The organism is Streptomyces sp. NPDC096132, assembly GCF_044763345.1.
Classification (GTDB): Bacteria; Actinomycetota; Actinomycetes; order Streptomycetales; family Streptomycetaceae; genus Streptomyces.
In genome coordinates this window covers 406576-521918 of record NZ_JBIWGA010000004.1, presented here as the reverse complement: position 1 = coordinate 521918, position 115343 = coordinate 406576, and the positions used below count along the sequence as shown (strand labels likewise).

The 115343-nt window shown below is 71.7% G+C and carries 89 protein-coding genes, 1 pseudogene and 1 riboswitch (2 of these 91 only partly in view); of the genes and pseudogenes, 64 read left to right on the top strand and 26 right to left on the bottom strand.

Annotation, left to right across the window (positions count from 1 at the left end; all coding sequences use genetic code 11):
• Window positions 1-772, top strand: the 3' portion of a protein-coding gene (locus ACIRF9_RS12900) for a sensor histidine kinase (RefSeq protein ID WP_403819800.1). It extends 200 nt beyond the left edge of the window; only the last 772 of its 972 coding nucleotides appear in the window; its start codon lies off the left edge, out of view; the stop codon is at window positions 770-772.
• Window positions 769-1440 (top strand): response regulator, encoded by a 672-nt coding sequence (locus tag ACIRF9_RS12895; RefSeq protein ID WP_403819799.1) that lies wholly within the window; start codon window positions 769-771, stop codon window positions 1438-1440. Before ACIRF9_RS12900 ends, ACIRF9_RS12895 begins: the two co-directional genes overlap by 4 nt.
• 15 nt (window positions 1441-1455) lie before the next feature.
• Here the strand turns inward: ACIRF9_RS12895 and ACIRF9_RS12890 are convergent, their stop codons facing one another.
• The gene (locus tag ACIRF9_RS12890; RefSeq protein WP_403819797.1) at window positions 1456-4374 is read right to left on the bottom strand and encodes a SpoIIE family protein phosphatase; all 2919 of its coding nucleotides are present in this window, start codon (window positions 4372-4374) and stop codon (window positions 1456-1458) included.
• Between the two features lie 168 nt (window positions 4375-4542).
• Here ACIRF9_RS12890 and rutA point away from each other — a divergent pair, with 168 nt between their 5' ends.
• From rutA to ACIRF9_RS12855, 7 genes and pseudogenes are all read left to right on the top strand, one after another.
• Entirely contained in the window at window positions 4543-5613 is a 1071-nt protein-coding gene (rutA, locus tag ACIRF9_RS12885) for a pyrimidine utilization protein A (protein WP_403819931.1), read from the top strand.
• A 10-nt stretch (window positions 5614-5623) separates the two neighbouring features.
• Window positions 5624-5935: pseudogene (locus ACIRF9_RS12880) on the top strand (aldo/keto reductase); the annotation flags it as partial.
• A gap of 103 nt (window positions 5936-6038) precedes the next feature.
• Entirely contained in the window at window positions 6039-6821 is a 783-nt protein-coding gene (locus tag ACIRF9_RS12875) for a PP2C family protein-serine/threonine phosphatase (protein ID WP_403819795.1), read from the top strand.
• Between the two features lie 53 nt (window positions 6822-6874).
• Window positions 6875-7249: a VOC family protein gene (locus tag ACIRF9_RS12870; protein WP_403819793.1), complete on the top strand. Its 375-nt coding sequence runs from the start codon at window positions 6875-6877 to the stop codon at window positions 7247-7249.
• A gap of 4 nt (window positions 7250-7253) precedes the next feature.
• Complete coding sequence (locus tag ACIRF9_RS12865; protein WP_403819791.1) at window positions 7254-7529, top strand: hypothetical protein; 276 nt, start codon at window positions 7254-7256, stop codon at window positions 7527-7529.
• A gap of 54 nt (window positions 7530-7583) precedes the next feature.
• A complete protein-coding gene (miaB, locus tag ACIRF9_RS12860) occupies window positions 7584-9113 on the top strand; it encodes a tRNA (N6-isopentenyl adenosine(37)-C2)-methylthiotransferase MiaB (protein WP_403819789.1) in 1530 nt (509 codons plus the stop codon).
• Between the two features lie 97 nt (window positions 9114-9210).
• On the top strand, window positions 9211-9927 hold the full coding sequence (locus ACIRF9_RS12855) for a class III extradiol dioxygenase subunit B-like domain-containing protein (protein WP_403819787.1): 717 nt from the start codon (window positions 9211-9213) through the stop codon (window positions 9925-9927).
• A gap of 146 nt (window positions 9928-10073) precedes the next feature.
• Here the strand turns inward: ACIRF9_RS12855 and ACIRF9_RS12850 are convergent, their stop codons facing one another.
• Window positions 10074-10373: an antitoxin gene (locus ACIRF9_RS12850; protein WP_403819786.1), complete on the bottom strand. Its 300-nt coding sequence runs from the start codon at window positions 10371-10373 to the stop codon at window positions 10074-10076.
• Between the two features lie 24 nt (window positions 10374-10397).
• Entirely contained in the window at window positions 10398-10730 is a 333-nt protein-coding gene (locus ACIRF9_RS12845; RefSeq protein ID WP_403819784.1) for a hypothetical protein, read from the bottom strand.
• A gap of 182 nt (window positions 10731-10912) precedes the next feature.
• On the opposite strand from ACIRF9_RS12845, the gene miaA reads away from it, so the two are divergent.
• The 6 genes from miaA to hflX all read left to right on the top strand — a co-directional run bounded on the left by miaA (window position 10913) and on the right by hflX (window position 19409).
• Window positions 10913-11851 carry a tRNA (adenosine(37)-N6)-dimethylallyltransferase MiaA gene (miaA, locus tag ACIRF9_RS12840; RefSeq protein ID WP_403819782.1) on the top strand — a complete coding sequence of 313 codons (939 nt, stop codon included), beginning with the start codon at window positions 10913-10915 and terminating at the stop codon, window positions 11849-11851.
• A 108-nt stretch (window positions 11852-11959) separates the two neighbouring features.
• Window positions 11960-12493: a hypothetical protein gene (locus ACIRF9_RS12835; RefSeq protein WP_403819928.1), complete on the top strand. Its 534-nt coding sequence runs from the start codon at window positions 11960-11962 to the stop codon at window positions 12491-12493.
• Between the two features lie 125 nt (window positions 12494-12618).
• Window positions 12619-13488 carry a diaminopimelate epimerase gene (dapF, locus tag ACIRF9_RS12830; RefSeq protein ID WP_403819780.1) on the top strand — a complete coding sequence of 290 codons (870 nt, stop codon included), beginning with the start codon at window positions 12619-12621 and terminating at the stop codon, window positions 13486-13488.
• Between the two features lie 299 nt (window positions 13489-13787).
• On the top strand, window positions 13788-16085 hold the full coding sequence (locus tag ACIRF9_RS12825) for a RelA/SpoT family protein (protein ID WP_403819778.1): 2298 nt from the start codon (window positions 13788-13790) through the stop codon (window positions 16083-16085).
• 146 nt (window positions 16086-16231) lie between these two features.
• Window positions 16232-17758, top strand: a complete 1527-nt coding sequence (locus tag ACIRF9_RS12820) for a M1 family metallopeptidase (protein ID WP_403819776.1) — start codon at window positions 16232-16234, stop codon at window positions 17756-17758.
• A gap of 157 nt (window positions 17759-17915) precedes the next feature.
• Window positions 17916-19409, top strand: a complete 1494-nt coding sequence (hflX, locus tag ACIRF9_RS12815) for a GTPase HflX (RefSeq protein ID WP_403819774.1) — start codon at window positions 17916-17918, stop codon at window positions 19407-19409.
• A 103-nt stretch (window positions 19410-19512) separates the two neighbouring features.
• Here hflX and ACIRF9_RS12810 read toward each other — a convergent pair whose 3' ends face one another.
• Window positions 19513-20736 carry a trypsin-like serine peptidase gene (locus ACIRF9_RS12810; protein ID WP_403819773.1) on the bottom strand — a complete coding sequence of 408 codons (1224 nt, stop codon included), beginning with the start codon at window positions 20734-20736 and terminating at the stop codon, window positions 19513-19515.
• A gap of 282 nt (window positions 20737-21018) precedes the next feature.
• Here ACIRF9_RS12810 and ACIRF9_RS12805 point away from each other — a divergent pair, with 282 nt between their 5' ends.
• The 4 genes from ACIRF9_RS12805 to ACIRF9_RS12790 all read left to right on the top strand — a co-directional run bounded on the left by ACIRF9_RS12805 (window position 21019) and on the right by ACIRF9_RS12790 (window position 27844).
• On the top strand, window positions 21019-22635 hold the full coding sequence (locus ACIRF9_RS12805; protein WP_403819772.1) for a diaminobutyrate--2-oxoglutarate transaminase family protein: 1617 nt from the start codon (window positions 21019-21021) through the stop codon (window positions 22633-22635).
• A 149-nt stretch (window positions 22636-22784) separates the two neighbouring features.
• On the top strand, window positions 22785-24839 hold the full coding sequence (locus ACIRF9_RS12800; RefSeq protein WP_403819770.1) for an IucA/IucC family protein: 2055 nt from the start codon (window positions 22785-22787) through the stop codon (window positions 24837-24839).
• Between the two features lie 78 nt (window positions 24840-24917).
• Window positions 24918-25571, top strand: a complete 654-nt coding sequence (locus ACIRF9_RS12795) for a GNAT family N-acetyltransferase (protein ID WP_403819768.1) — start codon at window positions 24918-24920, stop codon at window positions 25569-25571.
• A gap of 299 nt (window positions 25572-25870) precedes the next feature.
• A complete protein-coding gene (locus tag ACIRF9_RS12790; RefSeq protein ID WP_403819766.1) occupies window positions 25871-27844 on the top strand; it encodes an ATP-dependent DNA helicase in 1974 nt (657 codons plus the stop codon).
• Window positions 27845-28010: 166 nt separating this feature from the next.
• Here the strand turns inward: ACIRF9_RS12790 and lexA are convergent, their stop codons facing one another.
• Window positions 28011-28790 (bottom strand): transcriptional repressor LexA, encoded by a 780-nt coding sequence (gene lexA / locus ACIRF9_RS12785; RefSeq protein WP_055635752.1) that lies wholly within the window; start codon window positions 28788-28790, stop codon window positions 28011-28013.
• Between the two features lie 588 nt (window positions 28791-29378).
• On the opposite strand from lexA, the gene nrdR reads away from it, so the two are divergent.
• Both nrdR and ACIRF9_RS12775 read left to right on the top strand, forming a co-directional pair.
• Window positions 29379-29948 (top strand): transcriptional regulator NrdR, encoded by a 570-nt coding sequence (gene nrdR / locus ACIRF9_RS12780; RefSeq protein ID WP_403819764.1) that lies wholly within the window; start codon window positions 29379-29381, stop codon window positions 29946-29948.
• Window positions 29949-30113: 165 nt separating this feature from the next.
• Entirely contained in the window at window positions 30114-33008 is a 2895-nt protein-coding gene (locus ACIRF9_RS12775; protein WP_403819762.1) for a vitamin B12-dependent ribonucleotide reductase, read from the top strand.
• Window positions 33009-33101: 93 nt separating this feature from the next.
• Here ACIRF9_RS12775 and ACIRF9_RS12770 read toward each other — a convergent pair whose 3' ends face one another.
• Window positions 33102-33635, bottom strand: a complete 534-nt coding sequence (locus tag ACIRF9_RS12770) for a TerD family protein (protein WP_403819760.1) — start codon at window positions 33633-33635, stop codon at window positions 33102-33104.
• Window positions 33636-33788: 153 nt separating this feature from the next.
• On the opposite strand from ACIRF9_RS12770, the gene ACIRF9_RS12765 reads away from it, so the two are divergent.
• The 3 genes from ACIRF9_RS12765 (at window position 33789) to ACIRF9_RS12755 (ending at window position 36102) form a co-directional block, all read left to right on the top strand.
• A complete protein-coding gene (locus ACIRF9_RS12765; protein ID WP_403819758.1) occupies window positions 33789-34394 on the top strand; it encodes a YdbC family protein in 606 nt (201 codons plus the stop codon).
• 131 nt (window positions 34395-34525) lie between these two features.
• Complete coding sequence (locus ACIRF9_RS12760) at window positions 34526-35200, top strand: histidine phosphatase family protein (RefSeq protein ID WP_403819756.1); 675 nt, start codon at window positions 34526-34528, stop codon at window positions 35198-35200.
• Window positions 35197-36102 (top strand): ADP-ribosylglycohydrolase family protein, encoded by a 906-nt coding sequence (locus tag ACIRF9_RS12755; protein WP_403819754.1) that lies wholly within the window; start codon window positions 35197-35199, stop codon window positions 36100-36102. Before ACIRF9_RS12760 ends, ACIRF9_RS12755 begins: the two co-directional genes overlap by 4 nt.
• Window positions 36103-36409: 307 nt before the next feature.
• On the opposite strand, the gene ACIRF9_RS12750 is transcribed toward ACIRF9_RS12755, so the two are convergent.
• On the bottom strand, window positions 36410-37957 hold the full coding sequence (locus ACIRF9_RS12750; protein ID WP_403819752.1) for an MFS transporter: 1548 nt from the start codon (window positions 37955-37957) through the stop codon (window positions 36410-36412).
• Between the two features lie 187 nt (window positions 37958-38144).
• On the opposite strand from ACIRF9_RS12750, the gene ACIRF9_RS12745 reads away from it, so the two are divergent.
• The 3 genes from ACIRF9_RS12745 (at window position 38145) to ACIRF9_RS12735 (ending at window position 40261) form a co-directional block, all read left to right on the top strand.
• Window positions 38145-38768 carry a TetR/AcrR family transcriptional regulator gene (locus ACIRF9_RS12745; protein WP_403819751.1) on the top strand — a complete coding sequence of 208 codons (624 nt, stop codon included), beginning with the start codon at window positions 38145-38147 and terminating at the stop codon, window positions 38766-38768.
• A gap of 93 nt (window positions 38769-38861) precedes the next feature.
• Window positions 38862-39563, top strand: a complete 702-nt coding sequence (locus ACIRF9_RS12740; RefSeq protein ID WP_403819749.1) for a ribonuclease HII — start codon at window positions 38862-38864, stop codon at window positions 39561-39563.
• A gap of 68 nt (window positions 39564-39631) precedes the next feature.
• Window positions 39632-40261 (top strand): hypothetical protein, encoded by a 630-nt coding sequence (locus ACIRF9_RS12735; RefSeq protein ID WP_403819747.1) that lies wholly within the window; start codon window positions 39632-39634, stop codon window positions 40259-40261.
• Window positions 40262-40746: 485 nt separating this feature from the next.
• On the opposite strand, the gene ACIRF9_RS12730 is transcribed toward ACIRF9_RS12735, so the two are convergent.
• The gene (locus ACIRF9_RS12730) at window positions 40747-41367 is read right to left on the bottom strand and encodes a hypothetical protein (protein WP_403819746.1); all 621 of its coding nucleotides are present in this window, start codon (window positions 41365-41367) and stop codon (window positions 40747-40749) included.
• Window positions 41368-41624: 257 nt separating this feature from the next.
• Window positions 41625-43790, bottom strand: a complete 2166-nt coding sequence (locus ACIRF9_RS12725) for a RecQ family ATP-dependent DNA helicase (protein ID WP_403819744.1) — start codon at window positions 43788-43790, stop codon at window positions 41625-41627.
• A gap of 486 nt (window positions 43791-44276) precedes the next feature.
• Here ACIRF9_RS12725 and ACIRF9_RS12720 point away from each other — a divergent pair, with 486 nt between their 5' ends.
• From ACIRF9_RS12720 to ACIRF9_RS12690, 7 genes are all read left to right on the top strand, one after another.
• On the top strand, window positions 44277-45662 hold the full coding sequence (locus tag ACIRF9_RS12720) for a DUF4192 domain-containing protein (protein WP_403819742.1): 1386 nt from the start codon (window positions 44277-44279) through the stop codon (window positions 45660-45662).
• 617 nt (window positions 45663-46279) lie between these two features.
• Window positions 46280-48205: a glycogen debranching N-terminal domain-containing protein gene (locus ACIRF9_RS12715; protein WP_403819925.1), complete on the top strand. Its 1926-nt coding sequence runs from the start codon at window positions 46280-46282 to the stop codon at window positions 48203-48205.
• 131 nt (window positions 48206-48336) lie between these two features.
• Window positions 48337-49095, top strand: a complete 759-nt coding sequence (locus tag ACIRF9_RS12710) for an NUDIX domain-containing protein (RefSeq protein ID WP_403819740.1) — start codon at window positions 48337-48339, stop codon at window positions 49093-49095.
• Window positions 49096-49260: 165 nt separating this feature from the next.
• A complete protein-coding gene (locus ACIRF9_RS12705) occupies window positions 49261-51396 on the top strand; it encodes an ATP-binding cassette domain-containing protein (RefSeq protein ID WP_403819738.1) in 2136 nt (711 codons plus the stop codon).
• Between the two features lie 163 nt (window positions 51397-51559).
• Entirely contained in the window at window positions 51560-52447 is an 888-nt protein-coding gene (locus ACIRF9_RS12700) for a FadR/GntR family transcriptional regulator (RefSeq protein WP_403819737.1), read from the top strand.
• 428 nt (window positions 52448-52875) lie between these two features.
• Window positions 52876-54426, top strand: a complete 1551-nt coding sequence (locus ACIRF9_RS12695; RefSeq protein WP_403819735.1) for an RNA polymerase sigma factor — start codon at window positions 52876-52878, stop codon at window positions 54424-54426.
• Window positions 54427-54578: 152 nt separating this feature from the next.
• The gene (locus tag ACIRF9_RS12690) at window positions 54579-55433 is read left to right on the top strand and encodes a serine protease (protein WP_403819733.1); all 855 of its coding nucleotides are present in this window, start codon (window positions 54579-54581) and stop codon (window positions 55431-55433) included.
• A 147-nt stretch (window positions 55434-55580) separates the two neighbouring features.
• On the opposite strand, the gene ACIRF9_RS12685 is transcribed toward ACIRF9_RS12690, so the two are convergent.
• Window positions 55581-55811: a hypothetical protein gene (locus tag ACIRF9_RS12685; protein WP_242764899.1), complete on the bottom strand. Its 231-nt coding sequence runs from the start codon at window positions 55809-55811 to the stop codon at window positions 55581-55583.
• A gap of 442 nt (window positions 55812-56253) precedes the next feature.
• On the opposite strand from ACIRF9_RS12685, the gene ACIRF9_RS12680 reads away from it, so the two are divergent.
• The 6 genes from ACIRF9_RS12680 (at window position 56254) to ACIRF9_RS12655 (ending at window position 63338) form a co-directional block, all read left to right on the top strand.
• Window positions 56254-58377: a type IIA DNA topoisomerase subunit B gene (locus tag ACIRF9_RS12680; protein WP_403819731.1), complete on the top strand. Its 2124-nt coding sequence runs from the start codon at window positions 56254-56256 to the stop codon at window positions 58375-58377.
• Between the two features lie 363 nt (window positions 58378-58740).
• Window positions 58741-59265, top strand: coding sequence for a DUF1453 domain-containing protein (locus tag ACIRF9_RS12675; protein WP_403819729.1), 525 nt, complete (start codon window positions 58741-58743; stop codon window positions 59263-59265).
• Entirely contained in the window at window positions 59262-60413 is a 1152-nt protein-coding gene (locus ACIRF9_RS12670) for a sensor histidine kinase (protein WP_403819727.1), read from the top strand. Before ACIRF9_RS12675 ends, ACIRF9_RS12670 begins: the two co-directional genes overlap by 4 nt.
• Complete coding sequence (locus ACIRF9_RS12665) at window positions 60410-61093, top strand: response regulator (RefSeq protein ID WP_403819725.1); 684 nt, start codon at window positions 60410-60412, stop codon at window positions 61091-61093. Before ACIRF9_RS12670 ends, ACIRF9_RS12665 begins: the two co-directional genes overlap by 4 nt.
• An 80-nt stretch (window positions 61094-61173) precedes the next feature.
• Entirely contained in the window at window positions 61174-61743 is a 570-nt protein-coding gene (locus tag ACIRF9_RS12660; protein WP_403819723.1) for a DUF485 domain-containing protein, read from the top strand.
• Complete coding sequence (locus ACIRF9_RS12655) at window positions 61740-63338, top strand: cation acetate symporter (protein ID WP_403819721.1); 1599 nt, start codon at window positions 61740-61742, stop codon at window positions 63336-63338. The genes ACIRF9_RS12660 and ACIRF9_RS12655 overlap by 4 nt, the downstream gene beginning before the upstream one ends.
• 46 nt (window positions 63339-63384) lie before the next feature.
• Here the strand turns inward: ACIRF9_RS12655 and ACIRF9_RS12650 are convergent, their stop codons facing one another.
• Complete coding sequence (locus ACIRF9_RS12650; RefSeq protein WP_403819719.1) at window positions 63385-64077, bottom strand: response regulator; 693 nt, start codon at window positions 64075-64077, stop codon at window positions 63385-63387.
• Between the two features lie 161 nt (window positions 64078-64238).
• On the opposite strand from ACIRF9_RS12650, the gene ACIRF9_RS12645 reads away from it, so the two are divergent.
• From ACIRF9_RS12645 to ACIRF9_RS12635, 3 genes are all read left to right on the top strand, one after another.
• On the top strand, window positions 64239-65054 hold the full coding sequence (locus tag ACIRF9_RS12645) for an ABC transporter ATP-binding protein (protein ID WP_403819717.1): 816 nt from the start codon (window positions 64239-64241) through the stop codon (window positions 65052-65054).
• A complete protein-coding gene (locus ACIRF9_RS12640; RefSeq protein WP_403819715.1) occupies window positions 65044-65907 on the top strand; it encodes an ABC transporter permease in 864 nt (287 codons plus the stop codon). Before ACIRF9_RS12645 ends, ACIRF9_RS12640 begins: the two co-directional genes overlap by 11 nt.
• A 107-nt stretch (window positions 65908-66014) precedes the next feature.
• Entirely contained in the window at window positions 66015-67070 is a 1056-nt protein-coding gene (locus ACIRF9_RS12635) for an ABC transporter substrate-binding protein (RefSeq protein ID WP_403819713.1), read from the top strand.
• Window positions 67071-67086: 16 nt separating this feature from the next.
• On the opposite strand, the gene ACIRF9_RS12630 is transcribed toward ACIRF9_RS12635, so the two are convergent.
• From ACIRF9_RS12630 to ACIRF9_RS12615, 4 genes are all read right to left on the bottom strand, one after another.
• Complete coding sequence (locus tag ACIRF9_RS12630; RefSeq protein WP_403819712.1) at window positions 67087-67767, bottom strand: response regulator; 681 nt, start codon at window positions 67765-67767, stop codon at window positions 67087-67089.
• A complete protein-coding gene (locus ACIRF9_RS12625; protein ID WP_403819710.1) occupies window positions 67764-69434 on the bottom strand; it encodes an ATP-binding protein in 1671 nt (556 codons plus the stop codon). The genes ACIRF9_RS12630 and ACIRF9_RS12625 overlap by 4 nt, the downstream gene beginning before the upstream one ends.
• 130 nt (window positions 69435-69564) lie before the next feature.
• Window positions 69565-70506, bottom strand: a complete 942-nt coding sequence (locus tag ACIRF9_RS12620) for a sucrase ferredoxin (RefSeq protein ID WP_403819708.1) — start codon at window positions 70504-70506, stop codon at window positions 69565-69567.
• Window positions 70507-70593: 87 nt separating this feature from the next.
• Window positions 70594-71850 (bottom strand): citrate/2-methylcitrate synthase, encoded by a 1257-nt coding sequence (locus ACIRF9_RS12615; RefSeq protein ID WP_403819706.1) that lies wholly within the window; start codon window positions 71848-71850, stop codon window positions 70594-70596.
• A gap of 99 nt (window positions 71851-71949) precedes the next feature.
• Between ACIRF9_RS12615 and ACIRF9_RS12610 the strand changes: the two genes are divergently transcribed.
• On the top strand, window positions 71950-73140 hold the full coding sequence (locus tag ACIRF9_RS12610; protein ID WP_403819704.1) for a citrate synthase/methylcitrate synthase: 1191 nt from the start codon (window positions 71950-71952) through the stop codon (window positions 73138-73140).
• Window positions 73141-73350: 210 nt separating this feature from the next.
• Here ACIRF9_RS12610 and ACIRF9_RS12605 read toward each other — a convergent pair whose 3' ends face one another.
• Together ACIRF9_RS12605 and ACIRF9_RS12600 are read right to left on the bottom strand one after the other, a co-directional pair.
• A complete protein-coding gene (locus ACIRF9_RS12605) occupies window positions 73351-73590 on the bottom strand; it encodes a hypothetical protein (RefSeq protein WP_403819702.1) in 240 nt (79 codons plus the stop codon).
• Window positions 73591-73857: 267 nt separating this feature from the next.
• Entirely contained in the window at window positions 73858-74415 is a 558-nt protein-coding gene (locus tag ACIRF9_RS12600) for a DUF6082 family protein (protein WP_403819700.1), read from the bottom strand.
• Window positions 74416-74737: 322 nt separating this feature from the next.
• Between ACIRF9_RS12600 and ACIRF9_RS12595 the strand changes: the two genes are divergently transcribed.
• On the top strand, window positions 74738-75799 hold the full coding sequence (locus ACIRF9_RS12595) for a CobW family GTP-binding protein (RefSeq protein ID WP_403819698.1): 1062 nt from the start codon (window positions 74738-74740) through the stop codon (window positions 75797-75799).
• Here ACIRF9_RS12595 and ACIRF9_RS12590 read toward each other — a convergent pair.
• Window positions 75796-78249 carry a DNA topoisomerase (ATP-hydrolyzing) subunit A gene (locus ACIRF9_RS12590; protein WP_403819697.1) on the bottom strand — a complete coding sequence of 818 codons (2454 nt, stop codon included), beginning with the start codon at window positions 78247-78249 and terminating at the stop codon, window positions 75796-75798. The genes ACIRF9_RS12595 and ACIRF9_RS12590 overlap by 4 nt on opposite strands.
• A gap of 382 nt (window positions 78250-78631) precedes the next feature.
• On the opposite strand from ACIRF9_RS12590, the gene ACIRF9_RS12585 reads away from it, so the two are divergent.
• The 4 genes from ACIRF9_RS12585 (at window position 78632) to ACIRF9_RS12570 (ending at window position 83398) form a co-directional block, all read left to right on the top strand.
• Window positions 78632-79981 carry a M16 family metallopeptidase gene (locus tag ACIRF9_RS12585; RefSeq protein ID WP_403819695.1) on the top strand — a complete coding sequence of 450 codons (1350 nt, stop codon included), beginning with the start codon at window positions 78632-78634 and terminating at the stop codon, window positions 79979-79981.
• Window positions 79978-81366, top strand: coding sequence for a M16 family metallopeptidase (locus ACIRF9_RS12580; protein WP_403819693.1), 1389 nt, complete (start codon window positions 79978-79980; stop codon window positions 81364-81366). Before ACIRF9_RS12585 ends, ACIRF9_RS12580 begins: the two co-directional genes overlap by 4 nt.
• 224 nt (window positions 81367-81590) lie before the next feature.
• A riboswitch (cyclic di-AMP (ydaO/yuaA leader) is annotated at window positions 81591-81757 on the top strand.
• 13 nt (window positions 81758-81770) lie between these two features.
• The gene (locus tag ACIRF9_RS12575; RefSeq protein WP_403819691.1) at window positions 81771-82514 is read left to right on the top strand and encodes a M23 family metallopeptidase; all 744 of its coding nucleotides are present in this window, start codon (window positions 81771-81773) and stop codon (window positions 82512-82514) included.
• A gap of 188 nt (window positions 82515-82702) precedes the next feature.
• Entirely contained in the window at window positions 82703-83398 is a 696-nt protein-coding gene (locus ACIRF9_RS12570) for a GntR family transcriptional regulator (protein ID WP_403819689.1), read from the top strand.
• 216 nt (window positions 83399-83614) lie between these two features.
• Here ACIRF9_RS12570 and ACIRF9_RS12565 read toward each other — a convergent pair whose 3' ends face one another.
• Complete coding sequence (locus tag ACIRF9_RS12565) at window positions 83615-83896, bottom strand: HPr family phosphocarrier protein (RefSeq protein WP_071373146.1); 282 nt, start codon at window positions 83894-83896, stop codon at window positions 83615-83617.
• Window positions 83897-84074: 178 nt separating this feature from the next.
• Here ACIRF9_RS12565 and ACIRF9_RS12560 point away from each other — a divergent pair, with 178 nt between their 5' ends.
• From ACIRF9_RS12560 to ACIRF9_RS12510, 11 genes are all read left to right on the top strand, one after another.
• The gene (locus ACIRF9_RS12560) at window positions 84075-87002 is read left to right on the top strand and encodes a GNAT family N-acetyltransferase (RefSeq protein WP_403819687.1); all 2928 of its coding nucleotides are present in this window, start codon (window positions 84075-84077) and stop codon (window positions 87000-87002) included.
• A gap of 606 nt (window positions 87003-87608) precedes the next feature.
• Entirely contained in the window at window positions 87609-88196 is a 588-nt protein-coding gene (locus ACIRF9_RS12555; RefSeq protein WP_403819685.1) for a DUF5998 family protein, read from the top strand.
• Entirely contained in the window at window positions 88196-89386 is a 1191-nt protein-coding gene (locus ACIRF9_RS12550) for an alkaline phosphatase family protein (RefSeq protein WP_403819683.1), read from the top strand. Before ACIRF9_RS12555 ends, ACIRF9_RS12550 begins: the two co-directional genes overlap by 1 nt.
• Window positions 89387-89463: 77 nt before the next feature.
• Window positions 89464-90114, top strand: coding sequence for a thymidine kinase (locus ACIRF9_RS12545; RefSeq protein ID WP_403819682.1), 651 nt, complete (start codon window positions 89464-89466; stop codon window positions 90112-90114).
• 92 nt (window positions 90115-90206) lie between these two features.
• Window positions 90207-90632 carry a hypothetical protein gene (locus tag ACIRF9_RS12540; protein ID WP_403819680.1) on the top strand — a complete coding sequence of 142 codons (426 nt, stop codon included), beginning with the start codon at window positions 90207-90209 and terminating at the stop codon, window positions 90630-90632.
• 33 nt (window positions 90633-90665) lie between these two features.
• Window positions 90666-91211: a nucleotide exchange factor GrpE gene (locus ACIRF9_RS12535; RefSeq protein WP_403819678.1), complete on the top strand. Its 546-nt coding sequence runs from the start codon at window positions 90666-90668 to the stop codon at window positions 91209-91211.
• A gap of 69 nt (window positions 91212-91280) precedes the next feature.
• Complete coding sequence (locus ACIRF9_RS12530) at window positions 91281-92855, top strand: Hsp70 family protein (RefSeq protein WP_403819677.1); 1575 nt, start codon at window positions 91281-91283, stop codon at window positions 92853-92855.
• 28 nt (window positions 92856-92883) lie between these two features.
• On the top strand, window positions 92884-95511 hold the full coding sequence (locus ACIRF9_RS12525) for a hypothetical protein (protein ID WP_403819676.1): 2628 nt from the start codon (window positions 92884-92886) through the stop codon (window positions 95509-95511).
• Window positions 95512-95522: 11 nt separating this feature from the next.
• Window positions 95523-96611, top strand: coding sequence for an ATP-binding protein (locus ACIRF9_RS12520; protein ID WP_403819674.1), 1089 nt, complete (start codon window positions 95523-95525; stop codon window positions 96609-96611).
• Between the two features lie 5 nt (window positions 96612-96616).
• The gene (locus ACIRF9_RS12515; protein ID WP_403819672.1) at window positions 96617-98047 is read left to right on the top strand and encodes a hypothetical protein; all 1431 of its coding nucleotides are present in this window, start codon (window positions 96617-96619) and stop codon (window positions 98045-98047) included.
• A gap of 3 nt (window positions 98048-98050) precedes the next feature.
• Window positions 98051-100303 (top strand): hypothetical protein, encoded by a 2253-nt coding sequence (locus ACIRF9_RS12510; protein ID WP_403819670.1) that lies wholly within the window; start codon window positions 98051-98053, stop codon window positions 100301-100303.
• A gap of 256 nt (window positions 100304-100559) precedes the next feature.
• Here ACIRF9_RS12510 and ACIRF9_RS12505 read toward each other — a convergent pair whose 3' ends face one another.
• From ACIRF9_RS12505 to ACIRF9_RS12495, 3 genes are all read right to left on the bottom strand, one after another.
• Complete coding sequence (locus ACIRF9_RS12505) at window positions 100560-103178, bottom strand: NACHT domain-containing protein (protein ID WP_403819668.1); 2619 nt, start codon at window positions 103176-103178, stop codon at window positions 100560-100562.
• A gap of 57 nt (window positions 103179-103235) precedes the next feature.
• Window positions 103236-104084: a hypothetical protein gene (locus tag ACIRF9_RS12500; protein ID WP_403819666.1), complete on the bottom strand. Its 849-nt coding sequence runs from the start codon at window positions 104082-104084 to the stop codon at window positions 103236-103238.
• 82 nt (window positions 104085-104166) lie between these two features.
• A complete protein-coding gene (locus ACIRF9_RS12495) occupies window positions 104167-106221 on the bottom strand; it encodes a BTAD domain-containing putative transcriptional regulator (RefSeq protein WP_403819664.1) in 2055 nt (684 codons plus the stop codon).
• A gap of 311 nt (window positions 106222-106532) precedes the next feature.
• On the opposite strand from ACIRF9_RS12495, the gene ACIRF9_RS12490 reads away from it, so the two are divergent.
• Together ACIRF9_RS12490 and ACIRF9_RS12485 are read left to right on the top strand one after the other, a co-directional pair.
• Window positions 106533-107015, top strand: coding sequence for a hypothetical protein (locus tag ACIRF9_RS12490; protein WP_403819663.1), 483 nt, complete (start codon window positions 106533-106535; stop codon window positions 107013-107015).
• Window positions 107016-107100: 85 nt separating this feature from the next.
• A complete protein-coding gene (locus ACIRF9_RS12485) occupies window positions 107101-108021 on the top strand; it encodes a hypothetical protein (protein ID WP_403819661.1) in 921 nt (306 codons plus the stop codon).
• On the opposite strand, the gene ACIRF9_RS12480 is transcribed toward ACIRF9_RS12485, so the two are convergent.
• Window positions 108022-108825, bottom strand: a complete 804-nt coding sequence (locus tag ACIRF9_RS12480) for a VOC family protein (RefSeq protein WP_403819659.1) — start codon at window positions 108823-108825, stop codon at window positions 108022-108024. It abuts the gene before it with no gap.
• A 220-nt stretch (window positions 108826-109045) separates the two neighbouring features.
• Here ACIRF9_RS12480 and ACIRF9_RS12475 point away from each other — a divergent pair, with 220 nt between their 5' ends.
• The gene (locus ACIRF9_RS12475) at window positions 109046-109897 is read left to right on the top strand and encodes a sulfurtransferase (protein ID WP_403819657.1); all 852 of its coding nucleotides are present in this window, start codon (window positions 109046-109048) and stop codon (window positions 109895-109897) included.
• Window positions 109898-110025: 128 nt separating this feature from the next.
• Here the strand turns inward: ACIRF9_RS12475 and sepH are convergent, their stop codons facing one another.
• The 3 genes from sepH to ACIRF9_RS12460 form a co-directional block, all read right to left on the bottom strand.
• Window positions 110026-111063 carry a septation protein SepH gene (gene sepH, locus ACIRF9_RS12470; protein WP_403819655.1) on the bottom strand — a complete coding sequence of 346 codons (1038 nt, stop codon included), beginning with the start codon at window positions 111061-111063 and terminating at the stop codon, window positions 110026-110028.
• Window positions 111064-111524: 461 nt separating this feature from the next.
• Window positions 111525-112844: a D-arabinono-1,4-lactone oxidase gene (locus tag ACIRF9_RS12465; RefSeq protein ID WP_403819653.1), complete on the bottom strand. Its 1320-nt coding sequence runs from the start codon at window positions 112842-112844 to the stop codon at window positions 111525-111527.
• Window positions 112804-114042, bottom strand: a complete 1239-nt coding sequence (locus ACIRF9_RS12460) for an MFS transporter (protein ID WP_403819651.1) — start codon at window positions 114040-114042, stop codon at window positions 112804-112806. Before ACIRF9_RS12460 ends, ACIRF9_RS12465 begins: the two co-directional genes overlap by 41 nt.
• A 226-nt stretch (window positions 114043-114268) precedes the next feature.
• On the opposite strand from ACIRF9_RS12460, the gene ACIRF9_RS12455 reads away from it, so the two are divergent.
• Window positions 114269-115343 carry the 5' portion of a ferrochelatase gene (locus ACIRF9_RS12455; RefSeq protein WP_403819649.1) on the top strand. 53 nt of this gene lie beyond the right edge of the window, so 1075 of the gene's 1128 nt are visible here — the first part of the coding sequence; its start codon is at window positions 114269-114271; its stop codon lies beyond the right edge, outside the window.

Here is a 115343-nt window from a genome sequence, read left to right as displayed (position 1 = left end):
GGCGATGGCCGACGCCGATCTGCTGCGGCCCGGGGCCCGGGCCGTGGTCTCCGGCCCGGTCGAGACAGCCGAGCTGATCACCACGTACAACGCCATGCTCGACCGGCTGGAGGCCGAGCGCGCCGCCAGCGCGGGCCGGGCGCTGTCCGCCCAGGAACGTGAGCGCCACCGCATCGCGCGGGAACTCCACGACGAGGTCGGCCAGACCCTGACCGCGGTCCTCCTCCAGCTCAAGCGGGTCGCCGACCGGGCGCCGGACGAGCTGCGCGAGGAACTGGGCCAGGCCCAGGAGGCCACCCGCTCCGGGCTCGACGAGATCCGGCGCATCGCCCGCCGTCTGCGCCCCGGCGTCCTCGACGAACTCGGCCTGCTCAGCGCACTGCGCTCGCTCGCGGCCGAGTTCACCACCCACGGGCTGACGGTACGTCACGACCTGCGCACCGGCCTGCCTCCGCTGACCGAGGAGACCGAACTCGTGCTCTACCGCGTCGCCCAGGAAGCCCTCACCAACACCGCCCGGCACGCCGGCGCCGACCGCGCCGAACTCCGGCTGCGCCCGGTCGGCGACGGCGTCGAACTCCTCGTACGGGACAACGGCGAGGGGCTCGGCACGGCGGCGGGGGAGGGGGCCGGAATACGGGGCATGCGGGAACGGGCGCTGTTGATAGGAGCGCGGCTCAGCCTGGACGACGAGGGTCCGGGAACGGACGTACGGCTGACGGTGCCTGTGCGGCCAGGTGGGCCCGCGGCCGCGCTCGGAGCCGAGCGATGACCGACCGCACCTCACCGGTCCGCGTCCTCCTCGCCGACGACCACACGCTGGTCCGCCGTGGCGTGCGGCTCATCCTGGACGGCGAACCCGATCTGGAGGTCGTCGCCGAGGCCGGGGACGGGGCCGAGGCGGTCGAGCGGGCCCGGGCGGGGGACATCGATCTGGCCGTGCTCGACGTGGCCATGCCCCGGATGACGGGACTGCAGGCGGCCCGTGAGCTGTCCCGGCGGCAGCCTTCGCCGCGGATCCTCATCCTCACCATGTACGACAACGAGCAGTACTTCTTCGAGGCGCTCAGGGCCGGGGCGGGCGGTTACGTCCTGAAGTCGGTCGCCGACCGCGATCTCGTCGAGGCCTGCCGGGCCGTGGTGCGCGACGAGCCGTTCATCTACCCGGGCGCCGAGCGGGCCCTCGTGCGCTCGTACCTGGAGCGGCTGCACCGCGGGGACGGCGTCGACGGGCTGCCGGAGCGGCCCATCACCGAGCGCGAGGAGGAGATCCTCAAGCTGGTCGCCGAGGGGCACACCTCACGGGAGATCGGCACCCTGCTCTTCATCAGCGCCAAGACCGTCGAACGGCACCGCGCCAACCTGCTGTACAAACTCGGCATGCGCGACCGCCTGGAACTCACCCGCTACGCGATCCGCGCCGGGCTCATCGATCCCTGAGTGACGTCACGGCCCTCACAGCAGCGCGTCCCAGTCCTCGTCGAAGCCGGCCAGGTTCAGGAACACCGCCTCCGGTGCGCCGTCGGGTTCGTCCGGTCCGTCGTCCGGGCCGGGCAACGGCTGCTCGGTCCAGATGCACTTGCCGTTCGGCGTGAAGCGCGCGCCCCACCGCCCGGACAGCGCCGTGATCAGCTGCAGGCCCCGGCCGCCCTCGTCGGTCTCCGTGGCACGCCGGATGCGGGGCATGGTCTGGCTGCCGTCGTAGACCTCGCAGATCAGCTCGGCGCCGTACAGCAGCCGCAGCCGGACCGGGCCCCTGGCATGCCGGACGACATTGCCCACGAGTTCGCTGACCAGCAGTTCCGCGGTGGGGGTCAGCTGCCCCAGGTCCCAGAGGGAAAGCTGCTCGCGGACGTGCCGGCGGGCCTGGCCGGCGGCTCTCGGGTCCTCTGGCAGCGGCCAGGAGGCCATCCGGTCGGCGGGCAGGGCGTGCAGCCGGGCGACGAGGAACGCCGCGTCGTCGGCGGCCTGTTGCTCGGTGGGCAGGAGATGGGCCGTCAGCGTGTCGCACAGCCGCTCGAGATCCACGGCACTGCCGACGGCGCCGCCCGCGTGAGCCGCCGTCAGCAGCCGGGCCAGCTCCGCCATCCCCTCGTCGATGTCCCGTTTCGCCGACTCGACCAGACCGTCGGTGTACAGCACGAGCAGACTGCCCTCCGGCACCCTCAGCTCGACCGTCTCGAACGGCGGTTCCGCCGCGCCCAGGGGCGGGTCGGCGTCCGGCTCCGGGAAGTGCACGGTGCCGTCGGGACACACCAGCGCCGGCGGCGGGTGTCCGGCGCGGACCAGGGAACAGACCCGGGTGGTGGAGTCGTAGAGCGCGTACAGACAGGTGGCGTACGACCCCTCGCCCATGCCGCCGACGATGTCGTTGAGGTGGCTCATGATCTCGCCGGGCGGCAGTTCGAGGTCGGCCAGGGTGTGGACGGCGGTGCGCAGCCGGCCCATGGTGGCCGCCTCCGGGAGCCCGTGGCCCATGACGTCGCCGACGACGAGCGCCACCTGTCCGCCGGACAGCGGGATGATGTCGTACCAGTCGCCGCCCACGTCCGCGCCCCGCCCGGTCGGCAGATAGCGGGCGGCGGCCGTGCACGAGGGCAGGTCGGGCAGCGCCTGGGGGAGCAGACTGCGCTGGAGTTCACGGGACCGGGTGTACTCGGCGTCGTAGAGGCGGGCCCGCTCCAGGGACTGCGCGACGAGGGCGCTGATCGTGGCCAGCAGGGCACGCTCCTCGGCGGTGAGCAGCCGACGGCGGTCGAAGGCCACCACGCACACCCCGAACGTGTGTCCGGACGCGGTCAGCGGCAGGAACGCCCACGCCTGCTTGCGGCCGCGCTCCGGCAGGCCCGCCAGCCAGGGCGAGTGCGAGGTCAGCTCCAGCGGCGAGGAGAAGAACAGGGGAGTGCCGGACGTGATCGCGTCCCAGGCCGGATCGCCGGGTAACCGGCGGCGTCCGTCGATGAGTTCCAGGAAGTCGTCCGGGTAGCCGACGGCACCCACGTAGTGCAGCCGCTCCTCCTCGATCACCTGCACCAGGACCCCGGCGGCGGCGAACGGCGGCAGCACCCGCCGGGCGACCGCGTCCACCACGTCCTGCGAGGTGGTCGCCTTGGCCAGTTCCGCGGTCAGCTCCGCTATCCGCGCCGACCGCTCGGCCGCGGCGCGCTCGTCCGCCTGCCGCTCCTCCGCGAGCCGCCGTCTCTCGGTGACATCGGTGAAGTAGAGGGTGCGCCCGTCGGGACCCGGCACCAGCCGCATGTGGTAGCGGCACCCGGCCGGCATCCGCACATCGAACCCGGCGGGCTTCTCCTCGGCCGCGGCCTTACGGCACCGGCCCTCCAGGCCGGGCACCTGCCGGGCGGCGGGCAGGTCCCAGAGCAGACGCCCGAACAACTCCTCCTCCGAGAAGCCCAGGAAGCGCTCCGCCTCCAGGTTGGCGAAGGTGATCCGCCACTCGTCGTCCACCGCGAGGAAGCCGTCGCTCATGTGCCGCAGGGCCCGGCTGAGCGCGTCCCGGGCGGTCCGCGACTCGTTGCTCTCCCAGCCCACCCCGATCATCCGCAGGGGCTCGCCGTGCTCGTCGTACGTGGCCCTGCCGCGCGCCTGGGTCCAGCCGTACGTGCCGTCCAGGCGCCGTACCCGGTACTCGGCCTCGTAGACCGAGTGGTCGAGGATCGCCCGCTGCGCCGCCGCCAGTGTGGGCGCCAGGTCGTCGGGGTGGACGATCCGCATCCAGTTCTCGATCCTTCCGGTGAAGTCGGCCGGCCGGGTGCCGTACAGCTCCAGTGCCGCCTCGTCCCAGATCAGGTCGCCGCTGTGGATGTCCCAGTCCCACGAGCCGACCCGGACCTCCTTCAGGGCCTGCCGCAGCCGCTCCCCGCTCAGCTCGGTCTGCGCGGGTCCGGCCGGGGGCGGGGCCTGCGCCATGCGGTCCTCGGTCCAGGCGACGACGGCCCGCAGGAACTCCCAGTGCTCCGGCGTGGGTTCACCGAGCTCGCCGGCCAGCACGGTCAGCGCGCCTATGCTGCGCCTCCCGCTGAACACCGGCAGGGCGGCGAGGCCGGTGCCTGGCCAGACCGCCCCGGGCTCGGGCGGGCCGCCGGACCCCAGCGGCGTCCACACACCGTCGCCCCGGTGGAGGGCGCGGGCCGGGGCCAGGGGACCCTCCTGGTCGACGATCTCCCAGGAGCGGGTGAGGGCGGGCGGCAGACCGACGGCCGACACCAGTCGCAGCGCGGACATCGGACCGCGCAGGTGCATGGCCGCGCCGAGCGCGCCCAGCTCACCCATGGCGTGCTGCAGCGCAAGCCGGAAGACCTCGCTCTCCGTCACCCCGGGGGCCACCGTGCCGAGCAGAGCGAGCCGTGCGTTCATGCAGGGAACCTATCGTTCCCGTTCTCGTACGGAACCTTTTTCACACATTCTCACCGGTGGTTTCCTGCCAGTTTCACGCGTCAACGGCCCTAAAAACGAAGCGAGTTGATCAAAGGCGGTCCGTGTAGCGTGCCGTCGCACGAGCACCTTCCGATCATGAGGAGCGGCATGGACATCGGTGTCTTCATCCCCATCGGCAACAACGGCTGGCTCATCTCGAAGAGCGCTCCCCAGTACATGCCGACCTTCGAGCTGAACAAGGCCGTGGTGCGCAAGGCGGAGGAGCACGGACTCGACTTCGCCCTCTCGATGATCAAACTCAAGGGCTTCGGCGGCGAGACGGAGTTCTGGGACCACTGCCTGGAGTCGTTCACGCTGATGGCGGGCCTGGCCGCGGTGACGGAGCGGATCAAGCTGTACGCCTCCACCCCGATCCTCGCCCTGCCCCCGGCCATCGTCGCGCGCATGGCGGTCACGGTCGACTCCATCGCCCCCGGCCGGTTCGGCGTCAACATCGTCACCGGCTGGGCGCCGGGCGAGTACGCGCAGATGGGCGTGTGGCCCGGCGACGAGCACTTCGGCAACCGGTACGACCGGGCCGTCGAGTACGTCACCGTCATGAAGGAGCTGTGGAGCGAGGGCGTCAGCGACTTCAAGGGCGAGTTCTACGAGATGGACGACTGCGTGCTGTCGCCGCGGCCGGCGGACGGGCGCATCGACATCGTCGCCGCCGGACAGAGCAGCACCGGCATGCGGTTCGCCGCCGAGCACGCCGACTACAACTTCATCCTGGGCAGCGGCGTGAACACCCCGCTCGCGTTCGCGGACACGACGGCCGCACTGGTGGACGCGGTGCGGGAGACGGGCCGTGACGTCGGGGCGCTGTCGCTGTTCATGGTGATCGCCGACGAGACCGACGAGGCCGCCCGCGCGAAGTGGCGGGACTACCACGACAACGCCGACCACGCGGCGCTCGCCTACATGGCGGGGGAGTCGGCCACCGACACCACCGCCGACGACTCCTCCACCGCCCGCACCATCGTGCTTCCCGAAGGCGCCGTCAACTTCAACATGGGCACGCTCGTCGGCTCCTACGAGACCGTCGCCGGGATGCTCGACGAGATCGCCGAGGTGCCCGGCAACAAGGGGATCATGCTCGTCTTCGACGACTTCCTGGAGGGGCTGGAGAACTTCGGGACCCGCATCCAGCCGCTGATGCGCTGCCGGGCGGGTGCGTAGAACCGCTCTCCTGGAGGAGAAGATCCTCCCGGTCCTGCGGGAACTCGGCATATGCCTGGTGCCGTACTCCCCGCTGGGCCGCGGCTTCCTCACCGGCGCGGTCGAGCCGGCCGCCGAGTACCCCGCCGACGACATGCGCAGCTGGGACGAGCGCCGGCACGGCGAGGACGTCGTCCCCATCCCCGGCACCTGCAACGCCGACCGTCTGACGGAGAACGCCGGCGCGGCCGACGTGGACCTCACCGACGCCGAGATCCTCCCCCAGGGTTCCGCGGGCAGCCGCCACCCCGCCCCACTGCCGGTGCCCTTCACCACCGACTGACACGGGACCGCCGGAGCGGGCCGGGACCGGTGGAAGTCTCCGGGGGGCCGCCTAGGCTGGAGGCATGACCGGCAGTCGCGACCGGAACCGGCGGTGACGCCCCATGCCGTACGTCGCCGTCAGCGCGCTCAGCCATCCCGGGCTGCTCCGTGAGCGCAACGAGGACAGCCTCGTCGTAGGACCGTGGACGCTGTGCGCCACCGTGACCGAGAACCCGCAGACCCTGGTGTTCCCGCTCGGCACACCTCTGCTCGTCGCCGTCGCCGACGGGCTCGGCGGGCACCCCGGCGGCGACGTGGCCAGCGCCCTGGTCGCCCGCCGGATCGCGTCCGTCGGCCCCCTCCTGACCGGCGAGGACGCCGTGCGCGACGCCCTGAACGCCTGCAACCGCGCCGTCTACGAGGCTGCCGGGGAGGAGGGAAGCGGGCTCACCGGCATGGGGACCACGGTCGCCGGAATCGTCGTACTGCCCGGCTCGGCGCTGGTGTTCAACGTCGGCGACAGCCGGGTCTACGCGGCCTCCCGGGACGGGCTGCGCCAGGTCAGCGTGGACGACAGCCCACCGCTCCCACCCGGCCGGCGCACCACCTCGCTCGTCACCCAGTGCCTCGGCGGCTCCCTCGACTTCCGTGCCGTCCAGCCCCATGTGACGACCGCGCCCCTGACCCCCGGCGACCGCTACCTCATCTGCACCGACGGCCTGAGCGATCCCGTGACGACCGACGTGCTCGACGACGTGATGCGGGAGCACGACGACGTCCGGGCGGCCTTCGAACTGTGGAAGTCCGCCATCGCCGCGGGCGGCCCCGACAACATCACGCTGGCCGTCGTGCGCGTCGCGGACGACGGCGAGGCCGATGAGTTCCCGGCCGGCTCCGGGTCCTAACCCTAAGGAACCACCTCAGGAACCACCCAAGGAACCACCCCAGGGAGGCGATCATGTTCGGCAACACGAAGGCCTTCAGCGGCTTCGCGGTCGACGACATCGACGCGGCCAGGAAGTTCTACGGCGAGACGCTCGGGCTGCGGGTGTCCGAGGAGAACGGGATGCTGACCCTGCACATCGCGGGGGACCGGAACATCCTGGTCTACCCCAAGCCCGACCACACCCCGGCGACGTACACGATCCTCAACTTCCCCGTCGACGACATCGAGGCCGCGGTCGACGAGCTCACCGGCAGGGGAGTGCGCTTCGAGCGCTACGACCACCTCGGGGCCGACGACAAGGGCATCTTCCGCGGCGGCGGCCCGCTGATCGCGTGGTTCACCGACCCCGCGGGCAATGTGCTCTCCGTCCTCCAGGAACCCGGCTAGAGACATGACCGAGATAGTCGTCTACGAACTCGACAAACCGGTCGCCACCGGTGCCCCGGAAGCACCGGGCGGCGCGGAACGCCGCGTCCGCACGGTGCACGCGGCACCCCCCGCCCCGGGGGCGTCCGGCGAGACGGGACCGCGCACCCTCTGCGGCAAGGACACCTTCGCCATGGCCCGGGCCCGCCGGCAGCCCTCCGACCACCCCGGCGAACCCTGGTACCCCGAGGAACTCGCGTCCGTGGTCTGCCCCGACTGCGCCGCCGTGATCGAGACCTGAGCGGCGGCACGGGAGCCGGATGGGGGCTCGCGCGCGAGCACCTACCCTTGAGGCATGACCAGCAGCAGCGACCGGAGCCTCGCAGTGGACGTTCCAGCACCCAAGAGCTATGAAATCCGCACCTATGGGTGCCAGATGAACGTCCACGACTCCGAGCGATTGTCCGGGCTGCTCGAAGAAGCCGGGTACGTGCGCGCCCCCGAGGGATCCGACGGCGACGCGGACGTCGTCGTCTTCAACACCTGCGCGGTCCGGGAGAACGCGGACAACCGGCTGTACGGCAACCTCGGCCGGCTCGCGCCCAGGAAAGCCTCGCGCCCCGGCATGCAGATCGCGGTCGGCGGCTGCCTCGCGCAGAAGGACCGCGACACCATCGTGAAGAAGGCGCCCTGGGTGGACGTCGTCTTCGGCACGCACAACATCGGCAAGCTCCCGATCCTGCTGGAACGCGCGCGCGTGCAGGAAGAGGCCCAGGTCGAGATCGCCGAGTCCCTGGAGGCCTTCCCCTCCACGCTGCCGACCCGCCGCGAGAGCGCGTACGCGGCCTGGGTGTCGATCTCCGTCGGCTGCAACAACACGTGCACCTTCTGCATCGTCCCGGCCCTGCGCGGCAAGGAGAAGGACCGCCGCACCGGCGACATCCTCGCCGAGATCGAGGCCCTGGTCGGCGAGGGCGTCAGCGAGATCACCCTGCTCGGCCAGAACGTCAACGCCTACGGCTCCGACATCGGCGACCGCGAGGCCTTCAGCAAGCTGCTGCGCGCCTGCGGGCAGATCGAGGGCCTGGAGCGCGTCCGCTTCACCTCCCCCCACCCCCGCGACTTCACGGACGACGTGATCGCGGCCATGGCGGAGACCCCGAACGTCATGCCGCAGCTGCACATGCCCCTGCAGTCCGGCTCGGACACCGTCCTGAAGGCGATGCGCCGCTCCTACCGGCAGGAGCGCTACCTGGGGATCATCCGCAAGGTGCGCGAGGCGATCCCGCACGCGGCGATCACCACCGACATCATCGTGGGCTTCCCCGGCGAGACCGAGGAGGACTTCGAGCAGACCCTGCACGCCGTCCGCGAGGCGCGCTTCTCGCAGGCCTTCACCTTCCAGTACTCCAAGCGCCCCGGCACCCCGGCCGCGACCATGGAGAACCAGATCCCCAAGGAGGTCGTCCAGGCGCGCTACGAGCGTCTCGTCGCCCTCCAGGAGGAGATCTCCTGGGAGGAGAACAAGAAGCAGGTCGGCCGCACCCTGGAGCTGATGGTCGCCGAGGGCGAGGGCCGCAAGGACGGCGCCACCCACCGCCTCTCCGGCCGCGCCCCCGACAACCGCCTGGTCCACTTCACCAAGCCGGACCAGGAGGTGCGCCCCGGCGACGTCGTCACGGTCGAGATCACGTACGCCGCCCCGCACCACCTCCTCGCCGAGGGTGCCGTCCTCGACGTGCGCCGCACGCGCGCGGGTGACGCCTGGGAGAAGCGCAACGCCGAGAAGGCGGCGAAGCCGGCCGGCGTCATGCTCGGCCTCCCGAAGATCGGCGCCCCGGCCCCGCTCCCGGTGGCCACGGGCAGCGGCTGCGGCTGCGACTGACCCGGGACCTGCCCGGCGGATGCCGCGGCTCCTTCGGGCTCGATCCGCCGGCAGCACCGACGCCTCCCCGGCGCCGTACGGGGTTACGCTGCCGATCATGCTTGTCGCCGCCGCAGTCTGCCCCTGTCCGCCGCTCCTCGTTCCCGAGGTCGCCGCGGGAGCCGCACCCGAGCTGGATGTGGCGCGTGCCGCCTGCTCCGACGCGCTGGCCGTGCTGGCGGCCGCGCGGCCGGACCGGCTCGTCGTCGTCGGGCCCGCAGACGAGGCCGGCCGCGGTCCGCACCCCGAGGGGGCGCGGGGCTCGTTCCGCGGCTTCGGCGTGGACGTGGCCGTACGGCTGGGCCGGGCCGGCGTCGAGCCCCCGTCCGCAGGCGAACTGCCCACCTCGCTCGCCGTCGCCGCCTGGCTGCTGGAGCGGACCGGCTGGTCGGCCGCCCCGGTCGAGGGCCTCGGCGTCGGGGAACCGCTCACGGTCGAGCAGTGCGCCGAGATCGGCAGGGAGCTCGCCGGCCGGGCGGGTCGCGTCGCGCTGCTCGTCATGGGCGACGCCAGCGCCTGCCGGACCCTGAAGGCGCCGGGCTACCTCGACGAGCGGGCCGCCCCCTTCGACGCGGAGGCGGCACGGGCGCTGGGCGCGGCGGACCTGGCGGCGATCAAGGCCTTGGACACCGAACTGGCGCGCGAGCTGAAGGCCGCGGGCCGGATCCCCTGGCAGGTGCTCGCGGGCGCCGCCGAGGACGCGGGGCTGAAGGGCACGCTGCTGTACGAGGACGCGCCGTACGGCGTGGGGTATGTGGTCGCCGGCTGGTCGTAGTCGTTCCTGGGTCCCGGCTGTCATGTGGTCGTTCTGGGCACCGGCGGTCACAGGGGTCCTGGACCACGGCCGCTGAAACGGCGGACGGCCGCGAGCGTCTGCGCTTCGCGGCCGTCCGCCGATCGATGTGCCGGTGTGGGTGAGGTTCAGGAAGCCGGTGGGGGCGTGCGCGGTGGCGTGAACGTGTCGCCGCCGCCCGCGGGCGGCTCGTCCTTGTGCGCGAGCCGGTCCATGGCGCCCTTGGCCTTGTCGGTGCCCGTGTGGATCCTGTCGCTGTACTTGCCCTTGGTCTTCTCGTCGACGACCTTGGCCGCCTTGTCGAGACCGTGCGAGAGCTTGTCCCCGTGCTCGTGCGCGAAATGCGAGACCCCGTGCTCGTGCGCGAAGTGCGAGACCTTGTCCTTGGCCGGGGCGAGCCTGGCCCTCAACTGCTCCAAAAGGCCCATGGGCCACCTTCCCTACCGGGTCCGTTACGTGCGGGCGCCGTCGCCGGCCTCGCTGTCGGCCACCTCCTCGGCGGACTGCTGCCGGGGGATCTCCACGCCGTCGGAGGGGGCCGCGGCGGCACCGGCCTCCGCTTCCGTCTCCTCGGGGTCCCCTGCCTCGCCCGGCTCCTGCGCCGGCGCGGCCTGCGCGGCCCGCTCCGCCTCGGCACCGTCCTCCGTCGTACCGGCCGATGCCTCGGGGGCGGTCGTCACCTCCCGGGTGGCGGCCTCCTCGACCGCCTCCGTAGCCGTGTCCGTGGCCTCCGTGGCCTCCTCCGTGGCCTTCGACCTCCGGAAAAGTCGCGCCAAAACGCCCATATCAACTCCATACGGTACTCGTGCGGGCGAAATCCCGCGCTGCCCGGTGCGTCCGTTTGCGCCACGGGGATCACCGCCCCCGCGAGCGGGTGACGGGAATGTCGCAACGGGCAACGACGTCGGACCGGGGCCGTCACGTAACTCGTTCGAGGGCGGGCCCCGAGGTTTGGGAGACTGGTGCGGTGAGCAGCGCAGCCCCCACCCCCCGCGTCATCGCCGTCGTCGGACCGACCGCGGCCGGAAAGTCCGATCTGGGCGTCTTCCTGGCCCAGCGGCTCGGCGGCGAGGTCGTCAACGCCGACTCCATGCAGCTCTACCGAGGGATGGACATCGGCACCGCCAAACTGACGCCGGAGGAGCGCGCGGACGTCCCGCACCACCTCCTGGACATCTGGGACGTCACCGTCACCGCCTCCGTCGCCGAGTACCAGAAGCTGGCCAGGGCCCGGATCGACGCACTGCTCGCCGAGGGCCGCTGGCCGATTCTCGTCGGTGGTTCGGGGCTGTACGTCCGTGGCGCCGTCGACAACCTCGAGTTCCCCGGCACCGACCCCGAGGTCCGAGCCCGGCTCGAGGAGGAACTCACACTGCGCGGCTCCGGCGCGCTGCACGCCCGCCTGGCCGCCGCCGACCCCGAGGCCGCCCAGGCGATCCTGCCCAGCAACGGCCGCCGTATCGTCCGCGCCCTGGAGGTCATCGAGATCACCGGGCGGCCCTTCACCGCGAACCTGCCCGGCCACGACTCGGTCTACGACACGGTCCAGATCGGTGTGGACGTGGCCCGCCCCGAACTCGACGAGCGCATCGCCCGCCGCGTCGACCGCATGTGGGACGCGGGGCTCGTCGACGAGGTCCGCGCGCTGGAGGCGCAAGGCCTGCGCGAGGGGCGTACGGCGTCGCGCGCGCTCGGCTACCAGCAGATCCTCGCCGCCCTGGCCGGTGAGTGCACCGAAGCCGAGGCGCGTGCCGAGACCGTCCGTGCCACCAAGCGCTTCGCGCGCCGTCAGGATTCGTGGTTCAGGCGCGATCCGCGGGTGCACTGGTTGAGTGGGGCTGCGGCGGATCTCACAGAACTTCCGGAGCTCGCGCTGGCGTTGGTGGAACGACCGGTTACAGCCTGATCACGTCATGGCATCGGGACGCCCAGGCCGTCTTCCGTGCCTCCGGTGCCGTGCCATCATCGAGCTTCGATCGACCAAGTGGAGTCCGAGTTGGGAGGGCGCGTGGCGATGGAGGCCGGCCCTCGTGACACCGCACAAGGCACCGAGGACCTCAGCCCCGAGCGCGGGGAACCGGAGCCCGAGGAGGGGCGTCCCGTGGACGGGCGTGCGCTCCCGGACGTGGTGGACGACGTCGCGGACGACACCCAGGACGGTGGCGTGACCGACGACGGTCCCGAGCCCGAGGAGATGTTCGCGAGCGGGCCCGAGGTCGAGGTCGAGCTGCGCCCGCAGCGACGGCTGCGGATCTGGCAGCTCGCGCCCATCGTCGCCCTGTCCGCGACCGGCTCTCTGATGTTCGCGTTCCCCCTCGCCTTCGACTTCGGCGACAGCGGGGCCGTGATCGCCATGCTGGGGCTGCTGATCTGCTCCTGTGCGGCCGGCTGGGGCATGATGGCCGCGCGCCGCGTTGGTTACACGTGGCCTGGACTCCCCGCGCGCGGCTCCGGCCGCCGCCCCGACTGGCGGGTCGTCCTGGCGTACGTCGTCCTGGTCGCCGTGGTGGCCGTCCTCGCCGTCTGGCGCGTGGCCCGCCTGCGCTGAGCCGCACGTACGCGCGCTTGCCCGGGGATGGGCTGAGGCGCACGTACGCGCGCTTGCCCGGGGATGGGCTGAGCCGCATGTACGCGCGTGCGGGGTGTGTCGTGGCCACCCCGTACGATCGAGGAATGAGCACGCGGATCGCCTTCCTCAAGGGTCACGGCACCGAGAACGACTTCGTGATCGTCCCGGACCCGGAGAACGTCATCGACCTCCCCCCGTCCGCCGTGGCCGCCCTGTGCGACCGGCGCGCGGGCATCGGCGGCGACGGGCTGCTGCACGTCGTGCGGTCCGCCGCGCACCCCGAGGCGAGGGACATGGCGGCCGAGGCGGAGTGGTTCATGGACTACCGCAACGGCGACGGCTCCGTCGCGGAGATGTGCGGCAACGGAGTAAGGGTCTTCGCGCGCTACCTCCAGCGCGCGGGCCTCGTCACCGAGGGTGACCTCGCCATCGCCACACGCGGGGGCGTCAAGACCGCGCACATCGCCAAGGACGGGGACATCACCGTCGGCATGGGCAGGGCGCGTCTCCCCGAGGGGGAGGTGACGGTGAGCGTGGGCGACCGCAGCTGGCCCGCGCGGAACGTGAACATGGGCAACCCGCACGCCGTCGCCTTCGTCGACGACCTCGCGCACGCGGGCGACCTGTACAGCCCGCCGCCCTTCAGCCCGGCCTCCGCCTACCCGGAGGGGGTCAACGTCGAGTTCGTCGTCGACCGCGGCCCCGGGCACGTCGCTTTGCGCGTGCACGAGCGAGGCTCCGGCGAGACCCGCTCGTGCGGCACGGGCGCGTGCGCCGTCGCCGTGGCCGCCGCCCGCAGGGACGGCGCCGACCCGGCCGTCACCGGGACACCGGTCACGTACACCGTGGACGTCCCCGGCGGACGCCTGGTGATCACCGAACAGCCCGACGGCGAGATCGAGATGACCGGACCCGCAGTGATCGTCGCCACAGGCGAGATCGACCCCGAGTGGCTGGAAACCGCCGCCCGTTGACCGCTGTCGCGGCTACGGATCGGAGCCGGGAACGGCCCTGAGGTGCGTGATGGCACCTCAGGGGCCCGGTCAGGGGTTCGAAACGACGATCCGCTCCAACTCGGGTGGCGCAAAACCGTAAACACCCAAATCGTCGCTCGAATGGGTGATCCGTTTCACGCTCGCCGAGAGGCGGTCAGTCGCACGTGATGGGCTCGGTAGCATCAAGCACCGGCCCGGACGGGGGACCGTTGCCTGTCCCCTGAGCCGTGTCCGCCCTGGGACACCCCGTCCGCCGGTCCACGCAGCCGGAGGTGCCCATGAGTGCGGAGGCCACGAACCCTGCGACCCCAGGCCCGGCGTCGGCCACGCCCCGCAGGCGCAGCCTTCCCCGGATCGACCTGCGTCGCCTGGGCCGGGCCGCGCTGCTCGGCTCCGCCGCCCGCGGTCGGCTGCCCGACGCGATCGGCCATGTCGTCGAGGCCCACCGCGCCCACCACCCCGACGCCGACCTCGAACCCCTGCGTCGCGCCTACGTACTCGCCGAGTCCTCGCACCGCGGTCAGATGCGCAAGAGCGGCGAGCCGTACATCACGCACCCCCTCGCCGTCACCCTGATCCTCGCCGAACTCGGCGCCGAGACCACGACCTTGACGGCCTCTCTACTGCACGACACCGTCGAGGACACCGATGTGACCCTCGATCAGGTGCGCGAGCAGTTCGGCGAGGAGGTGCGCTATCTCGTCGACGGCGTCACGAAGCTGGAGAAGGTCGACTACGGCGCGGCCGCCGAGTCCGAGACCTTCCGCAAGATGCTCGTCGCCACCGGCAGCGACGTCCGCGTGATGTCGATCAAACTCGCCGACCGGCTGCACAACATGCGCACCCTCGGTGTGATGCGCCCCGAGAAACAGGAGCGCATCGCCAAGGTCACCCGCGACGTCCTGATCCCGCTCGCCGAACGGCTCGGCGTCCAGGCCCTCAAGACCGAGCTGGAAGACCTCGTCTTCGCGATCCTGCATCCCGAGGAGTACGAGCGCACGCGGGAGCTGATCGTCGACAACGCCTCCCGCGCGGACGACCCCCTCGCGGAGTTCGCCGACGCGATGCGTGCGGTCCTGCGCGACGCCGCGATCCAGGCCGAAGTCCTCATCCGGCCCCGGCACTTCGTCTCCGTCCACCGGGTCTCGCGCAAGCGCGGCCGACTGCGCGGCTGCGACTTCGGCCGCCTGCTGGTGCTCGTCAACGAGGACGCGGACTGTTACGCCGTCCTCGGTGAACTGCACACCTGCATGACGCCGGTCGTCTCGGAGTTCAAGGACTTCATCGCCGTCCCCAAGTTCAACCTGTACCAGTCGCTGCACACCGCCGTCGCCCGCGAGGACGGCCAGGTCGCCGAAGTCCTCATCCGCACCCATCAGATGCACAAGGTCGCCGAGGCCGGCGTCGTCGCGCTCGGCAACCCCTACGCCGCTCCCGCGGAGGAGCAAAGCGGTGACGGATCCTCAGCCGGCGTGAGCGGTACGGCCGGTGGCGGCGGTACGGCCGGTGGCGGCGGTACGGCCGGTTCGAGCGGTACGGCCGGTTCGAGCGGTACGGCCGACGGGGAGCGCGTCGACCCCACCAGGCCCGGCTGGCTCTCCCGCCTCCTCGACTGGCAGGAGGCCGCGCCCGACCCGGACACCTTCTGGTCCACCCTGCGCGAGGACCTCGCCCAGGACCGCGAGATCACCGTCTTCCGTCCCGACGGCGGCACCCTCGGCCTGCCGGAGGGAGCCACCTGCGTGGACGCCGCCTACGCGCAGTACGGCGAGGACGCGCACGCCTGCATCGGAGCCCGCGTCAACGGCCGGCTCGCGACCCTGAGCACCGTTCTGCGGGACGGCGACACCGTCCAGCTCCTCATGGGCCAGGACCCCGCCTCCGAGCCGTCGAGGGAGTGGCTGGAGCACGCCCACACCCCCGCCGCGCGGATCGCCATCCAGCGATGGCTGGCCACGCACCCGGCGCCGGCCGAGCCCGAGGAGGTCGCGTCCGCCGCGAGGCCGGTGGCCGACACCCTGGCTCCGGCCGGGGCCGAGAGAAGTGCCGAGTCCACCGCGAGGCCCTTGCCCGACGCCCCGGCCGCGGACTCCGCAGCCGACACCCCGGCCCCCCGGCCCGGCGCCGCGATCACCGTCGACGGCCGGCCCGACGCCACCGTCCGGCTCGCCGGGTGCTGCACCCCCGTACCGGCCGACGAGGTCACCGGCTTCGCCGTGCGTGGGGGAGTGGTGACCGTGCACCGCGTGGAGTGCGCCGCGGTGGCGCGCATGGCGGACGCGGGGCGCGCGGCCGTCGACGTGCACTGGGGCGACAGCGCCGGATGCCGGGTCACCCTGGTCGCGGAATCCTTCGGCCGTCCCCATCTGCTCGCCGACCTCACGGAGGCCATGGCCCTGGAGGGCGCCGAGATCGTCGCCGCGACCGTCGAACCCCCGAGCCAGCAGCGCGTACGTCACACGTACACCCTCCAGCTCCCCGACGCGGCCCACCTCCCCACCCTGATGCGCGCCATGCGGAACGTACCCGGCGTGTACGACGTCAGCCGCGCCCAGCACCACGCGTCGGCCTCCTGAGCCACCCGGCACGGGTGGGCCATCCCGCACACGCGTGTGCCGTGACGGAGCACGCCGGCCGTCACGCCCGCGCGTGCGCAACCCGTTCGGGTGGGTCGGGCGCGCGTCGCCGTCGTGCGGCAGGTGCGCGCTGGTAGCGGTGGGGCATGCTGCTCACCCCCCGCTCCCGGGCCCACCGCCCCCGTACCGCCTCCTCCCGCCGGCTGAAGTCCGCGCTGCTCGCCTCGGCCGTCTCCGTCTGTCTCGTCGCCGCGAGCGCCCCGGCCGCGCCGCTGGGCGTCGGCGACCGCCTCTTCCCGTACCTGGGGAACCCCGGCTACGACGTGGCGGCGTACGACCTCTCCTTCACGTACTCCGGCTCCAACAGCAAGCCGCTCCAGGCGGTCACCACCATCGACGCCTGGACCACCAGCACGCTGGAGAAGATCAACCTCGACTTCGCGCACGGCAAGGTCGACTCGGTCGAGGTCGACGGCAGGCCCGCCACGTTCGAGAGCGCCGGCGACGACCTGGTGGTCACCCCCGAGAAGCCGCTGACGCCGGGCAGCCGGACGCGCCTCACCGTGCGCCACACCAGCGATCCGGTGAGCAGCGGCGACCGCGACGGCGGCTGGGTGCGCACCGCCGACGGCCTCGCCATGGCCAACCAGGCCGATGTCGCCCACCTGGTGTTCCCGTGCAACGACCACCCCTCCGACAAGGCGATGTTCACCATCCGCGTCACCGCCCCCGACGAGTACACGGCCGTCGCCAACGGGTTGCCCACCGGCGCCCACCGGGCCGGCCGGACGACCACGTGGACGTACCGCACCGCACACCCCATGGCCACTGAGCTCGCCCAGGTGACCATCGGCCGCTCCACCGTCCTGCACCGCGACGGACCGCACGGCCTGCCCGTCCGGGACGTCGTGCCCACCAAGGACCGTGAGGTCCTCGAACCGTGGCTGAAGAAGACCCCCGACCAGATCGCCTGGATGGAGAGCAAGGTCGGCCCCTACCCCTTCGAGACGTACGGCGTGCTCATGGCCGACGCCTCCACCGGCTTCGAACTCGAGACGCAGACCCTCTCCCTCTTCGAGAAGGATCTCTTCACCGAGCCGGGCTACCCCCGGTGGTACATCGAGTCGATCATGGTGCACGAGCTGTCCCACCAGTGGTTCGGGGACAGCGTCAGCCCGCACACGTGGTCCGACCTGTGGCTCAACGAGGGGCACGCCACCTGGTACGAGTCCCTGTACGCCGAGGAGAAGGGTGGCCGCACCCTGGAGGAGCGCATGAAGGCGGCGTACGGCGCCTCCGACGGCTGGCGCGCCGCGGGCGGCCCCCCTGCGCTCCCCAAGGCGCCCGAGCCGGGTCAGAAGATCGGCATCTTCCGTCCGAACGTCTACGACGGTGCCGCCCTGGTCCTGTACGCCCTGCGCCAGGAGATCGGCGAGAAGGCGTTCGAGCAGGTGGAGCGGGACTGGGTGCGCGACCACCGGGACGCCACCGCCACCACGGCCGACTTCCGGCGCCTCGCCGAGCAGGTCTCCGGACGCGACCTCGGCACGTTCTTCCAGGACTGGCTGTACGGGGAGAAGACCCCGCCGATGCCCGGGCACCCGGACTGGAGGCCGACGGCACAGAACGAGAAGAAGCCCAAGGCCTCACAGGCCCCACGGACCCCGAAATAAGGCCGTGACGAGACGGGCCGTACCGTGCGACCATCGTGAGGTCGGCGCGGCACGGGAGGCGGGAATCTCCCGGAGTGCCCGTGCGTTGTCCATCATGGAGTCCCCTGCGGATTCATGAAGACCGCCGAATCGGCATCCCCAACGACGTAAGGACCCAATGACCTCCTCTTCTTCCCCTTCCCAGGACACCAAGCGCTTCGCGCACGCCTACCCCGAAGGTCTTCGGGCCGATGCCCTGATGGAAGAGGACGTCGCCTGGAGCCACGAGATCGACGGAGAGCGGGACGGCGACCAGTTCGACCGCACCGAGCGCGCGGCCCTGCGCCGCGTCGCGGGCCTCTCCACCGAGCTCGAGGACGTCACCGAGGTCGAGTACCGCCAGCTCCGCCTGGAGCGGGTCGTCCTCGTCGGCGTCTGGACCACGGGGACCGTGCAGGACGCGGACAACTCCCTCGCGGAGCTCGCCGCCCTCGCGGAGACCGCGGGCGCGCTCGTGCTCGACGGCGTGATCCAGCGCCGCGACAAGCCCGACGCGGCCACCTACATCGGCTCCGGCAAGGCCGGCGAACTGCGGGACATCGTCCTCGAGACGGGCGCGGACACCGTCATCTGCGACGGTGAGCTCAGCCCGGGCCAGCTCATCCACCTCGAGGACGTCGTCAAGGTCAAGGTCATCGACCGTACGGCCCTGATCCTCGACATCTTCGCCCAGCACGCCAAGTCCCGAGAGGGCAAGGCGCAGGTCGCGCTCGCGCAGATGCAGTACATGCTGCCGAGGCTCCGAGGCTGGGGTCAGTCGCTGTCCCGTCAGATGGGCGGCGGCAAGGGCGGCGGCCTCGCCACCCGTGGTCCCGGTGAGACCAAGATCGAGACGGACCGGCGACGGATCCGCGAGAAGATGGCGAAGATGCGCCGGGAGATCGCGGACATGAAGACCGGCCGCGAGATCAAGCGCCAGGAGCGCAAGCGCCACAAGGTGCCGTCCGTCGCCATCGCGGGCTACACCAACGCCGGCAAGTCCTCGCTGCTCAACCGCCTCACCGGCGCGGGCGTCCTGGTCGAGAACGCCCTGTTCGCGACCCTCGACCCGACCGTGCGCCGGGCCGAGACCCCGAGCGGCCGCCTGTACACGCTGGCGGACACCGTCGGCTTCGTCCGGCATCTGCCGCACCACCTGGTCGAGGCGTTCCGCTCCACCATGGAGGAGGTCGGCGAGTCCGACCTGATCCTGCACGTGGTGGACGGCTCGCACCCCAACCCGGAGGAGCAGCTGGCCGCCGTACGCGAGGTGGTCCGGGATGTCGGCGCCACCCAGGTGCCCGAGATCGTCGTGATCAACAAGGCGGACGCGGCCGACCCGCTGACCCTCCAGCGGCTCATGCGGATCGAGAAGCGCTCCATCGCCGTCTCGGCCCGCACCGGTCAGGGCATCGAGGAGTTGCTCGCGCTCATCGACAACGAGCTGCCGCGACCCTCGGTCGAGATCGAGGCGCTCGTGCCGTACACCCACGGCAAGCTGGTCGCCCGCGCCCACACCGAGGGCGAGGTGATCTCCGCGGAGCACACGGCGGAGGGCACCCTCCTCAAGGTGCGGGTGCACGAGGAACTGGCGGCGGACCTCGCGCCGTACGTCCCGGCGCCGGTGGCCTGATCGGCCCTCGGAACAGCGGAAAGGCCCGCTCCCCGGTTCTGCCGGGGAGCGGGCCTTCAGCGTGTGCGGCTCACCGGAGGCCGGCACCCCACCGCCGCTCCGGCTACTGACCGGCGAACTTGTCGCTCACCGAGTCGTACACGCCCTTGGCCACCTCACCCAGCCGCGGCCCCGCGAGCCAGCCCGCACTCACCGGGCCGATCGAGGTGTTGGAGACCAGCGCCGGCTTGCCGTCCGACCCCGTCGCCACCCAGCCGCCGCCGGACGAACCACCGGTCATCGTGCAGCCGATGCGGTACATCGTCGGGTCAGACTCGCTGAACGACAGCCGCCCCGGCTTGTCCTGGCACTGGTAGAGCTTCTGCCCGTCGAACGGCGCCGCGGCCGGGTAGCCCGTCGCGGTGATGCTGTTCACCTTCGGCACCGCCGGAGCGTTGAAGTCCACCGGCAGCGCCCCGCCGACCGTCTCCTCCAGCGACTTGCCGGAACCGCCCGCCTCCGGCGTCACATGGATGACGGCGAAGTCGTACGGCGCACCGTCACCGCCGGTCTCCCCGCCCTGCGCGATCCACTGGTCGGACGTCTTCACCCAGTCGCCCCACCAGACGCCGTACGGAGCGGCCTCCTCCCGGGTGGCCGTCTGCAGCTTCTCGGCCGACAGACCCTTGTCGTTGTACGACGGCACGAACGCGATGTTGCGGTACCAGCCCCCGCTCTTGCCCGCGTGCACACAGTGGCCCGCCGTCCACACCAGGTTGGACTTGCCGGGGTGGGCGGGGTCCTCCACGACCGTCGCCGAGCAGACCATCGTGCCGTCGGGGGCGTCGAAGAACACCTTGCCCGCCTCGGGCGCGTTGGCGTGGTACGTCGTCGGCACGGCCTTCGCGTCCACCGGCTCCGGCGTCGGGTCGGTCACGCCCTGGTCGCCCGAGAGGTCGTTGTCGTCGACAGCCCGGTCCGGATCCTCGGCCTCCCGCATCCGGTCCGGGTCCCACAGCCCCTTGATGATCGGGTTGACGTAGTCCTGCGCCTCGCGCAGCCAGTCGTCCTTGTCCCAGTTCTTCCAGGCGCCGTTCTTCCACTTGTCGAGATCGATCCCGTGCTCCTTGAGCCGGTCCTTGATGTCGTCCGGGATCGTGATCTTGCCGTCGTCGCCGGCCGTGGCCGACGCGCTCGCCCCGCCGCCTGCGTTGGTGTCGCCCGAGTCGCAGGCGGTCGCGGTGAGCGCGAGCACCGAGGCGAGGGCGACGGCGCCGAGCACGGGGGAGGTTCTGCGGCGCGCGTTCCTCCCCCGGCGAGCGGTGAACGACGGCCGTATCGATCGCATGGTCTGAGTCCCCCTGCTGTCAACGAACTTGAAGCTCCGGCCGTGCCCGAGGAGCGGAACTCATCGTGATCCCACGCCGAGTTCAAGCGGCTCTCACGGCCCTGTGCAATGCCCCCACACGATATGCGTTCGCTGTGGGGGACTCCCGACGGGAGGGCAACGGTTCCGTCTCGCCAAGGATCTTGAGGCAACCCGTAACGCAGGAGAGCCGTTCGCGGTTGGTAGCGGTGGGGGGTCCGATGCCCGCGCTCGGCCCCCTGAACTGCGGGAGGACAGGGAGCCGTGGCCGTGACCGAGCCAGTGCCCGAGGAGGCCCCCTCGGGGCGTTCCACCGGAACATCTCTCCCCGGCACTTCCCCCAGCGGCCCATCTCCCGCCGGGGGCGCCACGATCGGGACGGTCGCCGAAGGGACCGCCACCGTCGGGAGGCAGGCGGGCGCGCGGCTCGCGCACGAGGGGATCCTGCGGCGCCAGTCGGCGCGCGAGTCCTCGGCACGCACCTACGCGCGCGCCCTGCCCATCGTGCCCGTGCGGGCGCGGGGACTCACCATCGAGGGCGCCGACGGCCGCCGCTATCTCGACTGTCTCTCCGGCGCCGGCACCCTCGCGCTCGGCCACAACCATCCCGTCGTGCTGGAGGCCATCCGCAAGGTCCTCGACTCGGGTGCGCCCCTGCACGTCCTCGATCTCGCCACCCCGGTCAAGGACGCCTTCATCACCGAACTCTTCCGCACCCTGCCGCCCGGGCTCGCCGGCCGTGCGCGCGTGCAGTTCTGCGGGCCCGCCGGCACGGACGCGGTCGAGGCCGCGCTCAAGCTGGTCCGCGCCGCCACCGGCCGCACCGGCGTCCTGGCCTTCACCGGCGCCTACCACGGCATGACCACCGGTTCCCTCGAAGCCTCCGGCGGCGCCTTCGACGTCCGGGTGGCGCGCCTGCCCTATCCGCAGGACTACCGCTGTCCGTTCGGCATCGGCGGCGCACACGGCGCCGAACTCGCCGCCCGCTGGACCGAGTCCGTCCTCGACGACCCCAAGTCCGGCGTCCGGTGCCCCGCTGGCATGATCCTGGAACCCGTCCAGGGCGAGGGCGGCGTGATCCCCGCTCCGGACACCTGGATGCGCCGCATGCGGCAGATCACCGCCGACCGGTCCATCCCCCTCATCGCCGACGAGGTCCAGACGGGCGTCGGCCGCACCGGTGCCTTCTGGGCGGTGGAACACAGCGGGGTCACCCCCGATGTGATGGTCCTGTCCAAGGCCATCGGCGGCAGCCTGCCCCTGGCGGTCGTCGTCTACCGCGACGACCTCGACGTCTGGGAACCCGGCGCCCACGCCGGCACGTTCCGCGGCAACCAGCTCGCCATGGCCGCCGGCACGGCCACCCTCGCCCACGTCCGCGAGAACGGCCTCGCCGAGCGAGCGGCCACCCTGGGCACCCACATGCTGAACCAACTCCGCCGCCTCGCCGAGCACTTCCCGTGCATGGGGGATGTGCGGGGGCGCGGCCTGATGATCGGGGTCGAACTGGTCGACCCCGAGGGGGAGTGCGAGGGGCGGCTGGGTACGGGAAGCGACGGCTTCGATGCGCCGGGCGCCGGGCTCAGGGTTGGCGGCCCCCGTCCCGCCGCCCCCGAACTGGCCGTCGCCGTACGGCGGGAGTGCCTGCGCCGGGGGCTGATCGTCGAGCTCGGAGGCCGCCATGCAAGCGTCGTACGCCTGCTTCCGCCTCTGACGATCACCGACGAACAGGCGGCCGCGGTGCTCGACCGGCTGGCCGACGCGATCGAGGCGGTGGCCCGTGGCCACGCCCACCGCACGGGCCACGGAGACGGAGAGCACCCGAACCAGCCACCCGGGCAGGCCCGGCAGCGACGCGACCGCGCCGGACGGACGGAATGACGCGAGCAGCCGGCCGAGCCGCCCGCCCACCGTCCTCCCGCGTACGTCGCCCGCACCGATCGCCCCTCTCACACTCTCGCGCCCCCACTGCCGCACCGGCAGCCCGTCGTGTTGCCGATCGCTCCGGCCCCACCCCAGGAAGACCGACCTTGAACAACTCCCCGCAGCCCACTGGTTCCTCGGATGCCTCCTTCGCCGCCTCCACCACACACGCGTCCACCTCTTCCGTCGCGTCAACCACCTGCTCACCGACCGTCTCCGTCCCCTCCCAACAGCGCGCCTCCACCCGCGCCGAGCCGTCGGCCCGTCTCCCGGCCGATCTCCTGGACCACCCCGACCCGCACATCGCGGCCCAGGCAGCCGCCGTGGAGAGCCTGCTGCGCTGCTGGGTGCGCGAGGCGGGCCTGCCCGCCCCCACGGACGGCACCCTCCGTGTGCCACTGCCCGCCAGCGGCACCGCCCTCCTGACCCCCGTCCTCTACTGGTCCCCGACCGGCCTGCACCGCTTCGGCCTCCCACGCCTGGCCGCCGCCCCCGACCAGTCCCCGCCCGCAGACGCCGTCACGGTCGCCGCCCTCCTGGCCCGCGAGACGCCCGCGACGACCGGCCCGGCCGACACACCGAGGACGCACCGCCCGTCCGACGCACCCGGGACGCACGGCCCGGCCCGGGTGCCCGCATTGCCCCACCCCGCTGCCGAAGGCGTCGACCTCGTGGCCCGCGTCGCCGACTCCGTCCGACGTACCGCCGACTTCATCAGCGAGCGCCGGGAACACCCGTCCGACGGACCCGACCTGTTCCTCTCCGCCGAACAGGCGCTGATCCTCGGGCACCCCCTGCACCCGACCCCGAAGAGCCGGGAAGGCCTCTCGGACACGGAAGCTCAGCTGTACTCACCCGAGCTGCGCGGCTCCTTCCCCCTGCACTGGCTGGCTGTCGCTCCTTCCCTGCTCGCCGCCGACTCCGCCTGGACGGAGAGCGGCCGTACGGTCACCGCCGACCGGCTGACGGCCCGACTCGCCGGCCCCGGCCTACCGTTGCCCGACGACCACGCCCTCCTGCCGCTGCACCCCTGGCAGCTGCGCGAGGTCCGGCACCGCCCCGACACCGCCGCCCTGTTCGACGCCGGGCTGCTCCGGGACCTCGGTACGCACGGCTCCCCGTGGCACCCCACCTCCTCCGTACGCACCGTCCACCGTTCGGGCGCCCCGGCGATGCTCAAACTGTCGCTCGGCCTGTGCATCACCAACTCCCGTCGTGAGAACCTGCGCAAGGAACTCCATCGTGGTGTCGAGGTGCACCGTCTGCTGCGGACCGACCTGTCCAAGCAGTGGCATGCAGCCCACCCGGGCTTCGACATCGTCCGGGACCCGGCCTGGCTCGCCGTCGACGGGACGGACGGCCGGCCGGTGCCGGGACTCGACGTCGTGATCCGGCACAACCCGTTCACCCCCACGGACGACGTGTCGTGCATCGCGGGCCTCGTCTCGCCCCGCCCGTACGCCCGAGCTCCCCGAGCGACCAATGCCCCTGACACCCAGGCCGCCGGGACCGCCTCACCCGCCCCGGACGCGGTCGCTTTCCACAGCTCCCGCTTGGCCGAGGTCCTCACCCGGCTCGCCGGACGGACAGGGCGTCCGCTCGAGGCGGTCGCCGCCGAGTGGTTTCTGCGCTACCTGGAACAGGTCGTGCGCCCGGTGCTGTGGCTCGACGGGGAAGCCGGGATCGCTCTGGAGGCACACCAGCAGAACACGCTCCTCCTGCTGGACTCCTACGGCTGGCCCACGGGCGGCCGCTACCGCGACAACCAGGGCTACTACTTCCGCGACTCCCGCCGCGCGGAACTCGAGGCCCGGCTGCCCGGCATCGGCGAGCACAGCGACACCTTCGTCCCGGACGAGGTCACCGACGAGCGCTTCGCCTACTACCTGGGTATCAACAACGTCCTCGGACTCATTGGCGCCTTCGGCGCACAGCGTCTCGCCGACGAACGCCTTCTGCTCGCCGCCTTCCGTGGCTTTCTCACCGCCGCGGCCTGTGGCCCCGACCGGTCGCGCAGCTCGCTGCCCGCCCGTCTCCTCGACTCACCCGTGCTGCGCTGCAAGGCCAATCTGCTGACCCGGCTGCACGGCCTGGACGAACTCGTCGGCCCGGTGGACACCCAGTCCGTGTACGTCACCATCGCCAACCCCCTGCATTCCTGAACCGTCCGCACATCCGACCTCGACTTCCTGCGTCCCTGAGGAACATGCCCCGACCCGCCTGCTGAGAGGAGCCTCGCCGTGCCCCCCATCGACATCCGCGACACCGTCGACACCACCCCCGCTGTCGCTCGCCGCAGGGGGAGGGCCCTGCCGGGCCCACTCCTCGACCGCTTCGGCGACTGGGAGCCCATGGCCACGGCCACACCCGCGGGCGTGTTCCGTCTCGTCCCCGTCCAGGTCGAGAGGGACCTGCCCCGCATCGGCCGGTGGATGAACGAGCCTGCCGTCGCCGCGTTCTGGGAACTGGCGGGTCCCCGGAACCTGACCGAACGGCATCTGCGCCGCCAACTCGCCGGCGAAGTGCACAGCGTTCCGTGTCTCGGCGTGCTGGAGGGCACGCCGATGAGCTACTGGGAGATCTACCGGGCGGATCTCGACCCCTTGGCCCGCCACTACCCGGCCCGACCTCACGACACCGGCATCCATCTCCTCATCGGAGGTGCCGCCGCCCGCGGGCGAGGGCTCGGTGGCCTACTGCTGAGGGCCGTCGCCGACCTCGTCCTCGACAGGAGACCCGCATGCTCGCGGGTCCTCGCTGAACCCGATCTTCGTAACACCCCCTCCATCGCGGCCTTCCTCAGCGCCGGTTTCCGTTTCTGTGCCGAGGTCGACCTGCCCACCAAGCGGGCCGGTCTCATGGTCAGAGACAGGAACCTTCGCCATCTCCTGTGACGCTCTGCAGTCGCGCCGTCACAATGGGAACGCCCGGGACTCCGAACCGGTTCCCGCCCGTCCCGCGAATCCAGGAGAATTTCTATCGGCGGCATCCACCGCCTGCCGCATCCACCGCGGCTCCCGCACCCGCCCACCCCACTCCCTTTACTCCCGCCGGCCCCCGCCGTCGTCCCCGCCAGGCCCTCCACCGGCCCCGAATCCGAGAAGCCCCGCACCTTGATTCCCTCACCGCTGTCCTCACCGGCCACTTGGTCGATCACCCGTTTGTCAGTGCCGAGCCGTAGGGTGGTCGCGCTATGACGAAGCCCTCACTCCCCGCACTCCTCCACGCCGCCGTCGCCGCTGTCGGCGGTACGGAGCGCCCCGGCCAGGTGACCATGGCCGAAGCCGTCGCGGAGGCGATCGACGACGGCTCCCATCTCCTGGTCCAGGCCGGCACCGGCACCGGTAAGTCACTGGGGTACCTGGTGCCCGCGCTCGCGCACGGGGAGCGTGTCGTCGTCGCGACGGCCACCCTCGCCCTGCAGCGCCAGCTGGTGGAGCGGGACCTGCCGCGCACGGTCGATGCGCTGCATCCGCTGCTGCGCCGGCGCCCGGAGTTCGCGATGCTCAAGGGCCGCTCGAACTATCTGTGCCTGCACCGACTGCACGAGGGAGTCCCGCAGGACGAGGAGGAGGGACTCTTCGACCCGTTCGAGGCGGCCGCGCCCACCAGCAAGCTGGGCCAGGACCTGCTTCGGCTGCGCGACTGGGCCGACGAGACGGAGAACGGCGACCGGGACGACCTCACACCCGGCGTCTCCGACCGGGCCTGGGCCCAGGTGTCGGTGTCCTCGCGGGAGTGCCTGGGCGCGACGAAGTGCGCCTACGGCGCGGAGTGCTTCGCGGAGATGGCCCGTGAGCGCGCCAAGCTGTCGGACGTCGTCGTCACCAACCACGCCCTCCTGGCCATCGACGCTATCGAGGGCGCCCCCGTACTCCCGCAGCACGAGGTGCTGATCGTCGACGAGGCGCACGAACTGGTGTCGAGGGTCACCGGCGTCGCCACCGGCGAGCTCACTCCGGGCCAGGTCAACCGAGCGGTGCGGCGCGCGGCCAAGCTGGTCAACGAGAAGGCCGCCGACCAGCTCCAGACCGCCGCCGAGGGCTTCGAGCGGCTGATGGAGCTGGCGCTGCCGGGCCGCCTGGAGGAGATCCCGGAGGACCTCGGCTACGCCCTCATGGCCCTGCGCGACGCCGCCCGCACCGTCATCTCGGCGATCGGTGCCACCCGCGACAAGTCCGTCCAGGACGAGGACGCGGTCCGCAAGCAGGCCCTCGCCTCGGTGGAGTCCGTGCACGACGTGGCGGAACGGATCGTCAACGGTTCCGAGTACGACGTCGTCTGGTACGAACGCCACGACCGCTTCGGTGCCTCCCTGCGTGTCGCCCCCATGTCCGTGTCGGGCCTGCTGCGCGAGAAGCTCTTCGCGGACCGCTCGGTGACCCTGGCCTCGGCGACGCTGAAGCTCGGCGGGGACTTCAACGGCGTGGGCGCCTCGCTGGGTCTGGCCCCGGAGGGTACCGAGGGCGACGACCTCCCCCCGTGGAAGGGGATCGACGTCGGCTCGCCCTTCGACTACCCCAAGCAGGGCATCCTGTACGTCGCCAAGCACCTGTCGCGTCCCGCGCGCGACGGTGACCGTGCGGACATGCTGGACGAGCTGACCGAACTGATCCAGGCGGCCGGTGGCCGCACCCTCGGCCTCTTCTCCTCCATGCGAGGTGCCCAACTCGCCGCCGAGGAACTGCGCAGCCGGATCCCGGAGTTCCCGATCCTCCTCCAGGGCGAGGAGACCCTGGGCGAGCTGATCAAGAACTTCGCGGCGGATCCGAAGACATGTCTCTTCGGGACGCTGTCGCTCTGGCAGGGCGTGGATGTGCCCGGCCCCAGCTGTCAGCTCGTGGTCATGGACAAGATCCCGTTCCCGCGCCCGGACGACCCGTTGATGAGCGCCCGCCAGAAGGCGGTGGAGGACGCCGGGGGCAACGGCTTCATGGCCGTCGCCGCCACGCACGCCGCGCTGCTCATGGCGCAGGGCGCGGGCCGTCTCGTCCGCGCGTCGGGGGACCGGGGCGTGGTCGCCGTACTGGACCAGCGGCTGGCGACGGCCCGCTACGGGAGTTATCTCAAGGCGTCCCTGCCGGACTTCTGGTACACCACGGACCGCAACCAGGTCCGGAAGTCGCTCGCGGCGATCGATGCGGCGGCCCGCCAGGCCGAGGCGTAGTGAGTGCGGGTGGCCCTCGTGGGGCCACCCTGTGGTTGAAGGGGCTATCGGCTGCCTCGACGCTTCGCCGATGAGGAGCGTCGGGCACAGCACAGGGCCCCGGAATCGGCGCAGGGATCCCGGGGCCCAGTCAGGGGGGCGGAGGAGGTGAGGCCGCCCGCCGTGCTCAGACGCGGCGCAGTACCGCCACCACCTTGCCGAGGATGGTGGCGTCGTCGCCGGGGATAGGCTCGTACGCCGCGTTGTGCGGGAGGAGCCACACATGGCCGTCCTCGCGCTTGAAGCGCTTCACGGTGGCCTCGCCGTCGAGCATGGCGGCCACGATGTCGCCGTTCTCGGCGACGGGCTGCCGCCGGACGGTGACCCAGTCGCCGTCGCAGATCGCGGCCTCGATCATCGAGTCACCGACGACCTTCAGTACGAACAGCTCACCGTCACCCACGAGCTGCCTCGGGAGCGGGAAGACGTCCTCGACGGACTCCTCGGCGAGGATCGGGCCACCGGCGGCGATACGGCCCACGAGCGGGACGTACGACGCGGCGGGCTTGCCGGCGGTGTCCGTGGGCTGCACGGAGACGGCCTGGTCGGAGCCGCGGACCTCGTACGCGCGCGGGCGGTGCGGGTCGCGGCGCAGGAAGCCCTTGCGCTCCAGTGCCATCAGCTGGTGCGCCACCGAGGACGTGCTGGAAAGGCCCACGGCCTGGCCGATCTCCCGCATGGACGGCGGGTAGCCGCGCCGCTGAACGGAGTCCCGGATCACCTCGATCACCCGTCGCTGCCGGTCGGTGAGTCCCGAGCTGTCCGCCCGGATGCCTGGAGGTCGGCCCGGCAGGGAGCGCTTGTGCCCCTCGGGATTCACGGCTTCGTTCATCGCATGCACCGGCTCGAGTCGGCCCTGGGAGCGGTCCTGGGCGGTGATGGTGGCACTGTCTGCGGTGGTGGTCACGTCGTCGGCCCCTCTCGATTGTCTCCCTGCTGGACAACGGTAGTTGCTTTCGAAAGGTTGCGCCAAACACACGTTCGAGTGAAAAAGCGTGGATAGCCTGACTTGATCATGTGTCTGGGTGTATAGCCAACGTCGGTGCCTGGCGGACGAAAGAGCCCATTGTTGTACTCTTCACCGCCGGGGTCGCGGCCCTTGTGGGGTGTGGCCCCAGTCTGCCATCCGGTTCCCGGTCGACCGGGGTGCCGGGCCCGCTCTGTGCGAGAGTCCCACCGGTCCTCCCTGCGCCGACCACGATATCGCCGTATGTGCCGCGCGGACACGGTTGCGCACGCGCGCGTAGGGGCGGGTTTCGAGTGCTCGCCGTGACGGTGGGATCGCATGGTGTGAGGTGTCGTAGCGCGACACGCGATATGGCCTGGGTGTATGAGCCAAGCCCCATATCTAGTGCTTGGATGTCATCAGCGGCCCAGAAGTTGTGGTCCCCCGTGTCTTCGGATGCTCATGGATCGCCTATGCTTGGGGCTGCTTCGAGGGGCCCATGAGGCCCGGCGAGGCTATTGAGTCTGCTGTGAGGAGGGTTGGGAGTTCATGCACTGCCCCTTCTGCAGGCACCCCGACAGCCGTGTCGTCGACAGCCGTACGACGGACGACGGCACGTCGATCCGCAGGCGCCGCCAGTGTCCTGACTGCTCCCGTCGTTTCACGACCGTGGAGACGTGCTCGCTCATGGTGGTGAAGCGGTCCGGAGTCACCGAACCGTTCAGTCGCACCAAGGTCATCAACGGCGTGCGCAAGGCATGCCAGGGACGGCCTGTCACCGAGGACGCTCTCGCCCAGCTCGGCCAGCGGGTCGAGGAGGCGGTGCGGGCCACCGGGAGCGCCGAGTTGACCACCCACGACGTGGGGCTGGCCATACTCGGCCCGTTGCAGGAACTCGACCTCGTCGCCTATCTGCGATTCGCCTCCGTCTACCGGGCATTCGACTCGCTCGAGGACTTCGAGGCCGCGATCGCAGAACTCAGGGACCAGACGGGACGCCCCGCCGCGGACGACGAAGACCGCGAGGACGACCCCGGTGCTGTCGCGGGGGGCCGGGAAGACGATGGCGGGCGCGGAGGGACCATGCGGGTCCCCGAGCCCGCCCACGCCGCCGACTGACCCGGCGGGCCGGAACCGGGCTTCGGGCCATGGATCCGGCCGGGCGGCGGCGGAACCAAGACTTGCTGAGGGCCAGGCGCATGCGTGCCCCCAGCACCAGACAAACACCGTGCCACGGGAACATCGTGGCATTTCAGGGCGTTTTTGCCTGTACAGGGAGGCGGCATGACAGAGACGGCGAGCGGTCCGGCACGAGGTTCCCGAGCGAAGGGCACCAAGACCACCAAGGGCCTGCGTATCGAGCGCATCCACACCACCCCCGGCGTGCACCCGTACGACGAGGTGGTCTGGGAGCGTCGTGACGTCGTCATGACCAACTGGCGCGACGGCTCGGTCAACTTCGAGCAGCGTGGCGTCGAGTTCCCCGACTTCTGGTCGGTGAACGCGGTCAACATCGTCACCAGCAAGTACTTCCGCGGTGCCGTCGGCACCCCGCAGCGGGAGGTCAGCCTCAAGCAGCTGATCGACCGCATCGTGAAGACGTACACGAAGGCCGGTGAGGACTACAAGTACTTCGCCTCGCCCGCCGACGCCGAGATCTTCGAGCACGAACTGGCGTACGCCCTCCTCCACCAGATCTTCAGCTTCAACAGCCCCGTCTGGTTCAACGTCGGTACCCCGCAGCCCCAGCAGGTCTCCGCCTGCTTCATCCTGTCCGTCGACGACTCCATGGAGTCGATCCTCGACTGGTACAAGGAAGAGGGCATGATCTTCAAGGGCGGCTCCGGTGCCGGCCTGAACCTCTCCCGCATCCGCTCCTCCAAGGAGCTGCTGTCCTCCGGCGGCAACGCCTCCGGTCCGGTCTCCTTCATGCGCGGCGCCGACGCCTCCGCCGGCACCATCAAGTCCGGCGGCGCGACCCGCCGCGCCGCCAAGATGGTCGTCCTCGACGTGGACCACCCGGATGTCGAGGACTTCATCGCCACCAAGGTGAAGGAAGAGGAGAAGATCCGCGCGCTGCGCGACGCGGGCTTCGACATGGACCTGGGCGGCGACGACATCACGTCCGTCCAGTACCAGAACGCCAACAACAGCGTCCGTGTGAACGACGAGTTCATGACGGCCGTCGAGAACGGCACCGAGTTCGGCCTCCGCGCCCGGATGACCGGCGAGATCATCGAGAAGGTCGACGCCAAGGCCCTGTTCCGTAAGCTCGCCGAGGCCGCGTGGGCCTGTGCCGACCCGGGCATCCAGTACGACGGTGTCATCAACAACTGGCACACCTGCCCCGAGTCCGGCCGGATCACCGCGTCGAACCCGTGCAGCGAGTACATGCACCTGGACAACACGTCCTGCAACCTCGCCTCGCTGAACCTGATGAAGTTCCTCCAGGACGACGGCAAGGGCAAGCAGTCCTTCGAGGCCGAGCGCTTCCAGAAGGTCGTCGAGCTCGTCATCACCGCGATGGACATCTCCATCTGCTTCGCCGACTTCCCGACCCAGAGGATCGGTGAGAACACGCGCGCGTTCCGCCAGCTCGGCATCGGCTACGCCAACCTCGGCGCCCTGCTGATGGCCACCGGCCACGCGTACGACTCCGAGGGCGGGCGCGCCCTGGCCGGCGCCATCACCTCCCTGATGACCGGCACGGCCTACCGCCGCTCCGCCGAACTGGCCTCGGTCGTCGGCCCGTACGACGGCTACGCCCGCAACGCCGACGCCCACAACCGCGTCATGAAGCAGCACGCCGACGCCAACGGCACGGCCGTCCGCATGGACGACCTCGACACCCCGGTCTGGGCCGCCGCCACGGAGGCCTGGCAGGACGTGCTGCGTCTCGGCGAGAAGAACGGTTTCCGTAACTCCCAGGCGTCCGTGCTCGCCCCCACCGGCACCATCGGCCTCGCGATGTCCTGCGACACCACCGGTGTCGAGCCCGACCTCGCCCTGGTCAAGTTCAAGAAGCTGGTCGGCGGCGGCTCGATGCAGATCGTCAACGGCACCGTCCCGCAGGCCCTGCGCCGCCTGGGCTACCAGGAGGAGCAGATCGAGGCGATCGTCGCCCACATCGCCGAGAACGGCAATGTGATCGACGCCCCCGGCCTCAAGCAGGAGCACTACGAGGTGTTCGACTGCGCCATGGGCGAGCGCGCCATCTCCCCGATGGGCCACGTCCGCATGATGGCCGCGATCCAGCCGTGGATCTCCGGCGCCATCTCCAAGACGGTCAACATGCCGGAGACGGCGACCGTCGAGGAGGTCGAGGAGATCTACTTCGAGGCCTGGAAGCTGGGCGTCAAGGCGCTCGCGATCTACCGCGACAACTGCAAGGTCGGCCAGCCCCTCTCCGCGAAGACCAAGGAGAAGGAGAAGGCCGAGATCACGGAGAAGGCCGAGGACACGATCCGTACGGCGGTCGAGAAGGTCGTCGAGTACCGCCCGGTCCGCAAGCGCCTTCCCAAGGGCCGTCCCGGCATCACGACCTCCTTCACGGTCGGTGGCGCCGAGGGCTACATGACCGCCAACTCCTACCCGGACGACGGTCTCGGCGAGGTCTTCCTGAAGATGTCGAAGCAGGGTTCGACCCTCGCGGGCATGATGGACGCGTTCTCCATCGCGGTCTCCGTCGGCCTCCAGTACGGCGTGCCGCTGGAGACGTACGTCTCGAAGTTCACCAACATGCGCTTCGAGCCGGCCGGCATGACGGACGACCCGGACGTGCGGATGGCGCAGTCGATCGTCGACTACATCTTCCGCCGCCTGGCGCTGGACTTCCTGCCGTTCGAGACGCGCTCCGCGCTCGGCATCCACTCGGCCGAGGAGCGTCAGCGTCACCTGGAGACGGGCTCGTACGAGCCCGCCGAGGAAGAGGTCGACGTCGAGGGCCTGGCCCAGTCGGCCCCGCGGCAGACGGACCTGAAGGCCGTCGCCACTCCCAAGGCCGCCGCCGAGGTGGCCAAGCCCGCCCCGAAGCAGGCCCACACCAGCGCCGAGCTGGTGGAGATGCAGCTGGGCATCCAGGCCGACGCCCCGCTGTGCTTCTCCTGCGGTACGAAGATGCAGCGGGCCGGTTCCTGCTACATCTGCGAGGGCTGCGGCTCGACCAGCGGCTGCAGCTGATCCCAGCCGTGCCGACCAGGTCCCTGTGATCTGACGAGGGCGGTGGCGCCGGTCTCCGGCTCCACCGCCCTCGGTGTTCGTCCCCTCAGGAGTTCAGGACCGGCGTATTTGGCCCATGACCCTGGTGAACGTCACCGGGTCGTCCTCGAAGCCCTGGATTCCCGAGTGGAACGTCCAGCCGTCGGACGGCTCGCGCACGAACTCCGCGACGGTCGCTGCGGTCGCCCCGAGCACACTGCCGAAGTCGTCCTCGTCCAGGACGGCGTAGCCCTCCCGGAGGCGGAAGGCGGGGTTGAGGACGCTGACGAAGGTCCGGTGCCCCGGCTGCTGCTGGATGACGACTCCGACCACCACGCGCGTGTACCGCGCGTCCAGCCGGTCGAGTTCCAGCGTCATGACCTCGTCCCAGCCGAAGCCCTTGCCGTCCTTGCTGTCCCGGTTGAGATAGATCGTGCCGTCGGGCGAACGGCTGTCGAAGTGCACCACGTAGGCGGGCGCCCCGCCCGGATCGCCCGCGAGGTACGTCGCGGCGACTATGTCCAGATCGGTGGGCGGTTGCCCCGGCGGACTCGGGTCCCACTTCAGCGCCATCTCGATCTTGCGGATCCCCTTGTTGATGCCGCTCACGGACGTCCCTCCCCGTTCACCATCTGTCCTCACCCCGAACTGCCCGATCATCAGGGCCGGTTGTCCATCCTGCCACGCGCGCGTGGCCCTCGGCATGGCTGCTCTGCGCCAGAGAGTGACCGACGCCACGCCCGGGGGCCTTACCATGGCGCGGTGCTGGTCAAGTGGATTCGCTGCACCGTGGTGGACCGCCGCGGTTTCGAACGGGGACAGCGAAAGTGGGCGGGGCTTCTGGGGGAGCCGGGATTTCGGGGACAGGGCGGGGGCTGGAGCAGGGGACGGCCCTCGGTCGCGCATGTCTTCGCCTTCTGGGAAAGCCGTGCCTTCTACGACTCCTTCATGGCGCGCTCCCACGACCGGCTGGCGACGGCCCAGTCGGGCACGTTCAAGGACGCCCAGGTACGGCTGTTCGACTATCGCTTCGACGTGAAGACCGGCTTCGAGCCCCGCTTCACGGACGCCGACCTGCTGCGGGTGGCCCTGTGCCGGGTCCACGAGGAGCGCGCCGAGCACTTCACCCTCATGCAGGAGAAGGTGTGGAACCCCGCCATGGCCGGCTCGCCCGGCATGATCCGGGGCCTGTTCGCCGAGGCGCCCGGCCACGAGTTCCTGGTCCTGTCCATGTGGCGTTCCGAGGCCGAGCACGGAAAGTACCGCACCGAACGCGTGGAGCGGCTCGCGCTGCGCGCCCAGACGGAGGCGGACATCTCCGCACTCACTGGTGACATCATCGAACTCGAGTCGACCTGGACGGTATGAGTCCGGACTCGCGGTCTGTGCCTGTTGACGGTGTGCGGTTGTGTGTCGCGTGGTGCGGGATTCGTGTGACCTACGCCGTATGGAGGCCGTACGAGTATTCGATCTGCCGTCTTCCGATCTAGGGTTTTGGCATGGCACGACCACGGCGCATCGTCCTTGTCCGACACGGGGAGTCAACGGGCAATGTTGATGACACCGTCTATGAGCGTGAACCCGATCATGCGTTGGCCCTCACGGAACGAGGCCGGCGGCAGGCCGAGGAGACCGGCAAGAGGCTGCGGGAGGTCTTCGGCAGCGAGCACGTCAGCGTGTACGTCTCCCCGTACCGGCGCACCCACGAGACCCTCCGGGCCTTCCATCTCGACGCCGACCTCATCCGGGTGCGCGAGGAACCCCGGCTGCGCGAACAGGACTGGGGGAACTGGCAGGACCGTGACGACGTACGGCTGCAGAAGGCCTACCGGGACGCCTACGGCCACTTCTTCTACCGTTTCGCGCAGGGCGAGAGCGGAGCCGACGTCTACGACCGGGTCGGTGGCTTCCTGGAGAGCCTGTTCCGCAGCTTCGAGGCCCCCGACCACCCGCCGAACGTGCTCATCGTGACCCATGGCCTCGCCATGCGGCTGTTCTGCATGCGCTGGTTCCACTGGACGGTCGCCGAATTCGAGTCATTGTCGAATCCGGGGAACGCCGAGATGCGCATGCTCGTTCTCGGGGACGACGGCAAGTACACGCTTGACCGGCCCTTCGACCGCTGGCGAGACCCGGAACCCTACGGGATCACGGATAGAGTGGCAGAGCGATGACCGCTGACTCCTCTCCCGACGGGCGCCTGGAGCGCGCCCTCGCCAGTCTGCGCGGACTCGCGGTGGGTGACGCGCTGGGGTCCCAGTTCTTCGTTCCGGCGAACTACCCGCTGCTGAAGCGCCGCGAGCTCCCACCAGGCCCCTGGCAGTGGACCGACGACACGGAGATGGCCTGTTCCGTCGTGGCCGTCCTCGCCGCCCACCACCGCATCGACCAGGACGCCCTGGCCCACTCCTTCGCGGAGCACCACGACTTCGACCGTGGCTACGGCCCCGCGGTCAACCGGCTGCTGAGACTGGTCCGTGAAGGCGCCGACTGGCGCGAACTGTCGGCAGCCCTGTTCAAGGGGCAGGGGTCCTGGGGCAACGGTGCCGCGATGCGGATCGCTCCCCTGGGCGCCTGGTACGCGGACGACCCCGAGCAGGCCACCCACCAGGCGGAGATTTCCGCCTATCCCACGCATCAGCACCGAGAAGCCGTGGTCGGGGCCATGGCCGTTGCCGCGGCCGCGGCGCTGGTCGGCGCTCCTGCCGGTCCGCCCGGCGCCGCGGCGCTTCTGGACGGCGTCGTCGCCCTGGTGCCGAAGAGCGCCGTCGGCGCCGGCCTGCGGCGCGCCCGGGACATGCTCGACTACGGCGACGCGGCCACCGTCGCGGCCGTGCTGGGCTGCGGACGGCGTACGTCGGCCCATGACACGGTTCCCTTCGCGCTCTGGTCGGCCGCTCGCGCCCTCGGCGATTACGAGACGGCGTTCTGGACGACCGCACAGGTCGGCGGGGACGTCGACACCACCTGCGCCATCGTGGGCGGAGTGCTGGCCGCCGGGAAGTCCGGGGCGCCTCCGGCCGGCTGGGCGGAACAGGTGGAGGCGCTGCCGGGCTGGGTGACCGTGGCCGTCTGACCGATCTGACGGAGCGGTGGTGTGTCCTCCGCGCCGGGTTCCCCCGGCGCCTTGGGCTGTTGTGCCTAGGGCTCGACCGCCGATGAGGACTCTCCGTGTTCATCTGGAACTCTGCGTGATGGCCGTGCGTTGTTCGGGCATCCGCCGTGCGGCGTGTGGGGGCACGAGCGGGTGTAGGGGAGCGACGCAAGGGGTGGTGGTCATGTGGGTCGTGTTGTCCACGCTGCTGTCGGCGGTGCCGGTGCGGATGGCCGGGTCGTCGTCCCCGCCGGTTGTCCTCGGGGCGAGTCCCGGCCATCCGCGCGGGTCAGCCCGCCATGGGCCCCGCCGTCCCGGCCAGGGCGTCCAGATCGCTCTTGCGGACGCGGATCACGAACCAGGCCGTGACCAGGGCCAGTCCGGCCATCGCGGCGGCCGGCACGAAGGCGGTGGAGATGCCGTGGGCGAGGACCTCGTGCCCCCACGGGGCGGGCAGCTGGTGTGTCTTGGCGAACTCGGCCTTCTGCTCGGCCGATCCGTCGGCGAGGAACTTCGGCAGCTGCTTCTCCGCCTCGTCCTTGCTGGCCGAGCCGAAGACCGTGGTCAGGATGGAGAGGCCGAGCGAACCTCCCACCTGCTGTGTGGCGTTGAGCAGGCCGGACGCGGCGCCCGCCTCGTGGGGTGCGACACCGGAGACCGCGGTGACCGTCGCCGTCACGAAGTTCAGGCCCATACCGAAGCCGAACACCAGCATCGGGCCGAGCACCCCGCCCGCGTAGGAGCTGTCCGGACTGATGAACGTCTGCCAGGCGAGGCCGGTCACCACCAGCGTGGACCCCGCGAGCATGAACGGCTTCGGTCCCAGGACGGGCAGGAAGCGCTGCGACAGACCCGCGCCGACCGCGATCGCGGCCGTGACGGGGAGGAAGGCGAGCCCCGCCTTGATCGGGCTGTAGCCCAGCACGTTCTGCACGAAGAGGACGATGTAGAAGAACATGCCGAACATCGCCGCGGCCAGGCTCAGCATGATCACGTACGTGCCGGAGCGGTTGCGATCGGTGAACATCTTCAGGGGAGTGATCGGCTCCTTGGCACGCATCTCCGTGAACACGAAGGCGATCAGCAGGACCAGGGCGATGGCGAACGCCCCGACGGTCAGCCCGTCCCGCCAGCCTTCCTCGGCGGCCCGGATGAAGGCATAGACCAGGGAGGCCATGCCCGCCGTCGAGGTCACGGCACCCGCGATGTCGAAGCGCCCGGGGTGCCGCTCGGACTCGCCGATGTAGATCGGCGTGAGGGCGGCGATGAGTACACCGATGGGCACGTTGACGAACAGCACCCAGCGCCAGTCGAGCCATTCGGTGAGCATGCCGCCCGCGAGCAGGCCGATGGCGCCGCCACCCGCGGAGACGGCGGCGAAGACACCGAAGGCCCGGTTGCGTTCCGGGCCTTCGGGAAACGTGGTGGTGATGAGCGCCAGCGACGTGGGCGAGGCTATGGCGCCTCCCATGCCCTGCAGAGCCCGGGCCGCCAGCAACTGCCAGGGCTCCTGAGCCAGTCCGCCCAGCAGCGAGGCGAAGGTGAAGAGCAGGATTCCGGTCATGAACACCCGGCGCCGGCCGAGGATGTCACCGGCACGGGCACCGAGCAGCAGCAGCCCGCCGAACGTGAGTGTGTAGGCGCTGACCACCCAGGTGAGGTCGGTGGTGCTGAACTTCAGAGCGTCTTGAATGTGCGGGAGTGCGATGTTCACAATCGTCGCGTCGAGTACCACCATGAGTTGGCAGGCCGCGATGACGGTGAGCGCGATGCCGGGGTGCCCCTCCTGGCGGGCCGCACCCGGTTTCTGGTTCTGAATCAACTGAGAGGTTGTCACTATGGGTCCCCCACAACTGCTTTAGTGAACGCTCGCGTTCACTCTCGCGTCAACGGTAGTGAGTCCCCAGTAGTGAACGCAAGCGTTCACTTTGCGGGCTGTCTGTCGGCACGTCCCCCTCTGCTGCCGCAGCGGCCCCCGCTCCGCTTCGAACTCCCCGCCCCTTCTGCTCGCTGGAGACACTCAGATGGTTACTTCGGGCTGGACGGCCGCCCCCGCTCGGACGGCCTCCCCTCGCCGGCGCGGCGCCGTGCTCGAACGCGCGATCCTCGACGCCGCGCTGGAACAGTTGGGCACCGTCGGTTGGAACGGCCTCACGATGGAGGGTGTCGCCGCCGGGGCCCAGACCGGGAAGGCGGCCGTCTACCGCCGCTGGCCGTCCAAGGAGGATCTCGTCGCGGACGCCTTGAGTGCCGGGCTGCCCCGGATGGATGCGGCACCCGACCTCGGGAGCGTGCGCGAAGACCTCGTGGCGCTGTGCCGCACGGCACGCGACGCGATGTTCTCGCGCCCCGGCTTCGCATTGCGAGCGATCATTCACGAATGCGATCAATCGCAGTCGGAACGCTTCCAGGGCCTGATCGTGCAGGGGGTCGTGGAGCCGGCCGTCAGGATGCTGCATGAGGTCATCAGTCGCGGAATTGAGAGGGGAGAGGTGCGACCCGGAGCGGCGAACAGTTATGTCTTCGACGCCATCCCGGCCATGATGATGTACCGATCCAAGGTGTGCGCAAGCGAATGGAATGATCGGGATCTCGAAGAGATGATCGACCGGCTCATGCTTCCGTTGCTCCGCCCGGACGCCCCCTGACGGGGGTCCGGAGGGGGGCGCCGCCGGTGGACGGGCGGTCGCACCGAACCGGGGTGTCGCGAGGGGATCCCGGCGGCGTACGCTAAGGGCGCCATGCCGTACGAACCACCCACCCACACCGTCGAGCGCTCCCTCCGCGCCACGACCGGAGCGAAGGTCATTGCCGGTGTCGACGAGGTGGGCCGCGGTGCGTGGGCCGGTCCCGTCACCGTCTGCGCGGCGGTCACCGGACTGCGCCGCCCTCCCGTAGGTCTCACCGACTCGAAGCTGCTCACTCTCAAGCGGCGCACCGCGCTGGCCGAGGTACTGCAGACGTGGGTGACGGCGTACGCCCTGGGGCACGCCTCCCCGGAGGAGATCGACGACCTGGGGATGACCGCCGCACTGCGGCTCGCGGCCGGGCGGGCGCTGGAGATGCTGCCGGTCCGCCCCGACGCGGTGATCCTCGACGGGAAGCACGACTATCTCGGCACCCCGTGGAAGGTTCGCACGGTGATCAAGGGTGACCGCTCGTGCGTGGCGGTCGCGGCGGCCTCGGTGATCGCCAAGGTTCAGCGCGACAAAATGATGGCCGAACTGGGTGTCGACCATGCAGACTTCGGTTTTGCGGACAATGCCGGGTATCCGTCGCCCGTGCACAAGGCCGCACTGGAAGTACGGGGCCCCACCCCGTACCACCGGTTGTCGTGGGCGTATCTTGATGCGCTGCCCCAGTGGCGGCATCTCAAGAAGGCCCGCAGCTGGGCGGACGGAACCGTTCCGGAGATCGAGGGGCAGCTCGGCTTCGACTTCTGACGATTCCGCTCGCACTGATGTGCCACCCACTGGCGCGAGCCGCACCAACGTTTGATAAATAACAGCTCATGCCTCTCATTCCCGAGGAGCCTCAGATTCACGAGAGTGCCCAGGGTCCCCGCGCCACTTCGGCCAGCGGCCGCACAGCGCCGACCCCTCGACCCGTACCCGGACCCCGTCCCGCGGCTCCGTCGCGTCCCGGTCGTCCCGGACCCCTCCGGCCCACGCCGCCGGTGCAGCGCACCCCGCGTGACGTCGCCCCCAAGCCCGGGCCCTCCGCCCCGGCCGCTCCCGCGTCCGCCTCGGCGACTCCCCAGATCCAGCTGATCCCGGCCTCGGCCGAGGGCGCGCTGGACGCCGCCGAAGAGGCCGTGGACCTGCTCCTGGACACCGGGCGCGCCCCCGGTGAGGTGCTGGTGCTCACCACCGGTGAACAGCACCCCTGGGCCGCCCATGAACTGTCCTTCGGCGAGGCGTCCTACTGGGCGCAGCACGACGCCGGGGACGACGTCTTCTACGCCGATGCCGCCGCCGCGGACCGGGCGGCCGTCCGCCCCGTCGTCGTGGTCGCCGTCAACGGTGGTCCCGACACGGCCGCCGCCACCGCCATGCCTCTGGCCCACGCTCGGGCCGGTGCCCTGCTGATCGTCTGCGGAGACCCGCAGCAGATCAACGCGGTGCTGGGCGCGGGCGTCTGAGCCGACCCCGGTCGGCCAAGAGGTACCGGGCCGGGGAGGAGTCGCTGTCGCGGCACCTCCACGGTGTGGTTCAGCGCGCGCGGACGACGGAAGTCTCGGCGCGCGCCTCGGCGTACCCGGAGCCGTCCAGCCAGTCCCGTGGGGCTCGGTGGACGGACAGTCCGCCCCGGCACCGGCCTGGCGTGACAGACGCCCGGGTCGGTCGACCGACGGCAGCGCTGCGAGGTGCTGCCGTCGGCCATGAGTGCCGTCGCCCGGCGGCGTGCCCCGCACATGCCGTGGGGTGGTCGCATCGCGCCCACGCCGCATGCCCTGGTGGCCGGGTCGTCGCGGGCGGTTCGGTACGCCCCGCGACGATGCTCGTCAGCACCCAGAGGGTTGCCCCCGTCCTACGGTTCAGCGTCCCGGCGACGCCTTCCGGCTGCTGTGCGGCGTGGCCGGCCATAGAACACGGTCCTGGGACCGTCGGACCCCGCTGCAGTCGTTCAGCGGGCGGCCGCGCGACGCAGAACCTCAGAGACCGCGCCGCCGGTCCGCGGCAGCGGGGGCGGCGCTTCGGACAGACCGAAGGGCTCCGGAGCGGAATCCGTGTTGGGGCGGCGGCCTCCGCGCCCCTCTCCGAGCACCTGCCACCCGTCCTGGGTCAGCGTGATGTACGCCCCGCAGCGCAGTCCGTGCAGCGTGCAGGCGTCACGCAGGCCCCACATCCACGCCCCGTCCTCCTCCGTCCAACGCGCGTCGCCGTCACGGCAGTACAGCAGCACGGCGGTCCGCACCGGTGTGCGCCGCCGCAGGTCGTGCGGGATGACCCGGCGCAGCTGGGCGAGCAGTGCGTTGCGGAACATCCAGCCGTCGGCCGGTGCCTGGCGCCGGGTGAACGACGCGCTGGCCCGTACCCGTTCGTCCGGATCGAGCACGGCCACGATCGCGGTGGCCGGCGCGGGCCGGTGCCGTGAGTGCAGCCCGCTGACCACTTCACGCGGGTTGCGCAGCAGAGGGATGCCGGCCGCGGACCACTCGGCGGGTTCGAGCAAGCGATTGGTGGAAGCGGCGGACGTGGACGACGACAACGATGCTGCCGAAGACGGAGCGAATCCGAGGGTCACGATCCTCCCTTCGGCTACGGCCCACACTGCGGGCGGGTCGGATTCGGGGGAGCGCACGCCGCAGCAGAGCCCTACCGGACTACGGGCGAGCCGTGCGGGGAGCGGACCTCAATTCTTCCTGTCGAACTTGGATGCGGCAACGAGCAATTGGGGCCACCGACCGTTATATGGCGGTGTGTGTCATATATCCCTACCCCGTGATTCGCGGGCGGACGCATGGGACGGCAGCGCATGCCCCCTCCGCACTCGGTCCGTGATCACCCTTGTACAGCCAGCACCAGAGGCAGCACTCTCTGAGCCCCCGAGCGTCGAAGCATCCGTGCCGCGACCGCGAGGGTCCAGCCCGTTTCGGTGTAGTCGTCCACGAGCAGGACGGGCCCCGAAGCCTCGGCCAGCGCGGAAGCCAGCGCGGGTGGCACCTCCAGCAGGCCGTCGAGAGCCTTGAGGCGTTGGGCGCTGTTGCTCCGGGAGACCGGTGCGGCGTCGGCGGTGTACTCCACCGTCCCCAGCAGCGGCAGCCGGCCGACCTCGGCGATGCGCGCGCCCAGCGAGTGGATGAGCCGCGGCCGCGTACGGGAGGCGAGGGTGACCACCCCCACCGGGCGCGGCCCGGCGTCGGCCGCCCCCGAAGCCCAACCACCGGGCCCCTTCGCCCAGTCGGCCAGTACACCCACGACCGCCTTGGCGACATCGTCCGGTACCGGACCGTCAGGGGCCTGGGCGGTGAGCATCGGACGGAGCCGATTGCCCCAGCCGATGTCCGAGAGTCGCCCCAAGGCCCGTCCGGACTCCGCCTGTTCACCCGCCGGAATCCGTCCCTTGAGCGCCATCCCGATCGATGGGAGACCGGTCGGCCACATCCGGCGCGGCTCAACCTCCACCCCCGCACGGCCCAGGTCCACGCGTGCGGCGTCCAGCGCGACCGTGGACGTCTCGGCGGCATAGCGAGCCCCCGCGCAGTTGTCGCACCGTCCGCACGGCTTGGCGCCGTCGTCGTCGAGCTGTCGCTGCAGGAACTCCATCCGGCAGTCGGTCGTCGACGCGTACTCACGCATCGCCTCCTGCTCGGCCTTGCGCTGCCGTGCCACCCAGTCGTAGCGCTCGGTCTCGTACGACCACGGCCGACCGGTCGCGGTCCAACCGCCCTTGACCCGCCGCACCGCGCCGTCCACGTCCAGGACCTTCAGCATGATCTCCAGGCGGGAGCGGCGCAGTTCGACGAGCGGCTCCAGCGCGGGCAGCGACAGGGGCCTCTCCGCATGCGCGAGGACGTCCAGCGTGCGGCGTACCAGGTCCTCGGACGGGAAGGCCAGCGAGGCGAAGTACTGCCAGATCGCCTCGTCCTCCTTGCCCGGCAGCAGGAGCACCTCCGCGTGCTCGACGCCGCGGCCGGCGCGGCCCACCTGCTGGTAGTACGCGATGGGGGAGGAGGGCGAGCCGAGGTGCACGACGAAACCCAGGTCGGGCTTGTCGAAACCCATCCCGAGCGCGGAGGTGGCGACCAGGGCCTTGACCTTGTTGGCCAGCAGGTCCTCCTCGGCCTGCTGCCGCTCGGCGTTCTCCGTCCGGCCCGTGTACGAGGCGACGACGTGCCCGCGCTGCCGCAGGAAGGCGGTGACCTCCTCGGCGGCGGCCACGGTGAGCGTGTAGACGATTCCGGAGCCGGGCAGTTCGTCGAGGTGGTCGGCGAGCCAGGCCATCCGGTGCGCGGCGTCGGGCAGCCGCAGCACGCTCAGGCTGAGGCTCTCCCGGTCCAGCGGGCCACGCAGCACCAAGGCGTCCGACATGCCGCCCGTGCCGAGCTGTTCGGCGACGTCGGCGGTGACGCGCGCGTTGGCCGTCGCGGTCGTCGCGAGCACCGGAACGCCGGGAGGGAGGTCGGCGAGCATCGTCCGCAGCCGGCGGTAGTCCGGCCGGAAGTCGTGGCCCCAGTCGGAGATGCAGTGCGCCTCGTCGACCACGAGCAGTCCGGTCGCGGCGGCCAGTTCGGGCAGTACCTGGTCGCGGAAGTCAGGGTTGTTCAGCCGCTCCGGACTGACCAGCAGGACATCGACCTCGCCGGCGGCGATCTCGGCCTGGACGGTCTCCCACTCCTCCGTGTTCGAGGAGTTGATGGTCCGTGCGTGAATACCGGCCCGGGCCGCGGCCTCGACCTGGTTGCGCATCAGGGCGAGCAGCGGGGAGACGATCACGGTGGGACCCGAACCACGGGCCCGCAGCAGCGAGGTCGCCACGAAGTAGACCGCCGACTTGCCCCAGCCCGTCCGCTGCACGACCAGGGCCCGGCGCCGGTCGGCGACCAGCGCCTCGATGGCCCGCCACTGGTCCTCCCGCAGCCGGGCCTTGCCGTCGGCGTCGCCGACGAGGCGGGCGAGTACGGTGTCGGCGTCCGTCCGGAGATCCGCGTTGCTCGTGTGCTCCATGGGTCCCATACAACAGGACGGCGCTGACAAACCGGGTCCGGTCGGGATCCGGTTGCCTCTGGTTGGCGTGTCCCTGCTCGGACTTATCCACAGGGCAAAGCGGAGCCTCGCAATCCGCGAGATCGTCGGCGCATGACGAACCACAGCGAAACGACCGGCTCCTCCGCAAACGGCGACATCCCCGGACGTGACGGGCTCGACGGCCGCGCAGGGCTCGATGGCCGCGCAGGGCGCGACGGGCTCGAAGGAACCGCGTCCTGCGACGGCCTGCCTACTCATGGCCAAGCGCCCGAGTACGGTGACGCGATTGACCACAGCGACGCCACTGCCTCGAGCGATGCGCCTGTGTGCAGGGACGCGAGCGGGTGGAGCGAGGCATCCACATACGGGGACGCGTCCACGTATGGCGAGGCATCCGCCTACAGCGACACACCCGTCCACGGCGACGACCACCCGTACGACGGACCCACGGCGTACGTCAGTCACATGCCCTACGACGCGAACATGCCCTACCCGTCCGACGGAGATTCCGCCGCCCACCAGGTCACCCTGCGCACCCCGGGCGAGCTCGCCGACGCCCTGCCCTACCTGCTCGGATACCGGCCGGAGGACAGCATCGTGCTGGTCGCCCTGAGTGACCGGGGCGGGCGGGGCCGGTTCGGTGGCAGGGCCAGGCTCGGCATTCCCGCGCATCCCGGCGACTGGGAGGCCGTCGCCCGGCAGCTGGCGGAGGGCCTCGTGAAGGGAGGCGCACGCCGAGGCGCCCCGCCCGCGCAGATGGTCGCCTACCTCTGCCAGGATCCGGCGGAGGGCGAGACGGGCCGCGAGGTCATGGAGCGGCTGCGGCCCTTGGCCCACTCCCTGCGTCTTGCGTGCGGGAAGCTCGACGCCCCGGTCATCGAGGCGTTGTGCATCTCCGACGGCCGTTTCTGGTCGTACTGCTGCGCACGCGTCGGCTGCTGCCCAGCTGACGGGACACCGATGGGCCTGCCCGGAACCTCCGTGCTGGCCGCGGCCGCGACCTACGCCGGAATCCAGGTCCGGGGCACCCTGCGCGAGCTGCGGGCCCGGTTGCTGCCCCTGGAGACGGGCGTCGTGCCGGAGCAGGAAGTCGCCCTGGACACGGCCGGCATGGCGCTGGTCCCGAGGATTCTCGACGCGGCGAACCGAGCGGTGGTCGCCGAGGAGACGGTCGAGCTGGCCGGACGGGTCCTGCGGCGCTTCACCGAGGCGCCCGTCGTGTCCGGGAACCTCATGGCCGACCGCAGGGACGACGAACTGCTCGGATGCGACGAGGCCGCCACTTTGATCCTCGGCCTCCAGGACCGGGTGACGCGCGACCGCGCGGCGGAGTGGATGGAGGGCGACGAGGCGGCGCCCGCCCTGCGCCTCTGGCGGGCGCTCGCCCGCCGTTGCGTCGGTCCGTACGGCGAACACGCGGCGGCCCCTCTGACTCTCGCCGGCTGGGTCGCCTGGTCCAGCGGCGACGAACTCGAGGCCCGGGAGGCCCTCGCCATGGCTTTGGGCGCGGACCCCGACTACCTGTTCGCCCGTCTGTTGCACCAGGCCTGCAACGAAGGGCTCGACCCGGAATCGGTACGTCGCTGTCTGCGCTCCGAACGCGAAGGACGCGAGGCATGCGCGCCGCACAGGCGAGTAGCGGGCGATCCCGTCGGCCCCGGTGACGGGAGGAGCGCATCCGAGACCAACGGCGGCCGTGCACGACCCGCTCGTACGCCCTCTATCCGTCCCGCCACCGCGAGCAGGGGCGGATCACGCCCTCGCACCGCCCCGAAGTCCTCCGCGCGGCGTCGCGGCAACCGGCCCGAAGGCGTGCGGGCCGACACCGGCGACGCCAAGGAGAAGGGGTGAGCCGTGAACGGGGTGCCTTCGTGACGCCGGCCGCCGATGGCGTGCGGTTCGAAGGAGGTTTGTTCTGTCTCGTGACCGGCTGTGGGCGGCCATGGGAGGCGCGCCGAACCGGCACCGCCAATCGGTGGGGCCGTCCCTCAAGGGCGTGACCCGGGGGAGTCCGGTCCCGTTCACCTGAGTGGCGGAAGTCCGCACGGGGCCTACCGCCACAACGCACCCGCGTCGCCGGAGCCCGTCACCGGCCTCGCCCCTGTCCGAGGCGCACAGAGAGCAGAAGAAGTCACCGCATGCATCAGCCGACTCCGCCCTCCGCCGCCAACGAACGCACCAGCCCCGGCAGCCCGGAGCCGCTCCACGGAACGGCTCCCGGCCAGTCGCACCCGGACGGGCCAGGGCCTCGAGGAACCGCGAGCCTCGGGGACACCCGGCGGACCTCGCCCCCTCCCGCCTCGGAGGGCAGCGGGCGCACCTCCGCCGACCAAGGCGCCCGTGGCCCGTCCACCTTCCCTCCCATCGGCCCACCGCGCCGCCCGTCTTCGCGCCCGCCCACGGGCACGGCCCCGGCCACGCCGCAGGCACCCCGGAGTTCCGGCGATCTGCCGCCCGCGCACACCGCGATGATCTGTGTCGCCCTGCCGGGCCTCGCCATCTCGACCGAACAGGGACAGCTGACCGGGCGCGGACTGGACGGCTTCTACCGGGCGGGCCGACGCATCCTGTCGCGCTGCCAGGTGCGGGTGGCCGGACGAGAACCGCTCGTGGTGCAGGCACGGATGATCTCGTCCGACCGGGCGCGCTTCACCGCCACCCTGCGTGTCACACCGCACGGCGGCCCGGACCCGGACGTCGTCGTCGAGTGGACCCGCTGCGCCGACGGCACGGAGCGGATCACACTGCGCAGCGCCGCCACGCGCCCCCTGCGTCTCCCGGTCGAGGTGGCCCTCGGCACGGACCTGTCCGACATCGGGGCGATCGCGTCCGGGGCCGTGGGCCCCGAACTACCCGCCAGTGTCGGCGACTCCGGCCTGCGCTGGTCCTGCGCCGCAGGAACCTCATGTGTCACCGCCGACCCACCGCCGGCCGACGCGATCGCCTCCGCGGGACTCCTGCGCTGGGACTTCGAGCTGCCTCCCGGTGGCAGCGTCTGTATCGAACTGAAGGTCCGCCTGGAGGGCGCGGGCCCGGTCCGTGCCGTCGGCCGCGCGGCCACGAGCCCTCTGGCGCACGCTCGTGCGACGGGTGACGACCCCCGTGTGGCGACGCTCATGGCCGCGAGCGTCGAGGATCTCCAGGCCCTGCTGGTGCGCGACCCCGCCCATCCCACGGACACCCACCTCGCGGCGGGGGCACCGTGGCGCTGCGGATTGGCACCGGCCGAGGCGCTTGCCGCCGCGCGCATGACACTGCCTCTCGGTACCCGGCTCGCCGCGGGCACCCTGCGCACGCTCGCCCATACCCAGATCTCCCACCAGGGCCCGCGCCACGGCATGATCCCCGGCCCGCGGCGGGACGCGGGCGCCCACCTGCCGCCTGGCTGCACCGGCACGGAAGCCACGCTGCTCTTCCCGGTCCTCCTCGCGGAGGCCCGCCGCTGGGGGCTGTCCGAGCAGGACACGGAGGAACTGCTGCCGACCGCCGAACGCTGTCTGACCTGGCTGCGGACCGCTGTGGGGGAGGGCACCTATCTCCGCGACCCCCAGCCCAGCGGGCCCGTCCGCTGCGAGACCCAGGCCCACGCCCACCGGGCGGCACTGCTCGGCGCCGACCTGCTCGACGCCTGCGGCAGAGCGAGCGCCGACGCCGAGTGGCTGCGGGAGTGGGCGCGGAGACTGCGGGCCGTCTTCCGGCGGGACTTCTGGCTCGACGACCGAGGCGGCGGCCGCCCCCCGGCCGCCCTGACCCCGGAAGGGCGGCCGGTGCCCCACCTCGGCACGACAGCCGTCCACCTGCTCGACACCGGCCTGCTGGGCGGCGGTGCACCGGCTCCCGGCCTGCTCGACAAGGTGCAGACCGAGAGCCTGGCCCGGCTGCTCGGCAGCCCCGTCATGGACTCCGGCTGGGGCCTGCGAGGCATGAGCGCGAAGGAGGCGGGCTACAACCCGTTCGGGCATCGCAGCGGAGCCGTGCGGGTCCACGAGACGGCCATCGCCGTGGCGGGCCTGGCCACGGCGGGCTACGAGAAGGAGGCCGGAGCCCTGCTGCGCGGAGCACTGGCGGCGGCCGAGGCCTTCGGCCACCGCCTTCCGGAGATGTACGCAGGGGAACAGCGCACTGAAGGCAGCGCTCCCCTGCCCCATCCGGCTGCCTGCCGCCCCGCCGCCACCTCGGCTGCCGCCGGGGTCCTGCTGCTGACCACTCCGGCAGGCATCCGTCCCGACGCGCCGGCCGGGACAGTCACCCTGCGCCCCCTGCACAGCGCGCCTCTGGGAGAGATCGGGCTGACCGGACTGCGGGTGGCGGGCGGCCCCTTCTCCGTACGGGTCAGCCGACTCGGTCTCGCCATGGTCGAGGAAGCTGTCGACGGACTGCAATTGGGTGTGTGACCTCGGACGACGGGGAACCGGCCCGGGGCCGGGGCCGACCGGTGACCATGGTGCCCAGCCGACGTGGATCAGCCATCGATGCGTCCGGCGAAGGGTGTGTTTATCGTCAGGAAGACGACTATGATCGCCGCATGCCCTACGACCCGTCAGCCTTTCCGCCCTTTGCCGTCACAGTGGACCTGGTCGTGCTGACCGTGCGCCGCCATGCCCTGTGCGCGTTGGCGGTGCGCCGGGGCGAGCCGCCGTTCCAGGGGCGGTGGGCGCTCCCGGGCGGCTTCGTACGGGCCGACGAGGACCTCTCCCAGGCGGCGGCGAGGGAGCTGGCCGAGGAGACGGGACTGCGCGCCCACGACCCGGCCACCCCGGTCCAGGACAACGGCGCCCACCTGGAACAGCTCGCCACGTACGGCGACCCCAAGCGGGACCCCAGGATGCGCGTCGTCAGCGTCGCCCACCTCGCGCTCGCCCCGGACCTGCCCGCCCCGCGCGCCGGCGGCGACGCCAGCAACGCGCGTTGGGCGCCGGTCGAGGAACTGCTGCAGCAGGGCGGCTACGGCCGTGACGGCGAACCCGTCGCGCCCCTCGCCTTCGATCACGCCCAGATCCTCGCGGACGGGGTGGAGCGCGCCCGCTCCAAGATCGAGTACTCGTCGCTGGCGACCGCGTTCTGCCCCACCGAATTCACGGTCGGCGAGCTGCGCCGGGTCTACGAGGCGGTATGGGGCGTGGCCCTCGACCCGCGCAACTTCCACCGCAAGGTGACGGGCACCCCCGGCTTCCTGGTCCCCACCGGCGGCACCACCACACGTCAGGGCGGCCGCCCCGCCCAACTCTTCCGCGCCGGCGGCGCGACGCTGCTCAACCCGCCGATGCTGCGGCCCGAAGTGTGACGCGAGCCCGCCGCAACTGCCGACCCGGCAAGGGGAGTCGGGCCTACTGGCGAGTCGGGACAGGGACGGAGATGCCGATCGTGCCGGTCCGCCGACCAGGCTCGCCCGCCCCGTCGGCCGTGCTGTGACCGGAAAAACCGGACATAGCGCGCTATCTTGCTACGGGTGATCCAGGCCTTCGGATTGACCAGCGACTCCCGCAAGGAGCTTCCGCCCGCCGTCGACGACGTGTCCTTCGAGGCACGCGCGGGCCGCGTCACCGCGCTGCTCGGAGCGCCGGGCGCGGGCAAGAGCACAGCGCTGAGACTCATGCTCGAACTCCAACAGGGCCGTGGTCTCACCTACTTCAGAGGCCGCCCCCTGCACCGCATCGCCCATCCCTCACGGGAAGTCGGCGTGCTCCTCGGCGATGTGCCGGGGCATCCCGCCCGAACCGTCCGCGGTCATCTGCGCATGCTGTGTGCGGCCGCCGGTGTTCCGGTCCGGCGCGCCGACGAAGTCCTGGAGGTGGTCGGTCTGATCAGCCTGCGGGACGAACGCCTCGGCACCCTATCCCGCGGCATGGACCGGCGGCTCGGCCTGGCCTGCGCCCTCCTCGCGGACCCGCACACCCTCATGCTCGACGAACCGGCCGAGGGCCTCGCCGGCCGCGAATACCGTTGGCTGCACGGCATGCTGCGCGCGCACGCGGCCCACGGCGGCACGGTTCTGATGACCACGGCCGACCCCAAGGAAGCCGCCCGCACGGCCGACCGGGTCGTCACCCTGGAAAAGGGCAGACTCGTCGCCGACCAGGACGCCACCGACTTCGCCCGCACCCGGCTGCGCCCCCGCGTGGCCGTCCGTAGCCCGCACGCCGTCCGCCTGGCCACCCTGCTCACCAAGGAAGCACGCACCGGACAGCGCTCCGTCGAGGTCGTCCAGGAGGACGGCAACCGGCTCTGCGTGTACGGCAGTACGTGCGCCGAGGTCGGCGAGACGGCGTTCCGGAACGGCATCCTGGTCCACCAACTCGCCGACGAGACAGGGGACATGGGCCCGGGGGCGGGAACCGAGACTCCGGGACGGACGCAGCCCGGGGGAGGGCGGGAGTCGGTCTCCCCGGCCGAGGCCCGTGAGGGGAACCCGGTCGAGGCCGGTGAGGGCAACCCGGCCGACGTTCCCGAGCCGCGGCCCTCCCGCCCGGAGGACTCCGACGTCGTACAGGAGGAGAACGGCGTTCAGCCCGCGGCCACACAGTCCACGGCCGACGCGTCCAAGCCCCTGACCGAGTCACTGCCTCCCGAGGACCTCCTCACCCCGACCAAGCCGGTCCGCCTGCCTCTGTCCCTGGCGGTGGCCGAGCAGCTGACCCTCCCCGAGCCGGTCGCCGAACCCGACGGCCACACCATGGGCAGGCGCGTGAGGTTCGGCCGAGCCGCCCGGGGTGCGGGGCGAGCCGCCTCCGGCTCCCCGGCATCGCAGTTCCCCGCCATGCCCCGAAACCTCGACTCCCTGTCCGCCCTGCCGCCCCCCATCTCCGTACGTTCCGCCCCCAGTCCCCTCCGTCCCCTGCGCTACGAACTCCGCCGCGCCGCCGGAATCGGCACCAGCTTCTTCACCGGTGCCGCCGTACTCCTCTCCTCCGCCGTCATCGCCGTACTCCTGGCTCGCACGGGTCACACCTCGCAGACGCGGCTGCTGACCGCGTGGCCCGTGGAGCTGCCACTGCCGCCGGCGGCGCTCGGTGCGGGACTGCTCGGTGCGCTGGCCTTCGGAGACGAGTTCCGCCACCCCGCCCTGGCCGCCGACCGCGGCACCGTGCCCCGCAGGCTCGGGCTGCTCACCGCCAAGCTCCTCGTCGCCGGGCTCACCGCGCTGATGCTGGCCTTCCTCACCGTCGGCTGCGACGCCGAAGTGCTCTATCTCCTCTACGGACAGGAGCTCGCACAGGTTCCCGCGGAGTGGGCTGCGCTGAGCGCGAGTTGGCTCGCGCTCGTGGTCGGCTGTGCGTGGGCCGGCGTGCTGGCCGCGGGGATCTTCCGGTCGACCACAGCCGGACTCGCGGCCGTGCTCGCCGTACCGGTCGTCGTCGTGCCCCTCGCACAAAAGGCCGCGGAGAACGCGTCCGTGCGGACGGCCGCCGGCATCTCGCTACGGTTGCGTGAGGTGCTGCTCGTCCAGTGGCCCTTCGGGGGAGAGCGCTATCTGTTCGCCGCGGTGCGCGTGATCGCCCAACCCGTGGGCGGGGCACTGGCGTTGTCGCTGGCCGTTCTGCTGTGTGCGTACCTGCTGATGACCCTGCGGAGCAGGGTTCGATGACGACCGTTGCGTACCCATCCTGTCCTGGCGTGTGCACAACTCCCCGGAGAACGCCCATTTCTTTCCGATAAGGCGTCAATTGCGACGGGGTGAGCGATCACCCTTTCGTGTGCTTTTCACCAAAGACCTCAAGGGAGTTGGAGGCGGCGCCGACAAAGGATCCGTGAGTACCCTTGCGCACACCATGATGACCGCCGCCCGCTCCGCCGACTCCGGTCTGGCCGGCCCGGGCGAACTCGACCGCTACCCCTACGCCGAGGCCCCCGCCGCCGACCGCGTGGGAGCCCCCGTCTGGGAGGGCGCGGACCCCGAGCTGGGCCGCGTGGGCCGACGTGCCGCGGGCAGCCGCGGGCGCGGACTGCACGGCCAACTCGTCCAGCAGCTGGGCCAGATGATCGTCTCGGGTGACCTGGGCGCCGACCGTCCACTGGTGCCCGAGGAGATCGGCCAGCGCTTCGAGGTCTCCCGTACCGTCGTCCGTGAGTCGCTTCGCGTCCTGGAGGCCAAGGGTCTGGTCAGCGCCCGGCCGAACGTCGGCACGCGCGTGCGTCCCGTGAGCGACTGGAACCTCCTCGACCCGGACATCATCGAGTGGCGGGCCTTCGGTCCGCAGCGCGACGACCAGCGGCGCGAGCTGAGCGAGCTGCGCTGGACGATCGAGCCGCTCGCCGCCCGCCTCGCCGCGGGGCACGGGCGGGACGACATCCAGCAGCGGCTGGGCGACATGGTCGAGATCATGGGGCACGCCATGGGGCAGGGCGACGCGCTCACCTACTCCCGGGCCGACGCGGAGTTCCACACGCTGCTCATCCAGGTCGCCGGCAACCGCATGCTGGAGCACCTTTCCGGGATCGTCTCGGCGGCTCTCCAGGTCTCGGGTGGCCCTGTCACGGGCTGTGACCGGCCGAACGAGGCGTCGCTGGCGCACCACGGCAGGATCGTCGACGCCCTGGCCGCGGGCGACGGCGGCGCGGCCGAGGCGGCCATGCGCCAGCTGCTCACCGTTCACCCCGAGGTGGAGCGCGTCGTGCCGGCGCCGCGCGAGCACTGACCGCACGCTGCGGGTGTGCGGCCCGGGATGTCCCTTCCTCCTGCGTCATCCCCGGCCGACTCCCCGCCCCTCCGTCGGACCCCGCAGGACCCCTCGCGGGGCCTGCGGGGTCCTGCGGTGCGACATGGACCGGGGTGGAATGGGGCAGCCTGGGTACGTACTACGGGTGACCACCTCTGCCCGCGTCTGACCGTTTTTGAGTGCTTACGGGGTGTGACTCGGGCCACGAAGATTGGGCGTAACGCTTGTGGAAACAACGCGATGACCTAAGAGGTGACAGCCGCGGAGGGAATACGGACGCCGTTTCAGGCGCTGTGCATCTTCCCGGCCCCCCGCCCGCGCCGTCGGCCCACCCCAGGCCGGTGGTCGGCTCCTGTCCGTCGTGGACGGGGCCGGAAGCCGTTTTCCAACGTTCCGAGAGGTTGTTCGTGTCGGCCAGCACATCCCGTACGCTCCCGCCGGAGATCGCCGAGTCCGTCTCTGTCATGGCGCTCATTGAGCGGGGAAAGGCTGAGGGGCAGATCGCCGGCGACGATGTGCGTCGGGCCTTCGAAGCTGACCAGATTCCGGCCACTCAGTGGAAGAACGTACTGCGCAGCCTCAACCAGATCCTCGAGGAAGAGGGTGTGACGCTGATGGTCAGTGCCGCGGAGCCCAAGCGCACCCGAAAGAGCGTCGCAGCGAAGAGTCCGGCCAAGCGCACCGCCACCAAGACGGTCGCGGCGAAGACGGTGACCACGAGGAAGGCCACCGCCACCACCCCCGCCGCCCCGGCCGCGCCCGCTGTGGACGACCCCGCAGAGGAAGCCGCCCCCGCCAAGAAGGCGGCTGCCAAGAAGACCACGACTGCCAAGAAGGCGGTCGCGAAGAAGACCGTCGCGACCAAGAAGACGGCCGCGGCGGCCAAGAAGACCACCGCCAAGAAGGACGACGCCGAGCTGCTCGAGGACGAGGTCCTCGAGGAGGCCCCCAAGGCCGGTGACGAGCCCGAGGGCGCCGAGAGCGCGGGCTTCGTGCTGTCCGACGAGGACGAGGACGACGCGCCCGCCCAGCAGGTCGCGGCCGCCGGCGCCACCGCCGACCCGGTCAAGGACTACCTCAAGCAGATCGGCAAGGTCCCCCTGCTCAACGCCGAGCAGGAGGTCGAGCTCGCCAAGCGCATCGAGGCGGGTCTGTTCGCCGAGGACAAGCTGGCCAACGCCGACAAGCTCGCCCCCAAGCTCAAGCGCGAGCTGGAGATCATCGCCGAGGACGGCCGCCGCGCCAAGAACCACCTCCTGGAGGCCAACCTCCGTCTGGTGGTCTCCCTGGCCAAGCGCTACACCGGCCGCGGCATGCTCTTCCTGGACCTCATCCAGGAGGGCAACCTCGGTCTGATCCGCGCGGTCGAGAAGTTCGACTACACCAAGGGCTACAAGTTCTCCACGTACGCCACCTGGTGGATCCGTCAGGCGATCACCCGCGCCATGGCCGACCAGGCCCGCACCATCCGTATCCCGGTGCACATGGTCGAGGTCATCAACAAGCTCGCGCGCGTGCAGCGCCAGATGCTCCAGGACCTGGGCCGCGAGCCCACCCCGGAGGAGCTGGCCAAGGAACTCGACATGACCCCGGAGAAGGTCATCGAGGTCCAGAAGTACGGCCGTGAGCCCATCTCGCTGCACACCCCGCTGGGCGAGGACGGCGACAGCGAGTTCGGTGACCTCATCGAGGACTCCGAGGCCGTGGTCCCGGCCGACGCGGTCAGCTTCACGCTGCTGCAGGAGCAGCTGCACTCGGTGCTCGACACCCTGTCCGAGCGCGAGGCGGGCGTCGTCTCGATGCGCTTCGGTCTCACCGACGGTCAGCCGAAGACCCTCGACGAGATCGGCAAGGTGTACGGCGTGACGCGCGAGCGCATCCGTCAGATCGAGTCCAAGACCATGTCGAAGCTGCGCCACCCGTCGCGTTCGCAGGTCCTGCGCGACTACCTCGACTAGATCGAGGTCGCGCGACCAGGTCGTGGCTACGACGCCGAAGGCCCGGTTTCCCCCTCGGGGAGCCGGGCCTTCGGCGTGAGCGCGCGGGTGCGGGGCGTCGCGCGCTGAATCACTCTGGGTGTTCATCGATCACTTCGGAGTGAGGAGTGTGTATGCGTCGTCGCTTTGTCCGGGCAGTGGCCCGGCCGTTGGCTCTGGCGGCCGCGGCGGTGGCCATACCGTTGCTGTCCGCCGCTCCTGCGGCCTCCGACGTCGTCCTGGGCGGATTCCCCATCGAAGCCGCGCAGAGCCCGTGGACGGTCGCGCTGTCCAGCCGTGACCGGTTCGGGCGTATGCGGTCGGGACAGTTCTGCGGCGGTGTGGCGGTGGGCCCCACCACCGTGCTCACGGCGGCCCACTGCATGGCCAAGGACGTCCTCGGGGCACCGCCGGACCAGGCACGCGACCTGAAGGTCATCGCGGGCCGTACGGACCTGTATTCGGACGAGGGCCAGGAGATCGCCGTCCGGGAGATCTGGGTGAATCCCGGCTACGAGAGTGTCAGCAACGCGGGCGACTTCGCCGTGCTCACCCTCGCCGAACCCCTTCCGGCGGCATCCGTCATCGGTCTGGCCGGGGTGGGCGACGCGGCGTATCACTCCGGGACGGACGCCGTGATCACCGGCTGGGGCGACACCACGGGGTTCGGTTCCTATCCGCGTCGCCTGCGGGCCACTCGCGTTCATGTCTTGGAGGACGCGCTCTGCGAGCGGGCGTATCCGGGCTCGGCGGACGGAAAGTACCTCTCCGTGAGCATGGTGTGCGCCGGAGAGGCGCGAGGCGGCCGGGACGCCTGCCAGGGGGACAGCGGCGGGCCGCTGGTCGCACAGGGCCGTCTGATCGGACTCGTGTCCTGGGGCAGCGGCTGCGGGCGGCCGGGGAGCCCAGGGGTCTACACGCGAGCCTCCGAGATCGTCCGGGCGCTGAGCCGGACCAATGCCCCTCAGGGGGCCGGCACGGCCCCCTGAGGGCCCCTGAACCGACTCCCCCGCCGTCGACGGAGTTCCACGGCCATGGGCCACGAGGCTACGAGAACGGGCGGCGGCCCCTGTTTCCAGGGGCCGCCGCCCGCACACCGGCCTGTGCCGGCTCTGGCTCGTCGTGGACGCGCAGGATCAGCGCTCTTCTTCGGAGGCGGTTGCGGGAACGGTCGTCAGCCGCTCCGTCTCGTCCTGTATCTCAGCGGCGATCTTCTTGAGTTCCGGCTCGAACTTGCGGCCGTGGTGGGCGCAGAAGAGCAGTTCTCCGCCGCTGAGCAGGACCACGCGCACGTACGCCTGGGCGCCGCAGCGGTCGCAGCGGTCAGCGGCCGTCAGCGGGCTCGCGGGGGTCAGAACAGTAGTCACGTCGCCTCTTCTCTAGCTCGACGAGCTGTCGTACCAGGGTCAACATCCAACCAGCCCCAAAACGTTCCCGCTTGTGGCTTCTCCTCGAAAAAAATCTTCGAGGTGGCCGTCTGCTGCCGGTTTGGCGGCGAATGTGCCGTATTGCGTCTCAGTGGTGCTTACGGTTTCGCGCTCTCGGTCATGGCTTGGTCCTCCCGGCTGGGTTGCCGGTTTGTTCATGAGGACGTGCCCGGAGCCTAAATGGTTCATGCCTCGAAGGGAACGTGATATGTACTTCACTCCAACGAGGGATCGAACACGCATGCGACTCTGGACTAGTCTGAGTTCAGACGAGGGTGGCGTTACAACGGCTCTACCAGGCCTCGGTACCCTCTTGGCGGCGAAAGAAGCCGCGCCCTTACCCAGAAGGGCCCCACCTGAAATTCAGCGAGGAGCGAACCGCGTGACCGCCGAAACGTCCGTGCCGTCCACAGCGCTGCTGGCAGGAGCAGACCGGGACGGTTCCAACTACACCGCGCGGCACCTGCTCGTCCTCGAGGGCCTCGAGGCCGTGCGGAAGCGCCCGGGTATGTACATCGGCTCGACCGACAGTCGTGGTCTGATGCACTGCCTGTGGGAGATCATCGACAACTCCGTCGACGAAGCCCTCGGTGGCTACTGCGACCACATCGAGGTGATCCTCCACGACGACGCATCGGTCGAGGTGCGCGACAACGGCCGGGGCATCCCCGTCGACGTCGAGCCCAAGACCGGCCTCTCCGGTGTCGAGGTCGTCATGACCAAGCTGCACGCCGGCGGCAAGTTCGGCGGCGGCTCCTACGCCGCCTCCGGCGGTCTGCACGGCGTCGGCGCGTCCGTCGTCAACGCCCTGTCCGCCCGCCTCGACGTGGAGGTGGACCGCGGCGGCCACACGCACGCGATCAGCTTCCGGCGCGGTGTGCCGGGTGCCTTCGCCGCGGACGGCCCCGACGCCAAGTTCGAGGCCAAGGGCGGACTGCGCAAGGCCAAGAAGATCGCCAGGACCCGCACCGGCACGCGCGTGCGGTACTGGGCCGACCGCCAGATCTTCCTCAAGGACGCCAAGCTCTCCCTCGAGAACCTTCACCAGCGCGCCCGCCAGACCGCGTTCCTGGTGCCGGGCCTGACCATCGTCGTCCGCGACGAGTACGGCCTGGGCGAGGGCGGCAGCAAGGGCGAGGAGTCCTTCCGCTTCGACGGCGGCATCAGCGAGTTCTGCGAGTACCTTGCGACTGACAAGGCCGTCTGCGACGTGCTCCGCTTCACCGGGCAGGGCACGTTCAGGGAGACCGTCCCGGTCCTCGACGAGCACGGGCAGATGACTCCCACCCAGGTCACCCGTGAGCTGGAAGTCGACGTCGCGATGCGCTGGGGCACGGGGTACGACACCACCCTGAAGTCCTTCGTGAACATCATCGCCACCCCCAAGGGCGGCACTCACGTCGCGGGCTTCGAACAGGCCGTGACCAGCACGATGAACGAGGTGCTGCGCGCCAAGAAGCTGCTGCGCGTGGCCGAGGACGACATCGTCAAGGACGACGCCCTCGAGGGCCTGACCGCCGTCGTCACCGTCCGCCTCGCCGAACCCCAGTTCGAGGGCCAGACCAAGGAGGTGCTGGGCACCTCGGCGGCCCGGCGCATCGTGAACACCGTGATCTCCAAGGAGCTCAAGGCGTTCCTGACCTCCACCAAGCGCGACGCCGCGGCCCAGGCCCGCGTGGTCATGGAGAAGGCGGTCGCCGCCGCCCGTACGCGTATCGCGGCTCGCCAGCACAAGGACGCGCAGCGCCGGAAGACGGCCCTGGAGTCGTCGTCGCTGCCCGCGAAGCTCGCCGACTGCCGCAGCGACGACGTCGATCGCAGCGAGCTGTTCATCGTCGAGGGTGACTCCGCGCTCGGTACCGCGAAGCTCGCCCGGAACTCCGAGTTCCAGGCGCTGCTGCCGATCCGGGGCAAGATCCTCAACGTCCAGAAGTCGTCCGTGACCGACATGCTGAAGAACGCCGAGTGCGGCGCGATCATCCAGGTCATAGGGGCCGGCTCCGGACGGACCTTCGACATCGACGCGGCCCGCTACGGCAAGATCATCATGATGACCGACGCCGATGTGGACGGCTCCCACATCCGGACCCTGCTGCTGACGCTGTTCCACCGCTACATGCGGCCCATGGTCGAGGCGGGCCGGGTGTTCGCCGCGGTGCCGCCGCTGCACCGCATCGAACTCGTCCAGCCCAAGCGGGGCCAGGACAAGTACGTGTACACCTACTCGGACCGTGAGCTGCGCGACAAGCTCATGGAGTTCCAGAGCAAGGGCGTCCGGTACAAGGACTCCATCCAGCGCTACAAGGGTCTGGGCGAGATGGACGCCGACCAGCTGGCCGAGACGACGATGGACCCGCGTCACCGCACCCTGCGCCGCATCAACCTCTCCGACCTGGAGGCGGCTGAGCAGGTGTTCGACCTGCTCATGGGCAACGACGTGGCGCCGCGCAAGGAGTTCATCTCCAGCTCGGCGGCGACGCTGGACCGGTCACGCATCGACGCGTAGCCGCTGCGCTCGGCTTGGTCCGGGCTCGGGGTGCCGGTGGGGGCCGGGGCGATCGTTTCGGCGGCTTCGGCGGCTTCGGTGGCTTCCGCGGCTTCGATCGGAGGACGGTGCGGTGAGGGGCCCGGTTCCGAGGGGGACCGGGCCCCTCACCGGCTTGTGCGCAGCCAGCGGTGAGAGGGTCGTCTTCGACGTGGTGGCGGGCTGTCTTCGACAGGTCCTCCACCCGTGGGTGGAGCGCCCCAGCTCAAGAGTTCCACCCGTGATCCACCCTGGCTCCGATCCGCTGACCTGCGCGAATCCGTAGCGTCGAAGGCGTCGGCAGCACTCGCTGTCGGCATCCCCTTCTCGCTCACGGAGGCTGTGATGTCCGGGCTGATCGACGCGCTGGTGATCGTGGCCGTGGTCGCGCTGGTGATCGTGCGGCAGTTCCGCGCGAGCCGTGTCGACACGGACCGGCGGTGGTGGGTCCTGCCGGGGATCCTGGCCGTCATAGCGCTGCGTGAGCCCGACCTGCTCGACGCCCACCACCACACCGCGTCGGCCCTGATCCTCGGCGCGGAACTGATCGTCGGCCTGGCCATGGGGGCCGGCTGGGCCTGGACCACCCGTGTCTGGGTGGAGCCGGACGGCGCGGTGTGGAGCAGGAGCACCAAGGCCAGTGCGGGCGTCTGGATCGTAGGCATCGGCCTGCGCGTGGGCCTCTTCGCCCTGGGCTCGACGCTCGGCGTCCACCAGGACAGCTCGGCCCTGATGCCGGCACTGGCGAGCACGCTGCTGGTCCGCTCCGCGATCCTGATGTGGCGCGTGCAGAGTCTCGGCCGGACGCCCGTGCACGGCGCGGCGTACGGTGAGCAGGTGGCCCGGCCCACGTGGAAGGAGCGCGTGTGACGGAGAACACCTGGACCCGCTGGCCCTCGCGGGAGGCTCTGGGCCGCAAGGAGGTCTCACGGCCGAGGCGTCTGCTGGCCTGGGCTATTCGGGCGCTGGTGTTCGGCGCGCTGTTGTGGAGTGCTCTGCAGGACGGCCGCATCCACGGATGGGTCGCGGTCGCCGGGATCGGCGGGATTCTGGTGGCGGGCGCGTTGGCGTGGGCCTTCTTCCAGACGACGCTGGAGCACCGACTCTGGTCCTCGCTGACGCTCGTCGTGCTGCTGCTGGGGCTTGCCGGAGGGGCCCAGGCCGCGGGCTTCGGCGTCCCGGCCGTGGTCCTGTGGTGTGGGTGCGCCATCACCGCGCTGGAGCGCCTGCCAGTTGCGGCGGCCCTGCCGGTCGCATCGGTCGGACTGGCCGCTTTCGCCGTGGTCAACGGCGACGGGTGGCTGAGCACGATCGCCACCATCGGGGGGATGGCCCTTGCCGGATACGCGCTGCGCCTGGACGCCGAGACCCGGGGCACCGCTCAGCGGCTGCTCGCCCAGGAGCGCGCGGCGCGGGCCGCCGAGGCGGAGTCGGCCGCGCTCGCCGAGCGGGCCCGCATAGCCCGGGAGATCCATGACGTGCTGGCCCACAGCCTCTCGGCGCAACTCGTGCACCTGGAAGCCGCCCGACTGATGATCGAGAGGGGCGCGGACCGCGAGCAGATCCTCGAACGGGTCGTGGCGGCCCGGGGGATGGCCCGCGACGGCCTCGACGAGACCCGGCAGGCGCTGTCCGCGCTGCGGGGCGATCTGACGCCGCTCGAGGACTTCCTGGCCGACCTCGTGCGGGCGGCCCACGGTGCCGAGGTCACCGTCGGGGGTGAACGCAGAGCACTGCCGGCCGAGGCGTCCCAGGCCGTGCGCAGAGTCGCCCAGGAGGCCCTGACGAACACGCGAAAGCATGCTCCGGGCGCGAAGGTTCATGTGCGGCTGGAATACGGCCCGCATGAAGTGACCCTGGACATACGGGACTCGGGAGGTTCGCCGGGTGAACTGGCCCAGGTCGGCGGCGGGTACGGTCTGCTGGGGATGCGGGAGCGCGCCGAACTGCTGGGTGGGTCTCTGCATGCCGGGCCGGACGACGAAGGGTTCGTGGTGACGCTGAGGGTGCCGGTATGACCGAGGGGGCGGAGCAGAAGCCGGCCAGTGTGGTGGTCGCGGACGACCAGACCGTCGTGCGGGAGGGCATCGTGATGCTGCTCGGGCTGTTGCCGGGAATCGAGGTCGTGGGCGCCGCCGGGGACGGTGAGGAGGCGGTGCGTCTCGTCGCAGAGCTCGCCCCGGACGTGGTGCTGATGGACCTGCGCATGCCCCGCTGCGACGGAGTGGAGGCGACTCGGCGCATCAGGGCCGAGCATCCCGGAACACAGGTCGTGGTGCTCACGACCTACGCGGACGACGAGTCCCTGTTCCCGGCGCTGCGGGCGGGGGCACGGGGGTATCTCACCAAGGACGCCGGCGGGGACGAGATCGTGCGGGCCGTGCAGAGTGTGCTGTCCGGGGACGCGGGCTTGTCACCCAGCGTCCAGCGGCGGCTCCTGGAGCGCCTGTCGGCGCCCGAGCCGGAGCCGCCGGTGCCCGCTGCTCCGCCGGACGGGCTCACCATGCGGGAGACGGAAGTACTCACGCTGATCGCCGAGGGCCTCAGCAACCAGGAGATCGCCCGCAGGCTCCAGGTGTCCACGGCGACGGTGAAGACACACATCAACAACTTGTTCACCAAGACAGGGCTCAAGGACCGCGCGCAGGCGGTGCGTTACGCGTATGGAAAGGGGCTGGTACGGCCACCGACGGGATGAATGGTCTTTTCGTCACCTGATGGGGTGAAGCAGACAGGGAAGGGGAGTCGGGGATCTTCCCGTTCTGTCCATCCTTGGGCATGCAGTCAAGCAACGGTCGTGCCCGCGGCGGCGGGGACGGTCCTGAGAGATCGGGCGAGCACCAGCAGGGCCGGGGCCCGGAGTTCGTCGAGGCACCGGGCGAGGTGCGCTACGAGGACCCGTGGTACGACGCGCTCGCATCGGGGTGGGGCGAGCCGGGCGCGATGGGGCTCGCGGGTACGTCCGCGGGCGAGGTGCCGGCGCCCCGCCGGGGGTGGGAGGACGGGGCCGTGGCGGCGGCCCAGGTCTACCTCGAGGTGCAGCGCAGCGCGGCCTTTCAGGAAGTGCGCAGCCGGTATCGGCGGTTCGTGGGGCCGGCGGGTGTGGGGTTCTTCCTCTGGTACGTGGGCTACGTCGTGGCCGCGACGGCCGCGCCCGGCCTCATGGCGCGGCCGGTGGTGGGTGCGGTGAACGTGGCGTTGATCGCGGGGCTCGGCCAGTTCCTCAGCACGTTCCTGCTCACCTGGGCCTACGCCCGGCACGCTCGGCTGCGCCGGGACCGTGCGGCGCTCGAACTGCGCTGGGACACCCAGGAACTGACGCGTGAGGCAAGGGGCGGTGCGTTGTGACCGGCCACCATCAGACGCTGGCGTTGTTGCTGTTCAGCGCGTTCGTCGCGGTCACCTTGGGGATCACGACCTGGGTGAGCCGCAACCGGCAGGGGTCGGAAGAGGAGTTCTACGCGGGCGGGCGGCTGTTCTCCCCGATGGAGAATGGTTTTGCCATCGCGGGTGACTACATGTCGGCCGCTTCCTTCCTCGGCGTCACGGGGCTCATCGCGCTCTTCGGCTACGACGGGCTGCTGTACGTGGTCGGTTTTCTCGTGGCCTGGCTGGTGGTGCTGTTCCTCGTCGCCGAACTGGTGCGCAACTGCGGACGGTTCACGCTGGCCGATGTCGTCGCGGCGCGGATGAGTGAGCGGCCGGTGCGGATCGCGGCGGGAACCTCCTCGGTCACGGTGTCCGTTCTCTATCTGGTGGCGCAGATGGTGGGTGCGGGCAGCCTGGTCGCTCTGCTGCTCGGGAACACCGGGGAAGCGGCCCAGGCGTGGGCCGTCATCGGGGTCGGCGCGCTCATGGTGATCTATGTGTCGTTGGGAGGGATGCGGGCCACCACATGGATTCAGATCGTGAAGGCGGTTCTGCTGCTCGGCGGCACGATCGCGCTCACGGTGCTCGTCCTGCTGCGGTTCCACGGGGACTTCGACCGGCTGCTGCTGACGGCAGCCGAGCGCAGCGGCCACGGGGCGGCGTTCCTGGCGCCCGGGCTGAAGTACGGCGGGGACTGGACCGCGCGCTTCGACTTCATGAGTCTGGGGCTGGCGCTGGTGCTGGGCACGGCGGGGCTGCCGCACATCCTGTCGCGTTTCTACACCGTGCCGACCGCGCGGGCGGCACGGCGGTCCGTCGTCTGGGCGATCGGGCTCATCGGCGGCTTCTATCTGATGACGATCGTTCTCGGCTTCGGGGCGGCGGCGATCCTCGGCCCCGAGACCGTGCGCGGCTCGAGCGCGGCGGGGAACACCGCGGTTCCGCTCCTGGCGCTCGATCTGGGCGGCGGAGCCGACTCGAAGGGCGGCACGGTTCTGTTCGCGTTCGTGGCGGCGATCGCCTTCGCGACGATTCTCGCGGTCGTCGCCGGGATCACGCTCGCCTCCTCGGCCTCGGTGGCGCACGACCTGTACGCCTCGCTGCGCCGCAGGCAGGCGCAGGCGAAGCCCCGCAGCGAGGTGGCGGTGGCGCGGATCGCCGCCGTCGGTATCGGCGTGGTCGCGATCGCCTTGGGGCTGCTGGCCCGCGATCTCAACGTGGCCTTCCTGGTGGGGCTCGCGTTCGCGGTCGCGGCCTCCGCGAATCTGCCGGTGCTGCTGTACTCGCTGTTCTGGCGGGGCTTCACCACACGGGGCGCGGTGTGGGCGGTGTACGGCGGGCTGGTGCCGGCGCTCGTGCTCGTGGTGCTGTCGCCGGTGGTGTCGGGCAGCCCCGAGTCGCTCTTCCCCGGCGTGGACTTCCAGTACTTCCCGCTGCAGAACCCCGGTCTGGTGTCGATCCCGCTGGGATTCCTCGCGGGCTGGCTCGGCACGGTCACCTCGGCCGAGATCGCGGATGAGGCCAAGCACGCGGAGACCGAGGTCCGCTCACTGACGGGGGCGGGGGCCGTCTAGCGTCCGGCGCCCGATCCCTCGTACGGCATCGGTTGCACGTGGATCGTTACGGTGCCACCCAGGCGTAGCGGTGTTCCGGGCGGCCGGTGTCGCCGTACTTGAGGGAGAGGCGCAGGCGGCCGGCCTGTTCCAGGTGGCGGAGGTAGCGCTGGGCGGTGGAGCGGCTCAGGCCGGTCTCGGCGGCGACCTCGTGGGCCGAGAGCGGATGGTCGGCGCGGTGCAGGACAGCGCAGATCAGGTCCGTGGTGGGTTCCGAGTGACCGGTCGGCAGCCCGGGGGAGGAGGGCGCGGGGGTGGTGCGCAGGGCGCCGAAGATCCGGTCAACCTGTTCCTGGCCGGCGACACCCCGGCCGCCGACCCGGTCCACCGTGCGGCGCAGTGCGGCGTAGGAGTCGAGGCGGGTGCGCAGGGCGGCGAAGGTGAACGGTTTCACCAGGTAGTGCAGGGCGCCGAGGCGCATGGCGGTCTGCACGGTGCTGACGTCGCCGGCCGCAGTGATCATGATGACGTCGGTTCCGTGACCCTGCTCCCGCATGCGGTGGACGAGTTCGAGCCCCGTTCCGTCGGGGAGATAGTGGTCGAGCAGGACCAGGTCGATGGTTCCGCGCTGCACGGTGGCCAGCGCCTGGGTGGCGCTGTGTGCGCGGGCGGCCACCCGGAAGCCGGGAACCCTGCCCACATACTTGGCGTTTATCTCAGCGACGCGGAAGTCGTCGTCCACGACCAGGACGTCAATCATCGGAACTCTCTCCGTCAAGGCCTGGCGGGCGTTGAGCCCGTGTTTCGGCTCCGTTGTTGTAGCGCGCGCAAAACGAGCACAACACCCTCTTGCAAGCAAAAGAAGCGCATGCGCACACAAGGCTGATGCCGTGTCCCGGCTCACATCTACCGTCCCCGGCCATGAGCGCACACACCAGCCCCGCCATCGAGCTGCGGGGCGCGAGCAAGGTCTTCAGGACCCCCTCGGGGGGTCTGCACACGGCCGTCCGGGATCTCGACCTCACCATCGGGCGCGGTGAGTTCGTGGCCGTCGTCGGACCGACCGGCTGTGGAAAGTCGACCACGCTGACCCTGGTCAGCGGCCTGGAGGAGCCGACCCGGGGCGAGGTCCTGGTCGCCGGGCAGCCGGTGCGTGGCGTCGGCGCCAAGGTCGGCTTCGTCTTCCAGCAGGACGCGACGTTCCCGTGGCGTACGGTCCTGTCCAATGTCATGGCGGGCCCCCGCTTCCGCGGCGTACCCAAGGCCGAGGCGAAGCGGAAGGCGCGCGAGTGGCTGGCCCGGGTGGGGCTCGCAGCCTTCGAGGACCGCTACCCGCACCAGCTCTCCGGCGGCCAGCGCAAGCGCGTCGCCCTCGCCGCCACCTTCGTCAACGACCCCGAGATCCTGCTCATGGACGAACCGTTCTCGGCGCTCGACGTGCAGACGAGGGCCCTGATGTCGGACGAGCTGCTGGAGCTGTGGGAGGGCACGGGCGCCTCGGTCGTCTTCGTCACCCACGACCTGGAGGAGTCCATCGCGCTGGCCGACAAGGTCGTGGTCATGACCGCGGGACCGGCCACCGTGAAGCAGGTCTTCGACATCGACCTGCCGCGCCCGCGCAAGGTCGAGTCGGTGCGTCTGGAGCCGCGGTTCATCGAGATCTACCGCGAGATCTGGGAGTCCCTGGGCGATGAGGTCCGCATCACCCGCGAACGAGGTGCCGCCCATGTCGCCTGACGTCCTCAGCACGCCCGTCGTGGACACGGTCAAGGCACCGGACCGCGCGCACTCACGCGCGCGTGCCGCCCGCCGGCGCAAGATCGTCGTCGGAGCCTCCCGGATCCTGCTCCTGGTGGCCGTGCTCGCCCTGTGGGAGGCGCTCTCCCGGGCCAAGGCCATCGATCCGTTCAACTTCTCGATGCCCTCCAAGATCTGGGACCAGATCTGGACCTGGGTCACGCACGGGACCGCGCTCGGCTCCCTCGGCGAGCAGATCTGGTACACGCTCTACGAGGCACTGCTCGGCTGGGTCATCGGTGTGGTCGCCGGTGTCGTGTGCGGTATCGCGCTCGGGCGGATCACCTTCCTCGCCGATGTCCTTGGTCCATACATCAAGGTGCTCAACTCGATCCCCCGTATCGTCCTGGCGCCGATCTTCGTGATCTGGTTCGGACTCGGCCCCGCGTCCAAGGTGGCCTCGGCCGTCGTCCTGGTGTTCTTCCCGGTCTTCTTCAACGCCTTCCAGGGCGCCCGTGAGGTCGACCGCAACCTCGTCGCCAACGCCCGCATCCTCGGCGCGAGCGACCGCAGGGTGACGCTTCAGGTCGTCATCCCCTCGGCCACCTCCTGGATCTTCACCAGCCTCCACGTGAGCTTCGGCTTCGCCCTCATCGGCGCGATCGTCGGCGAGTACATCGGCGCCACCAAGGGCATCGGCCTGCTCGTCGCGCAGTCCCAGGGCACCTTCAACGCGGCCGGCGTGTACGCGGCGATGGTCATCCTCGCCGTCGTCGCGCTCGTGGCCGAGGGACTGCTGACCTTCGCCGAGCGCCGCATCTTCCGGTGGAAGCCGTCGGGCTCCGACAGCTGATCCCTCTGAACTCTCGTTGAACGATCCTCCGCCGGATCGCCCGTTCCGATCTTTCGTTGAACGATCCCCTCCTCGCACCACCCTTCTCACAAGGACGTGAACCCTCCATGCGCTTCTCCGCCAGACACACGGCTCTCGCCGTCGCCGGCCTGCTCGCCCTCTCCTCGCTCACCGCCTGTGCCAACGACGCGGCGAGCACCGCCTCCACCGGCTCCGGCGGGGACGGCAAGGGGACGAAGGTCAAGATCATGGTGGGCGGCCTGGACAAGGTCATCTACCTGCCCGCGATGCTCACCCAGCGGCTCGGCTACTTCGACGCCGAGGGCCTCGACGTCGAGCTGCTGAGCGAGCCGGCCGGTGTGCAGGCCGAGACCGCCCTCGTGTCCGGCCAGGTCCAGGGCGCCGTCGGCTTCTACGACCACACGCTCGACCTTCAGGTGAAGGGCAAGGCGGTCGAGTCCGTCGTGCAGTTCTCGCAGGCACCCGGCGAGGTGGAGATCGTCTCCACCAAGGCGGAGGGCGACATCACCTCGCCCAAGGACTTCAAGGGCAAGAAGCTCGGCGTCACCGGCCTCGGCTCCTCGACCGACTTCCTCACCAAGTACCTCGCCGTCAAGAACGGGGTGAAGATCAGCGAGTTCACCCCGGTCGCCGTGGGTGCGGGACCGACGTTCATCTCGGCGCTCCAGAAGGGCGCCATCGACGCGGGCATGACGACCGACCCGACCGTCGCGACGGTCCTGGACAAGAAGGCGGGGAAGGTCCTCCTCGACATGCGCACACCGCAGGGGTCGATGGAGGCGCTCGGCGGGCCGTATCCGTCGTCAAGCCTGTACATGCAGACGGACTGGGTCAACAGTCACAAGGACACGGTCCAGAAGTTGGCCAATGCATTCGTCAAGACGCTCAAGTGGATGTCCACCCACAGCGCCAGCGAGATCGCCGACAAGATGCCGGCCGACTACTCCCAGGGCAACAAGACGTTGTACGCGGTGGCCATCAAGAGCACGCTGCCGATGTTCACCAAGGACGGCGTGATGCCCACGGAGGGCCCCGAGACCGTGGAGAAGGTCCTCAAGGCGTTCAACCCCAACATCCAGAAGGCCGACGTCGACCTGAGCAAGACCTATACGACGGAGTTCGTCGAGAAGGCGGCCGGCTGACGGTCACGCCGTGCCGTCAGGCGCGGGTCGCCCACACGTAACGGTGTTCCGGGCGGCCCGCGTCGCCGTACTTCAGGGTCAGCCGGGCCCGTCCCGTGCGCTCCAGGAGCTTCAGATAGCGCTGGGCGGTCTGGCGGCTCACCCCGGTCCGGTCGGCGATCTCCTGGGCCGACAGAGGGCCTTCGGCGTTCATCAGGGACTGGCGGACCAGTTCGGCGGTGGTGGGGGAGTGCCCCTTGGGCAGCCCGGGCTCGGAGGGAGCGGACAGCGCGCCGAAGATACGGTCGACGTCCGCCTGTTCGGCCTCGCCGCCCCCGTCGAGCGTGCGGCGCAGTTCGGCGTACGCCTCCAGCTTGGCGCGCATGCCCGCGAAGTTGAACGGTTTCACCAGGTACTGCAGGGCGCCGTGCCGCATCGCGGCCTGCACCGTCGAGACGTCCCGTGCCGCCGTCACCATGATCACGTCGGTCTGGTGGCCGCGCCGGCGCATCTCCTGCACGACCTCCAGCCCCGTCTCGTCGGGCAGGTAGTGGTCCAGCAGGACCAGGTCCAGCTGCGGCTGGAGCTCCAGCTGGCGCAGCGCCTCGGCGGCGCTGTGGGCCTCGCCGGCGACGTGGAAGCCGGGCACCTTCTCGACATAGGCGGCGTTGACCTGGGCGACCCTGGTGTCGTCGTCCACGACCAGGACCTCGATCATCGCGACTCCTCCTCGACAGTGCCCTTCGCCGGTGCGGCCAGGGCGGGTTCCAGATCGGGTCCGGCCAGTGCCTCGGGCAGGACGACGGTGAATTCGGCGCCCCCGCCGGCCGCCTCGCCGACGGTCGCCCTGCCGCCCTGCCGCTCGGCGAGTCTGCGGACCAGCGAGAGCCCGATGCCACGCTTGCCGTGCGCGGGCGGCTTCTTCGTCGACCAGCCCTCGGTGAAGATCAACTCGCGTTGCTCCGCCGGAATTCCGGGGCCGGTGTCCCGTATCCGCAGGACGGCGGTGCGGCCCTCGGCGCGCAGTTCGACCTCCACGCGTGCGTGCGGGGTGCCGGCGACGGCGTCGAGCGCGTTGTCCACGAGGTTGCCGACGACCGTGACGAGCCCGCGCGGGTCGACCAGCCGGTCCGGGAGCCGGGTGCCGTCCGAGACCCACAGGGCCACGCCGCGCTCGGCCGCGACGGTCGCCTTGCCCACCAGCAGCGCGGCCAGCAGCGGGTCCTCGATCTTCTCGGCCACCTGCTCCGAGGTGGCCCGGTGGTCGCCGACCACCTCTCCGACGAAGTCCACGGCGTCGTCGTACATCTCCAGTTCGAGCAGGCCCAGCAGGGTGTGCATGCGGTTGGCGTGCTCGTGGTCCTGGGCGCGCAGCGCGTCGATCAGACCGCGCGTGGAGTCCAGTTCGCGGCCCAGCTGCTCCAGCTCGGTGCGGTCGCGCAGGGTGGCCACGGCGCCGCCGTCGTCGGTGGGCATGCGGCTGACGACCAGGACGCGCTGTCCGCGTACGGCGATCAGGTCGGTGCCGGTCACCCGGCCGGCCAGCACATCGGCCGTACGTCCCTCGCCGAGTGCCTCGTCGGGCGAGCGGCCCACCGCCTCGTCCCCGATGCCCAGGAGTCGCTGTGCCTCGTCGTTGAGCAGCCGGACGCGGCCGGACCGGTCCAGTGCGACGACGCCCTCCCGGATGCCGTGCAGCATCGCCTCGCGCTCCGCGAGTAGCGCCGAGATGTCGGAGAAGGCCAGATCACGGGTCTGCCGCTGGACCCGCCGGGAGATCAGCCAGGCGGCCAGCGCGCCCACGGCGAGCGCGCCGCCCGCGTAGGCGAGCAGTCCCGGGATGGCGTGGATCAGACGGGCCCGCACACTGTCGTACTCGATGCCGACCGAGACCGCCCCGACGATGTCGCCGTCGCCGTCCCGCAGGGGCACCTTGCCGCGGGCCGAGCGGCCCAGGGTGCCGCTGTCGATCTCCATGACGTCCTTCCCGGCCAGGGCCTGACTGGGGTCCGTGGAGACATGGCCGCCGACCTCGGCGGGGTCGGTGTGCGACCAGCGGGTGCCCCGCAGGTCCATGACGACGACGTACTCCGCGCCGCTGGCCTTGCGGATCCGTTCCGCCTCGCGCTGCACCGGCCCGTCGACCGTGGGCGGTGTGCTCTGCAGGTCCTCGGCGATCTGGGGCATCGCCGCCGTGGTCTGTGCGATGGCGAGGGCGCGGCGCATCGCCTGGTCGTCCAGCTGGTCGCTGAGCGGGGCGAGGAACAGTCCGGTCGCGAGCACCACGACTCCCGCGGCGATCGCCAGCTGCATCATCAGCACCTGCGAGAACATGCGCCGCGGCATGCCGAGGCGCAGGCGACGGGCGAGGGGAGAGGGGCTCATACCCAAGACGGTACGTGGGCGGGCCGGCAGAGCCGTAGGGGTGTGTGGTGTGGATCTCTTGACCGACTCAAGAGGAAACGGTTCGGCGCCGCCCCGCGCGGGGCGGGATCCGACCGTGGACGCGGTCGCTTCAGCCGGCCGCCGCCACCACCAGTTCGTGCACCACCGTCACGTCCATCCGCGCGGGTGCCCCGAGGACCGACACGCCGCAGCTCTCCGGACGGGGCGGCAGGGACGCGCCCTGTGCCACGACGACCCGCCAGTGACGCCCGTCGGTGTGGGCGACGGTGACCTCCCAGCGCGGGGCCTCGCCGGTGGTGAGGACGACATCGAGGGCGTCCGCCCGGTCCTCGCCGGTCATCTGCCGCACGGCCAGCTCCGCCGCCTGACCGGGCCGCTCCCAGGCCGAACGCCCTCGGCACCCGTCCAGGACCACCCGACCCTGCTGGACGCCGTGCAGGACCTCCTTGACGGTGTGGGCCTCGGCTCGGCCGTACACGTAACCGTGCGGGAGGACGAGGACCGTGGGGGAGAAGCGATGACCGCCCAGATGAGTGACCTCCCAGACGCCCTGCACGCCCGAGGCGGCCAGTTCGGCCGCGAGCGGGCGGCCCAGAAGGGCGCAGCAGCGGTCGCGCTTGCCGTTGGTGCAGACGAGGGCGAGCGGATCACCGGTGTGCGGCCCGCCGCGCAGCGCGGTGTCGAAGGTGCGGTGGTCGCCCCGGCCGAGCGCGGCGAAGTCGAGGTCGAGCAGCCGTCCGGGGTCGGTGGTCGTGGCGGAGCGCAGCCAGACGTTCCCCGGCGCGGTGTGGGCCGCGTACACGTGCCGCACGGGCGGCGGCATGCCGGGGTCGGCGTGCCGGCCGGGGCGGCGGATGAGCGCGACGCGGACGCCCGTGCCCTGGGCCGCCGCCTCCAGGGCACGGCCCAGTACGGGGTCCAGATGGCTCGAGGTGAGCGCCTTGGCACCCCACGGACCGGCCTGTTCCAGCAGGAGCCAGGTCGAGGCAGTTGCCGCGGTTCCGGGCATGGGCTCGCCGAGGTTCCGCGAGTCGGTCGCGCACGTACTCACAGAGGTGAGCCTAACCTGACTTGACGCGCGGCACCTCCCGCGGTGCCTGTGGATCGCTGTGGACTCCTCGGGCCGGGGCTGTGTGTCCTAGCCGGGAAGCTGCTGGGGCGGCTTCGGTCCCACGTAGTGTCCGCTCGGCCGCATGCGCAGCGGGCGTTCGCCGTACTCCTCCAGCGCGTGGGCGATCCACCCCGCCGTGCGGGCCACGGCGAAGATGGTCTCGCCCGCCGAGGGCTCCATCCCGAAGGAGGTCGTGAGGACACCCAGAGCCAGGTCCACGTTGGCGTGCAGCGGGGTGTGCCGGGCGGTCGTGGCCACGATGTCCCGGGCCGCGGCGAGGGCGGGCGCGGCCTCGGGGATCTCCTCCAGGAGGGCGAACAGGACACGCGCGCGTGGATCCTCGCCGGGGTAGAGCCGGTGACCGAGGCCCGGGATGCGGCGGCCGGCCCGCAGCTCCTGGGCGATCACGGGGGCCGCGTCGCCCAGGTCCAGCACCTCGTGCAGCAGCCGGTGCGCGAGCCCGCTCGCGGCGCCGTGCAAGGGCCCCTCGATGACGCCGAGCCCGGCGGAGACGGCCGCGTAGGCGTGCGCGCGGGCCGACGCGGCGACGCGCACCGCGAGGGTCGAGGCGGCCAGGTCGTGGTCGACGAGCAGGGCGAGCGCCGTGTCCAGGACGCGCAGCTGCGGCTTGGTCGCCGGGCCCACGCTGAGCCGCCCCCACAGCCGCTGGGCCAGGGAGTCCTCGTCGCGGTGGCCGGACCGCTTGGGCGGCAGCGCGGCGACGAGGGTGGGGATCAGGATGCGCGCGGTGCCGAGCACGGTCTCCTCGGCCAGGTCGAACCGCAGCGGGTCGGCGACCGCCGCGGCGACGGCGGCGACCCGCAACCGGTCGGTGGGGCCGCTGTGTTCGGGCAGCGCGTCCACCGCGCGGCGGGCGGCCTCGACGGAGGAGGCCGGCGCGGTGAACGTGGTGCCGGGGTGCATCCGGCCGGTCCACAGCCACTCGGCGACCTCTTCGTAGGAGTGCCGGGCGGCCAGCTCGGTCGCGTCGACACCGCGGAAGTAGTACCGGTCCTTGTCGATGAACGTCAGCCGGGTGCGTACGGACATGTCTCCACCCGACCCCGGACTCCCGCTGCTCTCCCGCCTGTTGCGCCGCGCGAGCGCCTCGACCTCCTTGGCGTCGAAGGTGCTGCCCCGGCCGCCGGGTGTACGCCTGCTGCTCAGCTGACCGCGGCTCACGTACGCGTACACCGTCTCGGGCTTCACGCCGAGCAGCTCGGCGGCCTCCTTGGTGCTCAGCCGTGGGGCCGCGTGGCCGGGGGCGGGTTCGTGATCGCGCATGGGGGCCACCGTATCCGCAGAGTGTATATATTGACTGGATCAATATTGACAGAGATTCAGTCAAGCATGGACAGTCAAATCAATACTAGGGAGGAAGCCATGACCGTCACCTCGTCCGACACCACATCCGTCAACCCGTCCACCCCGGCACTCCTCGGCGCACCGCGCGGTCTCGCCGGAGTCGTCGTCGCCGACACCGAGGTCGGTGACGTCCGGGGACGCGAGGGGTTCTACCACTACCGCCAGTACTCGGCCGTCGACCTGGCGCACGCCCGCCCCTTCGAGGACGTCTGGCACCTCCTGGTCCACGGCGACCTGCCGGACGCCCGGCGCAGCGCCGCCTTCGCGGCCGAGACCGCCGCCCTGCGACGGCTTCCCGAGGCGGTGACGGCGGCACTGCCCGCCATCGCTTCGGCCGGCGCGGGGGCGAACCCGCTCGCCGGGATGCGGACCGCCCTGTCGCTGCTGGGCGCGGAGCACGGCTTCCGGCCCGTGTACGACATCGACGCCGACCGGCGCCGCGCGGACACCGTCGTGGCGGCGGCCGCCGTGCCGACGCTGCTCACCGCGCTGTACCGGCTGGGCAAGGACCTCGCCCCCGTAGAGCCGCGCGAGGACCTGTCGTACGCGGCGAACTACCTCTACATGCTGACCGGCGCCGAGCCCGAAGCGGAGCGGGTGCGGGCTGTCGAGCAGTACCTGATCTCAACCATTGATCACGGCTTCAATGCATCAACGTTCACGGCCAGGGTGATCGCCTCGACCGGCGCCGACGTGGCCGCGTGTCTGGTGGGGGCCGTGGGTGCGCTGTCGGGGCCGCTGCACGGCGGTGCGCCCAGTCGGGCGCTGGACACCCTGGACGCGATCGGCGCCCCCGACCGCATCGACTCCTGGATCCGGAAGCGGGTTCTCGCCGGTGAGCGCATCATGGGCTTCGGTCACGCCGTGTACCGCACGGAGGACCCGCGCTCGCGCATGCTGCGCGAGACCGCGCGGCGGTTCGGAGGGGCGCGCGTCGAGTTCGCCGTCGAGGTGGAACGACGCGTAGAGGCGATCCTCGCCGAACTGAAGCCGGGCCGTGAGCTGCACACCAACGTGGAGTTCTACGCCGGCGTGGTCATGGAACTGTGCGGACTGCCCCGGGAGATGTTCACCCCGACCTTCGCGGCGGCCCGGGTGGTGGGGTGGAGCGCCAACATCCTGGAGCAGGCGCAGGACTCGAAGATCATCCGTCCCGTGGCGCGGTATGTGGGGCCGGGGGCGCCGGCGGAGGTGCCGGCGGTGGCGTGACGATGGGCGGGTGCCGGGCGAGCGTCAGGTCCGGTGCCGAGGGCTACCGGACCTGAGAGCGCTACGGAGGTGGAGGCGTCGGGTGCTGGTCGTCGCGCGGCGGGTTGGCCGAACGCGATCTGATCACATTCACGATTGCTGCGATGCCGGTGAGCAGCCCGCCCAGGGCGCCCACCAGCCCAGTTATGACTCCGATGTCCATGGCCTCACTCAAGCGTCCGGGATATCTGCCTTTGCGCGAATGAGCGTCTCGCGGCTGATGACGACAATGCGTTCGTAGTCGGCGCGCGAGGCGTCGGAGGGAAGATCGGGGTCCAGTGAATCGGTGGCGTCCGTGCCGATGACGGCGAAATTGCCATCGGCAAGTTCGAAAATATCGGGGCAATTTGCTCCACTTACGCTTCCGCGAGCGCGCGGAGATGCACCGATCCGACGGATGATCTGACTCACTGTTGCTTCCCTTGGTCCAATGGCTTGCGCACGACGGCTGCGCGGTGCAAGGCGGGCCCTGTGGGGTGCGCTCGTCATCCGGCGGCGTAGGCGACGTTCGTGGTGGGGTCCTCTACGCGATCAAGCGCGAGTCAACTCCCTGACATCCCACTCAACTGCCGACTTGACCTGTTCGTTATGGGCCGTGGGTGTGATTCCGTGGAAGGGGTTGTGCGGCCGGAAGTGTGAGCCCTCGGTCGTGCGTGGCTCATCCGGCGTGCCGGACGTCTACGCGCTCGGGGGCTCGCCGACCACCCACCATTCCTCGGTGTCCGCCTCTTCGAGTTGCGTCAGGAGTTCGTCCACCATGCGCCCGAGTTCCGCCTCGTCCGAGCCGTCGGCAATGGTGGCCCGCTGATGGCTGGTGGCATGCCAGTACTCCCGCACGACGGGATTCTGCAGAATGCCCCGGATGTAACCGAAGAACTCTTCGCGGGAGATATTGCCGATCCGGTAATAAAAGAGCGCGTTCGTGTACAGGGCGTTGGCATAGATGTACTGACGTCGCTGCTTGGTGGACACCGGCGCTTCGAAGAGGTCCAGCACTTCCGCCAGCTCGGGGTCGTCGATGGCCTTGCTCAGCAGTTCCCAGTGCAGGCGCTGCTGGTTGGCCAGGTTGGTGTGCTTCTGGGAGTGGGCGGTCTGCTCCAGACGGTCCAGCCGGATGCGCAATGCCTCCAGGGCATGGCGCTGTGCCGCCATGGTGACGACGGCGCCCGCGGCCATGCCGACGACCGCCGCCGCGGCTGCACCCAGTCCGCGTACCCCAAATTTCCGTGTGGCCATGTCAACCCCCGAATCAAGGCGGCCGTGCGCCGGTCGTCGGGGTGCGGGTGGACTGACGCGGACCGGCGAGCGGTGGGCGGCGCTTGCCGTCTCCCAGAGTGCCGAGCGGCTCTGATCGGCGGGGGAGGCGGAGGGGAGGCGCACGGAGGGAAGCGAGGGTCGCACGCCAGGGCGCCTTGCCAGACGTCTGCCCCGCAAGTGCAGCTAACAATCGTTCACTTCGTGGGGATTCTCATGGCTCGTATCCTGGGGCGCGTTCCATCCGCGTACGCGCTCCGGAGCCGTGAGCCGGAGTACGCGCAGGTGTCAGAGAGGTCGCACGGTGACGCAGAGCCGCAGTCCGCAGCAGATCCCGGTCGTCGTACTCGCCGGATTCCTCGGCTCCGGCAAGACGACCCTCCTGAACCATCTCCTCCACCGCAGCGGAGGCAGCCGGATCGGTGCGATCGTCAACGACTTCGGGGCGATCGAGATCGACGCCATGGCGGTGGCCGGCGCGCTCGGCGACTCCACCGTCTCCCTCGGCAACGGCTGTCTGTGCTGTGCCGTCGACGCAAGTGAGCTGGACGTCTACCTCGAGCGGCTCGCGAACCCGGCCACGGGCATCGATGTCGTCGTCATCGAGGCCAGCGGCCTCGCCGAGCCCCAGGAGCTGGTGCGGATGCTGCTCGCCAGCGAGCACCCGGGGATCATGTACGGCGGCCTCGTCGAGGTCGTCGACGCCGCCGAGTTCGACGAGACGCGCGCGAAGCACCCCGAGATCGACCGGCATCTCGCGCTCGCCGATCTGGTCGTGGTGAACAAACTGGACCGGGCCGCCGACGGTGAGCGGGTCCTCGCGCTCGTCCGGTCTCTCGTCGACCGCGCCGCGGTCGTGCCCGCCTCCTACGGCCGGATCGATCCGGAGTTCCTCTTCGACTGCAAACCGAGCGAGGAGCGCATCGGGCAGCTGTCCTTCGACGACCTGCATGTGCACGACGAGGGCGAGGAGCACGCCGAGCACCTGCACTCCGGCTACGACAGCCTCTCCTTCACCTCCGAAACGTCCATGGACCCACGCCGGTTGATGCAGTTCCTCGACAGCCGGCCGGAAGGGCTGTACCGGATCAAGGGGTACGTCGACTTCGGGGCGTACGACGAGCGCAACCGCTACTCCGTGCACGCCGTGGGGCGCTTCCTGCGGTTCCGTCCGGAGCCTTGGGCCGCCGGCCCCCGCCTCACCCAGCTCGTCCTCATCGGCTCCGGGATCGACGCACCCGCCCTCGGGAAGGAACTGGAGGCGTGCAAGAGCGACGCCCCACACGCCGACGAGCACGGCATGTGGGGCGTCCTGCGCTACGTACAGGATCCGGATGACGAGCAGGACCCCGGGGAAGCGGCCTAGACCGGCCCCGCGACCACGCCCACCGTCTTCGCCAGGGAAACGCCCGAGCCGTCGCGGCGGGGGTCCATCTCCGGCAGTTCGGCGGGCAGGCCGTTCTTCTGGGCGGCCTTCACCGGGGTGGCGCCCGCCCAGGCGAAGGACAGGCAGTCCTCGCCCTTCAGGAAGCGCTGGCAGCGCACACCGCCGGTGGCGCGCCCCTTGCGCGGGTACTGGTCGAACGGGGTCAGCTTGGCGGTCGTCTGGACGGAGTCGTCCAGTGTGCCGCGCGAGCCCGCGACCGTGAAGACGACCGCGTCCGCCGCCGGGTCCACCGCCGTGAACGAGATCACCTTCGCGCCGTCGGTGAGCTTGATGCCCGCCATGCCGCCCGCCGGACGGCCCTGCGGGCGCACCTGGGAGGCCTGGTACCGCAGCAGCTGGGCGTCGTCGGTGATGAAGACCAGGTCCTCCTCGCCGGTGCGCAGCTCGACCGCGCCGACGATCCGGTCGCCCTCCTTGAGGGTGATGACCTCCAGCTCCTCCTTGTTGGACGGATAGTCGGGCACCACCCGCTTGACCACACCCTGTTCCGTGCCGAGAGCCAGACCCGGCGACGACTCGTCGAGCGTGATGAGGCAGACCACCGTCTCGTCGCCCTCCAGGGAGACGAACTCCGACAGCGGGGCACCGCCCGAGAGGTTCGGAGCCGCGGCTGTGTCCGGGAGCTGCGGCAGGTCGACGACGTTGATCCGCAGCAGCCGGCCCGTCGAGGTGACCGCGCCGATCTCCCCGCGCGCGGTGGCCGGCACCGCCGAGACGATCACGTCGTGCTTGACGCGCTTGCCGTCACCCTCCGCGAACGGCTCGCCGTTCGCCGTGCGGGCCAGCAGGCCCGTGGACGACAGCAGGACCCGGCACGGGTCGTCCGCGACCTGCAGCGGTACGGCGGCGGCCGGGGCCCCGGAGGACTCCAGCAGGACCGTACGCCGCTCGGTGCCGAACTTCTTGGCGACCGCGGCCAGTTCGGACGAGACCAGCTTGCGCAGCTCCGCGTCCGAGTCCAGGATCCGGGTCAGCTCCGCGATCTCCGCGTTGAGCTTCTCCTTCTCCGCCTCCAGCTCGATGCGGTCGAACTTGGTGAGGCGGCGCAGCGGGGTGTCGAGGATGTACTGGGTCTGGATCTCCGAGAGCGAGAAACGCTCCATCAGGCGCTGCTTCGCCTCCGCGCTGTTCTCGCTGGAGCGGATCAGCCGGATGACCTCGTCGATGTCGACGAGCGCCGTCAGCAGGCCCTCCACCAGGTGCAGCCGGTCACGGCGCTTGCCGCGGCGGAACTCGCTGCGCCGGCGGACCACGTCGAAGCGGTGGTCGAGATAGACCTCCAGGAGCTCCTTCAGGCCCAGCGTCAGCGGCTGGCCGTCCACCAGCGCCACGTTGTTGATGCCGAAGGACTCCTCCATCGGCGTCAGCTTGTACAGCTGCTCCAGGACCGCCTCCGGCACGAAGCCGTTCTTGATCTCGATGACCAGGCGCAGGCCGTGCGCTCGGTCGGTGAGGTCCTTGACGTCGGCGATGCCCTGGATCTTCTTCGAACCGACCAGGTCCTTGATCTTGGCGATGACCTTCTCGGGGCCGACCGTGAACGGCAGCTCCGTGACGACCAGGCCCTTGCGGCGGGCCGTCACCGTCTCCACCGTGACCGTGGCGCGGATCTTGAAGGTGCCGCGGCCCGTCTCGTAGGCGTCGCGGACGCCGGAGAGGCCGACGATCCGGCCGCCGGTGGGCAGGTCGGGGCCCGGGACGTACTTCATCAGGGCTTCCAGATCCGCGTTCGGGTAGCGGATCAGATGGCGGGCGGCCGCGATGACCTCGCCGAGGTTGTGCGGCGGCATGTTCGTGGCCATACCAACGGCGATCCCGGACGCGCCGTTGACCAGCAGGTTCGGGAAGGCGGCGGGCAGCGCCACCGGCTCCTGCTCCTGGCCGTCGTAGTTCGGCGCGAAGTCGACGGTGTCCTCGTCGATCGACTCCGTCATCAGGCTCGTCGCCTCGGCCTGGCGGCACTCGGTGTACCGCATGGCGGCCGGCGGGTCGTCGTTGCCCAGCGAGCCGAAGTTGCCGTGGCCGTCGACCAGCGGCACGCGCATGGAGAAGGGCTGCGCCATGCGCACCAGGGCGTCGTAGATCGACGAGTCGCCGTGCGGGTGCAGCTTGCCCATGACCTCGCCGACCACGCGCGCGCACTTCACATAGCCGCGCTCGGGGCGCAGGCCCATCTCGCTCATCTGGTAGACGATGCGGCGGTGCACCGGCTTGAGGCCGTCGCGGGCGTCCGGCAGGGCTCGGGAGTAGATGACCGAGTACGCGTACTCGAGGAAGGAGCCCTGCATCTCGTCGACGACGTCGATGTCGAGGATCCGCTCCTCGTACGAGTCGTCGGGCGGCGGGGTCTTCGTGCTGCGGCGGGCCATCGCTGCCGGCTCCTTGCTGAAGCGTGTGACGGTATCTGACGCGGACCATTGTGGACCGTGGCACTGACAAGCCGGGCTCAGGACCCGGTTTCGGCCGCGGGCCCGGCGCGGGTGGGCGGTCCGTGGCGGCCGCCCGGCCCGGTGCGGGGATGCCCGGCCCGTGCGGGGGCCCGGCCCGGCGGGGCCGCCCTCCCATGATTGCCGCAGGGTACGCCATCCCCCGCCCGAGCCCCTCTCCCGGCTTTCCCTGTGCTCCCGGTTTCTCGCTCTCGGCGTACGACCTCCGGGAACTTCGCCGACCGACCGCACGCTTGCATACAGTGACAGGACCGGCAGGAAACACGCGGTTTCCACGACCGCGTCCGCGATCGGAAGGACGTACATGCCCATGGGTCACACGGCCACAGACCAGGCAGGCACCGGGGGCCTGACAGCGACCGAGCACCGCCTGGCCAACGGCCTGCGCGTGGTGCTCTCCGAGGACCACCTGACCCCCGTCGCGGCGGTGTGCCTCTGGTACGACGTCGGCTCACGCCACGAAGTCAAGGGCCGTACCGGCCTGGCTCACCTTTTCGAGCACCTGATGTTCCAGGGTTCCGCGCAGGTCAAGGGCAACGGCCACTTCGAGCTGGTCCAGGGCGCCGGCGGCTCGCTCAACGGCACCACCAGTTTCGAGCGCACCAACTACTTCGAGACCATGCCCGCCCACCAGCTGGAGCTCGCCCTCTGGCTGGAGGCCGACCGCATGGGCTCCCTGCTGGCGGCCCTGGACGACGAGTCCATGGAGAACCAGCGCGACGTCGTGAAGAACGAGCGCCGTCAGCGCTACGACAACGTGCCCTACGGCACCGCCTTCGAGAAGCTGACCGCCCTCGCCTACCCGGACGGCCACCCGTACCACCACACGCCGATCGGTTCCATGGCCGACCTGGACGCGGCGACCCTGGAGGACGCGCGCACGTTCTTCCGCACGTACTACGCGCCCAACAACGCCGTCCTGTCGGTCGTCGGCGACATCGACCCGCAGCAGACACTCGCCTGGATCGAGAAGTACTTCGGCTCCATCCCCTCCCACGACGGCAAGCAGGAGCCGCGCGACGGCTCGCTGCCCGACGTCATCGGCGAGCAACTGCGCGAGGTCGTCGAGGAGGAGGTCCCGGCCCGTGCCCTGATGGCCGCGTACCGTCTGCCGAACGACGGCACGCGCGCGTGCGACGCGGTCGACCTGGCGCTCACCGTCCTCGGCGGCGGCGAGTCCTCCCGCCTCTACAACCGGCTGGTGCGGCGCGACCGTACGGCCGTCGCGGCCGGCTTCGGGCTGCTGCGGCTCGCCGGGGCGCCCTCCCTCGGCTGGCTGGACGTGAAGACGTCCGGGGACGTCGAGGTGCCCGTCATCGAGGCCGCCATCGACGAGGAGCTCGCCCGGTTCGCCGAGGAGGGTCCCACCGCCGAGGAAATGGAGCGCGCCCAGGCCCAGTTGGAGCGCGAGTGGCTCGACCGGCTCGGCACCGTCGCCGGCCGCGCCGACGAACTGTGCCGGTTCGCCGTCCTGTTCGGCGACCCGCAGCTCGCCCTCACCGCCGTCCAGCGCGTGCTGGAGGTGACGCCCGAGGAGGTGCGGGAGGTCGCCAAGGCCCGCCTGCGCCCCGACAACCGCGCGGTGCTCGTCTACGAGCCGACCGCTCCCGAAGCCCCCGCCGACCAGGACGAGAACGAGGAGGCGGCTCAGTGAGCGAGCTCGCCACGATGGACTTCCACCCCCAGCCCCGGGCGGGCGAGGCCAAGCCGTGGGCGTTCCCGGCGCCCGAGCGCGGCACGCTGGACAACGGCCTGACCGTCCTGCACTGCCACCGCCCCGGCCAGCAGGTCGTCGCCGTCGAGGTCCTCCTCGACGCCCCCCTGGACGCCGAACCGGCCGGCCTGGACGGTGTCGCCACGATCATGGCGCGGGCCTTCTCCGAGGGCACCGACAAGCACTCCGCCGAGGAGTTCGCCGCCGAGCTGGAGCGCTGCGGCGCCACCCTCGACGCCCACGCCGACCACCCCGGCGTCCGGCTCAGCCTGGAGGTGCCCGCCTCCCGCCTGGCCAAGGCGCTCGGCCTGCTCGCCGACGCCCTGCGCGCGCCCGCGTTCGCCGACAGCGAGGTCGAGCGCCTCGTCCGCAACCGCCTGGACGAGATCCCGCACGAGCTGGCCAACCCCTCCCGCCGCGCCGCCAAGGAGCTCTCCAAGGAGCTGTTCCCGGCGAGCGCGCGCATGTCGCGCCCGCGCCAGGGCACCGCGGAGACCGTCGAGAAGATCGACTCCGCCGCCGTACGGGCCTTCTACGAGAGGCACGTCCGGCCGGCCACGGCCAACGCCGTGGTCGTCGGCGACCTCACGGGCGTCGACCTGGCCGCGCTCCTCGGCGACACCCTGGGCGCCTGGACGGGCTCCCCGGCCCAGCCGTCGCCCGTCCGGCCGGTGACCGCCGACGACACCGGCCGCGTCGTCATCGTGGACCGTCCCGGCGCCGTCCAGACGCAGCTGCTCATCGGCCGGATCGGTGCCGACCGGCACGCGCGCGTGTGGGCCGCCCAGGTCCTCGGCACGTACTGCCTCGGCGGCACCCTCACCTCCCGCCTGGACCGCGTCCTGCGCGAGGAGAAGGGCTACACGTACGGGGTGCGCGCCTTCGGGCAGGTCCTCAGGTCCGCCCCGGACGGCTCGGGCGCCGCGATGCTCGCCATCAGCGGCTCCGTAGACACGCCGAACACCGGTCCCGCCCTGGACGACCTGTGGAAGGTGCTGCGCACCCTCGCCGCGGAGGGCCTGACGGACGCCGAGCGGGACGTCGCCGTGCAGAACCTCGTCGGGGTGGCGCCGCTCAAGTACGAGACCGCGGCGGCCGTCGCGAGCACGCTGGCCGACCAGGTCGAGCAGTACCTGCCCGACGACTACCAGGCCACGCTGTACCAGCAGCTCGCCGCGACCGGCACGGTCGAGGCCACCGCGGCGGCCGTGAGCGCCTTCCCGGTGGACCGTCTGGTGACCGTGCTCGTCGGTGACGCCGCCCAGATCAAGGAGGCCGTCGAGGCGCTCGGCATCGGCGAGGTGAAGGTCGTGCCGGCGGAGTAGTCACCACCGGGCGGCGGCCAACGGCACGCGCGCGTAGGGGCCCTGGTGGACCGCAAGGCCACCAGGGCCTCAACGCGTCGGCAAGATGTCCGAATTGGTGCGGAGGTTGCCTGTCTGCCCTGTGGGATGCGCTACAAAAACCGGGATCCGTTTGAGGATTCAAAGCGGCCCCGCATAGCTTCGTGCGGGCTGTTCGTCAGGCAGTGCGCCGCATCCGCGGCACCGGACAGTCATCGCCGAGTCCCCGTACGGCGCGAGCCAGGGGAGCCGGGGACCCACTTGTGAAGTCCCTGGGGTGAATCGGACGCCCGCGCGCCAGCGAGGGGGTCCGTAGGAGACCTTCCTGCTCCGAACCCGTCAGCTAACCCGGTAGGCGAGAGGGAAGGAAAGGACCGCTCAACTTCATGGCGTACACCTGCGCCACCGGGAAGCACCGCCGGCCCAGCCGGATGCAGCGCACCACCGCCCGCGCGGCGGGTATCGCGGCGCTGACCACCACCGGTGTCATGGCCACCGTCTCCTCCGCCCCGGCCTTCGCGGCCGAGCCCACTCCCGAGGAGACCGGGCTGATCCCCGTCGTCACCGCCGGCGAGGCCGTCGCCGAGCAGATCGACGACCAGGTCGCCGTGCAGAAGAGGGCCGCCTTCGAGGAGGCCGCGCGCGAGGCCGCCGCCAAGAAGGCCGCGGAGGAGCGCGAGGCACGCGTGCGTGCGGCCCGTGAGGCCGAGCGCAAGCGTCTGAACGCCTTCGTGCCGCCGATCACCGGTTCCTACGTCTCCACCGGCTACCACGCCAGCAGCTCCCTGTGGTCCTCCGGCAGCCACACCGGCATCGACTTCCACGCCGCCAGCGGCACCTCCGTGCACGCGGTCGGCCTGGGCACGGTCGTCGAGGCGGGCTGGGGCGGTTCGTACGGCAACCAGATCGTCATCAAGATGAACGACGGCACGTACACCCAGTACGGTCACCTGTCCTCCATCGGTGTCTCGGTGGGCCAGCAGGTCACCCCGGGGCAGCAGATCGGCCTCTCGGGCGCGACCGGCAACGTCACCGGCCCGCATCTGCACTTCGAGGCCCGTACGACCGCGGAGTACGGCTCGGACATCGATCCGGTCGCCTACCTCCGCCAGCACGGCGTGAACGTCTGACGACACACGGCGACAGATCGTCCAGCCCCGGCCCACCAGGCCGGGGCTTTCGCCGTTTCCGGCACCCCGCTGTCCAAAAAATATCCCTGGATTCCGGTCCGCCATCGGAAATTCCGGCTCATTGCAATAGAGTCACGGAACACACGTCAATCGTCGACGTTTCACGGGGATTAATGCGGAGGTCGGTCATGCGTATTCCGGCGCACTCGGTGTGCACGGCCATCCGGGACGACATCGTCGCGGGTGTCTACGAGCGCGGCAGCCGCCTCACCGAGGAACTCCTCGCCCGCCGCTACGGCGTTTCCCGTGTCCCCGTCCGGGAGGCGCTGCGCACCCTGGAGGCCGAGGGCTTCGTCGTCACCCGGCGGCACGCGGGCGCGTGCGTCGCCGAGCCGACCGAGCAGGAGGCGGCCGACCTGCTGGAGATGCGCATGCTCCTGGAGCCGCTCGGTGCGGCCCGGGCCGCCCAGCGCCGCACCGAGGCCCATCTGAAGGTGCTGCGCGGTCTCGTCCGGCTGGGCCAGGAGCGGGCCAGGAGGGGCAACAGCGAGGATCTGCGCTCCCTGGGCGGCTGGTTCCACGAAACGCTCGCCCAGGCCTCCGGAAGCCCCGCCCTGACGTCGATGCTGACCCAGCTGCGCCACAAGATCGCCTGGATGTACACCGTGGAGGCGCCGGTCAACCCCGTGGAGTCCTGGGCCGAGCACGGCGCGATCGTGGACGCGGTGGCGCGCGGCGACCAGGAGCGCGCCCGGACGGTCACGGCGCTGCACACCGAGCGGGCGACCGTCGCGCACCGGCTGCGGTTCGCCGGCGGCGCGGACCGCGCCGACCGTGTGAGGACTTCGCAACCTCCCGTAAACATGACGGGCCTGCGGCATTAACACGGGGGCCGTATACAAAGAAGGGATATTCGGCGGAGAGGTATTTTCGCTGCCCTTTTCCTGGCGCGCCCGGAATTCTCGCCGGCGCGCCCTTCGCGTGCCCGGGGACGGGTTTCCGGTTATGCCGCCGGTAATTCCACGGCGCCGCCACGAAAACCTGTGCGAAAAACGGCGAAGCCGCGCCACCGGGAGCGGTGACGCGGCTTCGTGTGCGACTCAGACGGTCTCGGGGAGCTCCTCGAGACCCTCGGCGACCAGCTTCGCCAGCCGGTCGAGGGCGATGTCCGCGCCCTCGGCGTCGGAGGCGAGGACGATCTCCTCGCCACCCTGGGCGCCGAGGCCGAGGACGGCCAGCATGGAGGCCGCGTTGACGGGGTTGCCGTCAGCCTTGGCGATCGTCACCGGGACGCCTGCGGCCGTGGCGGCTCGGACGAAGATGGAGGCGGGGCGGGCGTGGAGGCCCTCGGCCCAGCCGACGTTGACGCGGCGCTCAGCCATGTGTTGCTGCCCTTCGGTTTCCAGGTTGTCTAGACCAGTGTTCCACACGTGAAGCACGGGAGGAACGGGTCGTACGTCCCGTTCCTCGTGCGGTCGCCGGATCGCGGCCTCGATCCGGCTTCCGTCCTCCACAGACTGCCTCGCGCCGTTGTCGTACGCGAGCCGTACGCTGGGCCCCATGCAGAGCGCCTCGGACCGGCACGAGTACCCCGCCCACTGGGAAGCCGACGTGGTGCTGCGCGACGGCGGCACCGCGCGCATCCGCCCCATCACCGTTGATGACGCCGAGCGCCTGGTCAGCTTCTACGAGCAGGTCTCGGACGAGTCGAAGTACTACCGCTTCTTCGCGCCCTACCCGCGACTGTCCGCGAAGGACGTCCACCGCTTCACGCACCACGACTTTGTGGACAGGGTGGGACTCGCGGCCACGGTCGGCGGCGAGTTCATCGCAACCGTACGCTATGACCGCATTGGTGCCGACGGCATGGCCGCCTCCGCCCCCGCCGACGAGGCCGAGGTCGCCTTCCTCGTCCAGGACGCCCACCAGGGCCGCGGTGTCGCCTCCGCCCTCCTCGAGCACATCGCGGCCGTCGCGCGCGAGCGCGGCATCCGCCGGTTCGCCGCCGAGGTGCTCCCGGCCAACACCAAGATGATCAAGGTGTTCACGGACGCCGGCTACACCCAGCAGCGCAGCTTCGAGGACGGCGTCGTCCGCCTGGAGTTCGACCTCGAACCCACTGAGCGCTCCCTGGCCGTGCAGCGCGCGCGGGAACAGCGCGCCGAGTCGCACTCCGTACGGCGGCTGCTGGCGCCCGGCTCCGTCGCCGTCGTCGGGACCGGGCGCGCCCCCGGCGGCGTCGGCCGCAGCGTCCTCGGCAACCTCCGCGAGGCCGGCTTCACAGGCCCCTTGTACGCCGTGAACCGCGCGTTCCCCGAGGACCTCAAGGAGATCGACGGGGTCCCCGCCCACCGCTCCGTGCGCGACATCGCCGACCCCGTCGACCTCGCGATCGTCGCCGTCCCCGCCGACCATGTGCCCGAGGTCGTCACGGAGTGCGGCGAGCACGGCGTCCAGGGACTCGTCGTCCTGTCCGCCGGGTACGCCGAGAGCGGCCCCGACGGGCGCGAACGTCAGCGCGCACTCGTACGGCACGCACGCGCGTACGGCATGCGGATCATCGGCCCCAACGCCTTCGGCGTCATCAACACCTCCCCGGAGGTGCGGCTCAACGCCTCGCTGGCCCCGGAGATGCCGCGTCCCGGCCGCATCGGACTCTTCGCCCAGTCCGGGGCCATCGGCATCGCCCTGCTGTCCCGCCTGCACCGGCGCGGCGGAGGCGTCACCGGCGTCACCGGCGTGTCCACCTTCGTCTCCTCCGGCAACCGCGCGGACGTCTCCGGCAACGATGTCCTGCAGTACTGGTACGACGACCCGGACACCGACGTCGCCCTCATGTACCTGGAGTCCATCGGCAACCCGCGCAAGTTCACCCGCCTCGCGCGGCGCACCGCGGCGGCGAAGCCCCTCGTGGTCGTCCAGGGATCCGGCTCCGCCCCGCAGGGCCACGCCGTACGCGCGACCCGCCTGCCGCACGCCACGGTGTCGGCGCTGCTGCGCCAGGCCGGTGTGATCCGCGTCGACACCATCACCGAGCTGGTCGACGCCGGCCTGCTACTCGCCCGCCAGCCCCTGCCGACCGGGCCCCGGGTGGCCATCCTGGGCAACTCCGAGTCGCTGGGACTGCTGACCTACGACGCCTGCCTCTCCGAGGGGCTGCGCCCGCTGCCGCCGCTGGACCTGACGACGGAGGCGTCGGCGGAGGACTTCCACGCGGCGCTCGCGCGGGCGCTGGCCGACGAGACGTGCGACGCGGTCGTGGTGACGGCCATACCGGCCATCGGCGAGACCTCACCGAGTGACGCGGCGCTCGCTCAGGCCCTGCGCTCGGCCGCGGCCGCGGCCCCCGCCAAGCCGGTGCTCGTCGTCCACGTGGAACTGGGCGGCCTCGCGGCCGCGCTGTCCGCCGCGACGAGCACCGCGCCGCGCGCCGGAGCCACCGCACGCGCGCGTGGGACCACGCCCGACGGGGCCACACCGGACGGCGGGACACCGGATGGCGGGACACCGGATGGCGGGACACCGGCTGGCGGTACGCGGTCGCAGGCCGCCGTCGACGCCCCTGCGGGAGCCGTTGCCGTCGAGTCCGCCAAGGGAGCCGCCGTCGGGGAGGCCGTAGAGGGCACCCACCTCATCCCGGCCTACCCCGCCGCCGAACGGGCCGTGCGCGCCCTCGCCGAAGCGGTGAACTACGCGCAGTGGCGGCGCGAGGCCGCCGACCCCGGCAAGGTGCCGGGGTACGAGGACATCGACGAGAAGGGCGCCGCCCGCCTGATCGACGGGCTCCTCTCGCGCGGCCAAGGCCTCACCCTCGGCACCGACGACACCTGCGAACTGCTCGGCCACTACGGCATCCACCCCCGCCGGGCCATCCCCGCGCCCACCCCCGACGACGCGGCGCGGGCCTCGGGCGCCCTCGGCTATCCCGTCGCCCTCAAGGCCACCGCCCCGCATCTGCGCCACCGCGCCGACCTGGGCGGGGTCCGCCTCGACCTCGCCGACGAGGAGCAACTGCGGCGGGCGTACGCCGAGCTGACCGAGTTGTTCGGAAAGCCGGAGGAGATCCGTCCGGTCGTCCAGGCGATGGCCCCGCGCGGGGTCGACACGGTCGTCCGCGCGGTCATCGACCCGGCGGCCGGGGCCGTGCTGTCCTTCGGGCTCGCAGGGGCGGCCTCCCAGTTGCTCGGCGACATGGCCCACCGGCTGGTCCCGGTCACCGACCGCGACGCCACCTCCCTGATCCGCTCGATCCGCACGGCCCCCCTCCTCTTCGGCTGGCGCGGCTCCACCCCGGTCGACACCCCCGCCCTGGAGGAGCTCCTCCTGCGCGTCTCCCGCCTGGTCGACGACCATCCGGAGGTCGTCGCGGTCACCCTGGAGCCCGTCGTGGTCGCCCCGCACGGCCTCAGCGTCCTCGGCGCCTCGGTCCGCCTCGCCCCACCACCGGCCCGCGACGACCTCGGCCCACGGACACTGCCGGCGTACTGAGCGACGGAGAGCGCGGAAGGACGGCGGTCCTGCCGGGCTCGGGGTGTGCGGGGCATTCGTGGGACGGCGGTCCTGCTGGGCTCGGGCTGCGCTGGGCATGCGTGGGACGGCGGTCACGACGGCCTCGGGCTGCGCGGGATTCCGGCGGGACGGCGACCACGCCGGGCTCGGGCTGCCCGGGGGGTTCCGGCGGGACGGCGACCGCGCCGGGTCCGGGCTCGCCGGGGGATTCCGGCGGGACGGCGACCGTGCCGGGTTCGGGCTCCCCGGGGGGTTCCGTGCCGGGCCCAGGCTCGCCGGGGGGTTCCGGCGGGACGGCGACCGCGCCGGGCCCAGGCTCGCCGGGGGATTCCGGCGGGACGGCGACCACGCCGGGTCCAGGCTCGCCGGGGGATTCCGGCGGGACGGCGACCGTGCCGGGTTCGGGCTCCCCGGGGGGTTCCGTGCCGGGCCCAGGCTCGCCGGGGGATTCCGGCGGGACGGCGACCGTGCCGGGCTCGGGCTCCCCGGGGGATCCTGGTGGGGTCGGCCCGCGTACGCCGTCGGGTCGGCGGAGCGTCCGTGAGCGGTGCCTCGCAGTCAGTGGGTCCCCGTAGGATGGAGCGCATGGCCAAGACCAGTACGACGACCCAGGGGCTGCGCGCGGCGATCGAGCGCAGCGGCTACTACCCGGCCCTCGTGGCCGAGGCGGTGGAGGCCGCTGTGGGCGGCGAGCCCATCCGGTCGTACCTGGTCCACCAGGAGACCACGTTCGACCAGAACGAGGTGCGTCGGCATGTGACCGTGCTGGTCCTCACCGGCAACCGCTTCATCGTCAGCCACACCGACGAGCAGGCCGCCGACACGACCTCCCCGACGCCGTACGCCACGACCTCCACGGAGTCCGTGAAGCTCGGCCGGATCTCCTCGGTCGTGGTCAGCCGCGTGGTCGCCAACCCCGAGTCGTACAAGCCGGGCACGCTGCCGCGCGAGGTGGTGCTGACCATCGGCTGGGGCGCCGTCTCCCGCATCGACCTGGAGCCGGCCGCCTGCGGCGACCCCAACTGCGACGCCGACCACGGCTACACGGGCAACTCGACGGCGGACGACCTCAGCCTGCGCGTCAGCGAGGCGGGCGACGGCCCGGAGACGGTGCGCCAGGCACTCGCCTTCGCCCAGTCGCTCTCCGAGGCCACCGCGGACACCACCCGCTGATGGCGGCGCCCGCTTCCTGGGACGACGTGGAGCCCCTCCCCGTCTCCTCCGCCCCCGTCCCCGCCTACGGCACCGGCTCCCTCGCCGACCTGCTGCCCACGCTGGCCGCCGGACTCGGCGTACCCGGCATGACCGCGGCGATCCCGGAGCTGACCCCGGCCGACCGCAACTGCGTCTTCCTGATCGACGGCCTCGGCTGGGAGCAGATCAAGGCCCACCCGGACGAGGCCCCGTATCTGCACGCGCTCCTCGGCAGCTCGCGCGGCGGCACCGGACGCCCGCTCACCGCCGGCTACCCGGCGACCACCGCGACCTCCCTCGCCTCCGTCGGCACCGGTCTCCCGCCGGGCGCCCACGGCCTGCCCGGCTACACCGTGCGCAACCCGGCCACCGGCGAGCTGATGAACCAGCTCCGCTGGCAGCCCTGGACCTCACCGGCCGTCTGGCAGCCGTACCCCACGGTCTTCCAGCTCGCCGACCAGGCGGGTGTGCACGCCGCGCAGGTCTCCTCGCCCGCCTTCCAGAACACCCCGCTGACCAAGGTCGCGCTCAGCGGCGGAACGTTCCTCGGGCGGCTGACCGGCGAGGAGCGCATGGACGTCGCGGCCGAGCAACTCGCCGCCGGCGACCGCTCCCTGGTCTACACGTACTACGCCGAACTGGACGGCGCGGGCCACCGCTACGGCGTCGCCTCCGACACCTGGCGCGGCCAGCTCATGTACGTCGACCGGCTGGTCCAGCGCCTGGCCGAACAGCTGCCCCCGCGCAGCGCGCTCTACGTCACCGCCGACCACGGCATGGTCGACGTGCCCTTCGACGAGCAGCACCGCATCGACTTCGACGAGGACTGGGAGCTGCGCGCCGGAGTCGCCCTGCTGGGCGGCGAGGGCCGCGCCCGCCACGTCTACGCCGTACCGGGCGCCGAGAACGACGTGCTGACCTGCTGGCGCGAGGTGCTCGGCGAGCAGTTCTGGGTGGCCTCGCGGGACGAGGCGATCGCCGCGGGCTGGTTCGGGCCGCGGATCGACGAACGCGTCCACGACCGGCTCGGCGACGTGATCGCGGCCGCCCGGGACGACGTCCTGATCATCGCCTCCGAGCGGGAGCCGAACGAGTCGGCCATGGTCGGCAACCATGGCTCCATGACCCCTGCCGAGCAGCTCGTCCCCCTGCTCGAAGTACGCTCCTGAAAGTCCAGTGCCCGTCGACGCCCGGTCGGCGTGTCGTCCCCGGAGTCCCGCTCCCTCGGAAAGGTCACCCTCCACTGATGTCCGAACTGGTGTTTTTCTCCGGGACCATGGATTGCGGGAAGAGTACGTTGGCGCTCCAGATCGGGCACAACCGCTCGGCTCGGGGCCTTCAAGGGGTGATCTTCACACGGGACGACCGGGCCGGGGAGGGCAAGTTGTCCTCGCGGCTGGGACTGGTCACGGAGGCGGTCGAGGCCGCGGAGGGCATGGACCTGTACGCGTATCTGATCGACCGGCTGTCCAAGGGCGGCAAGGTCGACTACGCGATCGTCGACGAGGCGCAGTTCCTGGCGCCGGAGCAGATCGACCAGCTGGCGCGGGTCGTCGACGACCTCGGGCTGGACGTCTTCGCGTTCGGTATCACCACCGACTTCCGGACCAGGCTCTTCCCCGGTTCCCAGCGGCTGATCGAGCTGGCCGACCGGGTGGAGACCCTCCAGGTGGAGGCCCTGTGCTGGTGCGGAGCCCGCGCCACGCACAACGCCCGTACGGTGGGCGGCGAGATGGTGGTCGAGGGCGCCCAGGTGGTCGTCGGCGACGTCAACCGCCCGGCGGAGGAGATCGGTTACGAGGTGCTGTGCCGCCGGCATCACCTCCGCCGGATGACCGCCGCCTCGGCCCGCGCGGGCGCGCTGTCCCCCGACGTCCTGCCGGTCACCTCCGCCTGACGGCGGGAATCCTCCCGCGGTTCCGGCCGCCGCGGGGCCGCCGTGCCCTAGGCTCGATGGGCAACCTGTGCGCTGGAACCCCGGAGGGCGTCATGGACCCGATCGCACCCGAACTGCTCATGGCTCTCGCCGGAGGCACCGCGGGTGCGGCGGGGGAGCAGATCTGGGCGTCCCTGCGCAACCTGGTCGGACGACGGTCGTCGGACGGAGAGCCGTACGAGGGCGAGTTGACGGCCCTCGCCGAGGCGGCGGACAGCTCGGAGCGTGCCGCGGAGCTGGCCGAGGCACTGGCGCTCCGCGCCCGGCAGGACCCGGCGTTCGCCGAGGCGCTCGCGGCCTGGCGGCGCGAGGCCGAGGCGCTGGAGCGCACGTCGACCGGCGCGGGCGACGTGAACAACTCGGTCTCCGGGGGCACCCACGGCACCGTCTTCCAGGCGAGGGACGTGCACGCGCAGGGGTCCATCCACTTCGGTGGCAGCCCTTCCGGCCCGGCGGGTGGCAGGGACACGTCCCGCTGACGCGTCGTACCTCTTTGGTCTACTGTGAGCGATGTGTCAGAACGTGTCGAACCCTGCGCGCTCGCAAACGAGTTCACCGCGGCACTCGCTCGTCAGCAACAGCTCGCGGAGCGACGTGAGGAGGTCGTCACCAGGCTGCACGACGAGGTCGAACGGCTGCGCCGGGGCGAGACCGAGGCGGCGCTCGATCTTGTGCGCCACTCCCTGATCCGGCTCCACGACCAGATCCTGCGCCAGGCCGACCACGTCACCGGCCCGCTCGACGCCGACGAACTGCGGGCACTGCTGACCGCGCTGGCCGACGAGGCGGCGGACACCGTGGCCAGGACCGGTGCGGAGCGGTACGCCCCCGGCCCTGGCGAGCCCTTCGACATGGCCCTGCACCGGCCGGTCGGCCGTGCCGTCGCCGCGGGGCCCGAGCAGGACCGGACGGTGGCGCGTGTCGTGGCGGCCGGATTCGCGCAGGGGGAGCGGATCGTGCGCAAGGCCGACGTCGTCGTCTCCCGGTGGGAACCGGAGTCCCCCGGGGACGTCCCCGTCTCCGGCGGGCTCGACGGCACGGCTGACAAGGACGACTGACAAGGACAACTGACGAGACAACGGACGGGGCGGACGCGACGCGCGGTCGTCCCGGTGGCGGGAGACCGTATGGCCGTCTACGGCATCGACCTGGGGACCACATACTCCTGCGTCGCACGGGTCGACGACGTCGGCAGACCGACCGTGCTGCGCAACCTCGAAGGAGCGGACACCACGCCCTCCGTCGTCTACTTCGAGAGCGCCGAGAGCGTCGTCGTGGGGCAGAGCGCCAAGGACGCCGCCGTCCTCGACCCCGAACAGGTCGTGCAGCTCATCAAGCGGGACATGGGCGACGCGGTGCCGCGCGAGTTCCACGGCCGCACCTACACACCCGAGGAGATCTCCGCGCGCATCCTGCGCAAGCTCGTCGACGACGCGAAGGCCTCCGGCGGCGACGAAGCGCGTGACGTGGTGATCAGCGTGCCCGCCTACTTCGGGCTCGCCGAGCGGGATGCCACCCGCAAGGCCGGCGAGATCGCCGGACTGCGCGTCCTGGACGTGGTGGCCGAGCCCATCGCGGCCGCGCTCGACTACGGGGCCCTCGAAGGAGACGAGGAGCGCGGGGACCGGGCCATCCTCGTGTACGACCTGGGCGGCGGCACCTTCGACACCACCGTGCTCACCCTGCGCGGGCGCGAGCTGACCGTGCTGTGCACGGACGGCGCGAAGGAACTCGGCGGCAGCGACTTCGACGACCGCATCGTGATGCACCTGGTGGAGCGTTTCCGTGAGCGCTTCCCGGACGTCGACGATCCGCTGTCCGACCCCCAGTCGGAGACGCAGCTGCGCAAGGACGCCGAGGACGCGAAGAAGGCGCTGTCCTTCCGCGAGCGCTACACCGTCCGCGTCATGCACCAGGGCAGGGTCGAACCGGTGGAGCTGACCCGGGGACTCGTCGAGGAGCTGACCGGCGACCTGCTCGACCGCACCGTCGACATCACCCGCCGCACCGTCGAGCTGGCCGCGGAGCGCGGTGTGACGTCCTTCGACGAGGTGCTGCTGGTCGGCGGCGCCACCAAGATGCCCGCCGTCGCCGCCACCCTGCGCGCCCAGTTCGGCTTCGAGCCCCGGCTGCACAACCCCGACCTCGCGGTGGCCCGAGGCGCCGCGCTCTACGCCCTCGACCGGGCCGCGTACATCCTCTCCAGCGGTGAACTCCCCGCCGACCTGGCGCCGGACGTGCCGGAGACCGGCCTCACCCACCGGCCCTACGACATCTCCACCGTCGCCTCGCGCGGCTACGGCATCAAGGTCACGGACATCGACACCGGCCGGGAGTACGTCACCCACCTCGTGCACGCCAACGACACCCTGCCGGCCTCCGTGACCGACGACTTCCACACCCTCCGCGACGGCCAGCGGCAGGTCCGGATCCAGGTGATGGAACAGGCGGGCGCGGTGGAGTCGGAGGAGCTGGACCACAACACCGTGGTGGCTCAGGGGACGCTGAAGATCCCACCGGCGAAACCCGCGCGCTGGCCCTTCCAGTGCGTGTTCGAGCTCGACACCTCCGGGCTGCTCACCGTCGTCGCCACCGAGCGCGAGACCGGCGAGCAGATCGAGATCTCCCTCCAGATCGGAGGTCTGTCCCAGGAGGCGGTCGACGACGCGCGGGTCGCGATGAGCCGCCAGCGGATCGGCTGATCGCGGGGAGGACGGGGGAACAGGGGCCGTGGCCTTCGACGAGGTGCGCTACCGGCGCGAGGTGCTCGACGCCGGGTTGCCCGTCACCGAGGACCTGCGCACGCGCTACCAGCTGCCGCGGCACCTCGACGGGCCCGCGGTCGCCGAGACGGTCGCCGCGGTCCGCGCCTGCTGGCGCCGCAGCCGCGCCCGGCTCAAGTACCGTGCGGTCATCGACCAGTTGGAGGCCGGGTACCTCACCCACCGGCCCCTGCTGGACGCGGCCGCCGCCGGGGATCCCGGACCGCTGCGGGCCGCCCTCGCGGCGCACGGCCGACGCGCCGAATCCGAGCGGGCCCGGCTGCGCGCGGCCCTGGAGGAGGCCACGGGCGGGCTCGGCATGCTCGCCGCGCGCACGGTCGCGGAGATCGCCGCCGCCCACCGCGTCCACGAGGATCGGGTGAAGGACCTGCTGGCCGAACTGGGGCTGCGCATCACCGAGCCCGACCCGCTGCCGTCGTCGGTGCCGCATCCGTCGTACGTGCGCTGCGCCGGGCACCTGGAGGCGCTGGGCCTGCGGCATCTCGGCGACTTCCTCGCGACGGGCACACCCGGCGGGCGGACCGAGCGGCCCGTACGCGTCTTCGAGGCGCTCCCGGCCGACCCGCCGACCGTCGAGGCGGCGGCGCGCCGCTGGGGCCGGCTGCCGCACGGCGCCGCGCACACGGCGGCCCAGGCCGTGATCGCCGCCGTCCGCGGTGTACTGACCGAGCAGGGGCCCGAGGGAGTCACCCGGATCCTGCTCCACGAACTGGCGACGCCCCTGCGGACGCGGTACGCCGCGCGCGCGACCCCGGCCACGCTCCTGGCGTACGCGGTGGACGAGCTGTCCGTCGCCGAGCACGACGCGCGGCGACTGGTGTTCGCCGTGCTGCACGAGGCGGCCGGCGATCCGGTGGCGGAGCGGCTGCGCCGCCTGGCCGCGGACGGACGGCTCGCCGAGGCGGCGGCCGTGGCGGACCGGCTGCCGCCCGGCTCGCTCACCGAGGACGTACGCGCGCTGGCCGAGCATGTGCGCGCGAGACTCGCCGAAGCGCGCGCCCTGGTGGACCGCGCCCGCCGACTGCCCTCGGCCGAGGCGGACCGGGCCTGGGACCTGCTGGAACAGGCCGAGGCCGCGGTCGGTGATCTGCCGGGGATCGACGCCGTGCGCCGCGGTCTCGCGGTCCGCCCGGTGTCCGGGCTCACCGCGACCCCGGACGGTGCGGGCGTCACCCTCCGCTGGCGGCCCTCTCCGTCCACGGCGGGCGAGCCCGAGTACGTCCTGCTGCGCACCGAGCGGCGCCCGCCCCACGACGGGGCCGACGGCACGGTGCTGCCGTCGCCGTCGCCGCGTGACACCTCCTACGTGGACCGCTCGCCCCCGGCCTGCGTCCCCCTGTACTACGCGGTCGCCGTGCGCCGGGCCGCCGAACCCGGCAGCGCCCTCTCCCCGCTCGCCGTGGGCGGGCCCGTCGTGCACCGGCCCGAGGTCACCGCCCTCCACCTGCGCCCCGGGGACCGTCGGATCACCGCCGACTGGACCTGCCCCGACCGCGCCCGGACCGTCGAGGTCGTCCGGACCGGGCCGCGGGACGACGAGGTGCGCGTCGCCGCCCGCCGCGACGGCTTCACGGACGGCGCGCTCGTCAACGGCACGACGTACGGCTACCGCATCCGCGTCGTCTACCGCGCCGACGACGGACGGGACGTGCGCACGGAAGGTGTCCGGCGCACCGCCACGCCGCTCGCGCCGCCCGAGCCGGTCACCGGCCTGGACATCCGCTTCCTGGACGGTCACCTCCTGGCGCGCCTCGACCCGCCGCCCCACGGCGAAGTGCGGCTGTACGGCTTCGACGTCGTGCCCCCGTGGCCGGCCGGCACCCGGCTGCGCACGGCGGAACTCCCCGGCCGTCCGATCGTGACGCACCCCGTTCCGGAGGGACTGCGGTTCGCGCCGCCGGGCCGGCCCACCATGCTGCTCGCGGTCACGGTCGTCGGGGAACGCGCCGTCACGGGAGCACACGCCCCGGCCGCCGCTCCGGCGCTCGGCACCCCCACGCTCACTCGGCACGGCGGCACGGGCGTGGCACTCGTCTTCGACTGGCCGCCGGACAGCGGCGACGAGGTCGAGGTCACCTGGCGTACCCCCGGGGAGGCGGGCGAGCAGCGGCGCACCGTCACCCGCGCCGCCTACCGGCACGAGGCGGGCGTACACCTGCCGGTCGCGGACGGCGCCGGGGTGGAGGTCGAGGTGCGGCCGATCGCCGTGCTCGCCGGGCTGCCCGCGTACGGCCCGCCGAGCACGGCCGTGCTGCCGGCACGCGCCGACGTCGACTACCGGCTGGAGCGCCACGGCCTGCCCGGACGCCGCACCGTCACCGCCGTGTTCACGGCGCGCACCACCGTACGGGCCGAGCGGCTGCTGCTGGTGCGGACGCGCGGCCAAGTCCCGCCCCTGGAGCCCGCCGACGGTGACGTCCTCGCGGAAGCCGCCGACGTGACGCTCGGTCCGGGACGGGACGTGAGGCTGTCGGCGCGGCTGGCCCGCGGGCCGGGCGGCCGGCTGCGCTGCTTCGCCGTCGGCGAGGGACTCGTGCTGCGCGACCCGCCGCAGCACACGCTCGAGGTCACCTAGGGGGAGTGGACGTGAGAAGGCCGTGGCGCCGCACGTGGGTGTGCCCGCACTGCTTCCGGAGCATCACCCGAGCCCGGATCGAGTACGTCTGCCCCGGCAGCCCCGCCTGTGCCGAGGACCGCCGCCTCGCGTCCGCCGATCCACGGGCCGGTTCGGCGGTCTGCGGCACCTGCGGCCGCACCACCGGCCGGCTGCGCTGCATCGCCTGCGCGGGCCGGCTGCCGGAGGGCTATCTGCGCACCCCCGGAAAGCTGGTGGCGCTCGCCGGACCGGTCAGCTCCGGCAAGAGCACCTACATCGGCGTCCTGGTGCACGAACTGCTCCACCGGCTCGGCGCCGAACTCGACGCCGCGCTGCTCCCCTGCGACGACGCCACCATGGCCGACTACCACGAACGGTACGAACGGCACCTGTACGAGGAGCAGCACACCGTTCCCAAGACCGCCGAGCACGACGCCGGCCGGCCCCTCGTGCACCGCCTCAGCCGCACCCGGCGAGGCCGCTTCGGACGCGCGCGCCAACAGGTGCTCACCCTGGTCTTCCTGGACACGGCCGGCGAGCACTTCGCCTCCCGCGACCGTATGGAGACCCAGTTGCGCTACTTCGTCGCGGCCGACGCCGTCGTCGTCCTCGTCGACCCGCAGGACCTGCCCGGCGCACCGGTGAAGGACGGCGACGGGGTGCCGGGACGGTCGGGTGACGTGCTCGCCCGGGTGCTGGGCCATCTGGGCGGCGGCGGGAAGGTGACCGTGCCGGTCGCGGTCGCCCTCACCAAGGCCGACCTCCTGTGGCCGCACCTGCCGGACAACTCCCCACTGCACCGCACCCGTAGCCCCGGCCCCGTCTTCGACGCCGACGACCGCGCCGCCGTCCATGCCGAGCTGCAGGCTCTGTTGCGGCGCTGGCAGGAACACCAACTCGACGCGCGGCTGAACGAGTTCTGCGCCGACTACCAGCTGTTCGCGCTGTCCACGCTCGGCACCGCCCCCCGGCAGGGCGGCGCCCTCGGACTCGGCGGCGTGGTCCGCCCGCACCGGGTGGAGGACCCCCTGATGTGGCTGCTGCACCGCTTCGGCGCCCTCGACCGGGGACGGGGGTGATCCGCATGGCAGGACAGGCGCACTACACGTCCGCACCGCCCTCGGCCGACGCACCCCACGGCGGCTTCCGCTTCACCGCCGTCTCCCCGGCGGCCCGCCCCGCCCTCGAGACCCTGCGCCCGCTGACGGGATACCCGCGACCGCCGGGCGCGGACCGGCACCACCCCTTCCCCGTGGCCTTCGCCTACGACCGACCGGACGACGGAGCGGCCGTGCTGACCCGCACCCGCTGCACCGGCCAGGACTACACCGGCCGCTGGGGCAACCACTTCTGCCACGTCCTGTACGCCACCCCCGACGAACTGGCCGGTCTGCGCCCCGTCGAGCTGTGGGACACCCCTCACTGGGCCCCGGCGCCGGCGCAAGACGACGGCCATGACCTGCCCGACCTCGCTCAACTCCTCCCCGGGAGCGCCGTCGGACCCGATCGGGTGGGCCGTCTGCTGGCCGGCCTCGGCGTCCCCGGCCTCCGCCTCCTGGAGCGGCTGCTCACCGCGGCCCTGCGGGCAATGGCCGGCGAGGGCCCCGGTGCGACCCTGGTCTCCGCGGACGCGGACCGCGTCGTCGACTGGATCGCCGCCGTCTCCTACACCCTGCCCGCGGGCCTGGCCGCGCGGCTGACGTTCACGACGTACACCGCGCGGCCCGAGGACGACCGCCGCCATCTGACCGGAACCGGGCCGGAGACCGCCGACCGGGCCGCGGGTCCGGTGTTCCACCTCGACCGGCCGGCCGGGGACGGCTGTCCGGAGCCGAGCCCCACGGCACGGTTCCTCGCGGGCGCGCTGGGCACCGGGCGCCTCGACGTCCTGGACGCCGTCGCGGAACTCTGGGACGCGGGCCCGGCCGACGGTGTCGAGGCGGGCGTACGGCGGCTGCGGGCCGGGTGCGCGCTGCTCGCACCGGACGGCGACACGGGGGCCCTCGGCAGGAAGGACGCACGGCTCGGGGACCTCGTACGTGCCATCGCGGAGCTGCGCCCGCGGGAGGCGGGACTGGCTCCCGAGCGCCTGCGGGACGCCGTCGCGCGCCACCTCGCCGACCGGACCGCACCGCTCGGCGACGTACCGGCCGCGCTCGCTCCCCTGCCCGGCCCGTACCGGTCGGCCGTCCTCACCGGGCTGCTGACCGCCCTCGAAGCCACCGCCGGACCACGGACAGCCGCCCTGGACACGCAGACCCTCGCCTCCCTCGCCTCCCTCGTGGACGAAGCACCGGAGGCGTTCGCCGCCGCCCCCGCCACCGCGCTGCACGTACTGCGCCGCGCACCCGGCGAGCCCCGCCCGGCCGCGCTGAGGATCCTGCGGCTGTTCCGAGAGGGGCTGTGGGAGGAGACGGAGACCTACGAGGCGCTGCGCGATCTGGTGCGGGCCGAGGAACCGGAGCGGGCGCCACGGCCGCTGTGGCGACGCGGGCCGGCCCGGGAGAGGGACTGAACCGTGGCCAACCCCGTGATCCTGCTCCTGATGACCGCGCTGCTCGTCGTCCTGGTCGTCGGCTACGGCGTCCTCGTCACCCTGCCCCTGCTGGTGTGGACCCAACTGCACACCGTCTGGCGGACCTTCGGCCGGGCCCCCCACAGCCCACCCGACCCGCACGGCGAACCGGCCACCCCCGGCTACCTCCGCGTCACCGCCCCCCGCGACCTGCGCGCCACCTGGTGGGACGGGCTCGAACAGCACGAACGTCTGATGGGCGACGCCGAGCGGTTCATGGTCGACCGGGTGGGCGACGCCTTCCGCCGGTCGCAGCGGAGCGGGACCGGCGGGCAGGGCTGCCTGATGCTCTTCCTGCGCCCGGCCTTCCTGCTCACGGCCGTCGCCGTCGTGCTGACCGCGACCGCGCTCAGCATCCTCCCGCTGCTGTTCGCGCTGCTCGTGTGGGCGCTGTGCTGTGCGCTGTGGACCCTGTGGTGGGCGGTGTGGGCGGCCGTCGCGCGGACGGGGCGCGCGCTGCGCGGCGGGCCGGCGCCCTGCCCGTACACGGGCTGCGGCCGCACCGTCCACCGTCCGGTCCGGCTGTGCCCCACGTGCCGGGCACGACACCGGCAGTTGGTGCCCAACCGGTACGGCGCCTTCCGGCACCGCTGCCGCTGCGGCACCCGCCTGCCCGCCGTCCTCGGCACGCACCGGCTCGACGCGTGCTGTCCGCACTGCGGGAACGCGCTGCCCGCCGGCTACGAACGGGCACGGATCGTCGTGCTCGTCGGGGGCTCGGCCGCGCACCGCGGCGCGGTGCACCGGCAGGCGCTGGCCGAGCTGGGTGCCACGGCCGCGGCAGAGCCGCCGCTCGTACGCACGGCCGGCGCCCCGCCCGTCCTGTGCTGCGACCCGCCCGGTGACGCGTACGGCAGCCAGGAGTCGGTGGCCGCGCTGGACGTGCTGCGGCATGCCCGTGGACTGCTGCTGGTGGTGGACGACCCCGCCGCGCACAGCGACGCCGTGCACGCCGTGACCCGCGTCCTGCACGTCCTCACCGCCCAGCCCGCGCGGCGCCGTCCGCACCGGTGCGCACTGCTCCACACCCGGACCGCGCACGGCGACGACACCGCCGTGCGCGCCCGGCTGGAGGCGGACGACGGCGGCCATCTGCTGCGCGCCCTCGACGCCACGGGCATCCCGGTGCGCTGCGTTCCCGCCTCGGCCCTCACGGGGACCCTGGGGTGGCTCGCCGGCACGACCGGTACGGCGGGCTCCGGGCAGAGCATGACGCCTCCGCCCCTGCGCCGGCCCGACGACACGGCGGTCCGCCTCCCCCGGCACCGCGCCGCCCGGCACAGCCTCCTGCTCACCCACCTCGCCGGCTACCTGGTCATTCCGCTCGCCCTGGTCCTCCTGGAGACAGGCGTGCTGCCGCCGGACGCTCTCCTCGGCCTGCCCGAGAGATACGACAAGTGGCGCCATCCGCTGACCGCTTCGGTCCGCGAGGTCGATCTCACCGCGGCAGCCACCCGGGACTGGCCCAGGCTCAGCGCCAGTTACTCGGCGCCGGGACATCCGCCCTCCGCGGCCCTGCCGGGCCACGCGGGCTACTGGTCGGTCAAGGGAGCCCCGAAGAAGAACAACTGGCTGAGGCTCGACTTCGGGATGCCGCTGCCGCTGAGCGAGGTGTCGGTGGACTTCGACCCCGACAGCATCGAGTTGCTCGGGCCGGATGTCGGCGTGGACGGCCAGGTCGGTGCCCGCGACATCCTGTTCCCGCCCGGGCACTCCCGCGAGCAGAAGCTGGGTGCCTACTTCACCAAGACGTACGGCTACGACATTCCCGTCCCGGAAGCCGTCGACTCCGTCCGCATCGGCCTGGGCTCTTTGCTCGACAAGGAGGGCGGCGAAGAACAGCGGCTCCGCCTGCGCGAGTTCAACATCCGCTGGACCAGCTCCGACGCCCTGCGTCTGCACCCGGCGGACGGCGGCCGGCTCCTCGTGGAGAACGCCACCGCCCGCGCCCTCGCCCTCACCGTACGACCGCCCCTGCTGCCGGCGGGCTGGCGGGCCACCCTCGTCGGACGGCCGCCCCGGACCCTCGGAGCACACGACACCTACGAGGCGCGCTGGCGGCTCACGCCCCCCGACGGGACCACGGGCCGCGTTCCCATCGCCTACGCCGTCGACATCAGCGAGGACGGCCGGACGGTGACCGCACGCTGCCTGGCCCTCCTCACGGACTCCCTGGACACCGAGCCGCTCTGCTGAGGGCTCAGAGCCTGTGTCATATCCCCGGCCGGGCGCGCGGCGTCTGGCACGCGCTCCCCCAGAGGGGGGACCCCCAGCCGCGTTGCCGAAACGCCCACGTGGCTCCTCCCCCACTCTCGAATGCGCTCGAGCGGGGGCACCCCCATCGAGGGCGCTCCGGCGCCTTGCGATCTGGGGGTGCCCCCTCTGGGGGTGCCCCCTCTGGGGGAGCACCAGACGCCGCGCACTGATCCGGCCGGGGATATGACACAGGCTCTCAACGGCCCCCGGACGACGCCGTCCCCGTCCAGCGGGGCCCCGCGAAGTCGGCCAGGGCCGCGCCGAGGTCGGGATCCGCCCGCGGCGAGAAGCCGAGCGGCAGGACGAAGTACCACCCCTCGCCCATACGGGAGCGGCGGGGCGGGCGTGGGGCGTCGGCGAGCAACCGGACCTGGAGTGCGTAGAACCGCGCATCCCGGCCCCGGACGATCGCGCGGCGCACGGTGATCTCCTCGACGTGCCGCCACGCGTAGGAGCGCCGCTTGCGTCCGATCAGGGAGGTGACGCCGTCCCGGGTCAGCTCCAGCTCCAGCCGCCGTCGCGGCATGAGCAACCCGGCCACGGTGATCACGGCGCCGAGGAAGGGCCACAGGAGCAGCGCCACCCACGCCTGGGCCTGCTGCCACTGGCCGGACACGGTCATCCGGACGGCGAAGACGCCCATCAGCGGCCCCAGCACCGCCCAGTGGGCCAGCGGCAGCCTCCTGGACCGACCGCGCAGGTGGTAGTGGTCCGCGGTGCGTTCCACCGTGAAGTGGCCGGAGTCCGTGAGCGCGGGCACGCGGTCCGCCTCGGCGCGGGGGGAGGCGCCGCCCTCGACCCGCTCCTGAGCGCGCTGTCCCGCCAGGTGGTCCTGGAGCCGCCGGTTGCGGAAGCGGTACGTCCCGCCCGACCACTGCAGCAGGCCGGCCGTGCGCGCGTCCCCGAGGAACGTCATCAGCGGCCAGGGCACCCGGCCCGTCGCCGCGAGCGAGCACTTGGCGAGCATCCAGCGGCTCCACGGACTGAGCAGCACGAACGTCGCCGAGGCCCCCGCCCAGCCCGCGAACGCCGGCCACCACCCGTCGCTTCCGCCGAGCCAGAAGAACGCACCCGAACCGATCCCGATCAGCGGCGCCACCAGCGTCAGCGTGGTGACGAGCGCGGACTGTTCGCCGCGCAGCAGTGCGTCGGGAGTGGCGGCGTCCACGGTGTCGGCCGGAGCCGCGTACACGATGGTCAGCAGGACCGGCAGCACACCGCCGACCGAGAACCAGACCAGGACGGCGTCCGGTGCCACGAAGACGTACAGGGCGAGCATGAGGACGACGAGGGCGGGACCGCCCACCAGCGCCGCGAGGCGGACCCGCGGCCCCACCCGCGAGGTCTGGTCGAGGGCGCGCAGGGCGTGGATGAACAGCAGGGGGTTGGCGCTGCGCCGCGGCTCGCCGATCCGATGCCCGAACCAGGAGGCCGTCACGGACCGCGCGATGCCCGCGAAGAGGACCCCGCCCCACACCGGCGACGTTCCGGCGAGGTCACCCAGCACCGAGTCCTCCGCATAGCCGGACATGACGGCCTTGATGACGAAGGAGAGCAGGATGCCCGTCGCGAGCAGCGCGGGCACGGCGAGCAGCCGGGGCAGCGGTGCCTTGTACAGCCGCCACCAGGCCAGCTCCGACTCCTCGCGACGGCTCATCAGCCGTGCCAGGTACGCGAGCCAGACGCCGGCCCGTTCGGCGTCCCAGGCGCGGGGCGGGTGCAGCCGACCGGGCTCAGGGGGGCGGGACGGAAACGCGGCGGGCACGATCCGGTCGAGCAGATGCGCCTCGACGGCGGCGCGGGTCGGGAACCGCCTCCGGTCCGCCAACTCCCCGGGATCCGCCGGCTGCCGCTCGTAGGACCGGCGCACCAGCCACACCATCAGCGGACTGGTCAGGGCCCAGGCGGCCGGCGCGGAGGGTTCCCTGCGCAGGGTCTCCAGCAGGCGTGACCAGGCCGCCGCGCGAGCCGGGGGCCGGGCCCTGCGGAGGTAGTCCGCCACCTCGTCGGGGCGCAGCGGCAACGACTCGATCACCGTCGCGTGCCGCAGCCCCTTGCCCTCCTGGTCGAGACGCTCGTACTCGGCCGTGCGGGACACCAGCACCGCGTCCCCCGTGCCGCCGAGGCCGGCGTTGAGCCGGTCGAGCACCTCGGCGCGGCGGTGTGCGGGAAGTTCGTCGAGACCGTCGAGGACGGGCAGCACCCGCCGCTCGAGGACGAGCCGACGGGCCGGGTGGACGCCGTCCACGGGCGGCAGACCGGGGTGGTCCTGGCGCAGCCGGTCCACCAGCCAGTCGGTGAGGGACTGCCGACGGGTGTCCCAGGACTCCAGCGACACCACGAGCGGCACCGGCACGTCGGTCTCGCCCTGGGTGAGCCGGCGGGCGAGGAGTTCGAGGGTGAGCAGGACGGAGAGCACGGTCTTGCCGGACCCGGCGGCACCCAGCACGACCAGCCGCCGCCGGGGCCCGAGCCTGAGGAAGGTCCCGGCGATGGTGTCGGTCCCGGAGCCCGCGGGCACGTACTCCCCGGCGGACGCCACGCGCCGGCTGGGCGTCCAGCGCACGGGCAGCGGTTCGGGATCGGTCATGTCCCAGGCGTCCGCCTCGGCCCGCCACCGGAGCAGGAGACTGCGGGCGAGCCGCCGCTCGGCCGCGGCCAGCGGGGCGTCGTCATCGGGTGGCGGAGACTCCACGCGCAGCGTCAGATGGAGATCGCCTTCGAGGATCCCGATCTGCACCAGATACTCGGCCGTGCAGTCGACCGCGGTGTTGCTGATGTGCGGCACACCGCCGGAGTCCGCCCGTCCCGCCATGTACGTCCGCCCCCGTCGTCGCCCTTCCCACTGTACTGAGCGGGATTTCTGTACCGATCAGGATTTCGCCGGGTCCCCGTGCAGACGGACCGTGCTGAGGATCTTCATGATCGTCGAGTCCGGCACCTCGTCCTGCCCGCCCGTGTCGGCGACGAGGCTCCAGGCGACGAACTCGCCCGCGGAGTTCTTGAAGCCGAACATGACGGCCTTGCCGTCGCTCGCGCACCTGCCCTTCCGGGGCGTGTTCCCGGACCGGGACCAGGCGATGCTGCCCTTGACGCCGGACCGGGTCGTGTACGGCTTCGCCGTCCTGTCGGTGGTGATGCTCTTCTTGTCCGGCTGCGTGTAACCGCCGTAGATCCACAGGCCCACCTCGTTCAGGACGGCGTCGGCGGTGTTCCTGGCGCCCTTTTCACCCTTGGTGCCCGCCACCGCCCGCACGAAGCCGTCCACGCGGCCGTCCTTGTCGTCGTCGGACAGGCACCAGTTCTCCTTGAAGACCGCCGTTCCGCCCACGGCGATGAGGAACTTGCCCCAGTTCTCGGGGTCGTCGTGGTCGAGCTTGTCGTCCCCGAAGGCGAACAGCAGGTCCGGATCCTTGACGTCCCAGTCCGGAGGTACGTCGAAGGCCGTGCCCCACTCGGGGTTGACGACCACCTTCCAGCCCGGGACGGTCGGCTTCGCGGTCCCGGTGCCGCCCGGGGTGCCGGACGCCGACGCCGTCGCGCTCTGCGAGGCACTCGCCGACGCCTTCGCGTCGGTGCTGCCGGCGACGCCGGCCTTCTCGCCGCCCAGGAGCAGAGAGCCCGTGAGGCCGACGGTGACGACCACGGTCGTGGCCGCGGCGACGGCGGCGGCCTTCGCCCGGTTCCCGCCGCCCCCGCCGGACGGCTGTCCTAACCACATGGTCGTCCACCATAGGTGCGGGCCGTCCCCCCAAGGGAGCCCCAGTTGCGGGCCGTCCCGAAGGAAGCCCCACGGCGCCGCTTCACCGAAGGACCGCCCCCCTCGGCAGGAAGCCGTCCGTGTGCCGGGGGTACGGCGGCTCGTGGTGGTCGAGGAGGCGGCGGGGCCGATCCGGCGGCCTGCTCCGCTCGGGCACGTCGCCGTCCGGTGTCCGGGGGACGCGGCCCGGCCGGTGCTCCTGGTGGGCGGCGTGGCGGACGAGCGTGAGCCACAGGCGCAGGGCACGTTCCACCGCGGCCCAGCGGTCGGCCGCGGAGTCCTCGGCGTAGGCCCGTTCCTCGGCGTACAGCCGTACGAGTTCGTGGAAGCGGTAGCGGATCCGGCCGGTGTCGTCGGGATCCAGGACCTCCAGCAGGTGGGCCTCCACCAGTGCCTCGACCAGCCGTTCGGCCTCGGCGACGGAGACCCCGAGCAGGGGCGAGCCCAGCCAGGGCGCGAGGTCGACCGGCCCCAGCAGGCCCAGGCGCCGGAAGGCCAGACGTTCCGGCGTGGACAACCCCCGGTAACTGCGCGCGATTCCGGTGCGTACGTCCAGATCGCCGGCGCACAGCTCGTCCAGTCGGCGGTGTTCGTCGCGCAGCCGCGAGGCCAGCCCGGCGAGCGGCCACCGGTCGCGGGCGCCGAGCCGGGAACCCACGACGCGGATCGCGAGCGGCAGCCCACCGCACAACCGCGCGATGTCGAGCGCGGCCGACGGTTCCGCGGCCACCCGGTCGGTGCCCACCAGATGACCGAGCAGCTCGGTCGTGGGCCGCGGGCCGAGGGCTCCCAGTCCGACCCGGGCCGACGCGTCCAGCCCGGTCAGGTGCCGGCGGCCGGTGACCAGCGCGGCGCTGCCGCCGGCCCCCGGCAGCAGCGGCTGGACCTGGCGGTCTCCGGCGGCGTCGTCGAGGACCACCAGGACCCGGCGGCGGGCCAGCATCGTGCGATAGAGCGCGGTGCGTTCGGAGAGGGCACCGGGCACGTGCTCCGCGCGGACGCCCAGCGCACGCAGGAACTCCGCGACGACCTCGCCCGGATGCGCGGCACGGGCGGGATCGGCGCCGCGCAGGTCCGCGTACAGCCGCCCGTCGGGGAAGGACGTCGCCACCCGGTGTGCGACGTGCAGGGCGAGCGCCGTCTTGCCGACACCGCCCATCCCGTGCACGACACAGACCCGGCCGGGGACCTCCGCACCGGAGCCGCCGGCCTGGGTGAGCGCCGTGACCAGACGCTCCGTCTCCGCCCGCCGGCCCGTCAGACGGCCCACCGCGGCGGGCAACTGCTCGGGCACCCGGAGCCCGGCGGTGGCGGCGGCTGGTTCCGGGGTGAGCCGGGGGAGGCGGTTGCCGGGGCCGAGCACGTCGGCGGCCAGCAACTGCGCGTGCAACTCGGTCAGTTCACGCCCGGGCTCGACACCGAGTTCCTGCCGCAGCAGCCTGCTGCAGTCCCGGTACACGGCGAGGGCGTCCGCCCGGCGCCCGGCCCGGTACAGGGCCACCATCAGCAGACCTCGTAATCGCTCCCGCAGCGGATGCTCGGACACCAGCCGGGTCAGCTCACCGATCAGTTCCGCACCGCCGCCCGCCTGGAGCCTGGCGTCCATCAACTGCTCGGCGGCGGCGGTCCGCATCTCCTCCAGCCGGGTCGCCTCCACCCGCAGCGCGGGGGTCCTCGGACCGCCCAGGGCGGGGCCGCGCCACAGGCCCAGTGCCCGCTCCAGGGTGTCGGCCGCCGCCGCGTGCCGGCTGCGCCCCGTCTCCATCCGGCTCCGCTCGACCAGGTCCTGGAAGAGCCACAGGTCCAGCTTCTCCGCCTCCGGCTGGAACAGATAGCCGCTGGGCCGGGTCACGATCACCGGTGCGCGCCCGGGGCGGTGCAGCACCCGGCGCAGGGCCGCCACATAGCTCTGGACCAGTTTCGCGGCGGTGGCCGGCGGCTCCTCCCCCCACACCGCGTCCACCAGGCGGTCCACCGGCACGACACGGCCGGCGTCGACCAGGCCCGCGGCCAGCAGCGCGGTCGGTTTGCGCGCGAAGGACGGAAGTCTCCGTCCTGCCCCCCACACCTCCACCGGTCCCAGCACCCGGAATTCCATGCGTCCCCCCACGAATCCCCCCGACGCGCCGGAGCGTGCACGCGCCGCTGTCTCGGTCTGCGGCCAACGATGCCGCGCGCTACCCGCGTGGCGCCAGAGTCCCGCCGAGCCCACCCGGACCCCGCCGGGCCACCAGGCCCACCAACCGCGGTGCACCGGCCACGCTGCACCGGAACTGCACCAGAACGGCGGTCGTCCTGCGCCACCGCTGCACCACACGGGTTCACGGTGAGTCGGCGAGGAGCGGCGCGCGACGCGCCGCCCCGTTCCCACCGGGCCCGCCGGGACCCGGACGACGGAAAGGGAGAGGCATGACGGTACGAACCACGGTGTCAGGGATGCGCAGGAGGCTCGCGGTGGTCACGGGGCTGGCCGCGATGCTGGCCGCCGGAGGCGCGGTCGTCGCGTCGCCGGCGTCGGCGGGCCCCAACTGCTCCTCGGGCTTCCACTGCGTCTTCATCACCGACATCAACTCGGGCAAGCACTCGTACTTCGACACCGACACGAACTTCGGCGACGACACGTTCAGCGGCGGAGCCGCGGTGAACAACAACGTGTGGTCCGCCAGTAACTCCAGCAACAGCGGATACGAGAGCCACTACTACAACTACACCGGCAGTGACTGGGCCTCGAACGACTTCCTCTTCTGCGTGAACCCCGGCCACTACGCCAACTCCCACTTCGACGACGGCGGCACGGACAGCAGGGCGAACGGCGCCCCCCTGCCCACCTACCTGCGGGACAAGGCCAGTTCCCTGCGGCTGCGCGGCACGACGTCGATCGACTGCTACTGACACCGGACGCGCCGGGTCCCGGCGGCCGTCCGCCGGGCCCCGCGCACACCGACGACCACCCACGACGAGGATCGACGGGGAACTCATGTTGCTGATCACTCGAGGCAGCCGTGGCCGCCGTGTCGCCGCGCTCCTGCTCGTCCTGGCCGTGGGCGCGACGGCATGGGCCTTCGGCACCCGGGCCGGGGGCTCCGAGCCGGGAGCCGCGCACGCCGCGGCCCCTTCGCCGGCGGAACTGGACGAACTCGGCAGGAAGCCGCCGATCTACGCGCTGGTCTACAGCTGGGGCCCGGAGAAGGAACGCATCGCCACCGCCCAGCAGCGGCTCATCACCACGTGCATGGCGCGCAAGGGGTTCACCTACCGGGCGGCGCCCGTGGCCGCGGCGGGGGAGACCGACATCCCGCGTCCGAGGCCCTTCGGTGTCGAGACCCTGGAGACCCTGGAGCCCCCGGCGGACGAGGCGACCGAGTCGCTGCCCCCCGAGCAGCCCCGGAGCGAGGCGTTCACCCGGGCGCTGTTCGGGGACCAGGACGACACGGTGTCGGTGAAGGGCAGGTACGTCGACGTGTCGCAGCCCTCGACGGGCTGTCAGGCCGAGGCGGAGAAACGGCTGCTGGGCGACGGACGCCTGCGGTGGCTGACGCTGCGTCTGCGGCTCGGTGAGGGGGAGAAGGAGTCGCTGTCGGGCCTGGACCGCGACCGGGCGTTCCGGACGGTCACCGCGCGCTGGCGCAGTTGCATGGCGCACGCGGGGTTCGAGGCCGAGTCCCCCGTACGACTGCTCAAGGCGCTGCCCGCCGGGACCGAGGTCCGCACGCATCCGGCCGTCCGGGCGGACGTGCGATGCAAGGCCGACACGGACTATCTGCCGACCGCCTACTCCAGGCTCGCCGCACTGCAGCAGCGGTGGCTGGACGCGCACCCCGACGTCCTCGCGGACCGCACGGCGCTGTTCCTCCGGCAGCAGTCCGCCGCGGACCGTGTGCTCGGCACCCGGCCGTGATCAGCGGGGTCCCTGGATCAGGGCGAAACGGGCCCCCTCGGGGTCGGCCACGGTGGCCACGCGCCCGTGCGTGCTGTCCCGGGCCGGCCCGAGGACGTGTCCGCCGAGGTCGGCGACGAGCGCGAGCGCGGCGTCCGCGTCGGCCACCTCGAAGTACGTCACCCAGTGCGGCCCGCGGTCCCGGGGCAGCCCGGTGCCCACCCCGTGGATGCCGGCGACCGGGCGGCCGCCGACGTGCAGGGTCACGTAGTCGAAGTCGGCGGACCCCACCGGCTCCTGCGCGTAGCCGAAGACGGTCTCGTAGAACTTGCCGACGCTCGCGGTCTCGAAGGTCAGCAGTTCGTTCCAGGCGGGTGTGCCGGGCACCCCGGTGATGTCCGTGCCGCGGTGGGCCGCCGCCTGCCAGATGCCGAAGACGGCGCCGGAGGGATCGGAACCGATCGCGAGGCGCCCGGCGTCGGCGGCGTCCAGGGGCCCGACCCCGACCGTGCCGCCGCACAGGCGCACCGTTTCGGCACTCGCGTCCACGTCGTCGGAGGCGAGGTACGGCGTCCAGGCGACGGGGAGGTGGCGGTCCGGGGGCAGTTGGCCGATCCCGGCCACCTCACGGCCGTCGAGCAGGGCCCGCACATACGGGCCGAGCTGCTGCGGGCCGGGTTGGAATTCCCAACCGAACAGCTCACCGTAGAACTCCTGGGTGGCCGTCAACCCATGCACCATCAGACTCACCCAGCAGGGTGTACCGGGCGCGTACCGGGCGTGCGCTGTGCCGTCCATGCCGGCCGACCCACGTGCCTCGGTCATCGTCCCTCTCTCCTCGGCCCCTCGCGGTGGCCGTGTCGCGTCCGCCCTCGGAGGATGCCTGATGGGGGGTTTCTCGTCGGTTTACGCGCGGTTGTCGACGTATGTCGATCACCTGTACGGCATGTGCTCGATCCCGCACGCCTTGTGATCGACCGTGTCCGGCCGAGCAGAGTAGCCGGACCTGAGCGTGGGGGCCACCCCGTGCGCGAGGATGGTGGCCATGAACGCCATCATCACCGCAACCGACCTCGCCGGCGACCTGGCGGGGGAGAACCCGCCGGTCGTCCTCGACGTCCGCTGGCAGCTCACCGTGGCCAGGGCGGCGGGCGAGCCGCCCTTCGACGGCCGGGCCGCCTACGAGGCCGGGCATGTGCCCGGCGCGGTCTACGTCGACCTGGACCGGGAGCTCGCGGGCGCGGCGGGCGCCGCCGGCCGGCATCCGCTGCCCGACCTCGCGGAGTTCGGCGCGGCGATGCGCCGGGCCGGGGTGTCGGCCGGGCGGCCGGTGGTCGTGTACGACGGCGGGCAGGGCTGGGCGGCGGCCCGCGCCTGGTGGCTGCTGCGCTGGAGCGGGCACCCGGACGTGCGGGTCCTCGACGGCGGACTGCCGCAGTGGCGCGGGGAGCTCTCCGTCGACGTCCCCGCGCGCGTGGAGGGTGACTTCGAGCCGGTGCCGGGCGCCGCCGGTCTCCTCGACGCGGACGCCGCCGCCGAACTGGCCCGCTCCGGAGTGCTGTTCGACGCGCGCGCGGGGGAGCGGTACCGGGGCGAGGTCGAACCGATCGACCGGGTCGGCGGGCACATCCCCGGCGCGGTGTCCGCGCCCACCACCGACAACGTGGGCCCGGACGGCCGCTTCCTGCCCGCGGAGGAGCTGCACGACCGCTTCAAGGCGCTGGGGGCGTCCGACGGGACCGAGGTGGGCGTGTACTGCGGTTCGGGTGTCTCCGGCGCCCACGAGGTGCTGGCGCTGGCGGTGGCGGGCATTCCGGCGGCCCTGTACGTGGGCTCCTGGTCGGAGTGGTCGTCGGACCCGTCCCGGCCGGTCGCCGTGGGCCCCGACCCGCAGTGACCTGTCTCGCACCCGGGCGTACGAAGGGGCCGCACCGAGTAGGTGCGGCCCCTTCGTACGTATGAACCGTCGTGCGAACCGATGTCCGTGAACCGGCGTGCGCCCCGGCACCGTTGCCGGACGGCGGCTTATTCCTGTTTCTTGCGGCGCGTCCCGAACACGATCTCGTCCCAGCTCGGCACCGCGGCCCGGCGGCCCGGACGGACGCCGTCCGCCTCGGCCTGGCGGTCGGTGGCACCGATCAGCCGGTCGCGGTGGCTGCCGACCGAGCGCGGCATGAGGACGTCCGCGTAGGCGGAACCGGCGGAGGCGGCGGGCGCCGGCGGCTCCTCGGCCGCGGGCTCCTGCTCCTCGGGCTCCTCCTCGGGCTCCGTGGGACGCTCCGGGACCACCATGTCGCCCCGGAAGCTCGGTACCGCCTCCAGCAGGCTGGTCAGCGAGTCCCGCTCCCGCTCACCCGTGCTCTCCTCGGCCGGCTCGGACGCCTGGGCGGGCAGGCTCGGCCGCTCCAGCGCACGGTCCATCGAGCGGTCGCGTGGGAGCCGCGCGATGCGCGGGACGAAGGGAAAGCTGGGCTCGGGCGCGGCGAGGTCGTCGGACTCGCCGATCAGCGAGCGCGCCTCGTCGTCGACGGCCTGGACGAGCCGCCGGGGCGGGTCGTACGTCCAGCTCGCCGAGTGCGGTTCACCCGCGACCAGGTAGACCAGCAGGACCTCCCAGGTGCCGTCGTCGCGGCGCCAGGAGTCCCACTGGACGGTGTCCTTCTCGGCGCCGCGCAGCAGCAGCCGCTCCTGGACCGCCTCGCCGAGCTGGGGCCCGGCGGCGTTCTCACCGGGCCGGCGGACGGGAGTCTTGCGGGCCCGCTCGGCCATGAAGGCACGCTCGGCCAGCACGGGGCCCTCGAACCGGCGTACGCGGTCGACGGGGATGCCTGCCATCTGCGCGACCTCTTCCGCGGTCGCGCCGGCACGTATACGCGCCTGGATGTCTCGGGGGCGGAGATGGCTCTCCACCTCGATCTCGATCTGGCCGAGGCGGGGACGGTCGCCGCGGACGGCGGCGCGCAGACGCTCGTCAATCGGAAGCGTGTACTCCGTGCTGTCCGCAGCCTTCAGCACCAGCCGTGTGCCGTCATTCGAGACGGCCACGACACGCAGTTCGGGCATGGGGACCTCCCGGGTGGTGCCTGCCGACGTCACGTGCGTCGCTGCTTCCGCTAGTCGAGTGTGGCCTGCCCGGGTGCAGCCTGCCACAACCTTGCCGAGTTGCCCGGCGTGTCGGGCACGGGCCCTGGATCGCCGTTATGGCACGGTTACCTATTCGCCACGCTAAGTGACAAAAACCGTCACCCTGTGCAACTAGTCCCCTCCCGGCGGTCCAGCAAGGCCCCGGACGCCCCCATGGGGAGCCCGGGCCCAGGGCTCGCAACAGTACTCCATTTGGGCCACGTGCGGTGATTGGCGCGCCGCTCAACTTCTGGCGAGAGGTGGGACTTGGCCGTCCGTTACGCACTTTCTGTGATCTTGAAAGTGGCGCACTTCACGCAATCTCCAGAATCGGAACCATCGGGATCGGTTCGTACGATTCCGCCGCGGTGCCGGAACACCGCGGCGCCGGCACGGTACCGCTACGCGCCGAGAACCCTCCGCAAGTAGTCGTTCTGGAACCGGCGTTCGGGGTCCAGCCGGTCGCGCAGCGCGGTGAACTCGCCGAAGCGCGGGTAGACCCCGGCGAAGTACTCCGCGTCGCGCGTGTGCACCTTGCCCCAGTGCGGCCGGCCCTCGTGCGCGGTGAAGATGCGCTCCGCTGCGGTGAAGTACGCCTGGTAGGGCGTCCCCTTGACCATGTGGACGGCGATGTACGCGCTGTCGCGGCCGGAAGCGGTGGACAGCGTGATGTCGTCGGCCGGCGCCGTGCGCACCTCCACCGGGAAGCTGACCCTGAGGCCCGAGCGGTCCACCATCGCCTTCAGCTCGCGCAGGGTCTCGGTGACGGCCTCGCGCGGGACGGCGTACTCCATCTCCACGAAGCGCACCCGGCGCGGAGACGTGAAGACCTTGTAGGGAATGTCGGTGTAGCTGCGCGCGGACAGGGCCTTGCTCGAGATCCGGGCGATCGACGGGATCGTGGCGGGCACCGCGCGGCCGACCCACTGGGCCACCTGGAAGACGCCGTTGGAGAGGAGCTCGTCCTCGACCCAGCCCGACACCTGGCTCACCGGCTTGCGGGGGCCCGCGCTGCGGTTGTTGCGCTTGGTGTTGGTGTTGCCGGTGTGCGGGAACCAGTAGAACTCGAAGTGCTCGTTCTCGGCCCAGAGCTCGTCGAAGTCGGCGAGCACCTTGTCGAACGGCATCGGCTCCTCGCGCGCGGTGAGCAGGAAGACCGGCTCCACGGCGAAGGTGATCGCGGTGACGATGCCGAGGGCGCCGAGGCCGATCCGGGCGGCCGCGAAGACCTCGGGATTCTCCTTCTCGGAGCAGCTGAGCACCGAACCGTCGGCGGTGACGAGCTCCAGGCCCTTGATCTGGGCGGCGATCGAGGCGGACTCGCGGCCCGTGCCGTGGGTGCCGGTGCTGGTGGCCCCGGAGACCGTCTGCTCCATGATGTCGCCCATGTTGGTGAGCGAGAGGCCCTCGCGCGCGAGAGCCAGGTTGAGTCTCTTGAGCGGAGTGCCGGCCTCGACCGTGACGGTCATGTCGTCCCGGTCGATGTTGCGTATGCCGGTCAAGAGTTGAGGGCGGATCAATACACCGTCGGTGGCGGCGATCGCCGTGAAGGAATGGCCGGTGCCGACCGCCTTCACCTTCAGCCCGTCCTCGGCGGCCCGGCGCACGGCCGCCGCCAGTTCGTCGACGGAGGCGGGCGTGACCTCCCGCGCGGGACGGGCCGACACATTGCCGCCCCAGTTACGCCACGTGCCGTTCTTCCCGCTCGCTGTGCTGCTCAACGGTGCCTCCCCGACCCGGAGCCGGCCTGCTGAGCCGGCGGTACCCCAGGAAACCGACCGCGACCGCGACGGCCCCGGACACCGCCGGGACCCCGTACCCGGCCTGTGCGCCGGCCGCGTCGATGACCCAGCCGGCGATGGAGGAGCCGAGCGCCACCCCGACCGCGAGCCCGGTGCTGATCCAGGTCATGCCCTCGGTCAATTGTGCGCGTGGTACGTGCTCTTCGATGAGGGACATGGTGGTGATCATCGTGGGAGCGATGGCCAGTCCCGCAGCGAACAGCGCCACGGCCAGAAACGGCAAGTTTCCGACCAGTAGGAGGGGGATCATACTCACGGCCATCATGAACACGCCCAGCAGCCAGCGGCGCTCCGGCGCCCCCTTGAGCCGCAGCAGGCCGAAGACGAGCCCCGCGACACAGGAACCGGCCGCGTAGAGCGCCAGGACGACGCTCGCCGCGCCCTTGTGGCCCTGCTCGTCGGCGAAGGCCACGGTGACCACGTCGACCGCCCCGAAGATCGTGCCGGTCGCCACGAAGGTGGCCACCAGGACCTGCAGACCGGGCGAGCGCAGCGCCGTGCCGCCGCCCTGCTGCTCGCGCGGGTGCGGCGCGGGCTCGGTGGCCCGCTGCGCCGTCAGCCAGAAGACGCCGACGGCGAGGAAGCAGGCCGCCAGCAGCGGGCCCGCCTCCGGGAACCAGGCGGTGGACAGGCCGATGGAGATGATCGGCCCGAAGATGAAGCACACCTCGTCCACCACCGACTCGAAGGAGTACGCGGTGTGCAACTGCGGGGTGCCCCGGTACAGGGCCGCCCAGCGGGCCCTGACCATCGCGCCGAGACTCGGTACCGACCCGATGCCCGCGGCGCACACGAACAGCACCCAGTCCGGCCACCGGAAGTGCGCGGCCAGCAGCAGCCCGGCCGCGGCGGCCAGCGCGAACAGCGTCGCGGGCCGCAGCACCCTGCGCTGACCGTACTGGTCGACCATGCGCGATATCTGGGGGCCGACGAGCGCCGCCGCCAGCGCGATGGTCGCCGACAGGGCGCCCGCGAGGCCGTAGCGCCCCGTGAGCTGGGAGACCATCGTGACCACGCCGATGCCCATCATCGACAGCGGCATCCGGCCGAGGAACCCCGCGGCGGAGAAGCCCTTGGAGCCGGGAGCGGCGAACAGGGCGCGGTAGGGGCTGGGCACGGTGTCTCCGGTCGGTCCGATCACGCGCGCGTGGCGGCTCCGCGCGGCGAGAGGTGAAAGCGGCTCGTCGGTGCCCGGTCACGCTCGGTAAGGCGTGCAGGCAGCTCATACAGCTTACGAGTTAGGCAACCCTAATGCACCGGCGCGTACGCTCCCGCGCGGACGGCGGCTCTCGCTCCTCACCCGCCGTTTCCCGCCTGTCAGGGGCGGGTGGCAGGATCGACTCATGCCAGACGCGCTCGATTCCACCCCCTACGACGCCCTGCTCCTGCTCTCCTTCGGCGGCCCGGAAGGCCCGGACGACGTGGTCCCGTTCCTGGAGAACGTGACCCGCGGGCGAGGCATCCCGAAGGAACGCCTCAAGGAGGTCGGGCAGCACTACTTCCTGTTCGGCGGGGTCAGCCCCATCAACGACCAGAACCGCGCCCTCCTGGACGCCCTGCGCAAGGACTTCGCCGAGCACGGCCTGGACCTGCCGATCTACTGGGGCAACCGCAACTGGGCCCCGTACCTCACGGACACCCTGCGCGAGATGGTCGCCGACGGCCGCCGCCGCATCCTCGTCCTCGCCACCAGCGCCTACGCCTCCTACTCCGGCTGCCGCCAGTACCGCGAGAACCTCGCCGACGCACTGGCCGCCCTGGAGGCCGAGGGCCTGCCGCTGCCGGAGATCGACAAGCTGCGGCACTACTTCAACCACCCGGGCTTCCTGGACCCCATGATCGACGGGGTCGTGGAGTCCCTCGCCGACCTGCCCGAGGACGTCCGGGACGGCGCCCACATCGCCTTCTCGACCCACTCGATCCCCGACGCCTCGGCCGACACCTCCGGCCCGGTCGAGGACCACGGCGACGGCGGGGCGTACGTGCAGCAGCACCTGGACGTGGCGCGCCTGATCGCCGACGCCGTCCGCGAGCGCACCGGCGTCGACCACCCCTGGCAGCTCGTCTACCAGTCCCGCTCCGGCGCCCCGCACATCCCGTGGCTGGAGCCCGACATCTGCGACCACCTCGAGGAGCGGCACGCGGCCGGCGTCCCCGCCGTCGTGATGGCCCCCATCGGCTTCGTCTCCGACCACATGGAGGTCCTCTACGACCTCGACACCGAGGCGAAGGCCAAGGCCGAGGAGCTGGGCCTGCCGGTGCGCCGCTCGGCCACCGTCGGCGCCGACCCGCGCTTCGCCGCCGCCGTCCGCGAGCTCGTCCTGGAGCGCGCCGCCGCCGAGAGCGGGCGGCGGGTCGCGCCCTGCGCCCTGGGCGCACTCGGCGCGAGCCACGACCTCTGCCCCGTCGGGTGCTGCC

Excerpts from the sequence above, each read along its gene's own strand:
- ACIRF9_RS12895 (WP_403819799.1), top strand. The coding sequence starts at position 769 with ATGACCGACCGCACCTCACCGGTCCGCGTCCTCCTCGCCGACGACCAC.
- ACIRF9_RS12890 (WP_403819797.1), bottom strand. The coding sequence starts at position 4,374 with ATGAACGCACGGCTCGCTCTGCTCGGCACGGTGGCCCCCGGGGTGACG.
- rutA (WP_403819931.1), top strand. The coding sequence starts at position 4,543 with ATGGACATCGGTGTCTTCATCCCCATCGGCAACAACGGCTGGCTCATC.
- ACIRF9_RS12875 (WP_403819795.1), top strand. The coding sequence starts at position 6,039 with ATGCCGTACGTCGCCGTCAGCGCGCTCAGCCATCCCGGGCTGCTCCGT.
- ACIRF9_RS12870 (WP_403819793.1), top strand. The coding sequence starts at position 6,875 with ATGTTCGGCAACACGAAGGCCTTCAGCGGCTTCGCGGTCGACGACATC.
- ACIRF9_RS12865 (WP_403819791.1), top strand. The coding sequence starts at position 7,254 with ATGACCGAGATAGTCGTCTACGAACTCGACAAACCGGTCGCCACCGGT.
- miaB (WP_403819789.1), top strand. The coding sequence starts at position 7,584 with ATGACCAGCAGCAGCGACCGGAGCCTCGCAGTGGACGTTCCAGCACCC.
- ACIRF9_RS12855 (WP_403819787.1), top strand. The coding sequence starts at position 9,211 with ATGCTTGTCGCCGCCGCAGTCTGCCCCTGTCCGCCGCTCCTCGTTCCC.
- ACIRF9_RS12850 (WP_403819786.1), bottom strand. The coding sequence starts at position 10,373 with ATGGGCCTTTTGGAGCAGTTGAGGGCCAGGCTCGCCCCGGCCAAGGAC.
- ACIRF9_RS12845 (WP_403819784.1), bottom strand. The coding sequence starts at position 10,730 with ATGGGCGTTTTGGCGCGACTTTTCCGGAGGTCGAAGGCCACGGAGGAG.
- ACIRF9_RS12835 (WP_403819928.1), top strand. The coding sequence starts at position 11,960 with ATGGAGGCCGGCCCTCGTGACACCGCACAAGGCACCGAGGACCTCAGC.
- dapF (WP_403819780.1), top strand. The coding sequence starts at position 12,619 with ATGAGCACGCGGATCGCCTTCCTCAAGGGTCACGGCACCGAGAACGAC.
- ACIRF9_RS12825 (WP_403819778.1), top strand. The coding sequence starts at position 13,788 with ATGAGTGCGGAGGCCACGAACCCTGCGACCCCAGGCCCGGCGTCGGCC.
- ACIRF9_RS12820 (WP_403819776.1), top strand. The coding sequence starts at position 16,232 with ATGCTGCTCACCCCCCGCTCCCGGGCCCACCGCCCCCGTACCGCCTCC.
- hflX (WP_403819774.1), top strand. The coding sequence starts at position 17,916 with ATGACCTCCTCTTCTTCCCCTTCCCAGGACACCAAGCGCTTCGCGCAC.
- ACIRF9_RS12810 (WP_403819773.1), bottom strand. The coding sequence starts at position 20,736 with ATGCGATCGATACGGCCGTCGTTCACCGCTCGCCGGGGGAGGAACGCG.
- ACIRF9_RS12790 (WP_403819766.1), top strand. The coding sequence starts at position 25,871 with ATGACGAAGCCCTCACTCCCCGCACTCCTCCACGCCGCCGTCGCCGCT.
- nrdR (WP_403819764.1), top strand. The coding sequence starts at position 29,379 with ATGCACTGCCCCTTCTGCAGGCACCCCGACAGCCGTGTCGTCGACAGC.
- ACIRF9_RS12775 (WP_403819762.1), top strand. The coding sequence starts at position 30,114 with ATGACAGAGACGGCGAGCGGTCCGGCACGAGGTTCCCGAGCGAAGGGC.
- ACIRF9_RS12760 (WP_403819756.1), top strand. The coding sequence starts at position 34,526 with ATGGCACGACCACGGCGCATCGTCCTTGTCCGACACGGGGAGTCAACG.
- ACIRF9_RS12755 (WP_403819754.1), top strand. The coding sequence starts at position 35,197 with ATGACCGCTGACTCCTCTCCCGACGGGCGCCTGGAGCGCGCCCTCGCC.
- ACIRF9_RS12745 (WP_403819751.1), top strand. The coding sequence starts at position 38,145 with ATGGTTACTTCGGGCTGGACGGCCGCCCCCGCTCGGACGGCCTCCCCT.
- ACIRF9_RS12740 (WP_403819749.1), top strand. The coding sequence starts at position 38,862 with ATGCCGTACGAACCACCCACCCACACCGTCGAGCGCTCCCTCCGCGCC.
- ACIRF9_RS12735 (WP_403819747.1), top strand. The coding sequence starts at position 39,632 with ATGCCTCTCATTCCCGAGGAGCCTCAGATTCACGAGAGTGCCCAGGGT.
- ACIRF9_RS12725 (WP_403819744.1), bottom strand. The coding sequence starts at position 43,790 with ATGGAGCACACGAGCAACGCGGATCTCCGGACGGACGCCGACACCGTA.
- ACIRF9_RS12720 (WP_403819742.1), top strand. The coding sequence starts at position 44,277 with ATGCCCTACGACGCGAACATGCCCTACCCGTCCGACGGAGATTCCGCC.
- ACIRF9_RS12715 (WP_403819925.1), top strand. The coding sequence starts at position 46,280 with ATGATCTGTGTCGCCCTGCCGGGCCTCGCCATCTCGACCGAACAGGGA.
- ACIRF9_RS12710 (WP_403819740.1), top strand. The coding sequence starts at position 48,337 with ATGCCCTACGACCCGTCAGCCTTTCCGCCCTTTGCCGTCACAGTGGAC.
- ACIRF9_RS12690 (WP_403819733.1), top strand. The coding sequence starts at position 54,579 with ATGCGTCGTCGCTTTGTCCGGGCAGTGGCCCGGCCGTTGGCTCTGGCG.
- ACIRF9_RS12675 (WP_403819729.1), top strand. The coding sequence starts at position 58,741 with ATGTCCGGGCTGATCGACGCGCTGGTGATCGTGGCCGTGGTCGCGCTG.
- ACIRF9_RS12665 (WP_403819725.1), top strand. The coding sequence starts at position 60,410 with ATGACCGAGGGGGCGGAGCAGAAGCCGGCCAGTGTGGTGGTCGCGGAC.
- ACIRF9_RS12660 (WP_403819723.1), top strand. The coding sequence starts at position 61,174 with ATGCAGTCAAGCAACGGTCGTGCCCGCGGCGGCGGGGACGGTCCTGAG.
- ACIRF9_RS12650 (WP_403819719.1), bottom strand. The coding sequence starts at position 64,077 with ATGATTGACGTCCTGGTCGTGGACGACGACTTCCGCGTCGCTGAGATA.
- ACIRF9_RS12645 (WP_403819717.1), top strand. The coding sequence starts at position 64,239 with ATGAGCGCACACACCAGCCCCGCCATCGAGCTGCGGGGCGCGAGCAAG.
- ACIRF9_RS12640 (WP_403819715.1), top strand. The coding sequence starts at position 65,044 with ATGTCGCCTGACGTCCTCAGCACGCCCGTCGTGGACACGGTCAAGGCA.
- ACIRF9_RS12635 (WP_403819713.1), top strand. The coding sequence starts at position 66,015 with ATGCGCTTCTCCGCCAGACACACGGCTCTCGCCGTCGCCGGCCTGCTC.
- ACIRF9_RS12630 (WP_403819712.1), bottom strand. The coding sequence starts at position 67,767 with ATGATCGAGGTCCTGGTCGTGGACGACGACACCAGGGTCGCCCAGGTC.
- ACIRF9_RS12625 (WP_403819710.1), bottom strand. The coding sequence starts at position 69,434 with ATGAGCCCCTCTCCCCTCGCCCGTCGCCTGCGCCTCGGCATGCCGCGG.
- ACIRF9_RS12615 (WP_403819706.1), bottom strand. The coding sequence starts at position 71,850 with ATGCGCGATCACGAACCCGCCCCCGGCCACGCGGCCCCACGGCTGAGC.
- ACIRF9_RS12610 (WP_403819704.1), top strand. The coding sequence starts at position 71,950 with ATGACCGTCACCTCGTCCGACACCACATCCGTCAACCCGTCCACCCCG.
- ACIRF9_RS12600 (WP_403819700.1), bottom strand. The coding sequence starts at position 74,415 with ATGGCCACACGGAAATTTGGGGTACGCGGACTGGGTGCAGCCGCGGCG.
- ACIRF9_RS12590 (WP_403819697.1), bottom strand. The coding sequence starts at position 78,249 with ATGGCCCGCCGCAGCACGAAGACCCCGCCGCCCGACGACTCGTACGAG.
- ACIRF9_RS12585 (WP_403819695.1), top strand. The coding sequence starts at position 78,632 with ATGCCCATGGGTCACACGGCCACAGACCAGGCAGGCACCGGGGGCCTG.
- ACIRF9_RS12575 (WP_403819691.1), top strand. The coding sequence starts at position 81,771 with ATGGCGTACACCTGCGCCACCGGGAAGCACCGCCGGCCCAGCCGGATG.
- ACIRF9_RS12570 (WP_403819689.1), top strand. The coding sequence starts at position 82,703 with ATGCGTATTCCGGCGCACTCGGTGTGCACGGCCATCCGGGACGACATC.
- ACIRF9_RS12565 (WP_071373146.1), bottom strand. The coding sequence starts at position 83,896 with ATGGCTGAGCGCCGCGTCAACGTCGGCTGGGCCGAGGGCCTCCACGCC.
- ACIRF9_RS12560 (WP_403819687.1), top strand. The coding sequence starts at position 84,075 with ATGCAGAGCGCCTCGGACCGGCACGAGTACCCCGCCCACTGGGAAGCC.
- ACIRF9_RS12555 (WP_403819685.1), top strand. The coding sequence starts at position 87,609 with ATGGCCAAGACCAGTACGACGACCCAGGGGCTGCGCGCGGCGATCGAG.
- ACIRF9_RS12550 (WP_403819683.1), top strand. The coding sequence starts at position 88,196 with ATGGCGGCGCCCGCTTCCTGGGACGACGTGGAGCCCCTCCCCGTCTCC.
- ACIRF9_RS12545 (WP_403819682.1), top strand. The coding sequence starts at position 89,464 with ATGTCCGAACTGGTGTTTTTCTCCGGGACCATGGATTGCGGGAAGAGT.
- ACIRF9_RS12540 (WP_403819680.1), top strand. The coding sequence starts at position 90,207 with ATGGACCCGATCGCACCCGAACTGCTCATGGCTCTCGCCGGAGGCACC.
- ACIRF9_RS12530 (WP_403819677.1), top strand. The coding sequence starts at position 91,281 with ATGGCCGTCTACGGCATCGACCTGGGGACCACATACTCCTGCGTCGCA.
- ACIRF9_RS12515 (WP_403819672.1), top strand. The coding sequence starts at position 96,617 with ATGGCAGGACAGGCGCACTACACGTCCGCACCGCCCTCGGCCGACGCA.
- ACIRF9_RS12505 (WP_403819668.1), bottom strand. The coding sequence starts at position 103,178 with ATGGCGGGACGGGCGGACTCCGGCGGTGTGCCGCACATCAGCAACACC.
- ACIRF9_RS12500 (WP_403819666.1), bottom strand. The coding sequence starts at position 104,084 with ATGTGGTTAGGACAGCCGTCCGGCGGGGGCGGCGGGAACCGGGCGAAG.
- ACIRF9_RS12495 (WP_403819664.1), bottom strand. The coding sequence starts at position 106,221 with ATGGAATTCCGGGTGCTGGGACCGGTGGAGGTGTGGGGGGCAGGACGG.
- ACIRF9_RS12490 (WP_403819663.1), top strand. The coding sequence starts at position 106,533 with ATGACGGTACGAACCACGGTGTCAGGGATGCGCAGGAGGCTCGCGGTG.
- ACIRF9_RS12485 (WP_403819661.1), top strand. The coding sequence starts at position 107,101 with ATGTTGCTGATCACTCGAGGCAGCCGTGGCCGCCGTGTCGCCGCGCTC.
- ACIRF9_RS12480 (WP_403819659.1), bottom strand. The coding sequence starts at position 108,825 with ATGACCGAGGCACGTGGGTCGGCCGGCATGGACGGCACAGCGCACGCC.
- ACIRF9_RS12475 (WP_403819657.1), top strand. The coding sequence starts at position 109,046 with ATGAACGCCATCATCACCGCAACCGACCTCGCCGGCGACCTGGCGGGG.
- sepH (WP_403819655.1), bottom strand. The coding sequence starts at position 111,063 with ATGCCCGAACTGCGTGTCGTGGCCGTCTCGAATGACGGCACACGGCTG.